The organism is Klebsiella electrica, assembly GCF_006711645.1.
Classification (GTDB): domain Bacteria; phylum Pseudomonadota; class Gammaproteobacteria; order Enterobacterales; family Enterobacteriaceae; genus Klebsiella; species Klebsiella electrica.
This window is the reverse complement of the sequence record NZ_CP041247.1, coordinates 2,355,749-2,471,091: the sequence shown is the minus strand read 5'-3', so window position 1 is coordinate 2,471,091 and position 115,343 is coordinate 2,355,749. Positions and strand designations below refer to the sequence as shown.

At 56.9% G+C, this 115,343-nt stretch carries 107 protein-coding genes and 2 pseudogenes (2 of these 109 running past the window's edge); 60 read left to right on the top strand and 49 right to left on the bottom strand.

The window, feature by feature from the left end; all coding sequences use genetic code 11:
• Positions 1-720 carry the end of a beta-galactosidase gene (locus tag Electrica_RS11785; RefSeq protein ID WP_141964539.1) on the top strand. 2,388 nt of this gene lie to the left of the window's left edge, so the window shows 720 of its 3,108 coding nt (coding positions 2,389-3,108); the start codon falls outside the window, past its left edge; its stop codon occupies positions 718-720.
• A gap of 274 nt (positions 721-994) precedes the next feature.
• Here Electrica_RS11785 and Electrica_RS11780 read toward each other — a convergent pair whose 3' ends face one another.
• Together Electrica_RS11780 and Electrica_RS11775 are read right to left on the bottom strand one after the other, a co-directional pair.
• Positions 995-2,095 carry an AAA family ATPase gene (locus tag Electrica_RS11780; protein WP_141964538.1) on the bottom strand — a complete coding sequence of 367 codons (1,101 nt, stop codon included), beginning with the start codon at positions 2,093-2,095 and terminating at the stop codon, positions 995-997.
• Positions 2,096-2,194: 99 nt separating this feature from the next.
• On the bottom strand, positions 2,195-2,458 hold the full coding sequence (locus Electrica_RS11775) for a hypothetical protein (protein WP_202395525.1): 264 nt from the start codon (positions 2,456-2,458) through the stop codon (positions 2,195-2,197).
• A 294-nt stretch (positions 2,459-2,752) separates the two neighbouring features.
• On the opposite strand from Electrica_RS11775, the gene bla reads away from it, so the two are divergent.
• The gene (bla, locus tag Electrica_RS11770; protein ID WP_141964537.1) at positions 2,753-3,628 is read left to right on the top strand and encodes a PLA/ORN/TER family class A beta-lactamase; all 876 of its coding nucleotides are present in this window, start codon (positions 2,753-2,755) and stop codon (positions 3,626-3,628) included.
• Between the two features lie 89 nt (positions 3,629-3,717).
• On the opposite strand, the gene Electrica_RS11765 is transcribed toward bla, so the two are convergent.
• The 5 genes from Electrica_RS11765 to Electrica_RS29125 all read right to left on the bottom strand — a co-directional run bounded on the left by Electrica_RS11765 (position 3,718) and on the right by Electrica_RS29125 (position 7,746).
• Positions 3,718-3,948 (bottom strand): hypothetical protein, encoded by a 231-nt coding sequence (locus Electrica_RS11765; protein WP_004862401.1) that lies wholly within the window; start codon positions 3,946-3,948, stop codon positions 3,718-3,720.
• 494 nt (positions 3,949-4,442) lie between these two features.
• Complete coding sequence (locus tag Electrica_RS29130) at positions 4,443-4,568, bottom strand: hypothetical protein (RefSeq protein WP_255410867.1); 126 nt, start codon at positions 4,566-4,568, stop codon at positions 4,443-4,445.
• A gap of 246 nt (positions 4,569-4,814) precedes the next feature.
• Complete coding sequence (locus tag Electrica_RS11760) at positions 4,815-5,258, bottom strand: hypothetical protein (RefSeq protein ID WP_141964536.1); 444 nt, start codon at positions 5,256-5,258, stop codon at positions 4,815-4,817.
• Between the two features lie 229 nt (positions 5,259-5,487).
• Positions 5,488-7,533: a peptidyl-dipeptidase Dcp gene (gene dcp / locus Electrica_RS11755; RefSeq protein WP_142255884.1), complete on the bottom strand. Its 2,046-nt coding sequence runs from the start codon at positions 7,531-7,533 to the stop codon at positions 5,488-5,490.
• 90 nt (positions 7,534-7,623) lie between these two features.
• Positions 7,624-7,746: a hypothetical protein gene (locus tag Electrica_RS29125; protein WP_266095179.1), complete on the bottom strand. Its 123-nt coding sequence runs from the start codon at positions 7,744-7,746 to the stop codon at positions 7,624-7,626.
• A gap of 509 nt (positions 7,747-8,255) precedes the next feature.
• Between Electrica_RS29125 and ydfG the strand changes: the two genes are divergently transcribed.
• Both ydfG and Electrica_RS11745 read left to right on the top strand, forming a co-directional pair.
• Positions 8,256-9,005 (top strand): bifunctional NADP-dependent 3-hydroxy acid dehydrogenase/3-hydroxypropionate dehydrogenase YdfG, encoded by a 750-nt coding sequence (gene ydfG, locus Electrica_RS11750; RefSeq protein ID WP_131050234.1) that lies wholly within the window; start codon positions 8,256-8,258, stop codon positions 9,003-9,005.
• A 92-nt stretch (positions 9,006-9,097) separates the two neighbouring features.
• On the top strand, positions 9,098-9,784 hold the full coding sequence (locus Electrica_RS11745; protein WP_032687529.1) for a GntR family transcriptional regulator: 687 nt from the start codon (positions 9,098-9,100) through the stop codon (positions 9,782-9,784).
• 57 nt (positions 9,785-9,841) lie between these two features.
• Here Electrica_RS11745 and Electrica_RS11740 read toward each other — a convergent pair whose 3' ends face one another.
• The 5 genes and pseudogenes from Electrica_RS11740 to Electrica_RS11720 form a co-directional block, all read right to left on the bottom strand.
• On the bottom strand, positions 9,842-10,273 hold the full coding sequence (locus Electrica_RS11740; protein WP_141964535.1) for a universal stress protein: 432 nt from the start codon (positions 10,271-10,273) through the stop codon (positions 9,842-9,844).
• Positions 10,274-10,610: 337 nt separating this feature from the next.
• Positions 10,611-12,074 carry a mannitol dehydrogenase family protein gene (locus tag Electrica_RS11735; RefSeq protein WP_100683820.1) on the bottom strand — a complete coding sequence of 488 codons (1,464 nt, stop codon included), beginning with the start codon at positions 12,072-12,074 and terminating at the stop codon, positions 10,611-10,613.
• 214 nt (positions 12,075-12,288) lie between these two features.
• Complete coding sequence (locus Electrica_RS11730) at positions 12,289-13,665, bottom strand: MFS transporter (protein WP_142255883.1); 1,377 nt, start codon at positions 13,663-13,665, stop codon at positions 12,289-12,291.
• A gap of 49 nt (positions 13,666-13,714) precedes the next feature.
• On the bottom strand, positions 13,715-14,728 hold the full coding sequence (locus tag Electrica_RS11725; RefSeq protein WP_141964534.1) for a Zn-dependent oxidoreductase: 1,014 nt from the start codon (positions 14,726-14,728) through the stop codon (positions 13,715-13,717).
• Positions 14,729-15,101: 373 nt separating this feature from the next.
• Positions 15,102-15,188 (bottom strand): annotated as a pseudogene (locus Electrica_RS11720) (YnfA family protein); the annotation flags it as partial.
• Positions 15,189-15,340: 152 nt separating this feature from the next.
• Between Electrica_RS11720 and Electrica_RS11715 the strand changes: the two are divergent.
• Positions 15,341-15,682: a DUF1283 family protein gene (locus Electrica_RS11715; RefSeq protein WP_131049601.1), complete on the top strand. Its 342-nt coding sequence runs from the start codon at positions 15,341-15,343 to the stop codon at positions 15,680-15,682.
• Positions 15,683-15,723: 41 nt separating this feature from the next.
• Positions 15,724-16,284, top strand: coding sequence for a spermidine N1-acetyltransferase (gene speG, locus Electrica_RS11710; RefSeq protein ID WP_100683825.1), 561 nt, complete (start codon positions 15,724-15,726; stop codon positions 16,282-16,284).
• On the opposite strand, the gene Electrica_RS11705 is transcribed toward speG, so the two are convergent.
• Positions 16,278-16,949, bottom strand: coding sequence for a YnfC family lipoprotein (locus tag Electrica_RS11705; protein WP_407081257.1), 672 nt, complete (start codon positions 16,947-16,949; stop codon positions 16,278-16,280). The genes speG and Electrica_RS11705 overlap by 7 nt on opposite strands.
• 135 nt (positions 16,950-17,084) lie before the next feature.
• Between Electrica_RS11705 and Electrica_RS11700 the strand changes: the two genes are divergently transcribed.
• The 5 genes from Electrica_RS11700 to clcB all read left to right on the top strand — a co-directional run bounded on the left by Electrica_RS11700 (position 17,085) and on the right by clcB (position 22,202).
• Positions 17,085-17,348: a DUF1161 domain-containing protein gene (locus Electrica_RS11700; protein ID WP_142255882.1), complete on the top strand. Its 264-nt coding sequence runs from the start codon at positions 17,085-17,087 to the stop codon at positions 17,346-17,348.
• A 144-nt stretch (positions 17,349-17,492) separates the two neighbouring features.
• Positions 17,493-19,943: a selenate/tellurate reductase subunit YnfE gene (ynfE, locus tag Electrica_RS11695; protein ID WP_141964531.1), complete on the top strand. Its 2,451-nt coding sequence runs from the start codon at positions 17,493-17,495 to the stop codon at positions 19,941-19,943.
• A gap of 42 nt (positions 19,944-19,985) precedes the next feature.
• Positions 19,986-20,075 carry a dimethyl sulfoxide reductase anchor subunit gene (locus tag Electrica_RS28860; protein ID WP_224742549.1) on the top strand — a complete coding sequence of 30 codons (90 nt, stop codon included), beginning with the start codon at positions 19,986-19,988 and terminating at the stop codon, positions 20,073-20,075.
• Positions 20,076-20,117: 42 nt separating this feature from the next.
• Entirely contained in the window at positions 20,118-20,726 is a 609-nt protein-coding gene (gene dmsD / locus Electrica_RS11690) for a Tat proofreading chaperone DmsD (protein ID WP_131049604.1), read from the top strand.
• Between the two features lie 180 nt (positions 20,727-20,906).
• Entirely contained in the window at positions 20,907-22,202 is a 1,296-nt protein-coding gene (clcB, locus tag Electrica_RS11685) for a voltage-gated ClC-type chloride channel ClcB (RefSeq protein ID WP_142255881.1), read from the top strand.
• Here clcB and bioD read toward each other — a convergent pair.
• The 3 genes from bioD to Electrica_RS11670 all read right to left on the bottom strand — a co-directional run bounded on the left by bioD (position 22,155) and on the right by Electrica_RS11670 (position 25,225).
• Entirely contained in the window at positions 22,155-22,850 is a 696-nt protein-coding gene (gene bioD, locus Electrica_RS11680) for a dethiobiotin synthase (protein WP_142255880.1), read from the bottom strand. The genes clcB and bioD overlap by 48 nt on opposite strands.
• 127 nt (positions 22,851-22,977) lie before the next feature.
• Positions 22,978-24,198, bottom strand: coding sequence for a sugar metabolism global transcriptional regulator Mlc (gene mlc, locus Electrica_RS11675; protein WP_142255879.1), 1,221 nt, complete (start codon positions 24,196-24,198; stop codon positions 22,978-22,980).
• 124 nt (positions 24,199-24,322) lie between these two features.
• Positions 24,323-25,225, bottom strand: coding sequence for a LysR family transcriptional regulator (locus tag Electrica_RS11670; protein WP_131049606.1), 903 nt, complete (start codon positions 25,223-25,225; stop codon positions 24,323-24,325).
• 117 nt (positions 25,226-25,342) lie between these two features.
• Between Electrica_RS11670 and Electrica_RS11665 the strand changes: the two genes are divergently transcribed.
• Positions 25,343-26,593 (top strand): MFS transporter, encoded by a 1,251-nt coding sequence (locus tag Electrica_RS11665; RefSeq protein ID WP_141964530.1) that lies wholly within the window; start codon positions 25,343-25,345, stop codon positions 26,591-26,593.
• Between the two features lie 34 nt (positions 26,594-26,627).
• On the opposite strand, the gene Electrica_RS28855 is transcribed toward Electrica_RS11665, so the two are convergent.
• Positions 26,628-26,720: a KPN_01571 family protein gene (locus Electrica_RS28855; RefSeq protein WP_004862449.1), complete on the bottom strand. Its 93-nt coding sequence runs from the start codon at positions 26,718-26,720 to the stop codon at positions 26,628-26,630.
• A gap of 271 nt (positions 26,721-26,991) precedes the next feature.
• Between Electrica_RS28855 and Electrica_RS11660 the strand changes: the two genes are divergently transcribed.
• The 3 genes from Electrica_RS11660 (at position 26,992) to ydgU (ending at position 29,288) form a co-directional block, all read left to right on the top strand.
• The gene (locus Electrica_RS11660; RefSeq protein ID WP_141964529.1) at positions 26,992-28,479 is read left to right on the top strand and encodes a carboxypeptidase M32; all 1,488 of its coding nucleotides are present in this window, start codon (positions 26,992-26,994) and stop codon (positions 28,477-28,479) included.
• Positions 28,480-28,661: 182 nt separating this feature from the next.
• Entirely contained in the window at positions 28,662-29,135 is a 474-nt protein-coding gene (gene asr, locus Electrica_RS11655) for an acid resistance repetitive basic protein Asr (RefSeq protein ID WP_141964528.1), read from the top strand.
• A gap of 69 nt (positions 29,136-29,204) precedes the next feature.
• On the top strand, positions 29,205-29,288 hold the full coding sequence (gene ydgU / locus Electrica_RS29450) for a small membrane protein YdgU (RefSeq protein WP_455428490.1): 84 nt from the start codon (positions 29,205-29,207) through the stop codon (positions 29,286-29,288).
• A gap of 190 nt (positions 29,289-29,478) precedes the next feature.
• Here the strand turns inward: ydgU and Electrica_RS11650 are convergent, their stop codons facing one another.
• The gene (locus tag Electrica_RS11650; RefSeq protein WP_141964527.1) at positions 29,479-30,087 is read right to left on the bottom strand and encodes a LysE family translocator; all 609 of its coding nucleotides are present in this window, start codon (positions 30,085-30,087) and stop codon (positions 29,479-29,481) included.
• A gap of 118 nt (positions 30,088-30,205) precedes the next feature.
• Between Electrica_RS11650 and Electrica_RS11645 the strand changes: the two genes are divergently transcribed.
• Positions 30,206-31,123 (top strand): LysR substrate-binding domain-containing protein, encoded by a 918-nt coding sequence (locus tag Electrica_RS11645; RefSeq protein WP_142255878.1) that lies wholly within the window; start codon positions 30,206-30,208, stop codon positions 31,121-31,123.
• A gap of 661 nt (positions 31,124-31,784) precedes the next feature.
• A complete protein-coding gene (locus Electrica_RS11640) occupies positions 31,785-32,594 on the top strand; it encodes a trypsin-like serine peptidase (RefSeq protein ID WP_160704895.1) in 810 nt (269 codons plus the stop codon).
• A gap of 4 nt (positions 32,595-32,598) precedes the next feature.
• On the opposite strand, the gene Electrica_RS11635 is transcribed toward Electrica_RS11640, so the two are convergent.
• The 3 genes from Electrica_RS11635 to mdtJ form a co-directional block, all read right to left on the bottom strand.
• Entirely contained in the window at positions 32,599-34,755 is a 2,157-nt protein-coding gene (locus tag Electrica_RS11635; RefSeq protein WP_131049612.1) for a putative bifunctional diguanylate cyclase/phosphodiesterase, read from the bottom strand.
• A gap of 104 nt (positions 34,756-34,859) precedes the next feature.
• Entirely contained in the window at positions 34,860-35,189 is a 330-nt protein-coding gene (mdtI, locus tag Electrica_RS11630) for a multidrug/spermidine efflux SMR transporter subunit MdtI (protein ID WP_131049613.1), read from the bottom strand.
• Entirely contained in the window at positions 35,176-35,538 is a 363-nt protein-coding gene (mdtJ, locus tag Electrica_RS11625; protein WP_131049614.1) for a multidrug/spermidine efflux SMR transporter subunit MdtJ, read from the bottom strand. Before mdtJ ends, mdtI begins: the two co-directional genes overlap by 14 nt.
• A 550-nt stretch (positions 35,539-36,088) precedes the next feature.
• Here mdtJ and Electrica_RS11615 point away from each other — a divergent pair.
• The 9 genes from Electrica_RS11615 (at position 36,089) to mdcH (ending at position 44,953) form a co-directional block, all read left to right on the top strand.
• A complete protein-coding gene (locus Electrica_RS11615) occupies positions 36,089-37,120 on the top strand; it encodes an AI-2E family transporter (protein WP_100685039.1) in 1,032 nt (343 codons plus the stop codon).
• Positions 37,121-37,765: 645 nt separating this feature from the next.
• On the top strand, positions 37,766-39,421 hold the full coding sequence (gene mdcA, locus Electrica_RS11605) for a malonate decarboxylase subunit alpha (protein ID WP_141964526.1): 1,656 nt from the start codon (positions 37,766-37,768) through the stop codon (positions 39,419-39,421).
• The gene (locus Electrica_RS11600; protein WP_100685041.1) at positions 39,421-40,281 is read left to right on the top strand and encodes a triphosphoribosyl-dephospho-CoA synthase; all 861 of its coding nucleotides are present in this window, start codon (positions 39,421-39,423) and stop codon (positions 40,279-40,281) included. Before mdcA ends, Electrica_RS11600 begins: the two co-directional genes overlap by 1 nt.
• 10 nt (positions 40,282-40,291) lie before the next feature.
• Positions 40,292-40,591, top strand: a complete 300-nt coding sequence (gene mdcC / locus Electrica_RS11595) for a malonate decarboxylase acyl carrier protein (protein ID WP_141964525.1) — start codon at positions 40,292-40,294, stop codon at positions 40,589-40,591.
• Positions 40,584-41,417 carry a biotin-independent malonate decarboxylase subunit beta gene (locus tag Electrica_RS11590; RefSeq protein ID WP_131049619.1) on the top strand — a complete coding sequence of 278 codons (834 nt, stop codon included), beginning with the start codon at positions 40,584-40,586 and terminating at the stop codon, positions 41,415-41,417. Before mdcC ends, Electrica_RS11590 begins: the two co-directional genes overlap by 8 nt.
• Complete coding sequence (gene mdcE / locus Electrica_RS11585) at positions 41,417-42,217, top strand: biotin-independent malonate decarboxylase subunit gamma (RefSeq protein ID WP_142255877.1); 801 nt, start codon at positions 41,417-41,419, stop codon at positions 42,215-42,217. The genes Electrica_RS11590 and mdcE overlap by 1 nt, the downstream gene beginning before the upstream one ends.
• 255 nt (positions 42,218-42,472) lie before the next feature.
• The gene (locus tag Electrica_RS11580) at positions 42,473-43,432 is read left to right on the top strand and encodes an AEC family transporter (RefSeq protein WP_100685044.1); all 960 of its coding nucleotides are present in this window, start codon (positions 42,473-42,475) and stop codon (positions 43,430-43,432) included.
• A gap of 1 nt (position 43,433) precedes the next feature.
• Positions 43,434-44,054 carry a malonate decarboxylase holo-ACP synthase gene (locus Electrica_RS11575; RefSeq protein ID WP_141964524.1) on the top strand — a complete coding sequence of 207 codons (621 nt, stop codon included), beginning with the start codon at positions 43,434-43,436 and terminating at the stop codon, positions 44,052-44,054.
• Positions 44,051-44,953 (top strand): malonate decarboxylase subunit epsilon, encoded by a 903-nt coding sequence (gene mdcH, locus Electrica_RS11570; RefSeq protein ID WP_141964523.1) that lies wholly within the window; start codon positions 44,051-44,053, stop codon positions 44,951-44,953. Before Electrica_RS11575 ends, mdcH begins: the two co-directional genes overlap by 4 nt.
• Here the strand turns inward: mdcH and Electrica_RS11565 are convergent.
• The 3 genes from Electrica_RS11565 to Electrica_RS11555 form a co-directional block, all read right to left on the bottom strand.
• The gene (locus tag Electrica_RS11565) at positions 44,943-45,869 is read right to left on the bottom strand and encodes a LysR family transcriptional regulator (RefSeq protein WP_131049622.1); all 927 of its coding nucleotides are present in this window, start codon (positions 45,867-45,869) and stop codon (positions 44,943-44,945) included. The genes mdcH and Electrica_RS11565 overlap by 11 nt on opposite strands.
• Before the next feature lie 205 nt (positions 45,870-46,074).
• Entirely contained in the window at positions 46,075-47,688 is a 1,614-nt protein-coding gene (gene mqo / locus Electrica_RS11560; protein ID WP_266095184.1) for a malate dehydrogenase (quinone), read from the bottom strand.
• 316 nt (positions 47,689-48,004) lie between these two features.
• The gene (locus Electrica_RS11555) at positions 48,005-48,925 is read right to left on the bottom strand and encodes an N-acetylmuramic acid 6-phosphate etherase (protein ID WP_141964521.1); all 921 of its coding nucleotides are present in this window, start codon (positions 48,923-48,925) and stop codon (positions 48,005-48,007) included.
• 174 nt (positions 48,926-49,099) lie between these two features.
• On the opposite strand from Electrica_RS11555, the gene Electrica_RS11550 reads away from it, so the two are divergent.
• A complete protein-coding gene (locus tag Electrica_RS11550; RefSeq protein ID WP_141964520.1) occupies positions 49,100-50,719 on the top strand; it encodes a sensor histidine kinase in 1,620 nt (539 codons plus the stop codon).
• Positions 50,716-51,435 carry a two-component system response regulator DcuR gene (gene dcuR / locus Electrica_RS11545; RefSeq protein WP_100685050.1) on the top strand — a complete coding sequence of 240 codons (720 nt, stop codon included), beginning with the start codon at positions 50,716-50,718 and terminating at the stop codon, positions 51,433-51,435. The genes Electrica_RS11550 and dcuR overlap by 4 nt, the downstream gene beginning before the upstream one ends.
• Here dcuR and Electrica_RS11540 read toward each other — a convergent pair.
• Together Electrica_RS11540 and Electrica_RS11535 are read right to left on the bottom strand one after the other, a co-directional pair.
• Positions 51,416-52,378 (bottom strand): FAD:protein FMN transferase, encoded by a 963-nt coding sequence (locus tag Electrica_RS11540; RefSeq protein WP_131049626.1) that lies wholly within the window; start codon positions 52,376-52,378, stop codon positions 51,416-51,418. The genes dcuR and Electrica_RS11540 overlap by 20 nt on opposite strands.
• Positions 52,379-52,460: 82 nt before the next feature.
• Complete coding sequence (locus Electrica_RS11535) at positions 52,461-55,238, bottom strand: flavocytochrome c (protein ID WP_141964519.1); 2,778 nt, start codon at positions 55,236-55,238, stop codon at positions 52,461-52,463.
• Between the two features lie 645 nt (positions 55,239-55,883).
• Here Electrica_RS11535 and Electrica_RS11530 point away from each other — a divergent pair.
• Together Electrica_RS11530 and fumA (Electrica_RS11525) are read left to right on the top strand one after the other, a co-directional pair.
• Complete coding sequence (locus Electrica_RS11530) at positions 55,884-57,395, top strand: anion permease (RefSeq protein WP_100685054.1); 1,512 nt, start codon at positions 55,884-55,886, stop codon at positions 57,393-57,395.
• A 55-nt stretch (positions 57,396-57,450) separates the two neighbouring features.
• The gene (fumA, locus tag Electrica_RS11525) at positions 57,451-59,100 is read left to right on the top strand and encodes a class I fumarate hydratase FumA (protein ID WP_141964518.1); all 1,650 of its coding nucleotides are present in this window, start codon (positions 57,451-57,453) and stop codon (positions 59,098-59,100) included.
• 452 nt (positions 59,101-59,552) lie between these two features.
• On the opposite strand, the gene Electrica_RS11520 is transcribed toward fumA (Electrica_RS11525), so the two are convergent.
• The 9 genes from Electrica_RS11520 to Electrica_RS11480 all read right to left on the bottom strand — a co-directional run bounded on the left by Electrica_RS11520 (position 59,553) and on the right by Electrica_RS11480 (position 68,069).
• Entirely contained in the window at positions 59,553-61,088 is a 1,536-nt protein-coding gene (locus Electrica_RS11520; RefSeq protein WP_131049630.1) for a DHA2 family efflux MFS transporter permease subunit, read from the bottom strand.
• A 10-nt stretch (positions 61,089-61,098) separates the two neighbouring features.
• Positions 61,099-62,277 (bottom strand): efflux RND transporter periplasmic adaptor subunit, encoded by a 1,179-nt coding sequence (locus tag Electrica_RS11515; RefSeq protein ID WP_100685057.1) that lies wholly within the window; start codon positions 62,275-62,277, stop codon positions 61,099-61,101.
• Positions 62,278-62,301: 24 nt separating this feature from the next.
• Positions 62,302-62,757, bottom strand: a complete 456-nt coding sequence (locus tag Electrica_RS11510) for a MarR family transcriptional regulator (RefSeq protein ID WP_100685058.1) — start codon at positions 62,755-62,757, stop codon at positions 62,302-62,304.
• A 247-nt stretch (positions 62,758-63,004) separates the two neighbouring features.
• On the bottom strand, positions 63,005-63,394 hold the full coding sequence (gene pcaC, locus Electrica_RS11505) for a 4-carboxymuconolactone decarboxylase (RefSeq protein ID WP_131049632.1): 390 nt from the start codon (positions 63,392-63,394) through the stop codon (positions 63,005-63,007).
• Positions 63,384-64,151, bottom strand: coding sequence for a 3-oxoadipate enol-lactonase (pcaD, locus tag Electrica_RS11500; RefSeq protein WP_141964517.1), 768 nt, complete (start codon positions 64,149-64,151; stop codon positions 63,384-63,386). The genes pcaC and pcaD overlap by 11 nt, the downstream gene beginning before the upstream one ends.
• Positions 64,141-65,493, bottom strand: a complete 1,353-nt coding sequence (locus Electrica_RS11495; protein ID WP_141964516.1) for a 3-carboxy-cis,cis-muconate cycloisomerase — start codon at positions 65,491-65,493, stop codon at positions 64,141-64,143. The genes pcaD and Electrica_RS11495 overlap by 11 nt, the downstream gene beginning before the upstream one ends.
• A 9-nt stretch (positions 65,494-65,502) precedes the next feature.
• Positions 65,503-66,705, bottom strand: coding sequence for a 3-oxoadipyl-CoA thiolase (gene pcaF / locus Electrica_RS11490; RefSeq protein WP_100685063.1), 1,203 nt, complete (start codon positions 66,703-66,705; stop codon positions 65,503-65,505).
• Between the two features lie 10 nt (positions 66,706-66,715).
• Positions 66,716-67,372 carry a 3-oxoacid CoA-transferase subunit B gene (locus tag Electrica_RS11485; RefSeq protein ID WP_131049635.1) on the bottom strand — a complete coding sequence of 219 codons (657 nt, stop codon included), beginning with the start codon at positions 67,370-67,372 and terminating at the stop codon, positions 66,716-66,718.
• A 10-nt stretch (positions 67,373-67,382) separates the two neighbouring features.
• Positions 67,383-68,069 (bottom strand): 3-oxoacid CoA-transferase subunit A, encoded by a 687-nt coding sequence (locus Electrica_RS11480; protein ID WP_100685065.1) that lies wholly within the window; start codon positions 68,067-68,069, stop codon positions 67,383-67,385.
• Positions 68,070-68,236: 167 nt separating this feature from the next.
• On the opposite strand from Electrica_RS11480, the gene Electrica_RS11475 reads away from it, so the two are divergent.
• Positions 68,237-69,043: an IclR family transcriptional regulator domain-containing protein gene (locus Electrica_RS11475; RefSeq protein ID WP_141964515.1), complete on the top strand. Its 807-nt coding sequence runs from the start codon at positions 68,237-68,239 to the stop codon at positions 69,041-69,043.
• Here the strand turns inward: Electrica_RS11475 and smrA are convergent.
• Together smrA and Electrica_RS11465 are read right to left on the bottom strand one after the other, a co-directional pair.
• Complete coding sequence (gene smrA, locus Electrica_RS11470) at positions 69,040-69,603, bottom strand: DNA endonuclease SmrA (protein WP_141964514.1); 564 nt, start codon at positions 69,601-69,603, stop codon at positions 69,040-69,042. The two genes, Electrica_RS11475 and smrA, sit on opposite strands and share 4 nt — an antisense overlap.
• 97 nt (positions 69,604-69,700) lie before the next feature.
• Positions 69,701-70,612 carry a LysR family transcriptional regulator gene (locus Electrica_RS11465; protein ID WP_131049637.1) on the bottom strand — a complete coding sequence of 304 codons (912 nt, stop codon included), beginning with the start codon at positions 70,610-70,612 and terminating at the stop codon, positions 69,701-69,703.
• A gap of 164 nt (positions 70,613-70,776) precedes the next feature.
• Here Electrica_RS11465 and Electrica_RS11460 point away from each other — a divergent pair, with 164 nt between their 5' ends.
• The 6 genes and pseudogenes from Electrica_RS11460 (at position 70,777) to uspE (ending at position 77,870) form a co-directional block, all read left to right on the top strand.
• The gene (locus Electrica_RS11460) at positions 70,777-72,087 is read left to right on the top strand and encodes a M20 family metallo-hydrolase (RefSeq protein WP_100685069.1); all 1,311 of its coding nucleotides are present in this window, start codon (positions 70,777-70,779) and stop codon (positions 72,085-72,087) included.
• Positions 72,087-73,532 (top strand): annotated as a pseudogene (locus Electrica_RS11455) (M20 family metallopeptidase). The gene Electrica_RS11460 and the pseudogene Electrica_RS11455 overlap by 1 nt, the downstream one beginning before the upstream one ends.
• 56 nt (positions 73,533-73,588) lie before the next feature.
• Entirely contained in the window at positions 73,589-75,115 is a 1,527-nt protein-coding gene (abgT, locus tag Electrica_RS11450) for a p-aminobenzoyl-glutamate transporter (protein ID WP_141964513.1), read from the top strand.
• Positions 75,116-75,316: 201 nt separating this feature from the next.
• Positions 75,317-75,832, top strand: a complete 516-nt coding sequence (ogt, locus tag Electrica_RS11445; RefSeq protein ID WP_141964512.1) for a methylated-DNA--[protein]-cysteine S-methyltransferase — start codon at positions 75,317-75,319, stop codon at positions 75,830-75,832.
• Between the two features lie 195 nt (positions 75,833-76,027).
• Entirely contained in the window at positions 76,028-76,780 is a 753-nt protein-coding gene (gene fnr / locus Electrica_RS11440; protein ID WP_004862555.1) for a fumarate/nitrate reduction transcriptional regulator Fnr, read from the top strand.
• A gap of 139 nt (positions 76,781-76,919) precedes the next feature.
• Positions 76,920-77,870, top strand: a complete 951-nt coding sequence (uspE, locus tag Electrica_RS11435) for a universal stress protein UspE (RefSeq protein ID WP_100685073.1) — start codon at positions 76,920-76,922, stop codon at positions 77,868-77,870.
• Between the two features lie 148 nt (positions 77,871-78,018).
• Here uspE and Electrica_RS11430 read toward each other — a convergent pair whose 3' ends face one another.
• The 3 genes from Electrica_RS11430 to pntA form a co-directional block, all read right to left on the bottom strand.
• Positions 78,019-78,207 (bottom strand): YdiH family protein, encoded by a 189-nt coding sequence (locus tag Electrica_RS11430; protein WP_131049641.1) that lies wholly within the window; start codon positions 78,205-78,207, stop codon positions 78,019-78,021.
• Between the two features lie 148 nt (positions 78,208-78,355).
• Entirely contained in the window at positions 78,356-79,744 is a 1,389-nt protein-coding gene (gene pntB / locus Electrica_RS11425; RefSeq protein ID WP_141964511.1) for a Re/Si-specific NAD(P)(+) transhydrogenase subunit beta, read from the bottom strand.
• 10 nt (positions 79,745-79,754) lie between these two features.
• Positions 79,755-81,284: a Re/Si-specific NAD(P)(+) transhydrogenase subunit alpha gene (gene pntA, locus Electrica_RS11420; protein ID WP_141964510.1), complete on the bottom strand. Its 1,530-nt coding sequence runs from the start codon at positions 81,282-81,284 to the stop codon at positions 79,755-79,757.
• 522 nt (positions 81,285-81,806) lie between these two features.
• Here pntA and ydgH point away from each other — a divergent pair.
• The 3 genes from ydgH to folM all read left to right on the top strand — a co-directional run bounded on the left by ydgH (position 81,807) and on the right by folM (position 85,079).
• Positions 81,807-82,757 (top strand): DUF1471 family protein YdgH, encoded by a 951-nt coding sequence (gene ydgH, locus Electrica_RS11410; protein ID WP_100685077.1) that lies wholly within the window; start codon positions 81,807-81,809, stop codon positions 82,755-82,757.
• 177 nt (positions 82,758-82,934) lie between these two features.
• Positions 82,935-84,317 carry an amino acid permease gene (locus tag Electrica_RS11400; protein WP_141964508.1) on the top strand — a complete coding sequence of 461 codons (1,383 nt, stop codon included), beginning with the start codon at positions 82,935-82,937 and terminating at the stop codon, positions 84,315-84,317.
• A gap of 36 nt (positions 84,318-84,353) precedes the next feature.
• The gene (folM, locus tag Electrica_RS11395; protein WP_141964507.1) at positions 84,354-85,079 is read left to right on the top strand and encodes a dihydromonapterin reductase; all 726 of its coding nucleotides are present in this window, start codon (positions 84,354-84,356) and stop codon (positions 85,077-85,079) included.
• Here folM and Electrica_RS11390 read toward each other — a convergent pair.
• The gene (locus Electrica_RS11390) at positions 85,076-85,411 is read right to left on the bottom strand and encodes a GlpM family protein (RefSeq protein WP_100685081.1); all 336 of its coding nucleotides are present in this window, start codon (positions 85,409-85,411) and stop codon (positions 85,076-85,078) included. The genes folM and Electrica_RS11390 overlap by 4 nt on opposite strands.
• A 228-nt stretch (positions 85,412-85,639) precedes the next feature.
• Here Electrica_RS11390 and rstA point away from each other — a divergent pair, with 228 nt between their 5' ends.
• From rstA to tus, 3 genes are all read left to right on the top strand, one after another.
• The gene (rstA, locus tag Electrica_RS11385) at positions 85,640-86,356 is read left to right on the top strand and encodes a two-component system response regulator RstA (protein ID WP_131049646.1); all 717 of its coding nucleotides are present in this window, start codon (positions 85,640-85,642) and stop codon (positions 86,354-86,356) included.
• Positions 86,357-86,665: 309 nt separating this feature from the next.
• Positions 86,666-87,967, top strand: a complete 1,302-nt coding sequence (gene rstB, locus Electrica_RS11380; RefSeq protein ID WP_131049647.1) for a two-component system sensor histidine kinase RstB — start codon at positions 86,666-86,668, stop codon at positions 87,965-87,967.
• Positions 87,968-88,039: 72 nt separating this feature from the next.
• Complete coding sequence (gene tus / locus Electrica_RS11375; RefSeq protein WP_141964506.1) at positions 88,040-88,972, top strand: DNA replication terminus site-binding protein; 933 nt, start codon at positions 88,040-88,042, stop codon at positions 88,970-88,972.
• Here tus and fumC read toward each other — a convergent pair.
• On the bottom strand, positions 88,962-90,362 hold the full coding sequence (gene fumC / locus Electrica_RS11370; RefSeq protein ID WP_141964505.1) for a class II fumarate hydratase: 1,401 nt from the start codon (positions 90,360-90,362) through the stop codon (positions 88,962-88,964). The genes tus and fumC overlap by 11 nt on opposite strands.
• A 144-nt stretch (positions 90,363-90,506) precedes the next feature.
• A complete protein-coding gene (gene fumA, locus Electrica_RS11365; RefSeq protein ID WP_141964504.1) occupies positions 90,507-92,153 on the bottom strand; it encodes a class I fumarate hydratase FumA in 1,647 nt (548 codons plus the stop codon).
• A gap of 196 nt (positions 92,154-92,349) precedes the next feature.
• On the opposite strand from fumA (Electrica_RS11365), the gene manA reads away from it, so the two are divergent.
• Positions 92,350-93,528, top strand: coding sequence for a mannose-6-phosphate isomerase (gene manA, locus Electrica_RS11360; RefSeq protein ID WP_141964503.1), 1,179 nt, complete (start codon positions 92,350-92,352; stop codon positions 93,526-93,528).
• A gap of 98 nt (positions 93,529-93,626) precedes the next feature.
• Positions 93,627-95,171: a YdgA family protein gene (locus tag Electrica_RS11355; protein WP_141964502.1), complete on the top strand. Its 1,545-nt coding sequence runs from the start codon at positions 93,627-93,629 to the stop codon at positions 95,169-95,171.
• 536 nt (positions 95,172-95,707) lie between these two features.
• Here Electrica_RS11355 and Electrica_RS11350 read toward each other — a convergent pair.
• Positions 95,708-96,736: a Mal regulon transcriptional regulator MalI gene (locus Electrica_RS11350; RefSeq protein ID WP_100685089.1), complete on the bottom strand. Its 1,029-nt coding sequence runs from the start codon at positions 96,734-96,736 to the stop codon at positions 95,708-95,710.
• 173 nt (positions 96,737-96,909) lie between these two features.
• Between Electrica_RS11350 and malX the strand changes: the two genes are divergently transcribed.
• Positions 96,910-98,502: a maltose/glucose-specific PTS transporter subunit IIBC gene (malX, locus tag Electrica_RS11345; protein ID WP_141964501.1), complete on the top strand. Its 1,593-nt coding sequence runs from the start codon at positions 96,910-96,912 to the stop codon at positions 98,500-98,502.
• A 49-nt stretch (positions 98,503-98,551) separates the two neighbouring features.
• Positions 98,552-99,724, top strand: a complete 1,173-nt coding sequence (locus Electrica_RS11340; protein ID WP_141964500.1) for a MalY/PatB family protein — start codon at positions 98,552-98,554, stop codon at positions 99,722-99,724.
• Positions 99,725-99,796: 72 nt separating this feature from the next.
• On the opposite strand, the gene Electrica_RS11335 is transcribed toward Electrica_RS11340, so the two are convergent.
• Positions 99,797-100,825: a CorA family divalent cation transporter gene (locus tag Electrica_RS11335; RefSeq protein WP_141964499.1), complete on the bottom strand. Its 1,029-nt coding sequence runs from the start codon at positions 100,823-100,825 to the stop codon at positions 99,797-99,799.
• 382 nt (positions 100,826-101,207) lie between these two features.
• Between Electrica_RS11335 and ydfZ the strand changes: the two genes are divergently transcribed.
• The 3 genes from ydfZ to yedF all read left to right on the top strand — a co-directional run bounded on the left by ydfZ (position 101,208) and on the right by yedF (position 103,039).
• The gene (gene ydfZ / locus Electrica_RS11325) at positions 101,208-101,411 is read left to right on the top strand and encodes a putative selenium delivery protein YdfZ (RefSeq protein ID WP_141964498.1); all 204 of its coding nucleotides are present in this window, start codon (positions 101,208-101,210) and stop codon (positions 101,409-101,411) included.
• A 186-nt stretch (positions 101,412-101,597) separates the two neighbouring features.
• A complete protein-coding gene (gene yedE, locus Electrica_RS11320; RefSeq protein WP_141964497.1) occupies positions 101,598-102,809 on the top strand; it encodes a selenium metabolism membrane protein YedE/FdhT in 1,212 nt (403 codons plus the stop codon).
• A complete protein-coding gene (gene yedF / locus Electrica_RS11315; RefSeq protein WP_032687424.1) occupies positions 102,806-103,039 on the top strand; it encodes a sulfurtransferase-like selenium metabolism protein YedF in 234 nt (77 codons plus the stop codon). Before yedE ends, yedF begins: the two co-directional genes overlap by 4 nt.
• A gap of 55 nt (positions 103,040-103,094) precedes the next feature.
• Here the strand turns inward: yedF and metQ are convergent, their stop codons facing one another.
• The 3 genes from metQ to Electrica_RS11300 form a co-directional block, all read right to left on the bottom strand.
• Positions 103,095-103,910 (bottom strand): methionine ABC transporter substrate-binding lipoprotein MetQ, encoded by an 816-nt coding sequence (gene metQ, locus Electrica_RS11310; protein ID WP_142255876.1) that lies wholly within the window; start codon positions 103,908-103,910, stop codon positions 103,095-103,097.
• Positions 103,911-104,245: 335 nt separating this feature from the next.
• Positions 104,246-104,935, bottom strand: coding sequence for a hypothetical protein (locus Electrica_RS11305; RefSeq protein WP_141964496.1), 690 nt, complete (start codon positions 104,933-104,935; stop codon positions 104,246-104,248).
• A gap of 69 nt (positions 104,936-105,004) precedes the next feature.
• Positions 105,005-105,427, bottom strand: a complete 423-nt coding sequence (locus tag Electrica_RS11300; RefSeq protein ID WP_131048015.1) for an Ivy family c-type lysozyme inhibitor — start codon at positions 105,425-105,427, stop codon at positions 105,005-105,007.
• Between the two features lie 350 nt (positions 105,428-105,777).
• On the opposite strand from Electrica_RS11300, the gene add reads away from it, so the two are divergent.
• The gene (gene add, locus Electrica_RS11295) at positions 105,778-106,779 is read left to right on the top strand and encodes an adenosine deaminase (RefSeq protein ID WP_141964495.1); all 1,002 of its coding nucleotides are present in this window, start codon (positions 105,778-105,780) and stop codon (positions 106,777-106,779) included.
• Positions 106,780-106,815: 36 nt separating this feature from the next.
• On the opposite strand, the gene Electrica_RS11290 is transcribed toward add, so the two are convergent.
• Complete coding sequence (locus Electrica_RS11290) at positions 106,816-107,856, bottom strand: oxidoreductase (RefSeq protein ID WP_141964494.1); 1,041 nt, start codon at positions 107,854-107,856, stop codon at positions 106,816-106,818.
• Positions 107,857-108,044: 188 nt separating this feature from the next.
• Between Electrica_RS11290 and blr the strand changes: the two genes are divergently transcribed.
• The 9 genes from blr to rsxG all read left to right on the top strand — a co-directional run.
• Positions 108,045-108,194 (top strand): division septum protein Blr, encoded by a 150-nt coding sequence (blr, locus tag Electrica_RS11285; protein ID WP_131048012.1) that lies wholly within the window; start codon positions 108,045-108,047, stop codon positions 108,192-108,194.
• A gap of 126 nt (positions 108,195-108,320) precedes the next feature.
• Complete coding sequence (locus Electrica_RS11280; protein WP_141964493.1) at positions 108,321-109,691, top strand: GH1 family beta-glucosidase; 1,371 nt, start codon at positions 108,321-108,323, stop codon at positions 109,689-109,691.
• A gap of 217 nt (positions 109,692-109,908) precedes the next feature.
• Positions 109,909-110,124 carry a transcription modulator YdgT gene (gene ydgT, locus Electrica_RS11275; RefSeq protein WP_100683685.1) on the top strand — a complete coding sequence of 72 codons (216 nt, stop codon included), beginning with the start codon at positions 109,909-109,911 and terminating at the stop codon, positions 110,122-110,124.
• A gap of 68 nt (positions 110,125-110,192) precedes the next feature.
• Positions 110,193-110,633 carry a DUF2569 domain-containing protein gene (locus tag Electrica_RS11270; protein WP_100683684.1) on the top strand — a complete coding sequence of 147 codons (441 nt, stop codon included), beginning with the start codon at positions 110,193-110,195 and terminating at the stop codon, positions 110,631-110,633.
• A gap of 79 nt (positions 110,634-110,712) precedes the next feature.
• Positions 110,713-111,294 (top strand): electron transport complex subunit RsxA, encoded by a 582-nt coding sequence (rsxA, locus tag Electrica_RS11265; RefSeq protein WP_100683683.1) that lies wholly within the window; start codon positions 110,713-110,715, stop codon positions 111,292-111,294.
• Between the two features lies 1 nt (position 111,295).
• Complete coding sequence (rsxB, locus tag Electrica_RS11260) at positions 111,296-111,874, top strand: electron transport complex subunit RsxB (protein ID WP_100683682.1); 579 nt, start codon at positions 111,296-111,298, stop codon at positions 111,872-111,874.
• Complete coding sequence (rsxC, locus tag Electrica_RS11255; protein WP_141964492.1) at positions 111,867-114,251, top strand: electron transport complex subunit RsxC; 2,385 nt, start codon at positions 111,867-111,869, stop codon at positions 114,249-114,251. The genes rsxB and rsxC overlap by 8 nt, the downstream gene beginning before the upstream one ends.
• Positions 114,252-115,304, top strand: coding sequence for an electron transport complex subunit RsxD (gene rsxD, locus Electrica_RS11250; RefSeq protein WP_141964491.1), 1,053 nt, complete (start codon positions 114,252-114,254; stop codon positions 115,302-115,304).
• A gap of 9 nt (positions 115,305-115,313) precedes the next feature.
• A protein-coding gene (gene rsxG / locus Electrica_RS11245; protein ID WP_142255875.1) for an electron transport complex subunit RsxG crosses the window boundary here: on the top strand, positions 115,314-115,343 show its beginning. It continues 591 nt past the right edge of the window; only the first 30 of its 621 coding nucleotides appear in the window; it begins with the start codon at positions 115,314-115,316; its stop codon lies off the right edge, out of view.

Genomic DNA, 115,343 nt, shown 5'->3' with positions numbered 1-115,343 from the left:
GTTCGCGCCCCGCTGGACAACGATATCGGCGTGAGCGAGACGGATCGTATCGACCCCAACGCCTGGGTTGAGCGCTGGAAAAGCGCCGGACTTTATACTCTCGATGTGCGCTGCGTCCAGTGTACCGCGCAGCGCCTGGCCCATGAGACCATCGTCGACAGCCGCTGGCACTATCTGCGCGGCGACGAAGTGGTCATCGTCAGCCAGTGGCGAATGACCTTTACCCGCGATGGCCGCCTGCACCTGACGGTGAGCGGCGAGCGGGCCGGGACGCTGCCGCCGCTGCCGCGCGTGGGCCTGCACTTCCAGGTTCCTGACCAGCATGCTCCGGTCTCCTGGCTCGGCTACGGGCCGCATGAAAACTATCCTGACCGCAAGAGCAGCGCCTGTTTCTCCCGCTGGCAGCTTCCGCTGGAAGCGATGAGCACGCCCTATATTTTCCCGACAGAAAACGGCCTGCGCTGCGACAACAAAGCGCTGGACTGGGGGCGCTGGCAGGTGACCGGCGACTTCCACTTCTCGGTTCAGCCCTACAGCACCGCGCAACTGATGGAAACCGACCACTGGCACCGGATGACCCCGGAAAAAGGCGTCTGGATAACCCTCGACGGCGCGCATATGGGCGTCGGCGGCGATGACTCCTGGACACCGAGCGTGCTGCCGCAGTGGCTGCTGCTCGGGACCCGCTGGCAGTACCAGCTCTCTGTGTCTCTACGCTAAACCCTCAACGGGGGCTCGCGCCCCCTTTAAAACGGCTATACCCGCATATTCGGGATGCAGCGTGGCGGAAATGGGCAGAAACCGGGCCAAAAGACCGGGATGGCGAGTATCACGCCGGAAACAGCATGCCGCCAATATCAGGCAACTGGAATGATGACGAGTATAATAACCCAGGAATATCGTGAACCGTATCGGGACGAAAAATGCGCTGCCGACCGCTGGCTATAACAACGCCGCGTAAACCGCAATTTAGCGGCCAGACAGGCCGCTAATATTATCCGCCCACCGCGGCTTTAATTCGCGTCTCGCCGTCGCTGTTTTCCAGCTCGTATATCCGGCTGGCGGCCTGCGCGGAGATAAGCGCCGCCAGCTCGGCAGAGTGGCTGGTCAACCAGATCTGGCTATAGCGTGAGGCTTCGACAATCAGCCTGGCCAGCGCCGGGAACATCTGCCGGTGCAGGCTGTTTTCCGGTTCGTTGATCGCCAGAAATGCCGGCGGACGTGGACTCAACAACGCGACCGCCAGACATAAAAAACGCAGCGTGCCGTCCGACATTTCCGCCGCCAGCAGCGGGCGAAACACCCCGTTGCGCCGCATCTTAATCGAAAAACGCGAGTTTTCGTTTTCGCAAAAAAACGCGCACTCCGGAAAGGCGGCGGCCAGAATCTCGTGCAGAAGTTCTTCGGCGCCAATTTCGACAATCGTCTGAAAAGCGGCGGCGAGATTGTGCCCGTCGCTGTCGAGGACCGGTGAACGATAACCTACCGTCGGATGGCGGAGCGCCGAATGGCGGCCGATATTAAACTCGTGGTAGAAACGCCACTGGCGCATGGTTTCCCGGACGCGAGAGACTTCCGGGAAGCGGTGCGGCTCGCCCAGTTGACCAAAAATCGATTCATTTTCATAAATCGTGTCGGTGAAGGTATTTTTCTCGCCGTTGACATCGAGCAGGAACGCAGCCTGGTTTTTACGCTGCAAAACCCTGGCGGAAGGTCGCCGGGAGAATCCCGCCAGCCAGATGGACTCCTCTTTGACAATCGGATCGAGCATAAACTGGGTGGGATAAGGCAGCTTTTCCGGGAAGCCCACCTGAAGTTCATAATCGAACTCTCCGGTCAGACAGGAAATTTGCAACCGTCGCGGGTGGCGCGCCGTGGGCGCCGTTCGCCCCGACCACATCACATTTTCCAGGCCGCCCTCCTCGCTGATATAGCTGGAGAACTTGCCGTCAGCGGAGGCGGTTAACAGGTGAATGGCTTTGTAGATATTGGACTTGCCGCAGCCATTCGGCCCAAACACGATATTGAGCGCGCCCAGTTCCAGTTCGATATCCCTGACCGACCTGAAATTTTGTATGTGGATATGGTGAATCATGGTGCTCCCGATGAAAAACTCCGTGCTACGGCGGTGGCAAACAAGGGGATGATAACACGGTCAGGCCGGGCGAAGATCAATCGCCCGGCGCGGACGCACTCAGCGGAGAGACTTTTTCATGCCCCGGGTCAGGGCCACGCGTTTGAGCTTGTCAGCATCGTCATGGCTTTCGCTAAACACGCCGAAAAAATAGCGCTCATCATCGATCGTTTGTGAAACAATCCGATAGCTCAGCGGGTTGCCGGATTTCGCGCCATACTGCGCGGCGGTGACGGACAGTTCCGTCGCGGTACCGGCGACGCTGACCAGCAGGCCATCCGCCTTTCCCCCCACCAGCATGACCTTAATTAGCGGGTCCACCATGTTCCTCCCGGATGGCTCAATGGTTAATACGTGATTGCCAACGGCGTAGAGCATTTACTCAACCTTCAGTACATTCTTATAGTTCATCGCAGCCCGAATGAAAAAAACTCTTTCATATACTCAGCTAAGCATTGATTATTACGGGTAAAAACTGGCTGATGATGAAGGAAAAAAGAGAAATTGTGAATCTTCACAGCGCTTATTTACCGTTGTTTTTTTCTTTATTTTCCATGACGTCGGCAAAAACCAGCCAGCTTTGCTGGTCTACAACAACCTCCAGGGAAACACTCCGCTATGCGTCAATATCGATTCGCCCTTCTGCCATTGTTAGCCACCCTGGCGCTCCCCGGATGGGCGCATGAAGCCACGGTGGCGACAGTTAAACATGCCGAAAGCCAGCTTCAGGGTCGGGTCGGCTATGCCGAACTGGATTTGGCTTCCGGCCAGCTGCTGGCCGGCTATCGCCCGGACGAACGATTCCCGATGATGAGCACCTTTAAAGTGCTGCTCTGCGGCGCGGTCTTGTCGCGCGTCGATGCCGGTGAAGAACAGCTCGATCGCCGGATCCACTACCGGCAGCAGGATCTGGTGGAATATTCGCCGGTGACGGAGAAACACCTTACCGCTGGGCTGACCGTGGGCGAATTGTGCGCCGCCGCCATTACCCTGAGCGATAATACGGCGGCAAACCTGCTGCTGACCACCCTCGGCGGCCCGCAGGGACTCACCGCCTTCCTGCGCCACAGCGGCGACCAGACTTCACGACTCGACCGCTGGGAAACGGAACTCAATGAAGCGCGGCCGGGCGACGTACGCGATACCACCACTGCGCAAGCGATGGCCAGAACACTGCGAAATCTGTTGATCGGCCGCGTGCTTTCCCCCGCCTCGCAGCAGCAGTTACAGCGCTGGATGGTCGAGGATAAAGTGGCGGGGCCGCTGTTACGATCCGCGCTGCCAGCGGGCTGGTTTATTGCCGATAAGACCGGGGCCGGCAATCGCGGCTCACGCGGGATCATTGCCGCTCTCGGCCCGGACGGAAAAGCCGGGCGTATCGTGGTGATTTATTTGACCGGGACGCCGGCCTCCATGGATGAGCGCAATAAACAGATTGCGGCTATCGGCAAAACGCTGGTCGCGCACTGGGCCGCAGACGAGAAAACGCCATAGCCGGGCAACGCATCAGAAGCCCCCGGAGAATGCGCACTTCCTGAAATAAAAAAGCCTCGCCAACGCGAGGCCTGACGCGATGGCCGGGATTAGTTTTCCTCGTAGCCTTCGAGCGCATCCTGAATGGCATCGGCTAAGGAGGCGACTTCCTGAGCCACATTGCGTAAATCCATCTGGCTACGAATACCGGAATTTGCGGTTGATGAAGAGACGGCGGCTTTCGAAATTTCTAATGCCGCCTGAACAGCGAGCAAACGTTTATGCTTCTCGATAGCTGCGTCGCCGCTATCGCCATCAAACTGGAAGTATTTTTCTAACATAGCGGATCCTTTTCAGCCATTTTATTATCGGAGGATATTCTCGTCTAAGCGGAGGAAAATAAATAGCAAAAAAATATTAATGACAAAGAGTTAATATTCCTCTGTTTAACCACGCCGTGCAGCGCGCAGGGTGTCGCTGATTTTCCCGCACGCCTGCGAATTCATCATAACCAAATACTCTGGTCAACTGACGCCCACGTTGATGATTTAGTGGTATTGTGCATCGCGATACCTACCGGTTGTGACTTTTGAAATGTTGATAGTGTCATTTCACCCCCTTTTTCCTGAACGCCCATTAGCGTGGTAAAAAGGGGGATTTCTTGCCCACTTGCTGAGGATCTAAAAGATCGTCACTTTACATTCATCTTGATGGTGTAGATTGCCAGACATGACCTGCGATACCGGATGGCTTACCAGTGAGAACACATAAAATTATTCCGTTTCTGGCCTTTATACTGGCATTGATAGCCGGGGCATTTTTTAGCCGACCCTCTTCACGGATTGTGCAGAATAAATGCATGTGGTTCGATGGGGTCATGACGACGTGCATGACAAAACAGGGTATGGCGCATTACCACCAGCCCGGTACAGTTCACCATTGAACGGCGGCAAACCGCCATTTCCCTTTCCTGCACAGACCATTCCACACGCTAAGAGTGTCATATCCTCTTCATAATACTGCGGAATACTATCCTCGCGCTTTACACACCAGGCGCGGGAGTTGCCTTAAAGACACCCCATGTGACGATGATGTATTGACTTTATTAATTGGTCGGCCGCCCATGAACGGGCGGTCTTTTTTCGTTCTGAACTATGCTTTAGCAAGACGCTGACGAACGGAGAAAGGAAACGTAGCCGTCTTTTTATTACCAGAGCGAAAGGTTCCCCGCTCTCGGGTGATTATAATTAGCCACCCAGACACGAATATTGTTTTGCAGAATCACCGTAAACCCGGTTTCCAGTTGAGTATGAAAATACTGCAACACGCTATATTCCTCAATGATATAGTGAAGCGCTCTTATATTCCCCTTCATTGGAAAGCACTTTTCTTTTGCATCAACGCTTATATTATTAATCTGAAATTTGGTTATTGGCCGACTGTGATTACAGTCACCATATTCAGTATAAGAAACAACCAGATTTGCTCCCGGAGTTCCCTGGTATGCAAAACTAATCAGTACAGGGCGACCATCCTGTGTTTGAGTGGTATCCGCCATTATCCCGTTATGTTTATGCCAGACGTTATATCGAGATTCTGCTGTTGCTGTGAAGGCTAAAAAAACCAGGAGAATAAAAGAAAAACGTTTCAAAACAAATACCTGCACCTATCCATGTGTTTTATTTGCGTGCATTATACACCACTCTCCAGGCCTTCAGCCATCGCGCTGTTTTACGGACGGGAGGATGTCAAACGCCTCTTTGCTACTTCGACGCCAATTTAGCAGAATTTAAAGCGTTATTTTGGGGGGATTTTAGGGAAACAAAATGGATAAAAAAACCGGGCTCTGGGCCCGGTCCTCTTTTACTCGATAAAACGCTCTACTCGCTCAGTCCGCGATTTTCCAGCATCGGCTCAATTTTTGGATCGTGCCCGCGCCACTGGCGATAAAGTTCAGCTAAATCCGTGCTATTGCCGCGCGACAAAATCGCCTCGCGGAAGCGTTGGCCGTTTTCGCGGGTTAAGCCGCCCTGCTCAACAAACCACTGATAGCCATCATCGGCCAGCATCTGCGTCCACAAATAGGCATAATAGCCTGCGGCATAACCGCCGCCGAAAATATGCGAGAAGTAGCTGCTACGATAGCGCGGCGGCACCGCGGCCAGGTCCATTTGCTCCTGACACAACGCCATCGCTTCGAAGCTATCGACATCGCGCGGAATATCCGCCGACGAGAGGCTATGCCAGTGCATATCCAGCAGCGCCGCCGCCAGCAACTCGCTCATGTCATAACCCTTATTAAACTTCGCCGCGCGCAGCATACGCTCACGCAGCGTATCCGGCATCGCTTCCCCGGTCTGATAATGGCGCGCATAGTGGGCGAACACCTGCGGTTCGCTGGCCCAGTGCTCATAGATCTGCGACGGAAACTCAACAAAATCGCGCGGCGTATTGGTCCCCGACAGACTGGCGTAACGCTGACTGGCAAACAGCCCGTGCAGCGCATGACCAAATTCATGGAATAAGGTGATGACCTCATCCCAGGAGAGCAGCGCACTGTGGCCGGCCTTCGGTTTCTGGTAGTTGCAGACGTTGTAAATCACCGGATGCTGCGCCAGCAGCGTGGATTGCTCAACGAAGACGTCCATCCACGCCCCGCCGCTTTTCGAATCCCGCGAGAAGTAGTCGCCGTAAAACAGCGCCAGGCCTTCCCCGTTGGCGTCAAAGATTTCCCATACCCGGACATCCGGGTGATACAGCGGAATATCAAAGCGTTCGACAAAACGCAGACCAAACAGCTGCGACGCTGTCCAGAACACGCCGTCCTGTAAAACGCGGTCGAGGGCGAAATAGGGTTTTAACTGTGCTTCATCGATGGCGAACGTCGCCCGGCGCACCTGTTCGCCGTAGTACAACCAGTCCCAGGCCCGAGCCTTAAAACCGCCGCCCTCACTATCAATCACCCGTTGGATATCCGCCAGCTCCCGCTCCGCTCTGGCCCGGGCCGCCGGGGCTATCCGCCGCATGAACGCAAATGCCGCCTCGGGCGTTGCCGCCATCTGGTCGGCCATCGACCAGCTGGCGTAATCCGCGACGCCCAGCAATTCAGCTTTCCGGGCACGGATCTCTGCCAGGCGCAGTACCAGCTCGCGGGTATCATTCGCATCGCCCTTCTGATTACGTGTCCAGCCCGCGGCAAACAGATTCTCACGCGTCTGGCGATGGCGTAAAGCGAGCAACGCCGGTTGTTGAGTGGTGTTCAGCAAAGGCAACAGCCAGCGGCCGCTCAGCCCTTTCTCCCGCGCGGCGTCTGCGGCTTCGGCAATCTCCTCAGCGCTGAGTCCCGCTAACAGCTCTGCGTCATCGACCACCAGGCCGCCGGATTTAACCGCCGCCAGCAGCCGCTGTTGAAACTGGCTCTGCAAAGCCGCCGCCTGGGTATTCAAAACCCGCAGCTCCGTTTTTTGCGTAGCGGCCAGGGTCGCACCGGCAAGGGTAAAACGCTGCCAGGTGATCTCCAGCAGCCGACGGGACTCGCTATCTGACGGCCAGGCGTCACGCTGCTGCCATACCTGCTTCACGCGCTGGAACAGCGCCTCGTTAAGCCAGATATCATTTCCCAGATCCGCCAGCTCAGCAGAAAATTGCTCATCAAGCGCCTGGATCGTCGGATTAGTATGCGCCCCGGCCATGGCGAAAAACACCCGGGTGACGCGTGCCAGCAGTTGACCGCTCTGCTCGAGCGCGACCAGCGTGTTGGCAAAGTCCGCCGGCGCCGGGTTATCCACTATCGCGGCAATCTCTGCCCGTTGACGGCGAACCCCTTCATCAAAGGCCGGTCGGTAATGGGTATCGTCAATCAGCTCAAAATGGGGTGCCTGATAAGGCAACAGACTGACGCGCAAAAAGGGGTTATTGTCGGCCATCATCATCTCCTGGACTCGGTAATCCAGTAAGATTAGGCAACTCATTGATTGACCGCAATGATTTCCGCCTACAGGCGAGCGGGAACGCGGTCATAACAAAAAATAGCAAATGCAGGCGACCAGCACCGCCCCCGTAACGCCAAGAATATCGATAGCCGTGCTGATTAAGGTGGCGTGCGTTGAGATGCTCTCGTCTTCTTCCCATTCGTTCATCGGAACCCTCCTCAGGCAAAAAACGCCGACGCAGCAAGGATTTCAGTGTCAATCCTGCGCTTCTGTCGTGTGGCGGCAGAATAACAATCCCCATACAGTGTCGATGATCAATTCATGCCATGAATGCTTTCTGGCCTGTTTTTCGGCAAGGTTCGCCTGATTTTTAGACCGGAATCGTCTTTTCCCAGGGGGAAAAGCGGCCGAACGTCCACCTCGTAAGGCGGTGATTTTTCTTCCCGCTGAGAGGCATTTTTCCCGCGCTCGCCATCGCAATTACCTGTTTTGGAAACGTATTGCTTGCTCCACGGATGTAGACTCTCTTTTCTTTTGTCGCTACAGTGCTTGTCACCCGCTTATCGTCATTGCGTAATTTTTTCTCCGGCCTGGTGCCCTTTGGGGCGCTGCGACACGTCGAAGAACAATTTCAGCGAAAAATATGAAGCAAGACGGTATGGAAAGCCCCGACATGAAACGCCTGGGGCATGATGAGAACATTGACAGGAGCGATGATGATTATTCTGATTACCGGGGCAACAGCAGGTTTTGGCGAAAGCATGACTCGCCGTTTTATCGCGAATGGTCACAAGGTGATCGCCACCGGGCGTCGTGAAGAACGCCTGAAAACATTGCAGGATGAGCTGGGCGACAATCTCTACACGGCGCAGCTGGACGTACGTAATCGTGCTGCGATTGAAGAGATGATGGCCGGGCTGCCGGCCGAATGGCAGGCCATCGATGTGCTGGTCAATAACGCCGGTCTGGCGCTGGGCCTCGAGCCGGCGCATAAAGCCAGCGTCGAAGACTGGGAAGATATGATCGACACCAATAACAAAGGGCTGGTCTATATGACCCGTGCCGTACTGCCGGGTATGGTTGAGCGTAACCGCGGACATATTATTAATATCGGATCCACCGCCGGCAGCTGGCCCTATTCCGGCGGCAATGTCTATGGCGCGACCAAAGCATTTGTCCGCCAGTTCAGTCTGAACCTGCGTACCGATCTGCACGGTACCGCCATTCGTGTCACCGATGTGGAACCCGGCCTGGTCGGCGGTACTGAGTTCTCGAACGTGCGCTTTAAAGGTGATGATGCCAAAGCGGGCAAAGCCTACGAGAATACCCAGGCGTTAACCGCGGAAGATGTGACCGAAGCGGTATGGTGGGTCGCCAACCTGCCTGCGCACGTCAATATCAACACGCTGGAAATGATGCCGGTCAGCCAAAGCTTTGCCGGTCTGAACGTCCATCGCGCAGGCTAATCCTCGCAACCCGGCCGCTTTGCGGTCGGGTATGGGCGAACGGACAAATAACGCGTAAAATAGCGCATATCCCCCAATAAAAGTAACCATCAATGGCCGCAGAATTGCAACTTAATCCGACACAGCCTGTAAACCAGCAAATTTATCGTATCCTTCGTCATGACATCGTTCATTGTTTGATTCCGCCGGGTACCCCGCTGTCTGAGAAAGAAGTGTCTGTGCGCTTTAGCGTTTCCCGCCAACCGGTGCGAGAGGCCTTTATCAAACTGGCGGAGAATGGCCTTATTCAAATTCGCCCGCAGCGCGGCAGCTACGTTAATAAGATCTCACTTTCCCAGGTACGCAACGGATGTTTCGTTCGCCAGGCTATCGAATGCGCCGTGGTGCGCCGCGCCGCCGGGATGATCACCGCCGAACAAATCTATCAGCTTGAGCAAAACCTTAACCAGCAGCGTATTGCCGTTGAGCGTCAGCAATTAAATGATTTTTTCCAGCTGGATGATGAATTTCACCAAAAACTGTCGCTGATTGCCGACTGTCAACTGGCGTGGGATACCGTCGAGAATATTAAAGCGACCATTGACCGGGTCCGCTACATGAGCCTCGATCATATTACGCCACCGGAAATGCTGTTGCGCCAGCACCATCAAATTTTCCAGGCCCTGGAGAATCGCGATGCGGATGCGGTAGGCACCGCGATGAATATTCACCTGCATGAAATCAGTGAATCGGTATTATTAATTCGTCAGGAAAATCGCGACTGGTTTAGCGAAGAGTAAATGATTCTGGCGGCAGTCAAATCATCAGCAATCCTGCCGCCCTGATAGATCAATACGCTAGCGGACAACCAGCACCGGTATTTTTGCGTAGCGCAGGATAGACTCGGCGTTCGAACCAAGAAGATGGGTGGAAAGGCCCGGCGTGCGTGAGCCGACAACAATCACGTCGAACTCGTCGGCTTTCCCGATGGCCAGTATTTCATCGCGCACGTTGCCAAATACGACCCGGGTATGAATGCGCGCCGCGGGAATCGAGAACAGACGGGACAGCGTCTGCATTTTCTTTTCTGATTCCGCTTGCATAAAGGTTTCGAATTTCCGAATATCCGCAGCGAACCCGCGTAAAATCGAACGACTGCTGTTCGGCAATACGTTTAATAACGTAATTTCGCCCTCTTCAGCCGAAGCCAGAAACTCAGCATGACGTATCGCTTTATCACTCAAACCCATTTCAAAGACATCGACAGGCAAGAGAATTTTCTTGTACATATTCGGCTCCTTTTTCCGAGGCACTTAATTTCACTGCGCACATCATGACATATTTATTTTCAGTCCCACACTGATAATAAGCCTGAGATCTGGCATATTCGTTAAAATAAATATCAATTATATATAGTTAACTCTGGATAGCTAAAGATATGTATATTCAATGTCCTCGATCAATATTTATATAAATATCCTGAATGACTATTTTTAGCGCCTGAGAAAACGTTCAACCTCAAGGTTAACGTTCGCTGATTGCACAAAAAATTAAGACACCCGGATGGGTGTCTTAATTTTTAACAAACCGCCCTGGCGCCCGCCAGGTCGATTGGGCCCGCTGACGTTAGTGCGTCTGAGCCCAGGCAGCGACGGTCGCTTTCGCGCCCCGCTCTTTCAACGACAGCCATGCATTAGTGATAGCATCGACAAAACGACCGTTCTGCGGCAAATCGCGACCAAAGATAGCTTCGATGCCCAGCAACGCTTTTACCCGTTCCGGCCCCTCAACGCTGCTCTGGACTGCCTGCTGAATGACCGGCAGCAGCGGATCGCAGATCTCAATCGCCTGCCCCTGCTCATCCACGCCGCCGACATAGCACATCCAGCCCGCAATCCCCATCGCCAGCAGGCTGAAGTCGGTGTGCTGCGCGAGATGCCAGCGCACGGAATCCAGCATCCGTTGCGGCAGTTTCTGGCTGCCGTCCATCGCAATCTGCCAGGTGCGGTGCTTCAGCGCCGGGTTGCTGTAGCGGTCGATAAGAAGCCCGGCGTAATGTTCCAGATTAACGCCCTGGACCTTCAGCGTCGGCGCCTGTTCGCTCAGCATTAAGGTGCGCGCCGCGCGACGGTAATTCGGGTCCTGCATACAGTCATTGATATGCTGATAACCGGCGAGATATCCCAGATAGGCAAGGAAGGAGTGGCTGCCGTTGAGCATACGCAACTTCATCTCTTCAAACGGCACCACATCCGCGACCAGTTCAGCCCCCGCTTGTTCCCACGCCGGGCGACCCGCCACAAAGTTGTCCTCAATAACCCACTGACGGAACGGCTCACAGGCGACGCCCGCCGGATCGCGCACGCCGGTCAACTGCTCAATTTTATCCAGCGTGTCGGCCGTCACCGCCGGTACAATGCGGTCAACCATCGTCGACGGGAAAGTCACCTGTTGCGCAATCCAGTCGGCGAGATCGCGGTCAATTGCCCGCGCGAGGGCGCAAACAACATTACGCGTTACGTGGCCGTTCTCCGGCATATTATCGCAGGACATCACGCTGAATGCCGGTAAGCCTGCGGCTTTGCGCCGCGCAAGGGCTTCAACAATCACCCCCGGCGCAGATTTCGGCTGGTGCGGATTGACGATATCCGCAGCAATCAACGGGTGATCGAGCTGTATTTCACCGGTGGATGGCGAGTGGCAATAGCCTTTTTCGGTAATCGTCAGCGATACAATCGCCACCTGAGGCTCACACATCTTCGCCAGCACGCTTTCCAGGCCGTCGACCTCAGCATGCATCGCTTGTTTCACCACGCCGACCACGCGGGCAGTCCAGGCGTCCGCCGACATTTCGGCAACGGTATACAGCAGATCCTGTTGCTGCAGATCGGCAATCTGCTGCTCGCCGCCAATCAGGTTAACTTCGGTGTAGCCCCAATCGCTGCCCTGTTCTGCCGCCAGAATATCGGCATAGACCGCCTGATGCGCGCGATGGAATGCGCCAAACCCCAGATGGACAATCCGCGAAACCAGTTTGCCGCGATTGTAGGAAGGAAGCGTTGCCTTGGCTGTTAAAAGCGTGTTTTCCATGGTGACTCTCATTTTATGATTACCGATCAACCATTCTCGAGGAGAATGCCTCTGTGAGATAAACCATCTCATGCAATTGGTATAACATCCTTGATTTCTGTCAACTGCCATACAAGAAGAGCGCGTCATTCACCGTCTGTTTCATGACGCGTGAGTAAAGGAAATAAAAAGCCGGGTTCCGCACCCGGCCAGTATGCCTCGATCTGTCAACGGCTCAGGTTAACTGACCGCTTCTCACCGCGCGATGCTGAGGAGTGGCGTCCGCCGCATCGTCCAGCAAGCTCAGATCGCGGTCCCGCACTTCGGGCATGAGCAGAGCGGAGAGCAAACCAATGACCGAGTAACAAATCAGCATCGCCACAATCGGCCACCATGAGTCCGTCATGTTACAGAAAATACCGGCCAGCAGCGGACCAAAACCGACGGCGACTAATCCACCGGTTTCTTTTGAAATCGCCATTCGCGTAAAACGGTTACGCGAGCCGAAAATTTCCGCCATGGTGATATTTTCAAGCGCGAACAGGCCCAGCACGGCAATATTATGGATGACAATTAACGATGCCATAATGGCGCCAGCGCTGTAGCTCTTATCAACAATAATCGAGATCATCGGATAGGCCAGTAAAATAGCCGTGATATTCACGATAATATAAGGTACCCGGCGACCCATTTTATCCGACAACCACCCGAGGAAAGGGATGGTGATAAATCCGATCCCGGAACTAATCATTAAAGCATCGGTTGGAATAGCTTTATCAAATAATAAGGTCTGTACCAGATAACCGGCCAGGAACGTTTGCAATAAGCCTGAATTACCCGCCTGACCGAAGCGTAACCCGGTTGCCAGCCAGAAGGATTTACTTTTCAGCATCGCACCAAAGGTATTATCCTGCTCCACAGCGCTATTTTGCTGGGTACTCCCCTCGTTGACCTGTTCAAATACCGGGCTTTCTTTAAGATTCAGACGCAGCCAGATAGCGAATACCATCACTACTGCGCTGGCAAGGAACGGGATTCGCCATCCCCATGCCACCAGCTCTTGACGATCAAGAAGGAAAAACATGACCGCCCAGATAGCCGTTGCGCTCAGGGTACCGCAGTTGGTGCCCATGGCCACCAGCGACGAAATGATGCCGCGTTTCCCCTTTGGCGCATACTCAGCCAGCATGGTACCTGCTCCGGAGATTTCAGCCCCGGCGCCCAGCCCCTGGATAATACGTAACGTCACCAGCAACACTGGCGCAAAAATGCCAACCTGCGCATAGGTAGGTAGCACCCCAATCAGGGTGGTACAAATGCCCATCATAGTAATCGTGATAAAGAGAACTTTTTTCCGTCCGATCTTGTCCCCCATCCGGCCAAAAATAAAGGCACCGACTATTCGCGCGATATATCCCGCGCCATATGTCCCCATCGCCAGAATGAGCGCCATGGCGGCTGATTGCTCAGGAAAAAATATTTCATGAAAAACCAGCGCGGCCCCTAAAGAATAAAGTTGAAAATCCATGAATTCCAGTGCGGTCCCTAACCACCCAGACACAGCCGCACGGATGAGATCGGTCGTTGTTCTCTCATTATTTACTGTAGTCATCATTATTTTCTCTAATTGTTAGAAATCGAGACTGCATTTATTATTAGAGTCAAAAGGTCAATAAAACCTTACAACAGCTCTTTCTGTCTTTTTCAAAAACGTCGATAGCATCAATAATATTTTGATATTCAAAAACATGAGTAATGAGCGCTTCCGGATCAATTAATCCTTGCTCTAACCACGCCAGGACAACGGGGAATTTATGCGCATTCAGCCGCGATGAGAATATAGACAGCTCTTTACCGGTAATCTCCTGTTGGGCAACCTGAGAAGGTTCGGTTGAGAATCCCATCAGGACAATTCTGGCCGCCGGAGAAGCCAGCGTGACGGCTTGTTGAAAAATTGAGGGGTGGCACGCCGCATCAATAATCAACGTCGGTTTGATGCCTTTATCCTGCAGGCTGTCAGCCAATGACACTTCAGCGTTGTTGATAGTCCAGTCGGCACCATTTCGTTTCGCCATTTGCAGGCGTTCCTCGATCTGGTCAGCCACAATCACTTGCTTAACCCGATAGACCCGCTTCAACACCTGAATCGTGGTTAAGCCCATCGGCCCGGCACCAAATACCAGCGCGATGTCCTGAGTCGTCGGTTTAACCTGCCCGGTCACGTTGGCGGCGATGGTGAAAGGCTCAACCATGACCGCGTGCCGGTCAGGTACCGCGTCCGGCACTATCCAGCAATTTTGAGCGGGCACAACCGCATACTCGCTAAAACCGCCATCCCGGTGGACACCAAGCACCACCAGAGAAGTACATACATTGGGTTTGCCCACTGAGCAAGGGTAGCAATGACCACAGCTAATCACCGGATCAACGCTCACCCGCTGGCCGACCTTCCTGTCCGTCACCCCCTCGCCAACGGCGTCAATGATGCCGTAGAATTCATGGCCTATAACGCGCGGGTATTTAGCAAAAGGATTATGCCCGCGGTAGATATGGCTGTCCGAACCGCAAATCCCCGCCAGCTGAACTTTTACCCGCACTTCTCCTGCCGCAGGTTCCGGCCGCGCGCGTTCTTCGACTACCAGGTCATCAGGCTGACGAATCACAATACTTTTCACATTTCTCTCCTTACCCGTTCCACAAGTCCTCACGTCCAGTCTGGCCACAGGCAAACAGACTGGTTCATACGGGATTTCGCGGCCCGCTTGTCATCAAAGCCCCGGTTTTCTCCCGGAGGCGTATAGCCGTTGTCCACAGGTCTCTTTGTGCAGCAAACCGCCAACAACCGATCAAAATTAAAGCATCAGACCTACTACCATACAAGTATGAAATTAAAAAAAGACGCGTTCAGTCACACTCTTACGTCGACATGAGTAAGAGGCACCGAACGCTGGGAGGCCGGCATAAAGCGTAGACGGTCAAAGGAACGCAGCCCGCAATGACCCGGCGGGATTAACAGGACGCCGACGCATCATCGCCAACCGTCTCCCCGCCGCGTTTTAACCAGAGCCAGGATAAATAGCATCCGGGCATTTCACCGAGCGCGGTGGCGAAGAAAAGTCGCGTTGTTTTAAACATTAAAGACACGTAAAGAGAGCGGGTTGTCGGCCCATTTCAGGCAATAATCCTGCTCTCCCGTACTCTTTTGTCGGGTATGCCGACGAAAAGAGATGTAGTAAACTGTCTGTAGATTCCAGGGGTTTCCCCCTTATCACTCAAAGGAAATCGTGATGAAAACGACACAGAACACACGTTGGTGCCTGACAGCAATACTGGCGCTGAGCGCCGTACTCTTTAGCGCATCGTCTTTCGCGCAAACCAGCAAGCTGGTGATTGAATCCGGCGATAGCGCGCAAAGCCGCCAGCAGGCCGCCATGGAAAAAGAGCAGTGGAACGACACCCGCTCTTTGCGTCATAAGGTCAACACCCGCGTCGAAAAAGAGTGGGACAAGGCTGACGTCGCTTTTGATGCGCAGGACAACTGCCAGAAAAGTGCGAACGTCAACGCGTACTGGGAACCGAACACCCTGCGCTGCCTCGACCGCCGAACCGGCCGCGCCATTACGCCTTAATTCGTCGGCGCGATAGTTAGCTTTTATCGACAGGAACAGCCATGACTGACGCTTATTCCATCAAACTTCGTCCGCTCGAGCGTGAAGACTTACGTTTTGTCCACCAGCTCGATAATAATGCCAGCGTAATGCGCTACTGGTTTGAAGAGCCCTACGAGGCTTTTGTCGAGCTCTCCGACCTGTACGATAAACACATTCACGATCAGAGCGAACGCCGGTTTGTTATCGAATGTAATGGTGAAAAAGCCGGGCTGGTGGAACTGGTCGAGATCAACCATGTCCATCGTCGGGCCGAATTTCAAATCATCATTTCACCGGATTATCAGGGCAAAGGTCTGGCGACACGCGCGGCGAAGCTGGCGATGGACTACGGTTTTACCGTTCTCAATCTGTATAAACTGTATCTCATCGTCGACAGCGAAAATGAAAAAGCCATCCACATCTACCGCAAACTTGGTTTTATGGTCGAGGGGGAGCTGATTCATGAATTTTTTATCAACGGCGAATATCGCAATACCATTCGTATGTGCCTGTTCCAGCACCAGTATATTACCGAACACCGCACCCAGGGACAGTCGCTGCTGAAGCCCACGGCTCAGTAGTATTCGATACTGTTTTTGATGGTATAAAGACGGGTTAACGGCGGCTGAACGCTTTCATCGATAACCTGCAGCTGGCAATCAACCGGGTTATCGTGGCTATCGTAATCGCAGGTTTGACGCACATTTCCCAGCTGTCGATCGTTGAAGGTGCTGGTCGCCGTGTAATCCAGCTTTTTACGCGGATCCCCCGCCGGCGTGGAGACCACCGTAAAACGCTCGTTTTTCGCCACGGTGGTTTTACCGGTCGGATAGCCCTCGCTGTCATATTGGTAGGTGGCGGTCGTCTCTTTGCCACGCGCGGCCACCACAAAACCGTTATCGTCCGTTTCCCAGGTGATGCCTGCCGACGGCAGTTCCGCGAGCTGACATTTTCCCTGCAGGCGCAGGCGTTTCTCGCGGGTGTGGGCGTCAAGATAGAAGTTGGCATCCAGCATCAGCGTCGCGCCGGTATTATTTTCCCGGTCTTCCAGCGCCAGCAGATCGAAACAGCCCTCCCTGGACAGGCTGGCACTCACCCGTTTTACCACCTCGTCGTGTTCGTCAAACAGGGTCTGGCTAAAATCTTTCACCGGACCGCGCAGCGGATCGAACTCATTGGAAAAACTCGCCATTTCCGGCGTAAACGCTTCAGGCGACTTCTGCGCATCGCAGGCGCCGAGCACCATCACCGCCGATATCAGCAATAACCGTTTTTTCACGCCGGATCCCTTTTGTGCATATTGCAATCATATTAGCAAATACAATTGTTTACACCAGTTCTGCTATGCTTAGAGCTGGATAACGTTATTAAGGAGTCTATGATGAAACGCTCTCTCTGGCTATGCGTCGCCCTGCTGCTGGGTTCCGCCCCGGCGCTGGCCGCTCCCGATTCCTGCGAACGCGTGAAGAACGATATTCAGCAAAAGATCGTCAACAACGGCGTGCCGGCCGCAGGCTTTACGTTAGCGATTGTACCCAACGATCAACCCGATCAGCCCGGCGCCCAGGTGGTCGGCCACTGTGCTAACGATACCTTTAAGATTACCTATACCCGTAACGCCGACTCAGACAGCGACGCCCGTTAACCTGTTATTTTCATTCGAAGGATATTATCCCTGAGTTGACCAGGGATAATATCCTTCTACCCCACTCTGGGTATGATTGCTCACCCATACACCGGAAAATGCTACCGGCAATCTTTCAGCAGCACGACAACGATGGGGTGAGCCATGTCCAGTCAGGAACATTCTGGCGGCGTCAGCCGACGCACGTTAATTAAATCGTCTGCGATAGGCTCACTGGCGCTTGCCGCCGGTGGACTCTCGCTTCCTTTCAGTCTGCGTTCCGCTGCGGCGGCCGTTCAGCAGGCGACGCAGAGCGAAGAACGCATCGTCTGGGGCGCCTGTTCGGTAAACTGCGGCAGTCGCTGCGCGCTGCGTCTGCACGTGCGCGATAATGAAGTCACCTGGGTAGAGACGGATAACACCGGAATGGATAATTATGGCGACCATCAGGTACGCGCCTGCCTGCGCGGCCGTTCCATTCGCCGACGGATCAATCACCCGGATCGCCTGAATTACCCGATGAAACGCGTCGGCAAACGCGGCGAAGGCAAGTTTGAGCGCATCAGCTGGGAAGAAGCGCTGGATACCATCGCCAGCAATCTGCAAAGAGTGGTGAAAGACTACGGCAACGAGGCGGTTTACATTAACTACTCATCGGGGATCGTCGGCGGTAATATCACCCGTTCCTCGCCATCGGCCTCGCCGGTCACGCGCCTGATGAACTGCTACGGCGGGTCGCTGAATCAGTACGGCACCTACAGTACCGCCCAGATTGCCTGCGCCATGCCCTACACCTACGGCAGCAACGAGGGCAACAGCACCTCGGATATCGAAAACAGCAAACTGGTGGTGATGTTCGGCAATAACCCGGCGGAAACCCGCATGAGCGGCGGCGGCATCACCTGGTATCTGGAGCAGGCCCGCGAACGCTCCAACGCGCGGATGATTGTCATTGATCCGCGCTACACCGATACCGCCGCCGGGCGGGAAGATGAATGGATCCCTATTCGTCCGGGCACCGATGCCGCGCTGGTGGCCGGTATCGCCTGGGTACTGATTAACGAGAATCTGGTCGATCTGCCGTTCCTCGATAACTACTGCGTCGGCTACGACGAAAAAACCCTTCCCGCCGGCGCCCCGCCCAATAGTCACTACAAAGCCTACATTCTCGGCCACGGCGAGGACGGCACCGCCAAAACGCCGCAGTGGGCATCGCGTATCACCGGGATTCCCGTCGACCGAATCATTAAACTGGCCCGGGAAATTGGCACCACCCGACCCGCCTGTATTTGCCAGGGATGGGGACCGCAGCGTCAGGCTAACGGGGAACTGGCTTCGCGGGCGATTGCCATGCTGCCGATTCTGACCGGAAACGTCGGCATTAACGGCGGCAGCAGCGGCGCGCGCGAATCGACCTATACCCTGACCATTGAGCGCCTGCCGGTACTGGTCAATCCGGTCAAAACCGCCATCTCCTGCTTTAGCTGGACCGACGCCATCGCGCGCGGCCCGGAGATGACCGCGCTGCGTGACGGCGTCAGAGGCAAGGAGAAGCTGGATGTGCCGATTAAGTTTATCTGGAACTATGCCGGCAATACTCTCGTCAACCAGCATTCCGATATCAACAAAACCCACAAAATTCTCGAGGACGAGAAAAAATGCGAGATGATCGTGGTGATTGAAAACTTTATGACCTCTTCGGCGAAGTATGCCGACATTCTGCTGCCGGACCTGATGACCGTCGAACAAGAAGACATTATCCCTAACGACTATGCCGGGAACATGGGCTACCTGATTTTTATTCAGCCCGCGACCACGGCGAAATTCGAGCGCAAACCGATCTACTGGATCCTCAGCGAAGTGGCCAAACGCCTCGGCGACGATATTTATCAACGTTTTACCGAAGGTCGCACTCAGGAGCAGTGGCTGCAGTATCTGTACGCCAAAATGTTGGCCCGCGATCCCGCGCTGCCCGGCTACGAAGCGCTGAAAGAAATGGGCATTTACAAGCGGAAAGATCCGGACGGCCATTTTGTCGCCTATCGCAATTTTCGTGAAGACCCGCTCGCGCACCCGTTAAAAACCCCTTCCGGCAAAATTGAGATTTACTCCAGCCAGCTGGCGGATATTGCCGCCCGTTGGCAGTTGCAAAAAGATGAAACCATCAGCCCGTTACCCATTTACGCCTCCACTTTCGAAGGCTGGGATGACCCGCTGCGCGACCAGTTCCCGCTGCAGCTTTTCGGTTTTCACTACAAGGCCCGAACCCACTCCAGCTACGGCAACGTCGATGTGCTACAGGCCGCCTGTCGCCAGGAGGTGTGGATCAATCCGCTTGATGCCAGGCCGCGCGGCATTAAAAACGGCGATCTGGTGCGCGTCTTCAACTCACGCGGCGAACTGCGGATTGCGGCGAAAGTCACGCCGCGCATCATGCCCGGCGTCGCGGCCATGGGTCAGGGAGCATGGCATGACGCCAGTATGGACGGCGACCGCATCGATCGTGGCGCCTGCATTAATACCCTGACCACCCAGCGGCCTTCACCGCTGGCAAAAGGCAATCCACAGCATACCAACCTCGTTGACATCGCCAGGGTGCAGGACGCGGCGTCATGATCTTCCGGGTTCAATGTCTGACCACAGGCAAGGAAGGAGCCCATGGGTAATGGATGGCATGAATGGCCGCTGGCGCTGTTCACAGTGCTCGGGCAATGCAATAATCGCCAGCGGCGCCCGATGGCTGGTTAATATTCAGGCGTGGCACCGTCCCGCCGCCGTAAGGAAGAGTACATGATGCAAGTTCACTACCGCGACGCCGTCGCGTTGAGCGCCCGCACGCTGGGCGCCCTGTTTTCATTTTCCCCGGACAGCGCGCAGGCCGCGCCGCTGGTAGCGGCTCTGCGAGACGGCAGCTGGCAGGCGCAATGGCCTTTTCCGCTGGCCGAATCGCTGGTGGCCGGGTTCGCCGCCGCCAGCGATGAAGCGCTCCCTCAGGCCTGGCAACGCCTGTTTATCGGTCCCTGGGCGCTGCCCGCCCCGCCGTGGGGTTCGGTGTGGCTGGATAAAGAGAATGTGCTGTTCGGCGACTCCACTCTGGCATTGCGGGAGTGGATGCGAGCGAACGGGATTGCTCACGCGGCGCAAAGCCAGGAGCCGGAAGACCATTTTGGCACGCTCCTGCTGCTCGCCGCCTGGCTGTGCGAGTCCGGGCAGGAGGAGGCGTTTTCGCAGCTGCTCGCCTGGCACCTGCTCCCCTGGTCCGGCCGGTTCCTTGCGGTGTTTATCGCCGGGGCCGGACACCCCTTTTATCAATCCCTCGCAGAGCTGGCGCAGGCGACGCTCGCCGAGTGGCAGCGCCAGCTTCCGATTGCCGTCGCCGACAAGCCGCTGTATCGCTAAACGCATCGCCATGCCGGGAAACGGGCATGGCATTTTTAGTGACAACGTCACGCAGCCGGTATTCATTTCAGCATTCTCATCTCCTCGCAGTTTCGCCGCTCAGGCATTTATAGCTTTTGCGTCTAAGCTTATTTCCCATCACAATAAGTCTATGTTTCCTGCTAATGACCGTAACCAATGATGCATCGTCTGCATAATTATCCTGATGTTCAGGTCATGTTTCGTCGCCTGCTGATTGCAACCCTGGTCGGTATGCTGGCGGCGCTGGCCGTTGCGCTGTTTCATTGCGCGATGGGGATACTGGAAGGACTGTTTCTGCACGATCATAGCGGCAGTCTGGTCAATGCCGCCGAGGGTCTACCCGGCTGGCGACGTCTGCTCACGCCGGCCGCTGGCGGGCTGGCAGCCGGCGCGCTGCTGTGGCTCTGGCAATACCGAACCCGCCAGCGCCCGCATGCGCCCACCGACTATATGGAAGCGCTGGATAGCGGAGACGGTCAGTTTGATACCCCGGCCAGCCTGATCAAATCTCTGGCCTCGTTATTGGTGGTGACCACCGGCAGCGCGATTGGTCGCGAAGGCGCGATGATTCTGCTGGCCGCGCTGGCCGCGTCGCTGTTCGCCCGCCGCTTCACGCCAAAAGCGGAATGGAAACTGTGGGTCGCCTGCGGGGCCGCCGCCGGGATGGCCAGCGCCTATCATGCGCCGCTGGCCGGCAGTTTGTTTATTGCCGAAATTTTATTTGGCACGCTGATGCTTGCGTCACTGGGCCCGGTGGTCATCTCCGCGGTTATCGCCCTGCTGCTCACGCAGTTGATCAACGGCGGCGCGTCGCCGCTGTATCAGGTGGCGTTTCACGAGACGCTGACCGCTCTCCACTACGCGCTGATGCTGGCTACCGGGCTGCTGGCCGGGCTATGCGGGCCGCTGTTTATCGCGATGATGAGCTACAGCCACCGCTGCTTTTTGCGCCTGCATCTCTCGCCGCCGTGGCAACTGGCGCTCGGCGGGATCATTGTCGGCCTGCTGTCGCTGGTCACGCCTGCGGTATGGGGCAACGGTTACAGCACGGTACAGCATTATCTGCAGTCACCGCCGCTGTTTAGCGCCATCGCAGTGGTCTTTGTGTGCAAACTGCTCGCAGTTTTGGCCAGCAGCGGATCCGGCGCACCGGGCGGCGTGTTTACCCCGACGCTGTTCGTCGGTCTGGCGATGGGCATGCTGTTTGCCAGCTTCAGCGGACTGTGGCTGCACCACGATCAAGGGCTGGCGATTATGATTGGTCTGACCGGAATGGCGGCCTTTCTGGCGGCCACGACGCATGCGCCGATTATGTCGACCCTGATGATTTGTGAAATGACCGGGCAGTACGTATTACTGCCCGGCTTATTGATTGCCAGCGTGCTGGCATCGGTGCTCTCCCGGACGTTACGCCAGGACTCTATCTACCGCCATCACGTCGCCGAGCATGGTTAGGTCAATATACTGGCTCAGCTCCCGCTGTTCAGCGCGCGGCAGGTAAGGAAGCTCGCCAATCAGCGGCCCGGGCAGCTTTTTGCTCAGCACCTCGATGATTTCCGCGTAATGCGCTAAACCCGGATTAATCCGGTTTGCCACCCAGCCAATCATCGGCAGACCGTCGTTGGCAATGGCCTGCGCGGTCAGCAGAGCATGGTTGATACAGCCCTCCTGAATGCCGACGACCATCACCACCGGAAGCTGCTCCTGCACCACCCACTCTGAAAGAGGACGCAGATCGTTCATCAGGCTTCGCCAGCCGCCGGTCCCCTCAACCACCACATGATCGACCTGCCCGCCCAGACGCTGGAGACCATCCGACAGCAGCCCGTAGTTGATAGGACAGCTGTGTGCCACGCTGCTTTCATCTTCGCTTAATGCTATGGGATTGACAGCATCATACGGTAACGCCAGCGACGACACGCTTTGTAAAATCAGCGCATCTTTATTACGCAATCCGTCCGGCGTCTCTTTGCTACCCTTCGCCACAGGCTTGTATCCCGCGACGCTTTTGCCGCTGGCAGCAAGTGCCTGCAACAGCGCACGAGAAACCACTGTCTTCCCGACAGAGGTGTCAGTACCTGTTATAAAGAAACGCTTAAACATCATTAACCCCACAGTTATGTTGACGAGTTATACAGAAGAGAAGGAATAAACTGTGGGAAAAGTCTACGCCAGGCCGCCGGATACCGGCTTGAGATAGCGCAATTTTTGGTGTGACTATGAAAAAATGTTAACCCTGTAACAGTCGAATAAGCAGAGATCCGTTATAGAGGGCGTCCTTCACCAGCGCGGCGCCGGCCATCGTTCCACGGTTAGAGAACTGCGTGCTTTCAACGCTAATATGCCGACTGTAGGCAGGCAGGGATTGTTGGCGAATACAATCTGAAATGGCAGGGAATAAAATATCGGCCGCCAGACTAAACGGCGAGCCGATGAGGATTTTTTGCGGGTTGAACAGATTCACCATGATTGCCAGAATCCGCCCGACGTGCTGGCCGACGCCGCTAATAATATCCCGCGCCAGCAGATCGCCCTGCAGCGCCGCCTGGCACAGCCACTCCACGCTCAACGGCTGCTGATGCAGCATCGAACTCATTGATTTCGCCATTCGCACCTGGGCCAGCTCCAGCACGCTTTCGACGCTGGCGATGGTCTCCAGACAACCATGGTTGCCGCAGTAGCATCGCTTGCCGTAGGGATCGACCTGGGTGTGGCCGATCTCAACCAGGCTGCTGCTGCCCGCATGCAGCAGACGACCATCGGTGATCACCCCGGCGCCGACGTTATGATCAATCACCACCTGAATAACATCCCGCGCCCCGCGGGACGCGCCAAACAGCGACTCCGCCATCGTCCAGGCGCTGATATCGTGCTGGATATAGACCGAGACGCCGGTGTGGTTCGCCAGAACCTCGCCAAGCGGCAGATCTTTGACCTCGTCATAAAATGGCATCCGGTGAATCACGCCGTTTTCGGTATCAATGATGCCCGGCAAAGTGACGGCGATGGCGGTCAGACGCTCCAGTTTCTTTTGATGGCGGATAAAGAATTGATCGATATGCGCAACCACGCGCGTCAGGAACGGCTGCGGGTGCTCAAGCGCCAGCTCGAGCTGCTCCTCGACCACCAGCTTGCTGCTGAGATCGCGTAGCGCAAGGTGAATTTCACCGCGGCTGATTCGCACGGAGAGATAGTGCCAGGCCTCGGTCTCGACCATCAGACCCACGGCGGGACGCCCGCGGCTCCCCGGCTCCTGAATTTCCGTCTCCTGAACCAGATGCGCTTCAAGCATTTCACGCACGATTTTAGTAATGCTGGCCGGTGCCAGTTGCGCAAAACGGGAGAGGTCGATGCGCGACACCGGGCCAAGCTGATCAATCAGGCGATATACCGCTCCTGCGTTGGTCTGCTTTATTTGATCGATATGGCCTGGCTGACTGTCCGCTACCACCATTGACTCCCTTTATTTTCGCGCTTCGAAATAAACTTTTAGCTATGGTGAAGCACTTGGGTAGCACTCGTCAAATTTTTACTTAGCCTTGTGATTTACCGCACATTTTTGACTGTTTTTAGTCTTAATTATTCAGCGCAGCGGCAGCAAGCAGGTATTGCCGAAAGCGCTGCGCCGCCTGGCTCTGCTCATGATGCTTCGACCACACCAACCACATTTCCGAAACGGCATCCTGTTCTTTGATCGGCAGCCAACGCATTTCGTTGAGCTGCACCCGCTTAAACGACGCCGGCAATATCGATACCCCCAGTCCGGAAGCCACCAGACCAATAATCGTCATCGCCTCGCCGACCTCCTGGGCGATCGTCGGCGTCTGACCATAGCGCCGCATCAGCCCCAGAATGTCGTCATACAGCCCGGTTCCGACGTGCGGATCAAAAAAGACAAACGGTTCGCGGGCCAGTTCCACCAGGCTTACCGCCTGCTGACGCGCCAGGGGATGGTCGCTCGGCACCATCGCCAGCAGCGGTTCACGCAGCACCCGCTCCCAGACCAGCGTCTCCGGCAGCTGCGTATTGCGCATCAGCCCCAGATCGAGGGCGCCTTCATTCAGCGGCACAATCTGCTCGCGGGTATTGGTTTCCCGGGTCTGAATATGCACGTCGGGATAGCGTCGACGAAAGGTGGAGAGCGTATCGGACACCGCCTTGATAAACGGCGCGGAGGAGGTAAAGCCGATGTGCAGTTCCCCGGTTTCACCGTGGTGCAGACGGCTTGCGCGCGCCGCCGCATCGTCGACCAGGCTGAGGATGTGCCGACTGTCGGCAAGAAACTGTCGCCCCGCCGCCGTCAGGCTCACGCTGCGGTTGGTTCGGGCGAAGAGGCGCGCGGCAATCTGTTGTTCAAGTATCTGGATCTGCTGGCTTAACGGCGGCTGTGAGATGTTCAGCCGTGCCGCCGCGCGGCCAAAATGGAGCTCTTCGGCGACGGCAATAAAGTAGCGCAGATGACGCAGCTCAATATTCATATTTAAAACGTCTTATTTGAGATTATTAATATATTAGACAGAATATTTACATTTTCATACCCTTAAAATGTGATCTGTGATGTTCCCTAACTCTGTGTTCTCAGCAAGGATTGTTCCGTGAGTCGTACAACTACCGTTGACACCGTGCCGGCAAGCGAGGTCAGCGACAATGTTATATCCCAGCCAAATCAGTTTATTAAACGCGGTACCCCTCAGTTTATGCGGGTCACTCTCGCCCTCTTCTCCGCCGGTCTGGCCACCTTCGCCCTGCTCTACTGCGTCCAGCCGATTCTGCCGGTGCTCTCGGCCGAATTTGGCGTGACTCCCGCCAGCAGCAGCGTTTCGCTGTCGATTTCCACCGCGATGCTCGCCGTTGGCCTGCTGTTTACCGGCCCGCTTTCGGATGCTATCGGCCGTAAACAGGTGATGGTGACCGCGCTGGTGCTGGCCTCATGCTGTTCTTTACTGTCTACGATGATGTCGAGCTGGCACGGCATTTTGATTATGCGGGCGCTGATTGGCCTGTCGTTAAGCGGCGTGGCGGCGGTCGGTATGACCTATCTGAGTGAGGAGATCCACCCCAGCGTCGTCGCCTTTTCCATGGGGCTGTATATCAGCGGCAACTCGATTGGCGGAATGAGCGGTCGTCTGCTGACCGGGGTTTTCACCGACTTTTTCGGCTGGCGCGTGGCGCTGGCGGTGATCAGCTGCTTTGCGCTGGCCTCGGCGATTATGTTCTGGCGAATCCTCCCGGAGTCGCGGCACTTCCGCCCGAGTTCACTGCGTCCTAAAACCCTGCTGATTAACCTGCGCCTGCACTGGCGCGATCGCGGGCTGCCGCTGCTGTTCCTCGAAGGGTTCCTGCTGATGGGCTCGTTTGTCACCCTGTTCAACTACATCGGCTATCGTCTGATGATGTCGCCCTGGTCGCTGAGCCAGGCGGTGGTTGGCCTGCTCTCCGTCGCTTATCTGACCGGGACCTGGAGTTCACCAAAGGCCGGAGCGATGACCGCGCGCTATGGCCGCGGCCCGGTGATGCTCGCCTTTATCGCCGTGATGCTGGCCGGGCTGATGCTGACCCTGCTCTCATCGCTGTGGCTGATATTTGCGGGCATGCTACTGTTCTCCGCCGGTTTCTTTGCCGCCCACTCGGTCGCCAGCAGCTGGATTGGTCCTCGTGCGCGCCGCGCCCGCGGCCAGGCCTCGTCGCTGTACCTGTTCAGCTACTATCTCGGTTCCAGTATTGCGGGGACATTAGGCGGGGTATTCTGGCATAACTATGGCTGGAACGGCGTGGGCAGCTTTATCGCGCTGATGCTAATGGCAGCACTGCTGACTGGCGTTTGCCTGCACAAACGTCTGCAATAATCTCTCTGCACGTGGCCTTCATCGGCCACGTCTTTCACCACATGCCCAGTACCGACGAAGCACCCAATAGCTCTCTGACGGCATCAATAGACAGCAGTGCAATAAACAGCATAGTGAACGGATTCATCATAACTCCCTGACTACGGCCTGCGCTCGCATAAGTTTAGCCGCTGTTCAAAAAGAATCCGCTATTCTGACCACAGCAATATGACAATATTTCGATCCTGCCTGCGCCCGGACGGAAAAACGGGCGCAATCGTCCGTCACGCCCCCCGCGTGCACCGGGCCCAGCGGCATGGCCGCGCCTTACGTCTCGTATGGAAGATTAGTGCGGATCAGGATAGTGTAGAGGTCAACGGGCAACGCCTTTCGTTCACTCGCAACAGGCCAAACTAAATATGACTGAAAACAAAAACTATCAGCAGCTTACCCGCACTTTCCAGCGTCTCTCTCGCTTCTCGCATCTCGGCGCTATCGCCGGCTGGGATATGTTCGCCATGATGCCGCCAGGCGGCAGCGCCGCGCGAGGAGAGGCTCTGGCGGAACTGGGCGTGCTGCAACATCAAATCCTGACGGATAAAAGCGTGGCTGAGGCGCTGCGCAACGCATGCCAGGAAAACCTGAATGACGTCGAACAGGCTAATCTGCGCGAAATGACCCGCCAGTACGAACAGGCGGCACTACTGCCGGAAAGTCTGGTTGAGGCCAAATCACTGGCGGGCAGCCGCTGCGAACATGCCTGGCGCAGCCAGCGTCCGGCGAACGACTGGGAAGGTTTCGCCGAAAACCTGCGTGAGGTGGTCAAGCTGAGTCGTGAAGAAGCGGCGATTCGCGCCGGGGCGAAAGGCGGCTCCCGCTACGACGCCCTGCTGGATATTTTTGAACCGGATATGACCAGCGCGCGGCTTGACGTTTTGTTTGCCGATCTCAAATCCTGGCTGCCGACCCTGCTGGCCAGCGTCGTCGAAAAACAGTCCCTGCGCCCGCCGGTTGCCCCGCAGGGCCCGTTCCCGATCGCTGAACAGCGTGAACTGGGGCTGGAAGCGATGCGCATTTTGGGCTTTGATTTCGATGGCGGACGTCTGGATATCAGCGCCCATCCGTTCTGCGGCGGCGTGCCGCAGGATGTGCGCATCACCACCCGCTATAACGAAGAGGACCTGCTCAGCGCCCTGTTCGGCGTGATTCACGAAACCGGCCATGCGCGCTATGAGCAGAACCTTCCGCGTAAATGGCTCGATCAGCCGGTGGCGCTGGCCCGCTCAACGGCAATTCACGAATCGCAAAGTCTGTTCTTCGAAATGCAGCTCGGGCGCAGCGATGCCTTCCTGAAACGCCTGCTGCCTGCCGTGCGTCAGCGTTTTGGCGAACAGCCGGCCTTCAGCACTGAAAATTTCATTGCCTGGAACCAGCGCGTCAAGCCGGGTTATATCCGCGTGGATGCTGACGAGGTCAGCTATCCGGCGCATGTTATCCTGCGCTACGAGATTGAACGGGCGCTGATCGATGGCGACATTGAGGTGGACGATATTCCCGCGCTGTGGGATGAGAAAATGCGCAGCTGGCTGGGCCTTTCCACCACCGGTAATTATCGTAACGGCTGTATGCAGGACATTCACTGGACCGATGGCGGATTTGGCTACTTCCCTTCTTATACCCTCGGCGCCATGTACGCCGCGCAGCTGATGGCCGCCGCGAAGCGCGCGTTGCCGCAGCTGGAGGCCAACATCGCCAACGGCGATTTCTCGGCGCTGTTTGCCTGGCTACAGCAGAACATCTGGCAGCACGGCAGTCGGTTCAGCACCTCACAGCTGATTATCAACGCCACCGGGGAAGATCTGAACAGCGATTATTTCCGCCAGCATCTCACCGCACGCTACCTGTAAGCCCGCCCGTCGCGCCGGGGTTCTCCCGGCGCTCAGCGCACTATCCTCGTCTCAGTAGCGGTTGTACATATCGTTACATGCCGATACCAAACACTCACGGAAAGCCAGCAAAGACAGGCATATAGTTCTTTCAACGGCCCCGCAGTGGGGTTCACTGAAAAAACAATTTCGAGGATATCAGAATGAAAAAAGTATTAGCTCTGGTCGTTGCCGCTGCTATGGGTCTGTCTTCTGCTGCTTTCGCTGCTGACGCAGTAAGCACCACTCAGGCTCCGGCTGCTGCAACTCACAGCACCACTGCCAAAACCGTGCATCATAAGAAAGAGCACAAAACCGCTGCTAAACCGGCCGCTGAGCAGAAAGCACAGGCTGCGAAAAAACACCACAAAGCCGCTGCTAAACCAGCCGCTGAGCAGAAAGCACAGGCTGCGAAAAAACACCACAAAGCTGCTGCTAAACCAGTAGCGCAGAAAGCTCAGGCTGCGAAAAAACATCACAAAGCTGCAACTAAACCAGTAGCTCAGAAAGCCCAGGCTGCGAAAAAACATCACAAAGCTGCTGCTAAACCAGTAGCACAGAAAGCTCAGGCTGCGAAAAAACACCACAAAGCTGCTAAACACCACGCCGCTAAACCTGCTGCACAACCGGCTGCTTAATATTTCCGGTCAGTCAGGTTAATCATAAACCGGCGCTGTTTCAGCGCCGTTTTTTTCTGGAGGGCACTTATGCTGCGGCGCTATCGTTTTGAGCTCATCCTGATCCTGTTAATTCTCTGCGCGGTGATTGCTACCCGCTTTTTCCTCTACTGAACAGGGCGGCGCTTTATCACTCCCCGCAGCGACTCTCTGGCCCGGCGTCTCCCCATGTTGCCGTCGCCCGCCGCCGTCCACATTGTTCTCTCTTGTCGTACTGCCTGGATTGCGCGGTGAATACCGCGTCAACGCGCTGGTTTTGAGCTCCAGGTCCCCAATCAGGCCGCTGCCCCTCCTGCGGGCAAGGCTAACGGATTGCCAGCAGCCAGAAATGATATCCCACGCCATACAGCCCAAGGATCAGCAAAAACCAGGCGGCAATTGTCGTTAAGCGAGAGGTATACGTCGGGGCCAGCCAGCGACGAATAGCGAGAATATAGAACGACAGCACGGCAAGATCGATAACCACCCAGATAATGCTCAACAGACCAAGGCTCAGGCCGACATCGCTGGTTATCTGGATAAACTGCGGGAAAAACGCGACAAAGAACAGAATGTCCTTGGGATTACTCAGGGCAGTGGCAAACCCCGACAACACGCCGCCTCGCGCGGTCACCGCGCCAGGCGTTATGTGCGGTGCGCGCAACATACTCAGGGCAAGCCACGTAATATAGATGGACCCCAGCGCCGCCAACAGCAGCAGAACATCGGGATGGATCGCCACGGCGCCGCTCAACATAGCTGCCGCAACGGCCATCAGCACCAGCGACGCGAGATTGCTGCCTATCATCGTACGCAGTGCCAATGAAGCCCCGTCTCTGGCGGCGCAACCGGTCACCAGTAGCACGACCGGGCCCGGTGTCGCAATCAGCGCCAGCACCGTCATGCTGTATCCCGCCATCAATGCATAGTTCATGATACTGACTCACTCTCTTTTTTCAGGTCAGCGCATTTTCTACTTAGATTTCAGGATTGAAAAACGACAAAGGCTGAGTTTGAATGTGAGTTTTACTCAACATAGAAAACTAACCGATATGTCGATGCCGCCGCTGTACGCCCTCCGCGCTTTTGAAACCGCCGCCCGCCTTGGCTCCTTTAGCACGGCCGCCGCGGCGCTGCACGTGACTCCCGGGGCGGTCAGCCGTCATATCAGCACGCTCGAGGCCTGGTTCGACTGCCAGTTGTTTACCCGTCAGGGGCCAAAAGTGACGCTCACCGACGCAGGAAGGCAGCTCGCCAGCGCGCTGGCGGAAAACTTCGCCGCCATCGACAGAGCCTGCCAGACCTTGCGACATCAGGCGGGCAAACTGCGGCTGAAATCGCCGTCGACGTTGACCATGCGCTGGCTGCTGGATGTGTTGCAGCGCTTTCGCCAGCAGCATCCGCGGCCGGTTATCGAGATGAGCAGCGTGTGGATGGACAGAGACAGCGTCGACTTCACCCGCGAACCTTACGATTGCGCGATTTTGCTTGGCGATGGTCATTTCGGCGAAGAGACCTGCCACGGGCTGTTATTTGCCGAATGGCTGGTTCCGGTCTGTGCCCCGGCGATGGTCGAGGCCGCTCGCCAGGATTTATCATCCTGCCCGCTGATTCATCCAACGACCGATCGCCGCGACTGGCGACGCTGGCTACAGCATGCCGACACGCCAGCGCAGACCGGGATAAATCAGGGAATCGTCTTTGATAGTCTGGAACAAGGTACCATGGCGGCCATGAGCGGGCACGGCGTCTCGGTGGGCGATCTTTTTTTGAGTCTGGAAGCCATTCGCAGCGGCCTGCTGGCGCTGCCGTTTGCGCAAGCCGTTGCAACCGGCGAGGGCTATTATCTGGTGTGGCCAAAGCACACGCTCAATCCGCAGCCTGTCGATCTGCTGTATCAATTTTTACTTGCGCATATCCCGGCGCCGTTCCCGGACGGACTAAGCCGTCGGGGCCAGGCGCCAGAGTGACGTCGGCCCCGACGGGTTACATGACATGAACAGCCTGCACGACCAGATATCCCGCTGCGCCCCAGATAAAAACCGACGCGAGAGAAACATAAACTAACGCGCGAATACCTTTTTTAGACATACATCCTCCCGAAACCGGAAATAAGAATTAGTTGATATCATCGCCGGGATAACATCTCTGTTTGCTCAACGGAGGCGAGGAATAACAATATTTGCGGTGAGAAAATGTTTCACATTGAAAGCAACTGAGTATGCTGTAAAGAAGTGCATGTTCAACTGAAGAAATGTCTGTTTTTACTGCCCTTCGTCGCGGGCCGCGCAATAAACTCCCGATCCCTTTGCGCGACCCGCTTGCTTAATTTTCGTCTGGTTTGGTACTTTCCGTAACCCGATTTATGTTGCTTCCCGCTGCGGTTTCTGCGGAAATAACGCCACGGAGAGAGACGCGCTAACCGGTTGAGTTATCTTCATTCTTCCGCAAAAAAGAGCCGTCTGGAGCTAATTTTGTTCGCCGTTGGCCTTGATTAAAATTACTCTTAACTTTCATAAACTTAAATCTCCTGCTACTGTCAATATACACAAAATCATCCCGGCGGCTTCATCCGCGTGAAGCACGCGAAAGGATGCAATGTAGAAACATAATTTCTCCCCAGAGAGTGATATGCGTAAAGACGTACTGTTATTGCTGTGTTCTTGTTTGTTGTCCCCGTTTGCTCACGCTGATGATGACAGCATGAGTGCGAAAGATATCAAGACGCTTTTTTTCGGTCATGACGATCGCAAACCGGTCAACAATCCGGCTGAGGAACCCTGGGATGCCATTGGTCAGTTAGAAACGGCCAGTGGCAATCTGTGTACCGCCACCCTCATTTCACCGCATCTGGCGCTGACCGCCGGTCACTGTCTGCTGACGCCGCCAAAAGGTAAGCCGGATAAACCCGTTGCGCTGCGCTTTATTTCCCGCAAGGGCGGCTGGGTGTATGAGATTCACGGCATTGAAGGTCGCGTCGATCCGTCGCTGGGTAAACGGCTCAAAGCCGATGGCGATGGCTGGATTGTCCCCTCGGCCGCCGCGCCCTGGGACTTTGGCTTGATCGTTTTACGCTACGCGCCGGGCGGCATCACGCCGATCCCGCTGTTTAGCGGCGATAAAGCCGCTCTCACCGCCGCGCTGAAGGTGTCTGAGAGAAAAGTTACTCAGTCCGGCTACCCGGAAGATCATCTGGATAATTTGTACAGCCATCAGGACTGTATTGTGACCGGCTGGGCGCAAAACACGGTACTGTCGCACCAGTGCGACACGCTGCCCGGCGATAGCGGTTCGCCGCTGCTGTTAAAAACCGATACCGGCTGGCAGGTCATTGCCGTTCAGAGTTCGGCTCCCGGCCCGAAAGATCGCTGGCGGGCGGATAACCGGGCTATCTCGGTGACCGGTTTTCGTGACAAGCTGGAAGCGCTGGCCAACGAGTAAACGGTCAGCCTTGCTGCTGGCGCAGCAGTAACAATGAGCTAATCGGCATCGGTTCGCTGAAGTAAAAACCCTGCAACCGATCGCATCCCGCCCGTCGCAGCAGCGCCAGCTGCTGCTGATTCTCGACCCCTTCGGCCACCACCGTCATGCCCAGCGCGCTGGCGATGCGTACGGTCCCGCGAACCAGTTCAGCGGCCTGGGCATCCACATCCACCAGCCCGGCCAGCGATTTATCAATCTTAAGCGTATCGAAACGAAAACTGCGCAGATAGCCGATACTGGAATAGCCAGTGCCAAAATCATCCAGCGCAACCGCCGCCCCCAGCGCTTTCAAATTTTCAATCGCCGCAAGGGCGCGAGCGGGGTTTTCCATCACATAGCTCTCGGTCACCTCAATTTGCAACCGGCGAGCCGGAAAATGGCAGCGGGCGAGCACCTGAACGACGCGCGTTTCAAACTCCGGGTCACGAAACTGTGCGGGCGAGATATTCACCGACAGCATCAATTCCCCGATGGGCTGGAGATCGCAGCAGGCCCGGTAGAGCGCAAACTGCCCCAGCGCATAAATCAGACCGCTGCTTTCCGCAATGCCGATAAAGACATCCGGCGGCAGCGGCCCTTCCGGTCGGCGCGGCCAGCGCAGCAGCGCCTCGACGCCCTCCATCTCCAGGGTATCGGCGTTCACAATCGGCTGGTACCAGACATCAAACTCATCGTTTTCCAGCCCCTGGCGAATGCCGTTTTCGATATTCAGCTGGTACTGCCGGGTATCGTTAAGGGTTTCGTCATACCAGGAGGTGCGCCCTTTCCCCGATTTTTTCGAGTGATACATCGCAATATCGGCCCGGCGAAACAACTCGGTGCTCGAACAGGACGCGGGAGAACCGCTGGCAATGCCGATACTGGCGCTGATGTAAATTTTGCGCTCATTGAGCTTCACCGGCGATTTCAGCATCTCCAGTACCGCCCACGCAAAAGCCGATGCCTGATCCACCGCCAGCTCTCCGCTGATGGTCATGGCAAATTCATCGCCGCCCATACGGGCCAGCAGGCCGTCGCCCGGGACCCGCTCCTGTAGCGCGCGGGCAATATGAGCAATCAGCGCGTCGCCAACGTCATGCCCGTAGTTATCGTTGACATCCTTAAACCCGTCGAGGTCAATAAACACCACGCACTGGGTCACCTGCTGCGGCTCTTCGCACTGCTGATTCAGTCGGCCGATCAGCGCCCGCCGGTTGGGCAACTGGCTAAGCCAGTCAGTCAGCGCGATATTGCGCGCCAGCTTCTCGCCACACGACAGTTTGTACAGCCCGAGACAGCTGAAGAGGATAAACAGCAGGATCAGGCTGGCGGCCACTATGGCGATAAGCCGGATACTGTTCGACGCCGCGTGCGCCGCTTCCGCACCGGGCAGACGCGGCTGCCAGCTGAGATAGCCGATGATCTCTCCGGCATGGGTGCGCAGCGGAATGCTATATTCGCTGCTGCCCTGCGTCTCATGCAGGCCGTTAATCTGAAAGGTATTCCCCAGCGTTTGCAGCATCCCGGCATTGATATGCCGGGTCACCACCAGGTAGCGACGGGTATCATCATGCACCTGTAAGCGCCCCAGCGTCGGGCGAATCAGCCCGATCCCGATAAAAGCAATGCCTTCACGAGTACGGGTAATACCGGCGTAGGCGCCTTTGCCGCTGCGCAATGCTTCAGCGTTCCGGGCGATAAGCGATTGCAAACCGCTGCCAAAAAAGCGGGTGTCGGTTTCATTAAAGGACTGGCTGCGAAACGATCCCCACAGCACGCGATAATGCTGATCGAGCACAAAGGTGCCGTCGTAAAGATTGTTGATTTTGAAGCCCGAGCCCCAGGAGTCATACAGCCAGCCGGTATTCAGCATCGGGGCATAGGTTTGTTTCACCGCCTCGTCCCATATCGAGTTATCCAGTACCAGCGAAAGGACGCGGTTGACCGATGTTTGCACCGCGCCATCCACGGAAAGAACGGAGCGATGTCGGTCAATTTCATTTGTTTTAATGCTAATCAGATGCTGGGAAAGATAGATTAAAGAAATAACAGAAACAATAAGCCCGATACCGGCGAGGAAGATCATAACCGAAAGCGTTTTGGCCGAGGGAAGATTGCGCCAGCCAGGCAAATTAACCATTCTTTGTCCTCATCACGGCTGAAGGTAAACGCAGCGCCAGTACTTTTTTAAATGATACTACAGAGAACAAATTTTGCCGCCTGCGGAAAACAGGCGGCAGCAGATTACGCCAGTTTAATCAGCACCATGCCGGTCACCAGCAATATCACGCCAATCCAGCCTTTATGGTTTAAGCGTTGGCCGAATAAAATCCATCCCGCCGCAAGAGTGGCGGCAATACCGAAGCCGCCCCACAGCGCATAGGCCACCGACAGGTCAATCCCCTTCACCGCCTGGGACAGCGCGCTGAAGGCCCCCAGCACCGCCAGCAGCGACAATATGCCGTAGACTTTACGACGAAAACCGTCTGAGAATTTCAAAAAGACGTTAGCGCTAATTTCCAGCACGATAGCCAGCGCCAGCCAGGCGCCATGAACCCACTCAAACTGTTGCATGGGCCGCCTCCGTTGGCTGCTTCGCCTTTTTTTGGCTACCGGATTTAATTAACACAATCCCGACCACCAACGTCGCCAGGCCAGCCATTTTGACCAGCGAAAGCGCTTCATCAAACAGCAGGACGCTGAATAAAGTGATCAGCAAAATACCAATCCCCTCCCACAGGGCATAGGCCACGCCGAGGGCGATTTTTTTAACGGCAAAAGCCAAAAATATATAGGAAAGCGCAATCATTACCAGCATTAAAATAAAGCCGGTGTGCCCACCGCTGACGCTGGCCCACTTCATAGAAAGGGTGCCGATAATTTCAGCAACGATTGCAAAAGCTAATAACATCCAATAAAACATAATCCTTCTCCTGCTAGAGAATATAATCCACTACGGCTTACAGCGAAGGTAAACCGGAAAAATTCTGAGATTGTTTAGCCGTGCGCAGTGCGCCAGCTCAGGCAGAGAGAAAGGACTAAAGCGCGGAGCGCCAGTGTTGCTCGCCGACAAAGCGGCAGCCAGGGAAGGAAACTGCAGGGTGAGTCGAAATATACATCCTGAACTGATTGTCCATAAAATTACAATTATCCGCGGTATTGCTTCTCGTCATTGCGGATGAGTATTGTCCTCGGTAGTTATACACGGTAAATTTGTACCATAATGCTACATTATACTCAAAGTCTTTGCACTTCTTTACGTCTGTCATTTGATTTTGATTAGCTTTTACTGATGCCAATCGCCATTATGATGGCGCTTCAGTATTTTATTTTCGCCACCGAATTGTTTTCACCATCGTAGACGTTTTAGCAAGGGCAGTTAGTCTGCCCGACCGATGCAGTTTTTGCTGATTTTACCCGCGCATTCGGGTCTACACTGTGAGGAAAATCCGGTCATTTTTTCAGGGACACACATGGCTAAACCCATCATTACGCTTAATGGATTAAAGATTGTCATCATGCTGGGCATGCTGGTCATCATTCTCACCGGTATCCGCTTTGCCGCGGATATCATCGTCCCGTTCATCCTTGCGCTGTTCCTCGCCGTGGTCATTAACCCCGTAGTGCGGCTGATGATGCGCTGTCGGGTCCCGCGCGTGCTGGCCATTTCGTTGTTAGTCAGCGCGATTGTCATGCTGGCGGTGGTGTTGCTGGCCTCATTAGGTACCTCGCTGAATGAACTGGCGCGCACGCTGCCGCAGTACCGCGCCTCGCTCAACGAGCCGGTACAAACCGTGACGCCCTGGCTACAGCGCTTTGGGTTTACCGTTTCCGTTGTCGAGTTGAATAAATACATCGACCCCAACGCGGTCATGACGATGGTGACCAGCCTGCTTACCCAGTTGTCAAACGCCATGTCCTCCATCTTCCTCTTGCTGCTGACGGTGGTCTTTATGCTGCTGGAAGTTCCCCAACTGCCGGCTAAGCTGCAACAATTGATGTCCAGGCCGGTGGAAGGTATGGGCGCCATCCAGCGCGCGATCGACAGCGTCTCTCACTACCTGGTGCTAAAAACCGCCATCAGTCTGGTAACCGGGATGGTGGTCTGGGGCATGCTGGTACTGCTGGACGTTCGCTTCGCCTTTATGTGGGGGCTGCTGGCGTTTGCTCTCAACTATATTCCGAATATTGGCTCGGTCCTGGCCGCCATTCCGCCCATTTTGCAGGTGCTGGTGTTCGGCGGATTGTACGAGGCGCTGGTGGTGCTGGCAGGCTACCTGGTGATTAACCTGGTCTTCGGGAATATTCTTGAGCCGCGGATCATGGGGCGCGGTCTGGGGCTATCAACGCTGGTGGTCTTTCTGTCGTTGATTTTCTGGGGATGGCTGCTGGGGCCCGTTGGCATGCTGCTTTCCGTCCCGTTGACGATCATTGTTAAAATCGCGCTTGAGCAGAGTCCCGGCGGGCGGAGTATTGCCGTCCTGCTGAGCGATTTAAGTCACTAGGCTGGCGTTCACGCTGGCGGCGCAATGCCGCCAGCGGCAAGTATTCCCGGCGTCTTAGCTTCCCCCTCTGTGGCTGGCGGACTTATCATCACAGGCGCGGCCGACGCTGTTCTGAGTGAGCATAACGAATTTATCACATCCGATCATGCCATGTATCTGTCCGGCACGTTGACGATTCTGCCCGATATGAGTCATTTCGCCCTTTTGCAGCGGCCGGTGGTTTTTTTACCGGGTCACGGGGAAAATTTTCCGGAAACGCCCTCACACAAGCCGCTCTCCCCATGAAATATCAGAATGTAAGGGGCATGCTTAAGGCCGTGAACCAGACCCTGAGAAGAAACTATCCACGCTGCTGTTCGAATGCCAGCGCCTTTTCGATAAGGTTTCATGGCCCACATAGCAATAATCGCTGGACGCATCATCGGATACTGATGTTGTAACGCTGGCGGAGATTTCCCCCATCTTCCCCCATAGCCTACGTCCCAACCCCCATCTTCGATCCCCGTCACATAATCACCCAGGCAATTATTACTCTCAGACTAACAATCTGCGCTTCAGCTTAATTGATGCGCTACCCCTTACGGAGCAGACTGACTGCAGCATAAATCCAGGCAAAAAATGATTTGCTGAATCAGGAGGTTAATAATGAATGCTGGCCAAACTCCGGCCCGGAACTGGAACACACGCCGCAGCGAGAAAGCGCGGCGCGTTGCCTCCCTTCCGGTGCAGGGCAAGGTAATTCCCACTGACGGTCTGGTGGATGCGCTGGAGAAACTGATTGCTCCCGGCGACCGCGTGGTGCTTGAAGGCAATAACCAGAAACAGGCCGATTTTCTCTCCCGCGGGCTTGCGGCGGTCAATCCGGCGAAAGTCCACAATCTGCATATGATCATGCCCAGCGTCGGGCGCAGTGAACATCTGGATCTCTTCGAAAAAGGGATTGCCCGCAAACTCGACTTCTCGTTCTCCGGCACCCAAAGCCTGCGGATTTCGCAGCTGCTGGAAGATGGTCTGCTGGAAATTGGCGCGATTCACACCTACATCGAGCTTTACTCGCGCCTGTATGTCGACCTGTCGCCGAACGTCGCGCTGATCGCCGGGTATAAAGCCGACCGCAAAGGCAACCTTTACACCGGTCCCAGCACCGAAGATACCCCGGCGCTGGTCGAGGCCGCCGCCTTCCACGACGGGATCGTTATCGCCCAGGTCAACGAACTGGTGGATGACGAGTGCGACCTGCCGCGCGTCGATATCCCCGGCTCGTGGATTGACTACGTGGTGGTGGCCGACAAACCGTTCTTTATCGAACCTCTCTTTACCCGCGACCCGCGCCTGATTAAGCAAGAACATATTCTGATGGCGATGATGGCGATTAAAGGCATCTACGCCGAACACCAGGTACAGTCGCTCAATCACGGGATCGGCTTTAACACCGCCGCCATTGAACTGCTGCTCCCGACCTATGGCGAACAGCTGGGGCTGCGAGGCAAAATCTGTAAACACTGGACGCTGAACCCGCATCCGACGCTGATCCCAGCGATTGAAAGCGGCTGGGTGGAAAGCGTGCACTGTTTTGGCGGCGAACTGGGAATGGAAGAGTACATCCGCGCCCGCCCGGATGTGTTCTTTACCGGCGCCGATGGCTCCATGCGTTCTAACCGTGCCTTCTGCCAGTTGGCGGGTCAGTACGCGGTCGATATGTTTATCGGCTCGACCCTACAGGTTGATGGTCTCGCCAACTCCTCTACCGTCACCCGCGGCCGTCTTTCCGGATTCGGCGGCGCGCCGAACATGGGCCATGACCCGCACGGTCGTCGTCATGCGACGCCAGCCTGGCTGAACATGATAACCGAACCGGACCCGATGCAGCGCGGCAAAAAGCTGGTGGTGCAGATGGTCGAAACTTTCCAGGCTGGCGTGAAGCCGACCTTTGTCGAACAACTCGATGCCGTTGAAGTAGCGAAATCCTCCGGTATGCCGCTGGCGCCGGTGATGATCTACGGCGATGACGTCACCCATGTGCTGACCGAAGAAGGCATTGCCTATCTCTACCGCGCGGAGAGCCTCGAAGAGCGGCGGGCGATGGTTGCCGCCGTTGCCGGCATCACCGACATCGGGCTGGGCGTCGACGCCAGTCGCGTCGCCGAACTGCGTCGCAGCGGCAAAGTGGTCTATCCGGAAGATATCGGTATTCGCCGCAGCGATGCGACCCGCTCCCTGCTCGCCGCCGGCAGCGTTGCCGACCTGGTCGAATGGTCCGAGGGTCTTTACAACCCACCTGCCAAATTCCGGAGCTGGTAATGAAACTCCTGTCACAGACTCATGCCGAGGCGCAGGTCGAGAAGCTGGCGTTGATCGCCCGCGATTGCCTGATCGACGAAGCGCGATTAAGTCCGAAGCCGGGTCTGGTGGACAGCCGGGGAAACGGCGCTCATCACGACCTGTCGTTAGATCTGATGGAACGCTCGGCGCACAGCCTGACCCCGACGTTTCTGCAACTGGCCCGGCAGAGCTGGCTGCGTCCGGCCGACATCGCCCTGCGCGAAAGCGTTGGTCGTTTAGGACGCGAAGGCGAACGGCAGATGATGGCGGCCACCGACGGCGTGAATACCCATCGCGGCGCCATTTGGGCGCTGGGGTTACTGGTTAGCGCGAGCGCGATGTTAAGCGCCAACGCCAGCGCGCAGCAGATTGCGGACACTGCCGCCCTGCTCGCCCGTCTGCCGGACAGCGCTGCGCCGAAAGTCTTCAGCAAAGGGCTGAAGGCGACGCACCGCTACCGGGTACCGGGCGCGCGTGAGGAAGCGCAGCAGGCGTTCCCGCACGTGATGAAACTGGCGCTGCCCCAGCTGTTGCGCAGCCGCGCACAGGGCGCCGGTGAAAACGCGGCTCGTCTTGACGCGCTGATGGCGGTCATGACCTCGCTCAGCGATACCTGCGTCCTTTCCCGTGCCGGGATGCCCGGCCTTATAGCGATGCAGAGCGGCGCGCGCGCCGTGCTGACTGCTGGCGGCAGCGCCACGGTTCAGGGCCGCAAAGCGCTCGCCGGACTCGACGCACAGATGCTCGCGCTCAACGCCTCTCCCGGCGGCGCCGCCGATTTGCTCGCCGCCACGCTGTTTCTCGACAGGGTCAGCCAGCCCGCGTCTTGCTCATTTTAAAGAGGATGTTATGGAACACATTACATTGTCATTCCCTGCCAGCCGCACCCTGAGTGGTAAAGCCCTGGCAGGCGTCGTTGGCTCCGGTGATATGGAAGTGCTGTTCACCGCGGCAGTCGGTGACACGCTCAACATTGATATCACCACCTCCGTGGACAACAGCACTCACCGCTGGAACGCGCTGTTTGACCGCCTGAACCTGACCAACGGCCTGCCGGCAGGCACGCTGATTATTCACGACTTCGGCGCGACGCCGGGTGTGGCGCGCATTCGCATCGAACAGATTTTTGAGGAGGTTAACCATGCGTAACGACCGCAGCTTTATTGAATTACGCGCCCGTGAACGCGCCCGGACGCTGCTTGATGAGGGCAGCTACCGCGAACTGCTCGATCCGTTCGCCGGGATAATGTCGCCGTGGCTGGCACCGCAGGGCGTCGTCCCGCAGTCTGACGATGGCATGGTGGTCGCTCGCGGCACCATCAACGGTCAGTCCGCGGTGGCAATCGCCATCGAAGGCACTTTCCAGGGCGGCAGCATGGGCGAAGTCTCCGGCGCGAAAATGGCGGCGGCGCTGGAGCTGGCGGCAGAAGACAACCGCAACGGCATCCCGACGCTGGCGGTGCTGTGCCTCGAAACCGGCGGCGTGCGCCTGCAGGAGGCTAACCTCGGTCTCGCAGCCATCGCCGACATTCATGCGGCGATTGTGGACCTGCGTCGCTACACCCCGGTGGTCGGCATTATCGCCGGCACCGTCGGCTGCTTCGGCGGGATGTCCATCGCCGCCGCGCTGTGCAGCTACCTGATTGTCACCCGCGAAGCGCGTCTGGGCCTCAACGGCCCGCAGGTCATCGAGCAGGAAGCGGGTATTGACGAGTACGACTCTCGCGATCGCCCGTTTATCTGGAGCATGACCGGCGGCGAAATCCGTTATGCCAGCGGGCTGGTCGATGCGCTGGTCGGCGACGGCGTCAAGGCGGTGAAATCGGCGCTGAATGAGGCCATTGCCAGAGGCGTCCCGGCACAAAACCGCAGCGATAACTATGCGGATTACCTCGCCCGCCTGACCCACTTCGATACCCGCCAGCAGGCGGATACCGCGCAGATCAAACAGCTTTTTGCCCGGGAGGTGAAATGATGACGCAGTCCAATAGCCGTGGCGCCGTATGGCTGGAAAAACTGGCGCCGAATGCGCCGCGCATGAGCGGTCTTTGCCCGTCCGTACAAGTTGCCGACGGGGAGCTGAACAATGAGGCCGTACGCTTCATCGCCGTGGTGCCGGACGCCAACAACCACTACCCGCGCGCCGCCAAAGGCGAAGTGGGTCTGCTGGAAGGCTGGACGCTGGCGAAAGTGGTCAATGAAACCCTCGCTGCCGACGCTAACAGCGATGTCAAACGCCCGATTGTGGCGGTGATTGACGTCCCGAGCCAGGCCTATGGCCGCCGCGAAGAGGCGTTCGGTATTCACCAGGCGCTGGCCGGTGCCGCGGGCGCGTATGCAAAAGCGCGCCTCGCGGGCCATCCGGTGATCGGTCTGATCGTCGGCAAGGCGATGTCCGGCGCGTTTCTGGCGCACGGCTACCAGGCCAACCGCCTGATTGCCATCAACGACAAAGGCGTGCTGGTGCATGCGATGGGCAAAGCGTCCGCCGCACGGATCACGCTACGCACCGTCGAAGCGCTGGAAAAACTGGCGGCGACCATTCCCCCCATGGCCTACGACGTCAGCAACTACGCCACCCTCGGCCTGCTCTCCGACCTGCTCAATCTCAGCAACCCGGATGCCCCGTCTGATGCTGACCTGGCGCTGGTGGAGATAACCGTGCAAAAAGCCATTGCCGATGCGCGTAAAGACCCCACGTTGCAAAACCGCCTCGGCGCGGAAAATCGCCGTAGCTCTGCCCTGGTCCGCGAACGGATGCGCGCCAGCTGGTAACGAGCTGCATCAGAAGTACGTAAAAAAAGACCTGCCGAAAGCGGCGACCGTCGGGCGCAGCATAGCGCCCACGGCTCGCTGCTTTTAGAAAATTAAAAACATCGCAATTAGCCCAATACGCTGAATCATTCACGCTGGAGCAAGGCGGCACTGAGCCAATCCCCATGAGCTGACTTGAATAAGTGGCTGGGGGGCGGGAGGCGGGCAGCCGAAGGACGACGCGTATCTCTTTTTTTATCTACAGGTGATTACTCTATGACTTATGTAATTGTTCATGCCCTGGCGCCGATTTTTATCATCATGCTGCTGGGCTTCTGGGCTGGCAAAGCCAAAATGGTCGACAACAAAAACGTATCGCTCCTGAATATCTTTGTCATGGACTTTGCCCTGCCTGCCGCGCTGTTCAGCGCCACCGTGCAGACGCCGTGGGCGGGTATCGTCGCGCAGTCCCCGCTGATTGTGGTGCTGACCGGCGCCATGTGGATAACCTATGCGGCGATCTATTTTCTCGCCACCGGGGTGTTTAAAAAATCGCCGCAGGACGCGGCGGTGCTGACCCTCACCGTGGCGCTGCCGAATTACGCCGCGCTCGGTCTGCCCATTCTCGGCAGCGTGCTGGGCGAAGGCTCCGCCACTTCGCTGTCCGTGGCGGTGTCCATTGCCTGCGGCTCGGTGCTGATGACTCCGTTCTGCCTGCTGATCCTTGAACGCGAAAAAGCGCGCGCCGCCGGGGAAAACAGCGGTTCTACCCTGGCGATGCTGCCGGTGCTGATGTGGCGTTCGTTGAAAAAACCTATCGTCATGGGCCCGCTGCTCGGCGTTATCCTTTCGGCTATCGGCATCGCCATGCCGGACCTGCTGCTGGCGGCAATCAAACCGCTGGGGCTGTCTGCCACCGCGGCCGCGCTGTTCCTGACCGGGGTGATCCTCTCTGCCCGTAAGCTGAAACTGAATGCGATGGTCGGCATCGCAACCATTGCCAAACTGCTGATCCAGCCGTTTATCGCCTGGGGTATCGTACTGGCCTTCGGTCTGCACGGTTCGGTGGCGATCACCGCGATTCTGATGATTGCCCTGTCTGCCGGTTTCTTCGGCGTGGTGTTCGGCAACCGCTTTGGCGTCCAGTCGCCGGATGCCGAAGCCGTGCTGCTGTTGAGCTCCGTTCTGTGTATCCTGTCGTTACCGCTGTTTATTACCCTGACTTCAGGACTCTGATATGACCTTTGCCCCGCGCCCGCACGATTTACTGTGGCTGAACAACGCCGACGCCTTACTGAACGTTGAGGAGCCCTGGGTGGCAACCCAGTGGCACCCCGGTTTACCGGTAGTGGTGCGGCGCGATGTCAATGAAAACCATGATATTGCGGTGGGCGTGCGCGGTATGAAGCGCGAGCAGCGCGCCGCCGGGTGGGTGAAGGCCGAGGCGGTTTCGCGCGTGGTGACGCCGGAAGCGCTCACCGACCGCGAACGCCTGCTGCACTCGCCGTTTGTCTCCCAGCCGCCGGTTCAGGCGGCTATTTTACTGACGACCTTTGCATGGCCGTGGCTGTGGGGCATTACCGGCAGCACCGGTTATGCGCTGGCCAGCGAAATTCCCGTTCTGCACGCCGATAGCGATCTCGATTTACTGATCCGCGCCCCCATGCCGCTGACTGATGATGAACTCCGGCAATGGCAGGCGCAGGTTGCGAAGCTGCCGTGTCGGGCCGACACCCAGATTGAAACGCCCTTCGGCGCCTTTGCCTTGAATGAATGGCTGCGCGATGGTCGCGTATTGCTGAAAACGTCCCGGGGCGCGCGCCTGACCGATACGCCCTGGTACAGGGAGGAAACATGAATATTTTCTTTACCTTTCCCGGTCAGGGAAACCAGCGTCCAGGTATGCTCGACGCCATTCCCGACCGTGAGGCGATCCTCGCCGAGGCCCGCAGTATACTTGGGGAAGAACTCGTCACCTTAGATAGCGCCGCAGCGCTCAGGCACACCCGGGCCGTGCAGCTGTGCCTGCTCATCACCGGGGTTGCCTGGGCGCGGGAACTCCAGCGCCAGGGGGTCCAGCCGGATATCGTCAGCGGGTTGTCGATCGGCGCCTTTCCTGCCGCGGTCATTGCCGGGGCACTGGATTTCACCAGCGCACTGCGCCTGGTGGCGCTACGCGGCGATTTAATGGAACAGGCCTATCCGCACGGTTACGGTCTGACCGCGATTATGGGACTGACGCAGGATCGGGTGGCGGCGCTGCTGCTCGCGGGTGAAACCTACATCGCTAACCTTAATGCCGACACGCAGATTGTGATTGCCGGTACCGATGAGGCGATGGCGCGCGTGGCGCAGAAGGCGCTGGCCATCGGCGCCACCAAAGCTCAGCGGCTGGCAGTCAGCGTGCCGTCACACTGCGCGCTGCTGGACACTCCGGCGGCGGCGCTGGCGCAGGCGTTCACCCGGGTCTCGTTGCAGCGCCCGCGCTGCGCTTACCTGAGCGGCTCCACCGCGCGGGTACTGTGGGATCCGCAGCGGATCGCCGACGATCTGGCGATGAATATGGCGCGGACGGTGCGCTGGCAGGATACCGTCGTCGCCGCCCAGGAGCGCGATGCCCGGCTGGCGATAGAGATGCCGCCCGGCGGCGTGCTGACCTGCCTCACCCGCCAGGCGGGCTGGCAGGGAGAGAGCCTGGCTCTTGAGAGCAGCAGTGTGGCGGTCGCCCGCCATCTGGCGCGGCGGCTTAACGGTTAAGGCTGCGGGCGTACATTCGCCCTTCCGCCGCCAGCGCCAGCAGGTCGGCGTCACGTTCACGATGGTGGGCATAGACGATAGAGATCAGCTGGCGCATCTGGTAGGGTTCCGCCAGCTTTAACAGCTGCACATCGTTTTCATACACTTTCTTCATCCGTCCCGGCAGCAGCGCAAAACCAACGCCGGCCTGCACCAGGCTAATCATTGAGAAGATATCGTTCACCCGGGTCACAATTTCGGGTTCGAATGCCGCTACCTGAAAGGCTTCCTGGAACCCGGCATAGGTGGCAAATCCTTCGGCCAGCGAGACAAACTTGCGGTCTGCGTAATCGCGCAGGTCGGCAGGCAGCACGGTATCGAGTTTCTCCACCGCCGGTGCGGCGAGGAAAATATCGTCTTCAAACAGCGGTACCACGTCAAAGGCGGAGTTGCTGAACTCCCCTTCATTGGTCGCAATCAGAATGGCGTCAAGGGCATCGTCTTCCAGCATATCCAGCAGCATCTGGTTGGATCCCATGGTCAGATCGAGCTCCAGTTCGGGTCGTCGCAGCTTCATGCCCATGATTATCCGCGGCACCGTCTCCAGCGTCAGCGAGTAGAGCGTGCCGATGCGCAAACGCCCCTGACCAACGCCGGCCACCTTGCGCGTCGCTTCCAGCCCGCGGGTCATTAAACTGGTCACATCCTGGCAGTACTCCAGCAGCGTCCAGGCCGCCGCCAGCGGCAGTAAATTTCGCCCCTTATGCACAAACAGCGAGCAGCCCACCCCTTCTTCCAGGGTATGCAGCGCCCGATGAACGCTCACTCCGCTCAGCCCCATGGCTTCGGCGGTTCTGGCGATATTCCCCTTAGCCATGAACATCATAAATATCGACAGTTTGCGAAAGGTTATCTCCTGATTAATGTCGTCTTTCATTACCTGCGCCCCGCATTTGCGTCTTTTTCTTGTCAATTCAAGCCAGTATAACCACAAACCGCGGCGAAAGTTTTAACGGGGCGCACGTTCAGCGACGGGACAAGCAGTGAGCCAGGAGGTACGCGCAGGCAGTCGGCATCCGCCAAAAAAAATGCCAGTCGGCGATGAACCAACTGGCATGCTTTCTGGCGAGCGTGAAGTCAGATTACAGCGCCATATCGTGCTGTGCCGACTCCGCAGGTTTTGCCTCGGCCGGCTTCGCGGTGGTCACCGCAGGCTGAGTCTTGCTCATGTCGATGACCGGCGGTTTCACCAGTTGCAGCGTCGCGGCGGTGTCATCCCATACCTGTTGCGTCAGGGCCGGATTATCGTTCAGCTTCTGCCCGTAGCTCGGTACGATAGCGTGAATGCGGCTCTGCCACTGCGCAGAGGCAAACTGCTCCGGGAACATCTGCTTAAGGACGTTAAGGGTGATCGGTGCCGCGGTAGATGCGCCCGGCGATGCCCCGAGCAGCGCAGAGATGGTTTTTTGTTGATCGACCACGACTTCGGTACCGAGCTTCAGGACTCCGCCTTTGTCGGCATCTTTCTTGATAATCTGCACGCGCTGACCGGCCTGGATCAGTTTCCAGTCTTCTTTACGCGCGTCCGGATAGTACTCTTTCAGCGCCGCAAAACGGTCATCATCGTTCAACATCACCTGACTGACCAGGTATTTCACCAGATCGAAGTTGTCGAGACCGACATGGGTCATCGGCAGCACGTTATCGGTGGTGGTGGTGCTCAGCAGGTCCATAAATGAACCATTTTTGAGGAATTTGGTCGAGAAGGTCGCAAACGGTCCGAACAGCACCACGCGCTTACCATCAATGAAACGGGCATCCAGGTGCGGAACCGACATCGGCGGTGCGCCAACGGAGGCCTGACCGTACACTTTTTCCAGATGTTGCTTCGTCACGTCCGGATTTTCGGTCATCAGGAAGGAGCCGCCAACCGGGAAGCCCGCATAATTATCAGCTTCCGGAATACCGGTTTTTTGCAGTAATTTCAGCGCGCCGCCACCGGCGCCGATAAAGACATATTTCGCGTCGATCGCCTGCTCCTGGCCGCTATTGACGTTTTTAATCGTCACGTGCCAGGAATTATCGGCATTACGTTTAAAATCGGTCACTTCGGCAGAGGTTTGCAGCGTGAAATTATTATTTTTCTTCAGGCTGCCGATCAGCTGACGGGTAATTTCACCGTAGTTGACATCGGTACCGACCGGAGTCCAGGTCGCCGCCACTTTTTGTTGCGGGTCGCGCCCTTCCATGACCAGCGGCGCCCATTGTTTAATTTGCGCGTGATCGGTAGAGAATTTCATCCCCTGGAAGAGTGTGGTTTGCTGCAATGCCGTATAACGCTTTTGCAGATACTCGACATTATCACCCCAGACGAAACTCATATGCGGTGTGGAATTAATAAAGGCGTGCGGATCGTGCAAAATGCCGCGTTTAACCTGCGCCGTCCAGAACTGACGGGAGATCATAAATTGCTCGTTAATATCCAGCGCTTTGCTGACATCGATGGAACCATCCGGACGCTCCGGCGTATAGTTCAGCTCCATGTTCGCTGAGTGACCGGTCCCGGCGTTGTTCCAGCCGTTAGAGGATTCCAGCGCAACGCCATCCAGTTTCTCGACCATCACCTGTTTCCAGTCCGGCTGTAATTCATGCAGCCAGGTCCCCAGGGAGGCGCTCATAATTCCGCCGCCGATCAGCAGGAAATCGGTTTTTTGAGCGGTATCAGTATTTGCATATGACGCGGTGCTGACAAACATCGCCAGCGCGGTCACAGATAAGAGAGATTTTTTTATTGCAGGCATAATAGAATTATCGCATAGCACAATGAAATAAGTGCACATATGTTAACGCATTTCCATTATATTTTAAAATATCATTTACATCTTCCGCACAGTTAATCAATTTATAATAAACACTTTTTTAACTTAAAAAAGTAAAATCTCGGGCGAGAATATAAAAGCCAGCAAATAATGGCGAGAATTAAAGGGGTTAAATCATTCCCGCCGGTTAATTTAGTTATTTATCACCACGCCGGGTCGCGGCATAACGGCGCGCTATTGCGCGCCGCAGCCCTCAATTTACGCGACTCAGCGACGAGGGCGCGGTCTCCTGCAGCGCAAGGCGCAACCGATCGTTATTTTCCGCCAGTCGATCCCGCGCCTGCCAGGCATCGAGTCCGGCTATCAGCATCAGGATTGCCGTCCGCACGTGCTGATTGCAGTTGGCCAGCGCGGCTTTGGCCTCGCTGCGCGAGCAGTCGGTGGCCGTCATAACGATGGCAATCTGGCGTTCCGTCCAGCGCGGGCTGGTGGCCTGCAGATCGACCCGCAGGTTACTGTAAACTTTGCCGCTGCGAATCGCCAGCCCGGTGGTCAGCATCGTGAGGATCTGCCGCTGCGCCATTTGCGCTTTCGGGTTACCGTACCCCGCCACCGCTTCTGGCCCGGTTTGCGGCGCAATGATGATATCCGCCAGCTGGGCGGCTTCACTCCCCGCCTGCTGGGTTAATACCGCAATTGGCGCGCCGAGCGACCAGGCGTGACGCATCGCGCCCCACACCCACGGCGTTTGCCCGCTCACCGTCAGCGCCAGCAGCATATCGTTGCTGCTAAAACGGACAGACTGCAGCTCAAGCGCGCCGAGGTCGTAATCGTTCGCGGCGGTTTCCATCTCCTGCAGCGCGGCTGCCGGGCCGCCGGCAATGAGCCCAACCAGCGCCTGCTTCTCTTCCGGCGCATACTCACTGACCGTCTGTAGCGCCGCGCGGCCGGATGCTCCGGCGCCGACAATCACCAGCCGTCCCCCCCGACTCAGGGCGGCGGCGGCATTATCGACGAGACGCGCTATCTCCGGTAAACAGGCTCCGACGGCGTCGGCAATCTGCCGATCGTCTTTATGCAGCAGAGTCAGCATATCGAGGGTGGCGAGCGTGTCGATGTGACGGGTTTCAGGGTGGCGTCGTTCCATCATTGATGCGGTTGGCTTACTGCTCATAAAAACCTCCTTTTAAATAACTCCATATTCACTATAAGGATATTTATTGCGAGGTCCTGCGAGTGAGGTCACGCTTCCCGGTTCTTTCAGCGCCGTTTTTGCTTTTTTACATAGCTTTAAGAAATGGTTACCTTCAGCGATAATAGCCCCTCGCCGAACAGTTCAGGGGATGGTATGAAGGATATCGCGGAGTCAATTCCGCCCGTGCGCAAACGTCTGATGAGTATGAAGCTGAGTACCGCGGTGACGCTTATGATTAGCAGCGTGATTGGTTCGGTACTGCTGCTGGTCTACGCGCTGTGGTTTATACAGATAAGCGACACCACCCGCGACGGGGTCAAGGATACGGCACTGGCGGTGGCACGCACATTCGCCGATATGCCGGAAGTGAAGCAGGCCCTGACGCTGCCGCCGCAGAGCGGACTCATCCAGCCGCTGGCGCTGACCATCACCCGGCGTAACGATCTGCTGTATGCCGTGGTGACCGACATGCGCGGCGTGCGCTATTCGCATCCCAACCCCCGGCTTATTGGTAAACAGTTTATCGGCGAGGATATTCAGCCCGCCTTTAATGGCAAAGAGAATGTCGCCGTCAATCACGGGGTGCTGGCCCCGGCGCTGCGCGTCTTTACCCCGGTATTCAACGACAGGCAGCAGCAAATCGGCGTGGTGGTGGTCGGGATTTCGCTGAGTAAAGTGGACGAGCAGATCGCCAAAGGCCGCTGGGACGTACTGCTAACCGTGCTGTTTAGCGCCCTGGTCTGCGGAATCGGTACCTGGAGCCTGGTGCGCGGCCTCAAGCGCGTGCTGCTGGGACTGGAGCCGCAGGAAATTTCGACGCAGTTTCAACAGCGGCAGGCGATGCTTCATTCGTTAAAAGAAGGGGTTGTCGCGGTAGATGTCGAGGGTCGCGTCACGCTGATCAACCCGGCCGCCAGCGAGATCCTGCTTAGCGGCCCCGGTAAAGAGATTGCCCATACCCCGCTACTGGCGGATCTGCAGGAGGTTTTGCAGACCGGCGAGCCGATTTACGACCGCGAGCTCGGCTGCAACGGCTTCCTGCTGATCAGCAACACCGTGCCGGTACGCAGCCAGAACGCCATCGTCGGCGCCATCAGTACCTTCCGTGATAAAACGGAAGTCAGCCAGCTGTTGCAGCGGCTGGACGGCATGGTGAATTATGTCGATGCGCTGCGCACCACCTCGCATGAATTTATGAACAAATTGCATGTGATCCTCGGCCTGTTAAACATGAAAAGTTATGACAAGCTGGAGGAGTATGTGCTGCAAACCGCCCATACTTATCAGGCGGACATTGGCGAAATTCAGCACCGCATCAAATCACCGGTGGTCGCGGGCTTTCTGATTGGTAAAATCCAGCGCGCCAAAGAGCGCGGTTTCACGCTGAACTTAGCCGAAGAGAGCCTGGTGCCCGACTGCCCCAATGAAAAGCAGGTCACCGTGCTGGTCACCGTGCTGGGTAATTTGATTGAGAATGCGCTGGATGCCATGAGCGGCCAACGCGAGGGGGAAGTCGGCCTGCTGCTGCACTATCAAAACGGCTGGCTGAGCGGCGAAGTCAGCGATGACGGGCCGGGTATTCCACCGGCGAATATTGAGGCCATCTTTAATAAAGGCTTCTCGACCAAGGGCGAGAATCGCGGCGTTGGCCTGTTTCTCGCCAGCCAGCAGCTCCGTGAACTGGGCGGCACGCTGGCCGTCGAGTCTGAGCCTGGCGTCTTTACCCAATTTTTTGTTCATCTTCCCTGGGATAGTAAAAGGAAACGTGCGTGATAAATGTATTAATTGTTGACGATGATGCCATGGTCGCCGAACTGAATCGCCTGTATGTGGCGCGAATTCCCGGCTTCCGCTGCTGTGGCACGGCGTCTACGCTGAGCAAGGCCCAGGAGATGATTAACGATAGCGGACAGGAGATCGATCTGGTGCTGCTGGATGTCTACATGCAGCATGACAGCGGACTGGATCTGCTGCCGACCATTCGCGCCTCCGGCCGCCCTGTCGACGTGATAATGATTACCTCCGCCGCCGATGCCGCCACCGTGCAGACCTCGATGCACTACGGCGTCGTCGATTATCTGATCAAGCCATTCCAGTTCCCGCGCTTCGAAGAGGCGCTGACCGCCTGGCGCGAAAAACGCAAACTGATGACCGGACAGCCCTATTATGAGCAGGCCGATGTTGACCGCCTCCTCCACGGCAACGCGCCGGAAGCCAGCGACGCGCGCAAGCTGCCGAAAGGCTTAACCGCCCAGACGCTGCGCACGCTGTGCCAGTGGATTGACGCCCATCCGGGTACCGAGTTTTCCACCGATGAACTGGCGGTGGCGGTCAATATTTCCCGCGTCTCCTGCCGGAAATATCTGATCTGGCTGGCACAGATTAATATTCTCTACACCAGCATTCACTACGGCGCCACCGGCCGCCCGGTCTATCGCTACCGACTGGTCGCCGAGCAGTACAGCCTGCTTAAGCAGTACAGTCAGTAAGCCGGTAGCTGGCGTCGAGCAGGTGGAAACGAAAGCGGCGCTGCGATGAGAGGATAATGTCGCGATTTTTGGTGACGAAAATCGCCTCAATGTCTTCGCGATGACGCAGCGCCGCACAGCCTTTTTCTACCCCCAGACCGAAGATCAAGGTGGTCCAGATATCGCCGTCGAGCGAGTCGTCGGAAATTATCGTCACGCTCTCCAGTTCGTTATCCAGCGGATAGCCGCTGCGCGGGTCGAGAATATGGTGCCAGCGTCGGCCGTCCTGCTCAAAATAGCGCTCGTAAATGCCGGACGTCACTACCGACTGGCCGACGACGTCGAGACTTCCCACCAGCGCATTATCGGCCGCAAACGGTTTTTTCAGACCAATCGACCATCCCCCCAGGGTATGCACGTTGCCGCCGAGGTTGATCAGCGCCGCGTCCACTCCCTGGCGCTGCAGGTCATCGCGAACCCGGTCGGCAATGTAGCCTTTGGCAATCGCCCCAAGGTCTATCTCCATGCCCGGTCGGGCGAGAAAAACGCTGCCAGCGGCGTCATCAAGGATCACATCCTGCGGACGGGTCAGCGCTAAGCGTGCGGCGATGTCTGCTGCGTCCGGCACGCTGTGGCCGTGAAAACCGATGCGCCATAGCTTCACCAACGGGCCGATCGCCAGATTAAAGGCGCTCTCCTGCACCATACTGGCCGCTTTCGCGCATTTGATCAGCTGATAAACCGGGCGGCTGACGCTGACCGGGTGGCGGCCGGCGGCATGATTAATCCCCATCACCTCCGAGTGCGCGCGGTTGACGGTGAACAGGTCTTCGTAGCCTTTAATCAGTTGAAAGGTGCGGGAAGCCAGGGCTTCATCGTGGGAGAACAGTTTGAGCAGGATGGGGGAACCCATCAAAACAGCGGAGTAACTATAGAGGCGTGGGTCGCCCGAGATGCCAGACATGGTTGAAGCTCCTCTGTGTCACCCGGGCAGGCGGTCGCCGCCGGGAATCGGCCGGGCGAACCCGGCCTGTTATCACTGAGCGTTAGCCTCTGGCGCGTTTTGCCGCCTGGTGGCCCGCCAGGGTGCCAAAGATAATAATATCCGCCACGGCATTGCCGCCGATACGGTTGCCGCCGTGGATCCCCCCGACCACCTCACCCGCGGCATAAGCGCCGACAATCGGCTGATGATGAGTATCCAGGACCGCGGTGTCAGTATTAATGGTCACGCCGCCCATAGTGTGGTGAACCCCCGGCGCGATGCGGATCGCATGGAACGGCCCTTCGTTGACCGGCGCGCGCAGGGCGGTGGTACGACCGAACTCTTCATCGCGCTGATTTTCAACAAAGCCATTGTAGCGTTCCAGCGTGGCGAGGAAGGCATGGTAATCCATCCCCAGTTTCTCCGCCAGTTCGCGCGGCGAGCTGGCGCTGGTCACCAGACCTTTGGCGATATATTCGTCGGCCGCTTTGTTTTTCGCCCGCACATGTTCATCAAAGACGATGTAAGCATAATGCTCCGGCAGCGCGATAATCGCCGCAGACACTCTATCGCGGGTCGCCATTTCGTTGAAGAAGCGGTTGCCCTGTTGATTGACCAGGATAGCGCCGCCGCCGCGAATCGATTCGGAAATCAGGTACGAGGTGTTCTGCTCAACGGTCGGGTGAATTTGAATTTCGCCCATATCCACGGTGCCGGCACCAATCCGCTCCAGCAGCGCAATGCCGCCGCCGGTGGCCCCTTTATGGTTGGTGGTGACAAAACCCGCCAGATCCGGACGATATTTCACCACCATCGCGCTATTAGCGCTGAAACCGCCGGTCGCCATGACGATACTTTTGGTCTGTACCTCGATGCTTTCCTGCTCATCATTCAGCAGACGTACCCCGCTCACTTCGCCGTGAGCCATCAGGATCTCTTCCACCGATGTATCAAGCATCACATCGATGCCGCGGCGAGTGATATTGCGCACCAGACCACTGATCAGATAGCCACCAACCGCAGATCCGTCACGCGGACGGTGAGTCCGGTCGATACTCATCCCGCCGGTGGTGGTGATGTCATTGAGCATGATCCCGCGATGCGCCAGCCATTCGATGGCCTCCGGCGCATTTTCCACAAACCGACGCAGCAGCTGCGGATTGTTTTTGTTGTGCCCGCCTTTTAAGGTTTCCTGATAGAACAACTCTTTGCTGTCCTCAATACCTTTCACCCGCTGGAAGCGCGTTTGCGCAGCGTTCATCCCGGCAGAGGCTTTAATCGTATTACCGCCGATGGTGGGCATTTTCTCAACGATCAGGACGCTTGCGCCTTCGTCGTGCGCCTGAATGGCCGCCGCCAGACCGGCGCCGCCGCTCCCGACCACCACCACGTCATAGCTTTTCGCCGTCAGGTCCGCGCCGCCCTCTTCCAGCGCCAGCGCTTTACTGGATTTCAGCAGCGCTTTCGATACCGCTTTTTTCACCGCTTCACTCTGGCTGGTCGCGCCAGAAATCGCGTCCACGTGCGGCGTATTGGCGGTCAAAATGCGTTCGCGGATCTCTTCGAAGCTGGTGGTGAACTCGACGTTCTGCCGCGGACCAGCAGCCAGTTCGATATCGGCGATGCGGTCATTTTCCAGACTGACGTTGATAACCAGTTCGTTGGCATCATCCTGGACGGTTTCCACAAACAGGCCGGGTTTAAACTTCGCATCGCCCATGCTCATGTCGCGGATCATGGCTTCAACTAATGAGAAGCGCCACAGCGGCTCCGGAATATTCAGCGCCTCGCGCTGGGTGCTGTCGATAAACAGCTCGAGATTTTCTCCGGCAGCAATCCGCGCCGCCCAGTCAGGATAAGCAATGCAGGCGCGGCCGACGGCCATCAGATCGTAACCATGATCCAGCCCCTGCTCCGCATCCGCGGCGTTGACCACGCCGCCAACGCCCATCACCGGGATTTGAGCCAGGGTCTCGGAGCGCAGCGCACAATATTTTTCAATCAGCGGCGTCGGATCGCAGGTATCGACAATTGACGGACGCAGAGACGCGCCGACGGAGAAGTGCAGATAGTCGAGACCGCGCGCCGCCAGTTTTTCCAGCAGGTACAGGGTGTCGTCAAAACGGATACCCGGCTCTTCCAGCTCTTCCGGGGAGAAGCGATAGCCGATAATAAAGGCATCATCGGCGTACTGACTGGCCATTTTGTGGGTAATGTCCAGCACCGCCAGCGGGAAACGCGCGCGGTTGTCGCGGCTGCCGCCCCACTGGTCATCGCGCTGGTTGGAGTTCGGGGAATAGAACTGCTGGATGAGATAGGTGTTCGCGCCGTGGATTTCCACGCCATCAAAACCGGCCAGAATGGCGCGACGCACGCCGTCGCCAAATTTGCCGATCATCCCCTCAACTTCTTCAGCGCTCAGCTCACGCGGCATCGCGGCGCCTTCACGCGGGGCGGCCAGCGCGCTCGGCGCCACCGGCTGACGGCCGCCGATCAGCTGCGGGTCGACCATACGCCCGCCGTGATAGATCTGCAGAATGGCCTTTGACCCTTCGGCTTTGATGGCGTTGGCGATTTTAGCCAGACCGGCAATTTTCTCGTCTTTGTCAATGCCGATAGCGCCCGGGAAAGCCAGACCGTAGTCATCGATAAAGCAGCACTCAACGATAATCGTGCCAATGCTGCCGGCGCGAGCGCGATAGTATTCCACCAGTTCGCTGGTGACGCTGCCATCAAAATACCCGGTGCAGGTGGTCATCGGCGCCATTAACAAACGGTTTTTTAACTCAGTACCATTCGGTAAGGTAAAAGGACGCAATATACGTGGGTTACTGGTCATATTAACACTCCAGATCTTAAATATTAAAAATTCAGAATTGGGTGACGGAATTGTTTTTGGTTGTGTTTCTTAATTCCTGTTGTCATGCTCATAATATAACGCTATTTTTAGTTACCAAAGCAATTACGTTAGTTAAAAAACTATTTAATACCACCAATAACATCAATACCTCCATTGTATTATTAATTAAAAATACAATATTCACACAAAGCAAAACATCGATAACATATCCGCCACCTTTGTTAAATAACAAAACATATTAATCACAACACAAAACACAATAATATCAATAATATCAATAATATACAATAAACAAGCCGTTAAAAAACACAAATAGCTCGATTAAAAATTAACATTTAGTGATATTTTAAACAAATAAACACCTCACCCGGCAGGGTTATTTGCAAAATAAAAAAACGTCTCTGTATATGGAGTTTATTGATCTTGATCAATTGCAATAAAGCGACAAAGCGCAATATATAAATAACCAACAAATTAAATTTAACGCCCATAAAAATGCGTTAAACAACCGTCACAAAAACCAGTAAAACCGAAGATTAATAAGTAAAGAAAGTTTTGAAATTAAAAAAACCAACGGTTATGGCGTGACGAAACCGTATTTTCAACTACTCGCAGATACTCATTATGAAAGAGAAACAGACAACCATACCGCCTGCCGGTACCGCCAGTCCCAAGGCGGCAAACAGGAACCGCCTGCTGATGATGGCGCTGCCCATTATTGTTGCAGTTCTTTTACTCTTCGTGCCGGTGCCTGACGGGTTACCGCCTTATGCCTGGCACTACTTTGCTATCTTCGTTGGCGTCATTGTCGGGCTGATTTTTGAACCTCTGCCGGGCGCCGTGATCGGCATTACCGGGGTGGTGGTCATCGCCCTGTGCAGCCAGTGGCTGCTGTTCAACCCGGCGCAGTTGGCCGACCCCAAATTCAAACTGGCCGGCGCCTCGTTTAAATGGGCGGTCAGCGGCTTTGGTAACTCCACCGTCTGGTTGATTTTCGGCGCCTTCATGTTCGCCGCAGGCTACGATAAAACCCAGTTTGGTCGCCGTCTGGCGCTGATCCTGGTGAAATATCTCGGCCGCCGCAGCCTGACGCTGGGTTATGCCATTACCTTTGCTGACCTGCTGCTGGCACCGTTTACCCCGTCCAACACCGCGCGTAGCGGCGGGACAATCTACCCGATTATCGCCAACCTGCCGCCGCTGTACGGTTCTAAACCGAACGATCCGAGCGCGCGTCGCATCGGCTCCTACCTGATGTGGGTGGCCATTACCGCCGCCTGTATCACCAGTTCGATGTTCCTCTCGGCGCTGGCGCCAAACCTGCTGGCCCTTGCGCTGGTCAAAAGCATCGTCGGCATCAATATCTCGTGGGGCACCTGGTTTATCGCCTTCCTGCCGCTGGGTATTCTGCTGATTCTGGCGATGCCGCTGCTGGCTTACTGGTTCTATCCGCCGGAGGTGAAAGTCAACAACGAGGTGCCGCTGTGGGCCGCTCGCGAGCTGGAAAAACTGGGCAAACTGTCACGCAATGAGATCCTGCTGCTGGTGTTCGTCTGCTTCGCTCTGGCCATGTGGATTTTCGCCGCCGAATGGATTGAACCGGCGCTGGCCGCCCTGCTGGTGATTGTGCTGATGCTGTGGACCGGCGTACTGTCGTGGAGCGATATCACCAACAATAAAGCGGCATGGAACACCTTTGTCTGGTTCGCCACCCTGGTGGCGCTGGCCGACGGCCTCTCCTCGACCGGCTTTATTGCCTGGCTGGGCAAAGAAGGCGGCGCGCTGATGAGCGGCATCTCCCCGGGCGTCGCCACTATCGTGCTGCTGCTGGCGTTCTACCTGCTGCACTACCTGTTTGCCAGCACCACCGCGCACACCACCGCGCTGCTGCCAGCGATGCTGACTATCGCCTCCACCATTCCGGGGATGAATATGCAGGTCTTCGTCCTGCTGATGGTCACCTCGCTCGGCGTGATGGGCATCATCACCCCGTACGGTACCGGTCCAAGCCCGATTTACTACGGCAGCGGCTACCTGCCGACCAAAGACTACTGGCGCCTCGGCACCATCTTCGGCGCCATCTTCCTGGCCGCCCTGCTGCTGATTGGCTATCCGTGGATGTCCATGATGTTCTGATTCATAACCGTCGGAGGCCCTCCTCCGGCGGTTTTACTCTTAGGGAGCTTAAGCTATGTCGACTAAACCGTTTGTTTATCAGGAAGCCTTTCCGCTGGCGAAAGATGAGACTGAATACTATCTGCTGAGCAAAGAACATGTTTCCGTGGCCGAATTTGAAGGCCAGGAGATCCTGAAGGTTGAACCTGAAGGACTGACCCTGCTGGCCCAACAGGCGTTCCACGATGCGGCCTTTATGCTCCGCGTTTCCCATCAGAAACAGGTCGCCGCAATCCTGCTCGACCCGCAGGCCAGTGAAAACGACAAATACGTCGCCCTGCAGTTCCTGCGCAATTCGGAAATCGCCGCGAAAGGCGTGCTGCCGACCTGCCAGGATACCGGTACCGCGATCATCATGGGTAAAAAAGGTCAGCGCGTGTGGACCGGCGGCGGCGATGAAGCGGCGCTGGCTCGCGGCGTTTACAACACCTATACCGAAGATAACCTGCGCTACTCGCAGAACGCGGCTCTGGATATGTACAAAGAGGTCAACACCGGGACCAACCTGCCGGCGCAGATCGATCTCTACAGCGTTGACGGCGACGAGTATAAATTCCTGTGCATGGCGAAAGGCGGCGGTTCGGCCAACAAAACTTATCTGTATCAGGAAACCAAAGCGCTGATTACCCCGGCGAAGCTGAAAAATTACCTGGTTGAGAAGATGCGCACCCTCGGCACCGCGGCCTGTCCGCCGTACCATATCGCCTTCGTGATCGGCGGCACTTCGGCGGAAGCGACGCTGAAAACCGTCAAGCTGGCCTCCACGCGCTACTACGATGGTCTGCCCACCGCAGGTAACGAACACGGCCAGGCGTTCCGTGATATTCAGCTGGAGCAGGAGCTGCTACTGGCAGCGCAAGAGCTCGGCCTCGGCGCGCAGTTCGGCGGCAAATACTTTGCCCACGACATCCGCGTGATTCGCCTGCCGCGCCACGGGGCCTCCTGCCCGGTCGGCATGGGCGTCTCCTGCTCCGCTGACCGCAATATCAAAGCCAAAATCAACCGCCACGGTATCTGGATTGAAAAACTGGAGAGCAACCCGGGCCAGTACATCCCGCACGCGCTGCGTGAGCAAGGTGAAGGTAAAGTGGTCAGCATTAACCTCAATCAGCCGATGAGCGAGATTCTGGCGCAACTGTCCGCCCACCCGGTCTCCACCCGTCTGACGCTGAACGGCACCATCATCGTGGCGCGCGATATCGCCCACGCGAAGCTGAAAGAGCTACTGGATAACGGCGAAGCGCTGCCGCAGTACGTGAAAGATCACCCGATCTACTACGCCGGTCCGGCGAAAACGCCGGAAGGTTACGCCTCAGGCTCGCTCGGCCCGACCACCGCCGGACGCATGGACTCCTATGTCGATCTGCTGCAGTCCCACGGCGCGAGTATGGTGATGCTGGCGAAAGGTAACCGCAGCCAGCAGGTGACCGACGCCTGTCATAAACACGGCGGATTCTATCTCGGCAGCATCGGCGGCCCGGCGGCGGTGCTGGCCCAGCAGAGTATTAAGAGCCTGGAGTGCGTGGCATATCCGGAACTGGGGATGGAAGCTATCTGGAAAATCGAAGTGGAAAATTTCCCGGCGTTCATTCTGGTGGATGACAAAGGTAACGACTTCTTCCAGCAGATTCAGAACAAGCAGTGTAACGGCTGTGCCCAGCGGTAGTGTTGCCGGCTAAAACCGGGCGCTGCATCATGCCTGTCAGTTCAGCGACTGACGGGCATTTTTGTCTTATCCGTCGCTACGCTCCCACCTGACGCAACAGCAGCGATCGACGTTCCGTGGAGAAAAAACTTGCAGCGGGGCCCTGGCTCCCCGCTGAAATCGGCGAACCGAAGGCCGAAAGACAAGGGCTGGCCGCCAGGGATGGCGGCAAGAGGCGAATCGAGACAGGAGCGAGCCCCTGAAAGGGGGTGAGTAGGTCGAGTTGAGCCGACCGCAGGCTGCAGGCCGGGAGGTGAGCGCAGTGCGCAGCACCGATTTCCTTGCGGGACCGCGGGGATTGTTAAGGGGAAGACGGTTATCTTCCCCTTAACCCGGTCACCTGGCGCCGAGGCCGCATGTTCTGCCTCACGTCCGGTGAGCGGAACACCAGCGAATTGACAAGCCCGTTTTGGCTAGTGGCCGGCCGAGGGGGCGCCCGGCGCTCCGGCGCGACTGAACGGCGGACGGGCAAACCAGATAACCACGATCAGCGCCATAAAGCCCCAGCCCAGTACCCAGAAATAATCGATGGTCGACATCATATAGGCCTGCTGCTCGATACTCTTATCAATCAGCGCCATATGCTGCTGCGTCGCGCCGCCCATCCTGGCGATATAGTCCATCGCCGCGGGATTGTAGGCGGAGACGCTTTCCGTCAGGTTGGCATGGTGGAAAACTTCCCGCCGCGACCAGACCCAGGTAGTGAGCGACGACGCAAACGAGCCGCCCAGCACGCGGAAAAAGGTCGCCAGCCCGGAACCTTCCGCCACTTCCGCGCCGTTCAGGTTTGACAGCACAATCGTGGTGATGGGCATAAAGAAAAACGCCACGCCGATCCCCATAAACAGCTGCACTTCGGCGATGGTGCGAAAATCGACGTTGGTGTTGAACTGCGCGCGGATAAGGCAGGAGGCCCCCATCGTCAAAAATGAGAGCGAAGCCAGAATCCGCAAATCGAAATTATTGGCGTAGCGGCCAATAACCGGCGTCATTATCAGCGGCAGGATCCCCATCGGCGCGGCGGCCAGCCCGGCCCAAATTGCCGTGTAGCCCATCTGCGTTTGCAGCCACTGCGGCAGAATAATATTGATAGCGAAAAAAGCCGCGTAGCCCAGGGTCAGCGAGAGCGTCCCAATCGCAAAATTGCGATCTTTGAACAAGCGCAGGTTAACAATCGGGTGCCGCTCGCCCAGCTCCCAGATAACGAAAGACACCAGCGAGATGGCGGAAATCGTCGACATCACAATAATCTGCGCGGAGGCAAACCAGTCAAGATCGTTGCCTTTATCCAGCACCACCTGCAGCAACCCGACCCCGAGCACCAGCAGCGCAATCCCGATGTAATCAATGGGGGCGTGGGTGGTGGTCTCTTGCCGTTCGCGCATCTGCGTCCAGACCACGAGAGTGGCGAAGATGCCGATCGGCACGTTGATGTAGAAGATCCACGGCCAGGAGTAGTTGTCCGTTATCCAGCCGCCGGTAATCGGCCCGACAATCGGTGCCACCACGGTCACCATCGACAGGAGCGCCAGCGCCATACTGCGTTTGCTGGCGGGAAAAATAACCAGCAGCAGCGTCTGGCACATCGGGAACATCGGCCCGGCGAAAAAGCCCTGCAGCGCGCGGAAGATAATCAGCTCGCTCATGCTGTGGGCGAAACCGCACAGGAATGAGGTCAGCGTAAACATCATCACCGAGCCGATAAACAGCTTTAACTGCCCGAAACGGCGCGTAAACCACCCGGTCAGCGGCAGCGCGATGGCGTTACACACCGCAAAGGAGGTGATCACCCATGTTCCCTGATCGGCGCTGACCCCGAGGTTGCCGGCAATCGTCGGCAACGCCACGTTGGCGATAGTGGTATCCAGCACCTGCATAAACGTGGCCAGAGACAGCGCGAGCACCGCCAGCCACATATTGGGCGGTGTAAAGGCAGCCTTATCGTGCATAGCGTCTCTCTTAACGGGCGCCAGCGGCTACCGTTTTGCTGTTGTCATGAAGGATTTTAGCCACCAGTTTGTCCGCCTCTGCCAGCGGGTTTTGATACACATCGGTGGTGAAACGCGGGCTGCTCACGGTTTGCTGCGGCAGCAGGTGCCCGTCGGCGTGGCGAATATCGACGCTGACGTTCATCGACAGGCCAACGCGCAGCGGGTTCTTCTGCATATCATGCGGATCGAGCACGATACGCACCGGCAGACGCTGGACAATTTTGATCCAGTTGCCGCTGGCGTTCTGCGCCGGCAGCAGCGAGAAGGCGCTACCGGTGCCAATACCCAGGCTTTCAATGGTGCCGTGATACTCGACATTATCGCCGTACAGATCCGCGCTGAGCGTCACTTTTTGTCCGAGGCGCATCGCCCTCATCTGGCTCTCTTTGAAGTTGGCATCCACCCAGACTTCGTTCAACGGCACGATAGCCATCAGCGTCGTGCCGGAATCAACGCGCATGCCAAGCTGCACCGCCCGCTTCGCCACATAGCCGCTGACCGGGGCCACGATAGTGCTGCGGGAGTTGTCGAGATAGCGCTGACGCAGCGTGGCGACGGCGCTTTTAATTTCCGGGTGGCTGTCGATAACAGTGTCATCCACCATGGCGATATTGGTGCGCAACGCCTCCTGCGCGGCCAGAAGATCGCTTTGCGCGCTGGTCACCGCATCGCGATAGTGCGCGAGGTCTTCCGCGGCGATAGCCCCGCTCTGGAAGATTTTCTGCCGCCGCGCATAGTCGTTTTGCGCCGTTTGTAAGGCCACTTTTTTCGCCGCGACCTGCGCGCGGTAGTTATCCGCGGTGCTGTACAGCCCGCGAACCTGGCGAACGGTATTCGCCAGACTGGCTTCCGCCTGCTGCAGCGCAATTTCGGTATCGCTGGGGTCGAGCAGCACCAGCGGCTGCCCCTTCTGCACAAAGTCGCCCTCATCCACCGTCACCTGCGTGACCGTACCGCCAATCTGCGGGGTGAGCGTCACCTGGTTGCCATTGACATAGGCATCGTCGGTCGTTTCATAGTAGCGGGCGTACAGCAAATACCACGCCACCCCGCCACCGGCGGCAAGAAGCAGGATAATCAATAAGATAATAAAGTTTCGTTTGCGCTTGCTGCCACGCTCAGCCTGTTGTACCGCAGTGGTTTCCATCTTGTCAGGACCTTTTTGAATGCGTTAGCGATGAGGGGCGACGATCTCGTCCGGCAGCATTTTTGTCATCAGATAGACCAGCTGTCGGGATTCATCGGGAGTGAGTCTGGCGGTGAGTTCGCTGATGATCGACACCAGCGCTTCATTGACAAAGCGTTCGCAAATCAGCAGCCCTTTGTCGGTCAAGGCCAGAATCACCTGGCGTTTATCCTGTGGATTCGGCGCGCGGCTGATCAGCTCGCGCTTGACCATGCGATCCACCATCCGACTCATGGCGCCGGCGTCCATGACCAGGTTTTTACTGATCTCGACCGGGCGGTTAAAGCCTTTATAGATACTGATCAGCACCTTGAACTGCGCGGCGGTAATGTCCATCCCGGAGAAATGCTGGCTAATCAGCTGGTCCTTGAACTGGTTAGCCAGATGGATCAACAAACCTAAGTGAAATTTATTGTTAATAATACCCGGAGGGTTATTCATGATATTTGCCTGGTCAGTAATTACAATTGAAACTACTGACCAGGCAAATATTTGTCAACGCAGTGTCAAGAAGATCGCACATTTTGTCAGCGCCAGGTCCCCGACTCAGCGCAGCGTGACGCCGCAGGATCGGGCAGTCGAAGGGAACCGTGACGGTGGCGAAACGGAGCGGTACGCGGAGACGGACGTGCAGATAACAGAGGGATAAGACGATGCCGGCCGGCAAAGACCGGCCAGCAGAACCGCGTCAGGCCGGTTTCCCGTCCAGTTCATCAAACACCTGCTGCGCGAGGTGCATGGTGGCATTGGCAGCAGGCAGCCCGCAGTACAGTGCGGAGTGCATAATCAACTCTTTCAGCTCATCGCGGGTCACGCCATTATTAAACGCCGCGCGCAGATGCATTTTCAGCTCTGCTTCGCGATTGAGCGCAATCAGCATGGCGATGGTTATCATGCTGCGGGTATGGTGATCGAGCCCCGGTCGGGTCCAGGTTTCTCCCCACGCATAGCGGGTGATGAAATCCTGAAACTCGTCATTGAGCGGCGTCAGATTGCGCAGCGTGCGCTCGACGTGGGTATCGCCGAGGACTTTGCGTCGAACGCTCATACCCTGCTGGTAACGCGTTTTATCGTCCACTCGCGTTCTCCTGCAAAAATCCCGACAGCGCCGCGCTAAAAGCCCCCGGCGACTCAATGCTGGACAGATGTGACGCCGAAAGCACCACCACCTGCGAGGAAGGGATCTGCTGATGCAGGAAGTGAGCATCGGCCACGGTAGTGACAGGGTCACTTTCACCGGCGATAATCAACGTCGGCACGCTAATCTGCCCGACTTCGCTGCGCAAATCGGCTGCCGCCAGCGCTTCACAGCACTCGGCATACCCTTGCGCATTGCTATGGGTCAGCTGATGGCACAGCGTCTCGACCATCTCCGGCGCCTTCTGGCGAAAGGCGCGCGTGAACCAGCGGTCCGCCGCACCGGCGGCCACCACGTCCATGCCTTCCTGACGCACAGCCCGCGCGCGGGAAAGCCAGCTGGCCTGATCGCCAATGCGCGCCGCCGTGTTGGCCACCGCGATACCGTAAAAACGATCCGCAGCAAAGCGCCCCAGCCACAGCCCGGTCAGACCGCCCATCGAGATGCCGCAAAACCAGGCTTTGGCGATATTCAGATGATCGAGCAGCGCAATCACATCTTCGCCAAGCTGCGCCAGCGTCACCTTGCCCGACTTTTGGGTTTGACCATGACCGTGGGTATCATAGCGCAACACGCGAAAGCGCTGGGTTAAGGCCGCCATCTGCGGCTGCCACATGGCGCGGGTGGTCCCGAGCGAGTTAGAAAGCACAATGACCGGCGCGCCTTCCGGCCCGTCCAGCTGATAATCAAGGTTCATCACGTTGCTCCTTGTAACGCGCCACGACCTGGCGCACAAAACGTTCGGCGCTGCCGGTGGCCGTGGCCGGGTCCAGCAACTGCGTTAAACGGGGGGTCGCAAGGTGCTGGCTGACCAGCGGGTCGTTTTCCAGCAACTCCTGCAGCGGGCGGGATTCGTCGATCGCCTGACGGCACAGCGCCTCAATACGGTGATGGGCATCGGCTTTGCCAATAAACGCCGCCAGCGCCAGCGTCACCGCCTCGGCCATAATCAGTCCGTGGGTCATATCCAGATCGGCGCGCATTTTTTGCGGGAAGACCTGCATATCGCGAACCAGCGCATCGCTTTGCGCCAGCGCGCCGCCCACCAGCATAATCAGCTCCGGCAGCGTTTCCCACTCGGCCTGCCAGCCGCCCAGAGCGCGCTCATGCTGCTGAATCTGGCTGGCGTAAAGCGTCGCCACCAGCCCCGGCGTACGCTGGGCCGCGGTGAGAATCGCGCTACAGGCGATCGGGTTGCGTTTGTGCGGCATGGTCGACGATCCGCCGCGCCCTTGCGCAACCGGTTCGCTGACCTCCGCCACTTCGGTTTGCATCAGCAGAGAAAAATCATTGGCAAATTTGCCCAGCGTGCCGCACAGGCCAGCAAACCAGGCCCCGACCTCCAGCAACCGGTCACGCTGGCTGTGCCACGGCGTATCCGGCAGGGTCAGCCCGAGCAGGCTGGCCAGCGCCGCGGCGACCGGCGAGGCGTCGGCTTTTAGCGAATCCAGGGTACCCGCCGCGCCGCCAAACTGCAGCACCAGCACCCGCGGACGCATCTCCCGCAAACGCTGCTGCCAGCGCAGCAGCGCATCAAGCGTGCCCGCCAGCTTCAGGCCAAAAGTCACCGGCAGCGCGTGCTGCATCCAGGTGCGACCGGGCATTACCGTGTTCTGATAACGTTCCGCCTGCATGGCGAAGCCGTCGATCAACTGTTGCAGCAGCCGCTCCGTTTCGTCCAGCGCGCCGCGCAATTGCAGGACCAGTCCGCTGTCGATAGCGTCCTGGCTGGTCGCCCCCCAGTGAACATAGCGTGCCGCCCCGGCATCCTGCGTCTTCACCCGGGCGGTGAGCTGTTTCACCAGCGGAATCGCCAGGTTGCCTGCGTTGGCGGCGGCCAGCCCGAGGGCCGGAAAATCGATCGCCGAATGCTGGCAGGCGCTGACGATGGGGGCGACGGCCTCCTGCGGCACGATGCCACAGGAGGCCTGTGCGCGGGCCAGCGCCGCTTCAAAATCCAGCATCCCCTGCACCCGCTGCGCATCGCTAAACCAGGCGGTCAGCGGACTGCTGCGCAGCATGGGGGTCAACAAACTCATGTTGGCTCCTTAAACACGTTCAATAATCAGCGCAATACCCTGGCCGACGCCAATACACATGGTACACAGCGCATAGCGACCACCGGTGCGGCGCAGCTGATACGCGGCGGTCATCGCCAGACGCCCGCCCGACGCCCCCAGAGGATGGCCCAGCGCAATGGCGCCGCCGTTGGGGTTGACGTGGGGCGCATCGTCGGCCAGCCCTAAATCGCGGGTCACCGCCAGCGCCTGCGCGGCAAACGCTTCATTTAATTCAATGACATCCATTTGCTCCAGCGTCAGTCCGGTCTGCGCCAACACTTTACGGACCGCCGGAGCCGGACCGAAGCCCATGATGCGCGGCGCCACGCCCGCCGTCGCCACGCCGACAACCCGGGCCAGCGGTTGCAGATCGTTGGCCACCAGCGCCGATTCGCCGGCCAGCAGCAAGGCACAGGCGCCGTCGTTAACCCCCGAGGCATTCCCCGCGGTCACCGAACCGTCCGGACGCACCACCCCTTTGAGTTTCGCCAGCGCTTCCGCAGTCGTGCTGCGCGGGTGTTCATCGCGGGTAAACAGCAGCGGGTCGCCTTTACGCTGCGCGACAGAGACCGTTATCAGCTCATCCGCAAACCGTCCGGCCTCCTGCGCCGCGGCAGTACGCAGCTGGCTGCGCAGCGCAAAAGCGTCCTGATCGGCGCGTGAAATGGCAAAATCAACGGCGACATTCTCGGCGGTCTCCGGCATTGAATCCACGCCGTACAATGCTTTCATCCGGGCGTTGATAAAGCGCCAGCCGATCGTCGTATCCTCAATCTGCATGTTACGGCTGAAGGCATTCTCCGCCTTGCCCATCACAAACGGCGCGCGCGACATGCTCTCCACGCCGCCAGCGATCATCAGCTGAGTTTCGCCGCTTTTGATGGCCCGCGCGGCAACGCCGATCGCATCAAGGCTGGAGCCGCACAGCCGGTTAATGGTGCTGCCCGGCACCGTTTGCGGGAGTCCGGCCAGCAGCAGCGCCATACGGGCAACGTTGCGGTTATCTTCCCCGGCCTGGTTTGCGCAGCCGTAAATCACGTCATCAATGCGCGCGGGATCCAGCCCCGGGTTCCGCTCCAGCAGCGCTTTCAGCGGCAGAGCGGCCAAATCATCGGCGCGCATTGTTGCCAGCGTACCACCAAAACGGCCGAACGGTGTACGTACCGCATCACAGATAAATGCCTGATTCATCATAGGTTCCTTATGCGCTTTCCGCCAGATGTTCGAAGGTCAACGCCACCGGAGTGATGCGCTGCAGTTCCTCAAAAGAGAGGCCGTTGAAAATTTCCCGTACCACCGGGCCGCTCGCGGTGATGTCGATGACCGCCAGGTCGGTGTAGATCCGGCTGACGCAGCCCACGCCGGTAAGCGGGTAGCTGCACTGTTCAACCAGCTTACACTCGCCGTCGCGGGTCAGATGGTCCATCATCACAAACACCTGACGTGCGCCGATGGCGAGATCCATCGCCCCACCCACCGCCGGGATCGCGTCCGGCGCGCCGGTGCTCCAGTTGGCGAGATCGCCACGGGCGGAGACCTGATACGCCCCGAGTACGCAAATATCGAGGTGACCGCCGCGCATCATGGCGAAGGAGTCGCCGTGATGGAAAAAGCAGCCGCCTTTGAGCAGGGTCACGTACTCTTTACCGGCATTAATCAGCTCCGGATCTTCTTCACCCGGCTGCGGCTTGCCGCCCATCCCCAGCAGGCCGTTTTCGCTGTGCAGAAACACTTCTTTGTCGGTCGGCAGATAGTTGGCGATGCGCGTAGGTAAACCGATGCCCAGGTTAACATAGGCCCCTTCCGGGATATCGCGCGCCACTCGCTGGGCCATTTCATCGCGGGTTAGTTTTTGCATAGCTGGCTCCTCAGGCGCGTTGTGCGGTGGTCAGGTGTTCCAGCGAGAACACTCGCTGGACGAAAATCCCCGGGGTTATCACGTTTTCCGGGTCAAGGTCGCCAAGGCTCACCAGGCGGGAGACTTCAACGATGGTGGTTTTTGCGGCGGTGGCCATAATGGGGCCGAAGTTGCGCGCCGCTTTGCGGTACACCAGATTGCCCCAACGATCCGCCTGATGCGCTTTGATCAGGGCAAAATCGGCCTTGATCGGATATTCGAGGACGTAATGGCGACCGTCGATTTCGCGGGTCTCTTTGCCTTCAGCCAGCGGCGTGCCGTAGCCGGTCGGGGTAAATATCGCCCCCAGACCGGCGCCAGCGGCCTGGATTCGCGCCGCAAGGTTCCCCTGCGGGACCAGTTCCAGCTCCACTTTGCCGCGGCGATAAAGATCGTCAAAAATCTGCGAGTCAACCTGGCGCGGGAAAGAACAGACCATCTTTCTCACGCGTCCGGCCTTCAGCAGTGCCGCCAGGCCAACTTCGCCGTTGCCCGCATTGTTGTTGATAATGGTGAGTTCGCGGGCGCCCTGTTCAATCAGGGCATCAATCAGGTACGTTGGCTGACCGGCGGGGCCAAAACCGCCGATCATGATGGTCGCCCCGTCGTGAATCCCGGCGATGGCGTCACTTAGCGTCGACACGCTTTTATCAATCATCAGGTCGCTCCTTTACGTGCGGTAATCGCACTTTTATGCGTTGTTCGCACAAAATGTGACCCGCTTAACGATGTTGGTCAAGGGCGATAATCGAAATATGGTGCGATAATCGAACATCGTATATCTTTAGCGAAAGAATGTGATCGATGGCAAATATGGAGAAGAAAATGGAGAAGCATCCAGACGATTTACTGACGGGCGACAGCGATCCGTTTAAAGGCGATCCGAACTTTATGGCCTCGCTGGCTCGCGGGCTGGAAGTGATTCAGGCCTTCACCCCGCAACGCCCGCTCCTGTCTATCTCGCAAATCAGTCAGAAGACCGGCATTCCGCGCGCGGCGGTGCGCCGCTGCCTGTACACCCTGGGCAAACTGGGGTTCGTCTATGCGGAGGATGGCAAAAATTTCCAGCTGCGCCCGCGTATTCTGGCCCTCGGCCACGCGTGGTTAGCCTCCACGCCGCTGGCGCGTTCGGCGCAGCCGGTACTGAAACATCTGAGCGAAATGCTGAACGAGTCCTGCTCGATAGCCACCCTCGATGGCGACGATATTCTCTACATTGCCCGCGCCTCCAGTTCGCGAATTATGACCATCGATCTGGATATCGGCAGCCGCCTGCCGGCCTGGGCGACCTCGATGGGGCGCGTGCTGTTAAGCCATCTGCCGGAAGGGAAGCTCAACGATATGCTGGCGCGGGTCACGATGATTCGCTACACCCCGCAAACGGTGGATTCGGTGAACAAGCTGCGCGCGGAGCTGAAGCGTGTCCAGCAGCAGGGCTACGCGCTCAACGATCAGGAGCTGGAAATGGGACTGCGCTCGCTGGCGGTGCCCTTGTTCAACCCGCAGGGCCAGATACAGGCCGCGCTGAACGTCGGCGTGCATGCCGGGCAGGTCTCCACTCGCGAGATGCTGGAAAGGGTGCTACCCGAGCTGCAAAAAGCGGCCCGCGAGCTGACGCTGCTGCTGCGCTAGCGGCTGCGCTTGGCGTGACGTTCCCAGTTTTCCTGCTTCGCTTCGGCGGATTTGCGCAACGCGACGTAACACGCTCCGCTGCCGCCATGCTGTGCCGAGGCCACGCAGAACGCCTGGACCTCGGGCAGTTCGACCAGCCAGCGCGCCAGATAGCTACGCACGATATTGGCGTGCGCGTTGTCTTCCCGCCCTTTTCCGTGGACGATCAGCAGATTGCGCAGCCCCTCTTTCTGCGCCTGCACCACAAAGGCAAACAGCATTTTCCGACACTGTTCGACCGGACGGCGCAACAGATTCAGGCTCGCCTGCGGGTCATATTTCCCCAGCCGCAGCTTATCCAGCACACCGTTTTGCAGCCCTTCGCGTTTAAATTCCAGCGCGGTCGTCAGCGGCAGAATATCGAGATAACCGGTAGTGAGAAAATTATCGAGCTGCAGGACATCGAGACGCTGCGTCGGGCGCGGGTTGCGTTCCGGATGCCAATGAACGTCATTGCCGCGCTTCAGAGGCTGAACGTCCTCCATGGCGCCAAGAAATAGCGATTTGTCGTCAAGATTCATGTGCACTCCTCCGGCTGCTACCGGAGGCTACTATAGCCGCCGCGCCCGGCGTCCTCAATGCGTTTGTCGACAACCGGCGACAATTTGCCCTGCCGGCTCAGGCGGGAAACTGATGGCGGCTTTGTCGGCGAAACTGGGTAATCAGCGAGGCCGTTAGCGGCGTCTGCCGCGCGTCGCGGCGCTGGATCAGATAATAGGTCGCTTTCGGCAACGTTTCGCTCACCTTGATCATCACCAGCTTGTCGGCAATCATCGGGTCGTTGCCCAGCTCAACCGGTAAAATACTCAGGAAATCGCTCTGTACCACCAGACTGATGCAGGAAGAGAAGGTTTCGCACACGATGCCGACATGCGGGATCTGCGAACGGTGGCTAAACAGATCCTGGAGCTGCTTAAAGTAGCTGCCGCGCGGGGTCGGCATGGTCCAGCTGTAGTGCAGCAGTTGCTCAATCGAGGTCGCCTGGGTCGCGGGATGTCCGACGCGGGCGAAGACCGCAAACGGTTTTTCAAACAGCTTCTCAAAGCTGAATTCATGATCGTAGGGGCCGGGATAATAAGTATTGATGGTGAAGTCGAGCTCCCCCTGCCGCAGTTCGTTGATCATCGACAGCAACTGACCCTCCATGATCCGCACCTTCACCAGCGGGTGCTGCTGATGAAAACGACAAATCACCGAGGGCATCAGCGAGCGCGCCACGCTGGCGCCGAGGCCAATATTGATCTGCCCGGTCAACGCCCCCTGGCGCTGCAGCAGATCCTCCTGCGCCGCCCGCAGCTCCTCAAGAATCAAACTGGCGTGCTGATAAAAACTTTCGCCATTTTCGGTTAACGATACCCCCTGGCTGCGGCGCACGAACAACTGGGCGGACAGCCCCTCTTCCAGCTCTTTAATGGCCTTGGTCAAGGCCGGCTGCGATAACGCCAGCGTCCGGCTGGCGCCGCGAATACTGCCCTGACGCGCCACTTCAACGAAGGCGCGAATTTGGTGAAATTTAATCTGAAAAGACATCGCCGTAGTGATAACCATTGTTTATCAAACAGAAGAAAATGGCATCTACTGTAATGCAAAGTGTTGTGGCAACGTAACAATGCACTGATGAAAAAGCCACCAGCGATAAGCAAAAGCTATCACATCGTGAGCCTTATCACATTTTACATATGACAGGACAGGTTATGCCGCTACTCAATGAATACATCCATCAACTGCTGCCAGAGATGACGCAATGGCGGCGCGATTTACACCATCATGCCGAGTCCGGCTGGGTCGAGTTCCGCACCGCCAGTAAAGTTGCAGAACAGTTGCATCAGTTGGGCTACGACCTGACGCTGGGTCGCGACGTAATCGATGCCGATAGCCGGATGGGGTTACCGGATGAAAGTACCCTGGCCAACGCTTTTCAGCGCGCCCGCGAGCAAGGCGCGCCGGAACCGTGGCTGAGTGAGTTTGAAGGCGGCTTCACCGGTATCGTCGCCACGCTTGATAGCGGGCGTCCCGGCCCCACGCTGGCCTTTCGCGTCGATATGGATGCCCTCGATCTGCATGAACATAGCGACGGCCAGCACCGTCCGTTTCGCGAGGACTTTGCCTCCTGTAACCCAGGGATGATGCACGCCTGCGGGCATGATGGTCATACGGCCATCGGCCTTGGCCTGGCCCATGTTCTGAAACAGTATGCCGATCGACTGCACGGCGTCATCAAGCTGATTTTCCAGCCTGCGGAGGAAGGTACCCGCGGCGCGCGGGCGATGGTCGCCGCTGGGGTGGTGGATGATGTCGATTACTTTACCGCTATCCATATCGGAACCGGCGTACCGGCCGGTACCGTGGTGTGCGGCAGCGATAATTTTATGGCGACCACCAAATTCGACGTGGTATTCACCGGGGTCGCGGCTCACGCCGGAGGTAAACCGGAAGACGGGCGTAATGCGCTGCTCGCCGCGGCGCAGGCGGCGATTGGTCTGCACGCCATCGCGCCGCATAGCGCTGGCGCGTCGCGGGTCAACGTCGGGGTCATGCAGGCGGGAACCGGACGGAACGTTGTGCCATCCGGCGCGCTACTGAAGGTGGAAACCCGCGGTGAAACGGAAGAGATCAACCGCTATGTGTATGACCGCGCGCAGGAGGTTATCCAGGGCGCGGCCGCGATGTACGGTGCCCGCGTCGAGGTACGTCTGATGGGCGCAGCGACCTCCAGCGCTCCGTCCCCGGCATGGGTAAACTATCTGCGTGAGCAGGCGGCCGGGGTTCCCGGCGTGGAACAGGCTATCGACCGTATTGCCGCCCCTGCCGGCTCCGAGGATGCCACCCTGATGATGGCCCGGGTGCAACAACATCATGGTCTGGCCTCATATATGGTTTTTGGCACGGAACTCAGCGCCGGCCACCACAACGAACGATTCGATTTTGATGAGAACGTGATGGCCATCGCCGTGGAAACCCTGGCCCTCGCCGCGCTCAATTTCCCCTGGCAGCGAGGTGTGTAATGGAGGCCCTCTACCGCTATGTTGATGAGGCGATTACCGCCCGCGCCGGGGAGTTGACCGCCATCGCCGATGCCATCTGGGACCATCCGGAAACGCGCTTTGAGGAGTTCTGGTGAGCCCAACGGCTGGCCGTCGCCCTTGAAGCCGAAGGTTTTCAGGTCTGCCGTGAGGCCGGCGGGATCCCGAACGCTTTTGTCGCCAGCTACGGCAGCGGAGAGCCGGTGATTGCCCTGCTGGGTGAATATGATGCGCTGGCCGGGCTCAGTCAGCAGGCGCACTGTGCGCATCCTGCTGCCGCGACGCCAGGAGCGAACGGCCACGGCTGTGGCCACAATCTGCTGGGCACCGCGGCGCTGGCAGCCGCCATCGCCTGTAAGAGCTGGCTGGTGCAGCACGGTGGTTGCGGGACGATTCGTTTCTACGGCTGTCCCGGGGAAGAAGGGGGTTCCGGCAAAACATTTATGGTACGCGAAGGATTGTTTGACGATGTGGACGCCGCGCTAACCTGGCACCCGGAAGCCTACGCCGGGATGTTCAGCACCAGCACGCTGGCCAACATTCAGGCCGCCTGGCGTTTCAGCGGCACCGCCGCCCACGCCGCCAACTCGCCGCATCTGGGCCGCAGCGCGCTGGATGCCGTCACGCTGATGACCACCGGCAGCAACTTCCTCAATGAACACATTATTGAGAAAGCGCGTGTCCACTATGCCATTACCGACAGCGGCGGCATTTCCCCCAACGTGGTCCAGGCTCAGGCGGAAGTGCTCTATTTAATCCGCGCGCCGGAGATGGCGGATGCGCAGCAAATCTATGCCCGCATCGAGAAAATCGCCCAGGGCGCGGCGCTGATGACGGAAACATCGGTCGCCTGTCGTTTCGAGAAAGCCTGCTCCAGCTATTTACCGAACCGCACGCTGGAGGCGGCGATGTATGAGGCCGTTTGCCACTACGGCACACCGTCATGGAGCGAGGAGGATCGCGCGTTTGCCGACGAAATTCGTGCAACCTTAAGCGCGAACGACCTCAACAACAGCCTGAAAAATATCGCCGCCACCGGCGGTGAAGAGGGAAAACGCTTCGCCCGTCGCCACCGGGAAACGGTGCTGATCGATGAAGTCGCGCCCTGGGCGGTGACGGATAACCTCCTCGCTGGGTCAACCGATGTGGGCGACGTCAGCTGGAAAACGCCGGTCGCCCAATGTTTTAGCCCCTGTTTTGCCGTCGGCACACCGCTACATACCTGGCAGCTGGTGAGCCAGGGCCGTACCGCTATTGCCCATAAAGGCATGCTGCTGGCCGGAAAAGTGCTCGGGGCCACGGCTTGCCGCCTGCTCACCGACAGCGCGCTGCTACAAGCCAGTCAACAAGAACTGGCGCAACAGCTGGCGGAACGGCCATATCATTGCCCGATCCCGCAAGACGTGACACCGTCACCTTTAAAATAAAAAACCACTCACACAACAAACATCACAACTAACACAACAACGACTGAGGAATGCCCATGAGTATGTCATCCATACCGTCGCCTTCCCCCAACGGGAAGCTGTACAGCTGGGTTGAAAAGATCGGCAATAAGGTTCCGCACCCTTTTTTGCTGTTTATTTACCTGATCGTGGCGCTGGCGGTAGCCACCGCCGCGCTATCTGCCTTTGGCGTGGGGGTTACCAACCCAACCGACGGCTCCACCGTGGTAGTCAAAAATCTGCTCAGCATCGAAGGGCTGCACTGGTTTCTGCCGAACGTCATCAAGAACTTCAGCGGGTTTGCGCCGCTGGGGGCGATTCTGGCGCTGGTGCTCGGCGCCGGGCTTGCCGAACGGGTAGGCCTGCTGCCGGCGCTGATGGTCAAAATGGCCTCGCACGTCAGCGCGCGCTACGCCAGCTATATGGTGCTGTTTATCGCCTTTTTTAGCCATATCTCATCCGACGCCGCCCTGGTGATTATGCCGCCGTTAGGCGCGCTAATGTTTCTCGCCGTCGGTCGCCACCCGGTCGCGGGATTACTGGCGGCAATCGCTGGCGTCGGCTGTGGATTCACCGCTAATTTGCTGATTGTCACCACCGATGTGCTGCTCTCAGGCATCAGCACCGAGGCGGCAAAGACGCTGGGTGGCTCGCTGCATGTCAGCGTCATCGATAACTGGTATTTCATGGCCAGTTCGGTGATCGTTCTGACCCTGGTTGGCGGGCTCATCACCGATAAGTTGATTGAACCACGGCTGGGAACATGGGCAGGCCGCAGCGAAGACAAACTCCAGGCGCTGACGCCTGAGCAGCGCTTCGGGTTGCGGGTTGCCGGTATCGCGTCATTGGTTTTTATCGCCCTGATAGCCGTCACGGTCGTGCCGCAAAACGGTATTCTGCGCGATCCCGTCACCCATACGGTAATGCCCTCACCCTTTATTAAAGGCATTGTGCCGCTGATTATTTTTTTCTTTTTTTTCGTCTCTCTGGCCTACGGTATTGCCACCGGGAAAATTCGTCGTCAGGCGGATTTGCCGCCGTTAATGATCGAACCGATGAAAGAGATGGCCGGGTTTATCGTCATGGTGTTCCCGCTGGCCCAGTTTGTTGCCATGTTTAACTGGAGCAATATGGGGAAATTTATAGCCGTGGGGCTGACTGATTTACTGGAACAAGCGGGAATGAACGGCGTGCCGGCCTTTGTTGGCCTGGCGTTGCTGTCGGCATTTCTCTGTATGTTCATCGCCAGCGGCTCGGCAATCTGGTCCATTCTGGCGCCGATCTTTGTGCCGATGTTTATGCTGCTCGGGTTTCATCCGGCCTTTGCGCAGATTCTGTTCCGCATCGCGGATTCGTCGGTCCTGCCACTGGCGCCGGTATCGCCGTTTGTCCCGCTGTTTCTTGGCTTCCTGCAGCGCTATCGATCGGATGCGAAACTCGGCACCTATTATTCACTCGTTCTGCCTTATCCGCTGATATTCCTCGTCGTGTGGCTACTGATGCTGGTGATATGGTATTGGCTGGGTTTACCCATCGGTCCGGGAATTTACCCGCACCTGTCGTGAAAAAGCGGGTGGTCGCAACCAGGTCACCCTCCGCCGCGCGCGTGACGAGGCACTTCACCGCCTGGGGAGCAACGTAGTCGTTTTTTAAAATCGGCACAGCGGTGGATTATCTTTCAGGAGTATAGTTGCCGGAACGGAGCGCGTGATATCTTGTCAATGTAGCGCATAATTATCTGGTTAATCAGGTAACAAGGAGAAACGATGCTGGTACTGCTGCAGGACAAAATCGACACCCCGCTGGGGCCGTTATGGATTCTATGCGACGAGCAGTTTCGCCTGCGCGCCGTCGAGTGGGACGAGCATAGCGACCGTATGACGCAACTGCTTGATCTGCACTACCGTGGTGAAGGTTATCAGCGCATCGATGCCCGCAATCCCGGCGGGCTGAGTCACCAGCTTGATGCCTACTTCGCCGGCGATCTCGGCATCATCGAGACGCTGCCGACGGCAACGGCAGGCACCCCTTTTCAACGTGAAGTCTGGCAAGCCCTGCGCACCATTCCCTGCGGCCAGGTGATGCATTACGGCCAGCTGGCGGAAACACTGGGGCGCCCAGGCGCCGCGCGCGCGGTCGGCGCGGCCAACGGCTCAAACCCGGTCAGCATAGTCGTGCCCTGCCACCGTGTCATTGGGCGAAATGGCACCATGACCGGCTATGCCGGCGGCGTGCAGCGGAAAGAGTGGTTATTGCGCCATGAGGGGTATCTGCTTCTTTAACGCTACGTGCTTTTTATCGGAAGTATCAGGCAATTTTACAATAAGGATCAGGTGAATATTGTATTAGTTATCAATGAGATAAAAGTGGTAAGAGTTTTACCCTTTTAATATTACGTGTTTCACGGGTTCGAGGCTTACCTGCTCACCAAAAAGATGTTAAAATTGACCAATATCAATTAAGGCTTGAGCAGACTTATGATCCCGGAAAAGAGAATTATACGACGCATTCAGTCTGGCGGTTGCGCAATCCATTGTCAGGATTGCAGCATCAGTCAGCTTTGCATCCCTTTTACTCTGAACGAGCACGAGCTTGATCAGCTGGATAATATCATCGAGCGTAAAAAGCCAATCCAGAAAGGGCAAACCTTATTCAAAGCTGGTGATGAGCTGAAATCTCTGTATGCGATTCGTTCTGGTACCATCAAAAGCTATACCATTACCGAACAAGGTGACGAGCAGATTACCGGCTTCCACCTCGCGGGTGATTTGGTTGGCTTTGACGCCATCGGTACCGCGCTGCATCCGAGCTTTGCCCAGGCGCTGGAAACCTCAATGGTCTGCGAAATCCCTTTCGAAACCCTGGACGACCTTTCCGGTAAAATGCCGAATCTGCGCCAGCAGATGATGCGTCTGATGAGCGGCGAGATCAAAGGCGACCAGGATATGATCCTGCTGCTTTCCAAAAAGAATGCGGAAGAGCGCCTGGCGGCCTTTATTTATAATTTGTCCCGTCGTTTCGCACAGCGCGGGTTTTCACCTCGCGAATTCCGCCTGACGATGACCCGCGGCGATATCGGCAACTATCTCGGTCTGACCGTCGAAACCATCAGCCGCCTGTTGGGTCGTTTCCAGAAAAGCGGCATGCTGGCGGTAAAAGGCAAATACATCACCATCGAAAATAGCGACCTGCTTGCTCAGCTCGCGGGTCAGGCCCGCAACGTCGCCTGATTCCTCTTTATCCCCCCGCCAGATCGCTCATTTTTTTTCTGATTTGTTGATCTGGCCAGGGTCATCCCCTGTTTCATTTCATCCATATGGGTTATCTTTTTAATTACAGACTGTAGTTACAGTTGTAAGGAGACCCTGTATGGCGAAGTATCAGAACATGCTGGTAGTAATCGACCCCAATCAGGACGACCAGCCTGCATTGCGGCGCGCGGTGTATCTACACCAACGGATTGGTGGACGCATCAAAGCCTTTTTGCCGATCTACGATTTTTCCTATGAGATGACGACCCTGCTGTCGCCCGACGAGCGAACGGCGATGCGCCAGGGAGTTATCAGCCAACGTAGCGCCTGGATCAAAGAACAGGCCCGCTTTTATATTGAGTCCGGCATTCCTATTGATATTAAGGTGGTGTGGCACAATCGCCCCTTCGAAGCCATTATTCAGGAAATCCTCAGCGACAAACACGATTTGCTGCTGAAAATGGCGCACCAGCATGACAAGCTGGAGGCCGTTATTTTCACCCCGACCGACTGGCATCTGCTGCGTAAATGTCCATGTCCGGTCTGGATGGTTAAAGATCAGCCGTGGCCGGAAGGCGGCAAGGCGCTGGTGGCCGTCAATCTCGCCAGCGAAGAAAATTACCACGACGCGTTAAACGAAAAACTGGTTAAAGAAACCCTCGAACTGGCGGACCAGGTCAACCATACCGAAGTCCATCTGGTGGGGGCCTACCCGGTAACGCCGATTAATATCGCTATCGAACTACCCGATTTTGACCCCAGTATCTACAACGATGCCATTCGCGGTCAGCATCTGCTGGCCATGAAGGCCCTGCGGCAAAAATTCGGCATTGATGAAAACCGTACCCACGTTGAAAAAGGGCTACCGGAAGAGGTCATTCCTGACCTGTCTGAACACCTGCAGGCGGGGATTGTCGTTCTGGGCACCGTCGGACGTACCGGACTGTCAGCGGCCTTTCTTGGTAATACCGCCGAGCAGGTCATCGACCATCTGCGCTGCGACCTGCTGGTTCTCAAACCTGAGCAGTACAAAACGCCGGTTGAAATGGATGACGAGGACGACGATTAATCCTCGCGGGTTGATGCGGTATAAAACATGTTCCCCTGCTTCGGCGGGGGATTTTTTTAGCGCTTACTCGTCCGCTGTCTTCCCGGCTAGCGAAAAAACAAAGGGCCTTACGGCCCCGTCATTGACAATATAGACACAGCAACAGTTTTTAATGGATACCTAAGCGCCAGGCATGATCGATCTCTTCTTTCAGCTCGCTGGAGGAGAGCGACATCAAATCGGCAAATTCCAGCTCAAGAAGTTTGAATTTTTTCAGGTACTGCGCGGGGGTTAATACTGTTGGGTCGCGACGCAGAAACTCGATTGCCATTTGCGCCGGGGTTAATTCGGTATCCATAATATCCTCAGAGTGATGAAAAAACAGGCTTAGTATAACACTGCGGCCCGACGATTTTATGAGCAATTCATGACCTTGCTGTATATATAAAAAAGCCGTCTCAGCAGAGACGGCTTCAGAATCAAACATTATTTAGGATGGCAAACCATTACAACGCTTTCAGAATCGCGTCGACGCTGGCTTTCGCATCGCCAAACAGCATATGGGTGTTCTCTTTGAAGAACAGCGGGTTCTGAACACCGGCATAGCCTGTGTTCATCGAACGCTTAAAGACCACCACATTTTGCGCTTTCCACACTTCCAGCACCGGCATCCCGGCGATAGGACTCTTCGGATCGTCCTGCGCCGCCGGGTTAACGGTGTCGTTGGCGCCAATAACCAGCACGGTATCGGTATCGGTGAAATCGTCGTTGATCTCATCCATTTCCAGCACCACGTCGTACGGCACTTTCGCTTCCGCCAGCAGCACGTTCATATGCCCTGGCAAACGACCGGCAACCGGATGAATACCAAAGCGTACCTTGATGCCGCGAGCGCGCAGCCTTTCGGTGATTTCCGCCACCGGATACTGCGCCTGCGCCACCGCCATACCGTAGCCCGGGGTGATGATCACCGAGTGCGAGTTTTTCAGCATTTCCGCGGTTTCTTCAGCGCTGATTTCGCGGTGTTCGCCCACTTCTTCATCGCTACCGGTCGAGGCCCCATCGGTGCCAAAACCGCCGGCAATCACGCTGAAGAATGAGCGGTTCATCGCCTTACACATAATGTAAGACAGAATCGCACCCGACGAACCTACCAGCGCCCCGGTCACAATCAACAGGTCGTTGCTGAGCATAAAGCCCGCCGCCGCCGCCGCCCAACCCGAGTAGGAGTTCAGCATTGAGACCACGACCGGCATATCTGCCCCGCCGATCGACGCCACCAGATGCCAGCCAAAGGCCAGCGCGATGACCGTCATCACCAGCAGCGCCAGAACCTGAGTTCCGGTGCTGTCGGTACGAACAAAGGCTACCAACAGCAGGAAGGAAACCACCAACGCCGCCAGGTTCAGCTTATGGCGCTGCGGCAGCATCAGCGGTTTAGACGAAATCTTGCCGCGCAATTTGCCAAAGGCCACAATCGAACCGGTGAAGGTCACCGCACCGATGAAGATGCCGAGGAACACTTCCGTCAGGTGAATATTCACCAGGATCTGTTCCATACCCGCTTCGTGATGCAGGTAACTGTTAAAGCCTACCAGCACCGCGGCCAGGCCGACAAAGCTGTGCAGTACGGCAACCAGCTCCGGCATTTCGGTCATTTCAACTTTCTTCGCCAGGCGAATACCAATCGCGCCGCCGATCACCATCGCCAGGATTATCCATGCCACGTTGCCGGTATCCGGCCCGAGAATGGTCGCCAGCAGCGCGATAGCCATCCCGGCCATCCCGAACAGGTTGCCCTGCTTCGAGGTTTCGTGCTTTGACAGCCCCGCAAGGCTAAAAATAAACAGAATAGCGGCAACAATGTATGCAGCTGTAACTAATCCTCCAGACATGTGCTACCCCTTAGTTCTTGCGGAACATTTTCAGCATGCGCTGAGTAACGGTGAAACCACCAAAAATATTAATGCTGGCGATCAGCACCGCGATAAAACTCAGGAAGCTGACCCAGCCACCGTGGCCTATCTGCAGTAATGCTCCGACAACGATAATCCCTGAAATCGCGTTGGTCACCGACATCAGCGGCGTGTGCAGCGCATGAGAAACGTTCCATACCACGTAATAACCCACCACGCAGGAGAGCGCGAAAACGGTAAAGTGACCGAGGAACTCCTTCGGCGCCACGTTCGCCAGCCAGCCAAACAGAATAATCACCAGCGCCATCAGCGCGTATTTGCGCCACGGAGAGGCTGGTTTTTCTGCTTCTTTCGGCGCATCAGCAGGCTTGGCCGCCGCCTGCGGCTGGGCAGAAACCTGAATCGGCGGCGCAGGCCAGGTGACTTCGCCTTCACGAACCACCGTCACGCCACGCACCACGACATCGTCAAAATCGATGGCGATATTGCCGTCTTTCTCTTTGCACAGCAGCTTCAGCAGGTTGACCAGGTTAGTCCCGTACAGCTGCGAGGACTGCGTCGGCAGACGGCCAGGAAGGTCGGTATAGCCGATGATCTTCACGCCGTTGGCGGTAGTCACCACTTCGCCAGGCACGGTGTACTCACAGTTGCCGCCGTTCTGCGATGCCAGGTCGACCACCACGCTGCCCGCGGTCATCGAGTCGACCATTTCGCGGGTAATCAGCTTCGGTGCCGGTTTGCCCGGGATCAGGGCCGTGGTGACGATGATGTCCACCTCTTTGGCCTGCGCGGCAAACAGCGCCATTTCAGCTTTGATAAAGGCTTCGGACATCACTTTGGCATAGCCGTCGCCGCTGCCCGCCTCTTCTTTAAAGTCCAGCTCCAGAAACTCGGCGCCCATACTCTGCACCTGCTCTTTCACTTCTGGACGCGTATCGAACGCACGGACAATCGCGCCGAGGCTGTTCGCCGCGCCGATAGCCGCCAGTCCGGCGACGCCGGCGCCAATAACCATGACCTTCGCCGGCGGGACTTTCCCGGCAGCGGTGATCTGGCCGGTAAAGAAGCGGCCAAATTCGTGAGCCGCTTCTACAATCGCGCGATAGCCGGCAATGTTGGCCATCGAGCTGAGCGCATCCAGCGACTGGGCGCGGGAAATACGCGGCACCGAATCCATCGCCATCACGTTGATGTCGCGAGCCGCTAATTTCTGCATCAACTCAGGATTTTGCGCCGGCCAGATAAAGCTCACCAACGTAGTGCCCGGATTGAGTAATGCAATTTCATGTTCTTCCGGTGCGTTCACCTTCAGAATAATGGATGACTGCCAGACTTCAGCGGTGTCTACAACTTCAGCACCCGCCTGGACAAAGGCTTCGTCATCGAAACTTGCCAGATGACCCGCGCCGCTTTCAACGGCAACGGTAAACCCGAGTTTTAGCAGCTGCTCCACCGTTTTCGGCGTGGCAGCGACGCGGGTTTCATTGGCAAACCGTTCTTTTGGTACCCCGATACGCATAGTTTTCCCTTCCATCGGTTTTTGATGATGGTTGTTCTTTTCTTACAGACGACGGTTAAGCGGCAAAACATGCCGTTTCTTTGCCATTGACTGAAAAAATGAAACAGTAACAAACTTTTTATAACCTACTGAAAATAGCGATTGTGATCTACTGCGATAAAACAGAAATTTTGATTTTATTGGTAAAACGCATCGTGAACCGTGTCAGGCAGCAATATTTACCTTAAATTCATGACCAGACCTGATAAATCGCTTAACTGATGCTGTTATACGCCATTAATCGCCAGTAAGAACACACTATTAACATTACGTTAACTTATAAAAGTGGTATTGATTATCAATTTTGCTGGTCAAGCGGCTGTTTTTTCAACATATCAGAAATTGTTATATTATTGTGATGCACGTTTCGGGCGGTAAGCAAAAAATGACGCAGACAGTCACGCCTTTTAAATGCAATAATCGAGCGTTATCAGTCAACAACAATACCAGTACATGGTTTGCGCAAGGCAAAGGATTATTTTTATGAAGCTTAAGAACTCACTCCTGGCGTCTGCTCTCCTGGCTACGACAGCGTTGTCAGCCCATGCAGCGACCGAGCTGACTCCGGAGCAGGCGGCGGCGCTAAAACCCTACGATCGTGTCGTGATCACGGGCCGTTTTACTGCCATCGGCGATGCGGTAAAAGCCATGTCCCGCAAAGCGGACAAAGATGGCGCTGCCTCATTTTATGTTGTCGACACTTCTGATTATGGCAACAGCGGCAACTGGCGCGTAACGGCGGATTTGTATAAAAACAATGCCCCGCAGGCGGATGCCCCGAAAAATCGCGTCATTAATGGCGTCATGGAATTGCCTAAGGATCAGGCCGTCGAGCTTGAGCCTTTTGATACCGTGACCGTGCAGGGCTTTTATCGCAGCCAGCCGGAAGTGAATGATGCGATCACCAAAGCGGCGAAAGCCAAAGGCGCCGCCTCCTTCTTTATCGTTCGTCAGGTTGATGCCAACCAGGGCGGCAACCAGCGTATCACTGCCTATATCTATAAAGCCGATGCGAAAAAACGCGTTCTGCAGAGCCCGGACGCGATCCCGGCCGACTCTGAAGCCGGGCGCGCAGCGCTGGCTGAAGGCGGTAGCGCCGCGAAAAACGTCGAAATTCCAGGCGTTGCCACCAGCGCAGCGGTCGGTTCCGGTACCGGCGTAGGTCGTTTCTTCGAAACGCAGTCATCAAAAGGCGGACGTTACACCGTCACGCTGCCGGATGGCACCAAAATCGAAGAAGTGAACAAGATAACCGCCGCCCAGATGGTGCCGTTTGACAGCATCAAGTTCACCGGTAATTACGGCAACATGACCGAGATTTCGTACCAGACCGCCAAGCGCGCGGCGAAGAAAGGGGCGAAGTACTACCACATTACCCGCCAGTGGCAGGAACGTGGCGGCAACATCACCATCAGCGCAGACCTGTATAAATAATCGCGTCGACCTGGACAAAAAGGCGGCATCTTGCCGCCTTTTTGTTTTTTTTCATCCGCCGCCATTGCATGCACCCAAGACACTCCGTAAAATCCCGCGCCTTAGCGTAATCCTCCATTTTTATGCGATTTCGCCAAATAAATATTCTTGATTCACCGCCGTCACCCCGAGAATACAATGGAAAAGAAACTGGGCCTCAGCGCCTTGACCGCACTGGTACTGAGCTCAATGCTGGGCGCAGGTGTGTTCAGCCTGCCGCAAAATATGGCGGCCGTCGCCAGCCCTGCGGCTCTGCTGATTGGCTGGGCGATCACCGGCGTGGGGATTTTATTCCTCGCCTTCGCTATGCTGCTGTTGACCCGTATTCGCGCCGATCTTGACGGCGGTATCTTCACCTATGCCCGCGAAGGCTTCGGCGAGGTCGTCGGTTTTTGCTCGGCCTGGGGCTACTGGCTGTGCGCGGTGATCGCCAACGTCTCTTATCTGGTGATTGTCTTTGCCGCGCTCAGCTTCTTTACCGACACTCCGGACGCCGTTATTTTCGGTAGCGGTAATACCTGGCAGGCCATCGTAGGCGCTTCGCTGCTGCTGTGGATCGTGCACTTTCTGGTCCTGCGCGGCGTCCAGACCGCCGCAGGCATTAACCTGGTCGCCACCCTGGCGAAGCTGATCCCGCTCGGCGCCTTTATTATTCTCGCCGTTATCACCTTTCGTCTGGAGAGGTTCCGCCTTGATTTTAGCGGCCTGGCGCTCGGCGTACCGGTCTGGGAACAGGTGAAGAACACCATGCTGATCACCCTGTGGGTATTTATCGGTGTGGAAGGCGCGGTCGTGGTTTCCGCGCGTGCGCGCAATAAACAGGATGTCGGCCGCGCGACGCTGCTGGCGGTCCTTTCGGCGCTGACGGTGTATCTGCTGGTGACTCTGCTCTCGTTAGGCGTGGTCGCCCGTCCGGAACTGGCCGAAATGCGTAATCCGTCGATGGCCGGTCTGATGGTGAAGATGATGGGCTCATGGGGCGAAGTGGTCATCGCTGCCGGGCTGATTATTTCCGTGTGCGGCGCCTACCTGAGCTGGACCATTATGGCGGCAGAAGTCCCGTGGCTCGCCGCGACGCATAAAGCATTTCCGCGCCGCTTCGCCCGGCAGAATAAAAACAACGCCCCGTCGGCCTCGCTGTGGTTAACCAATATCAGCGTTCAGGTATCGCTGGTGCTGATCTGGCTGACAAGGTCCGACTACAATACGTTACTGACCATCGCCTCCGAGATGATTCTGGTGCCCTATTTCCTCGTGGGCGCCTTCCTGCTGAAGATTGCGGTACGTCCGCTGCATAAGGCGGTCGGTGTCGGCGCATGTCTTTATGGCTTATGGTTATTATATGCGTCTGGCCCTGTGCATTTATTGTTGTCAGTGATACTTTACGCTCCGGGTCTTCTGGTGTTCCTGTACGCTCGCCGTACGCACCAGCACGATCGCATGCTCAAACGCCGTGAATTAGCCTTAATTGGTTTTTTGCTGGTTGCCGCTATACCGGCAACGTGGATGCTGGTGGGGTAAGCGGTCGCCCTGCTGCTGAACTCAAAGGAGATACTCATGACTGTCCGACAGCCTCGCCCGATACTTATCACCGGTGGAGGCCGCCGCATCGGCCTTGCGCTGGCGCACCATTTTCTGGAGCAGCAGCAGCCTGTTATCGTCAGCTATCGCACGCACTACCCGGCCATTGACGCGCTGCGCAACGCCGGAGCCATCTGTCTTGCCGCCGATTTTAGTACCGATGACCAGATAATGGCCTTCGCCGAAGCGGTCAAACTCCACGCCGCCGACGGGCTGCGCGCTATCATTCATAACGCTAGCGGCTGGATGGCTGAAAAGCCGGGCGTTCCGCTCACCACGGTGCTGGCCAGCATGATGCAGATCCACGTTCATGCCCCCTATTTGCTCAACCACGCGCTGGAAACGCTCCTGCGCGGACACGGGCACGCCGCCAGCGATATTATTCATATCACTGACTATGTCGTTGAACGCGGCAGCGATAAACATATTGCCTACGCGGCCAGTAAAGCCGCGCTGGATAATATGACCCGCTCATTTGCCCGCAAGCTGGCGCCGGAGATTAAGGTTAACGCAATTGCCCCTTCGCTAATTATGTTTAACGAGGGCGACGACGCTGAATATCGCCAGCAGGCGCTGGATAAATCGCTCATGAAAAGCGTGGCGGGCGAAAAAGAGATTATCGACCTGCTCGATTATCTGTTCTCCAGCCGGTTCGTTACGGGCCGCTCTTTTGCCGTGGATGGCGGCAGACACCTGCGTTAGTGGCAGCGGCTCCAGACGAGGATCAGCAGCCAGGCACACAGTCCCCAGCCGCCAACTGCGCCCGCCAGTGCCCACGGCAGGCGCATCATGCCGATAAAGTACCAGAGCAACAGCAGATAGATAAAATAGGGAATGATTGACCACATCCCGAAGATTATCGTGGTTCGCAGCGCCTCAATCCCGCGCTCGTTGGCCACAATATAATGTGCAATCAGGGCGAAGGTCGGAAATAACGGAATTAAACCGGCAATATAATAATTTTTGCTTTTAGACAGTATGCCGATAAGTACCACGACCAGCGCTCCGAGCAGCCCTTTAATCAACAACCCCATTCCTTTAGCCTTAACATTTAAACAACAAGTTGATGTAGCATAACGGAAGTACATATATTCACAATATCATTCGCATCGCCCCCTCCCGAGCCTGGTTAACCCGCCGGGCGCCCAACGCGCGAAGCGAACGCCGGGACAGTGTGAAGGATGACGTCTTTTTTATAAAAGAGTAATGGCAGGTAGCCTGGCGGCGGTGTATGTTAATTCTTTTTCCAGTACAAGTAAGATATGAATAAGATCGTTTTTGTTGAGGATGATCCGGAAGTTGGCGCTCTGATCGCCGCTTATCTCGGAAAGCACGATATGGAAGTGGTGGTTGAGCCGCGAGGTGACCGGGCTGAAGAGGTTATCGCGCGGGAGAAACCCGACCTGGTGTTGCTGGATATTATGTTGCCAGGCAAAGACGGCATGACGCTATGCCGCGATCTGCGCGGCCAGTGGCAAGGTCCGATTGTGTTGCTCACCTCGCTTGACAGCGATATGAACCATATTTTGTCGCTGGAAATGGGCGCCAGCGATTACATTCTGAAGACCACGCCGCCGGCCGTATTACTGGCGCGCCTGCGCCTGCATTTACGCCAGCACGTCGCCACTCCCGTGGCCCATACCCCGGCATCGCTTACGCCGCATAAATCGATTGCATTCGGTTCCCTGCTCATCGACCCGGTTAACCGTCAGGTGCTGCTCGGTGGCGAGAGCGTGGCGCTGTCAACGGCTGATTTTGAGCTGTTATGGGAACTGGCCACCCACGCCGGACAGATTATGGATCGTGATGCGCTGCTGAAAAACCTGCGCGGCGTCAGTTACGATGGGATGGATCGCAGCGTGGATGTGGCGATATCACGCCTGCGCAAAAAACTGCTCGACAGCGCGACCGAGCCCTATCGCATCAAGACGGTGCGCAATAAAGGGTATCTGTTCGCTCCTCACGCCTGGGACAATTAACGTCCCTGCGGCCGTAACCACGACAAAACCACCTGCGGGTGGTTTTTGCTGGCGTCTCCTGGCGCCTGCCATCGGCAGGCGCACTGACGATTCCCGACAATTCACTGCCGCTTCCCCGACGCGCGCCGGACGCCTCTTCGTGCTATACCGCTTTCGCGACCCGTTTTACGCTCGGGCAGCCATATTAGCGAGTTAAACCGCTGGATGCGGAGCGCGGCCGGTGAATCAGGCGGGCGAATATCGGCCTGCCGGTAGCGCTCATGAACGGAAAAGCGATATAGTTAACCGTCTATATTTCGGTGGTATTTTATGAAAAAGCTGTTTGTGCAGTTTTACCTTCTGCTGTTCGTCTGCTTCCTGGTGATGACCATGCTGGTGGGGCTGGTGTATAAATTCACCGCCGAACGTGCGGGTCGGCAATCGCTGGACGATCTGATGAAAAGCTCGCTGTATCTGATGCGTAGCGAGCTGCGAGAAACCCCGCCCCGCGACTGGAGCAAAACGCTAAAGGAGCTGGATCTTAATCTGTCATTCGATCTGCATATTGAGCCGCTGAGTAAATATAAGCTCTCAGAAAACTCGATGCAGCATCTGCGCGCCGGGGATATTGTCGCCCTCGATGATGAGTACACCTTTATTCAACGTATCCCGCGCAGCCACTACGTTCTGTCGGTAGGCCCCGTCCCCTATCTCTATTTCCTCCATGAGATGCGTTTGCTGGATGTCTCCCTGATGGCTTTCATCGCCATTTCGCTGGCCTTTCCGGTGTTTATCTGGATGCGTCCCCACTGGCAGGATATGTTGCGCCTTGAGACCGCGGCCCAGCGCTTTGGCGAGGGACATTTTACCGAGCGCATTCATTTCGACAGTATGTCCAGCTTTGAACGTCTGGGCGTGGCCTTTAACCAGATGGCCGACAATATCAACGCCCTGATCGCCAGCAAGAAACTGCTGATCGACGGGATTGCCCACGAGCTGCGTACGCCGCTGGTGCGCCTGCGCTATCGTCTGGAGATGAGTGAAAACCTGACCGAGGCGGAATCCCAGGCGCTGAACCGCGATATTGGTCAGCTGGAAGCCTTAATCGAGGAGCTGTTGACCTACGCCCGCCTGGACCGTCCGCAGAACGAACTTCATCTGACGACGCCTGATTTCCCCGCCTGGATAGCGGCGCACGTTGAAGAGATTCAGATGGTTAATCCCCAACGCGATGTGGCGTTACATGAAGTGGTCGCCGGGGATTACGGCGCGCTTGATATGCGTCTGATGGAACGCGTGCTGGATAATCTCGTCAACAACGCATTGCGCTACAGCAACCAGCGGATTCAGGTCAGCCTGACGCTACAGGGTTCGCGAGCAACCTTACAGGTTGAAGATGACGGCCCGGGCATCGACCCGGAGGAACGCGAGCGGGTGTTTGAGCCCTTTGTCCGTCTCGATCCTAGCCGCGACCGGGCCACCGGCGGCTGCGGGCTTGGGCTGGCGATTGTTCACAGTATCGCCCAGGCCATGTCTGGCGAGGTGAGCTGCGGCGCCAGTTCTCTGGGCGGCGCTCGCTTTTGTTTTAGCTGGCCAGTCTATCATCAGTTGCCCAATTTGAGCGCTGCCTGACCCCACTTGCGCAGGTGCTTCGGCCTGCGTATAGTTAAAATCAAACAGTATGTTGTAACTAAGGTGGGCACTATGGCCAGCTATGACCTCGTTGAACGTCTGAATGATACCTTTCGCCAGCTGGAACGCGAGCTCCAGCTGCTCCAGCAGCGCCTGCGCGCCTGCCGATTGCTGGCCGCCCGGGTGTTTGAACTGCCGGCGGTCAGTAAAGAGGCGGAACACGACCCGCTGGAGACCATTGAGGTGGTCCAGCACATCGGGCAACCGGCGCTGGAGATGGCGCTCAGGCACTACAGCCATCTGTTCATTCAGCAACAATCGGAAAGCCGCAGCAGCAAGGCGGCGGTCCGCCTCCCCGGCGCTATCTGTCTGCAAACCGCTGGCGAGGAGCAGTCAGCGTTACTGCAGAACATTTCCCACATTAACGCGCTGAAAGCCGCTTTCGAAAAAATTGTCACCGTCGATTCCGGCCTGCCCACCGCGGCGCGTTTTGAATGGGTCCACCGTCATCTGCCGGGGCTTATCACCCTCAGCGCCTATCGCACCTTGACGGTGCTATGCGACCCGAGCACTATTCGCTTCGGCTGGGCTAATAAGCATGTGATTAAAAATCTCACTCGTGATGAGGTGCTGCTGCAGCTGGAAAAAAGCCTGCAATCGCCGCGCGCGGTACCGCCGTGGACGCGCGAGCAGTGGCAAAGCAAACTGGAGCGAGAGTATCAGGATATCGCCGCTCTGCCGCAGCGGGCAAAGCTTAAGATCAAGCGGCCGGTGAAGGTCCAGCCTATTGCCCGCGTCTGGTACGCCGGTGAGCAGAAACAGGTGCAGTACGCCTGCCCTGGCCCGCTTATCACGCTGATATCCGGCACGCAGGGGGGGAGCGTGCCGGATATCGGCGAGTTGCTGAACTACGATGCGGATAATGTGCAGTATCGCTATAAGCCGCAGGCGCAATCGCTCAGGCTGCTGATCCCGCGCCTGCATCTGTGGCTGGCTAACGAGTAGTCATACTGCCCACCATCTCTTGCGGACACACCCAGCTGTCAAATTCGGCCTCCGTCAGATAGCCCAGCGCTAACGCGGAGGCTTTCAGGGTCAGCCCCTCCTTATGCGCCTTTTTGGCAATTTCCGCCGCTTTGTCATAGCCAATATGGGTATTCAGCGCCGTGACCAGCATCAGAGACTCATTGAGCAACTGGGCGATGCGCTCGCGGTTCGGTTCAATACCGGTCGCGCAGTGCTCATTAAAACTCTCCATCCCGTCCGCCAGCAGGCGCACCGATTGCAGGAAATTATGAATCACCATTGGACGATAGACGTTGAGTTCGAAGTTGCCGGATGCCCCGCCGATATTGACCGCTACATCATTGCCCATGACCTGGCAGCACAGCATCGTCAGCGCTTCGCACTGCGTGGGGTTAACCTTGCCAGGCATAATTGACGAGCCGGGTTCATTTTCCGGAATGGCGATTTCACCAATCCCGCAACGCGGGCCGGAAGCCAGCCAGCGCACATCGTTGGCAATCTTCATCAACGAGGCCGCCAGCCCCTTCAGCGCTCCGTGGGCGTGGACCAGCGCATCGCAGGTCGCCAGGGCCTCAAATTTATTCGGCGCAGTGACGAACGGCTGACCGCTGAGGGTCGCCAGTTCCGCCGCCACCCGCACGGCATATTCAGGATGGGTGTTCAGACCGGTGCCAACGGCGGTACCGCCCAACGCCAGCTCGCTCAGGTGCGGCAGGCTCAGTTCAAGGTGGCGCAGATTGTGTTCCAGCATCGCCACCCAGCCGGAGAACTCCTGCCCCAGCGTTAACGGCGTCGCATCCTGCAGATGCGTACGGCCAATTTTAACGATGTCGTTGAAGGCAGCCGCTTTGTCGCTCAACGTCTGTTTCAGCACCGTGAGCCGGGGGATGAGCGCTTCGCGCAGCGCGATAATCGCCGCCACATGCATCGCGGTCGGAAAGACGTCGTTAGAACTCTGGCTCTTATTCACGTCATCATTAGGATGAACTTTGCGCTCCATGCCGCGCACGCCGCCCAGCAGTTCACTGGCGCGGTTGGCCAACACCTCGTTCATGTTCATGTTGCTTTGCGTGCCGGAGCCGGTCTGCCAGATAGCCAGCGGAAATTCATCGGGATGGTTGCCAGCCAGCACTTCATCGGCAGCCTGAATAATTGCCCCGGCCTTCTCTGCCGCCAGTAATCCCAGATCCTGGTTAACCTTCGCCGCCGCCCGTTTGGTCAGCGCCAGCGCATAAATCAGTTCGCCCGGCATTTTTTCCGTCGAGATGCGGAAATGTTCCAGCGAACGCTGGGTCTGCGCGCCCCATAGCTTATCGGCGGGCACCTCGATAGCGCCCATAGAGTCTTTTTCACTGCGATGCGTTGTCATTACTTTCTCCTTGAATACAAAGTACGTAATTACGACAAAGCTCACCTGCTATAAAGGGTTAAGTATTGGTCAAATTTTTAAGGTTATATTGTTCGTTCGTGCCGCTAAACGACATAAAAAAACCGCCCCGGAGGGCGGCTTCGATTATTTCACACAGCGCGTGCACTGCGAGGACTGAATCTGCTGGAAGAAGTCGTTACCTTTGTCATCCACCAGAATGAATGCCGGGAAATCTTCCACTTCGATTTTCCAGATAGCCTCCATCCCCAGTTCCGGATACGCCACGCACTCTAGGCTGCGGATACTCTGCTGCGCCAGCACCGCCGCCGGGCCGCCGATGCTGCCGAGATAGAATCCGCCGTGTTTATGGCAGGCGTCGGTCACCTGCTGGCTGCGGTTGCCTTTCGCCAGCATCACCATACTCGCGCCGTGGGACTGCAGCAGATCGACATAGGAGTCCATACGTCCGGCGGTGGTCGGGCCGAGCGAACCGGAGGCATAGCCATCGGGCGTTTTCGCCGGGCCAGCGTAGTAGATCGGGTGATCTTTCACGTACTGCGGCAGCGTTTCGCCGTTATCCAGCAGCTCTTTCAGCTTCGCGTGGGCGATATCGCGCGCTACGATGATGGTGCCACTGAGCGACAGCCGGGTCGATACCGGGTACTGCGACAGCAGGGCCAGAATCTCGCTCATCGGCTGATTGAGATTCACCTTCACCGCCTCACCCTCACCGGCCTGACGCAGCGACTCCGGAATGTATTTGCCCGGATTGCTTTCCAGTTTCTCCAGCCAGATCCCTTCCCGGTTGATTTTGGCCTTGATATTGCGATCAGCGGAACAGGAGACGCCCATCCCCACCGGGCAGGAGGCCCCGTGGCGCGGCAGACGCACTACGCGGATATCGTGGGCAAAGTATTTGCCGCCGAACTGGGCGCCGAGGCCAAGATTCTGCGCTTCCAGCAGCAGTTCCTGCTCCAGCTGAATATCGCGGAACGCCTGACCATGTTCATTACCTTCGGTCGGCAGGCCGTCATAATATTTGGTCGAAGCCAGCTTGACGGTTTTCAGCGTTGATTCCGCCGAGGTGCCGCCAATCACGAAGGCGATATGGTACGGCGGGCAGGCCGCGGTGCCGAGAGTGCGCATCTTCTCAACCAGGTAGCTTTTCAGCTTCGCCGGGGTAATCAGCGCTTTGGTTTCCTGATACAGATAGGTCTTGTTGGCCGAACCGCCGCCCTTGGCGATACAGAGGAATTTGTATTCGTCGCCGTCGGTGGCATAAAGATCGATCTGCGCCGGCAGGTTGGTCCCGGTGTTGACCTCTTTATACATATCCAGGGCCGCGTTTTGCGAGTAGCGCAGGTTGTCCTGGATATAGGTGTTATACACCCCTTGCGCCAGCGCCGCTTCATCGCCGCCGCCGGTCCACACGCGCTGGCCCTTTTTACCGGTGATGATTGCGGTACCGGTATCCTGGCAGGTCGGCAAAATGCCTTTGGCCGCGATATCGGAGTTGCGCAGGAACTGCAGGGCGACGTATTTGTCGTTTTCGCTAGCTTGCGGGTCGTTAAGGATATCGGCGACCTGCTGCTGGTGCGCCGGGCGCAACATGAAGGAAGCATCGTGGAAAGCGTGTTGCGCCAGAAGGGTCAGCGCCTGAGGTTCAACCTTCAGGACTTCCTGGCCGGCAAATTCGGCGACGGAGACGTAGTCACGACTGAGGAGATAATACTCGGTGTCATCCTTTTTAAGGGGAAAAGGATCCTGATAAACAAACGGTTTATTCGACATTGTGCTCTCACTTACTGCTGGGCTGATTATATTTCAGGCAGACACTCCATTTGCCTGTAGAAAAGCGAGTCGATCAATTTTACACAAAATTTTAACAAAAACTGAGACAGGGACGACTTTTTCTTTCAGCAGTTGCTTCCTGGCGGTTTGCTGGTTTAATAGAGCGATAATTATCATGTAGCAACAGGGATTGAGAATGCAAAAGCTCATTAACTCAGTACAGAACTATGCCTGGGGAAGCCACACCGCATTAACCGAACTTTATGGTATCGCTAACCCGGACAACCTGCCAATGGCGGAGCTGTGGATGGGCGCGCACCCGAAGAGCAGCTCGCAAATTCTCGACGCTGACGGTCGCCCGCACGCGCTGCGCCAGATCATTGAAGGCGACAAGTCCGCGCTGCTCGGCGACAAGGTTGCGCAGCGTTTCGGCGAACTGCCGTTCCTGTTTAAAGTGCTCTGCGCCGCCCAGCCGCTCTCTATTCAGGTGCACCCGAACAAGCAGGCCTCGGAAATTGGTTTCGCCAAAGAGAATGCTGCCGGTATTCCGCTGGACGCCGCCGAGCGTAACTATAAAGACCCGAACCACAAGCCGGAGCTGGTCTTTGCGCTGACGCCATTCCTGGCGATGAACGCGTTCCGCGAGTTTTCCGCTATCGTTGCCCTGCTGCAACCCGTCGCCAGCGCGAATCCCACGATAGGCGAGTTCCTTCGCCAGCCGGACGCGGAACACTTAAGCCAGCTGTTTGCCGGACTGCTGAATATGCAGGGCGAGGAAAAAACCCACGCGCTGAACGTACTGCGGGCAGCGCTGGATAGCGAACAAGGCGAACCGTGGCAGACCATCCGCCTGATCGCCGAATTCTATCCCGACGACAGCGGCCTGTTCTCTCCGCTGCTGCTTAACGTGGTGAAGCTGAATCCCGGCGAGGCGATGTTCCTGTTCGCGGAAACGCCGCACGCCTACCTGCAGGGCGTGGCGCTGGAGGTGATGGCCAACTCGGATAACGTGCTGCGTGCCGGCCTGACGCCGAAGTACATTGATATTCCTGAGCTGGTTGCCAACGTCAAGTTTGTCGCCAAGCCGGCAGGCGAACTGCTGACTCAGCCGGTGCAACACCAGGCGGAGCTGGATTTCCCGATTCCGGTCGATGATTTCGCCTTCTCCCTGCACGATCTCTCGGCACAGGAATCCACCCTCGACCAGCAGAGCGCGGCTATCATCTTCTGCGTAGAAGGCGAAGCGGTTCTACGTAAAGGTGAACAGCGTCTGACCCTGAAAGCCGGTGAATCGGCCTTTATTGGCTGTAACGAGTCGCCGGTACAGGTCAGCGGCAGTGGTCGTCTGGCGCGCGTCTTTAATAAGCTCAAGTAAGTTACTGAACTTTTTAGCCGCGCTTGCTAGACTTTCCCTCATCATGACAACATCACCAGGCGGCCCGATCCGCCTGGTTTTATTTATGGACAAATGCTATGAAGAAATCGCTGGTCGCAGCAGGAATTATCGTGGCGCTGGGCGTCATCTGGACAGGTGGCGCCTGGTATACAGGGAAACAGCTGGAAAACCGCCTCGCCGAAGTGGTGCAACAGGCTAATGCGCAGCTACAGAGTAGCGCGCCGGAAGCGGGCGTCGAGCTGTCATGGCAAAACTATCAGCGTGGCGTATTCAGTAGCCACCTGCAGCTGGTAGTGAAGCCGGTTGCCGGTAAAGAGAACAGTTGGCTGGCGGACGGGCAGTCACTGGTGTTTGATGAAGGGGTCGATCACGGCCCCTTCCCGCTAGCCGCGCTGAAATCCGGCCAGCTTGCCCCGGCGTTAGCGTCCATCAAAACCACGCTGGTCAATAACGATGCCAGCAAAGGGCTGTTTGATATCGCCAAAGGCGAATCACCATTTACCATCAATACCCGCATTGCCTACAGCGGCGACAGCCGGTCGGCTATCGTTCTGAAACCGCTGGACTACGCGAAAGGCGATGAGAAAGTTGCCTTCAGCGGCGGTCAGTTCCAGCTCGATGCGGATGCGCAAGGCAAAGCCGTGAGTCTGAGCGGCGAAGCGAGCAGCGGCCAGATCAACGCGCGCAATGAATACAACCAGAAAGTCCAGCTGAACTTCAATAACCTGAAAACCGACGGCGCCACCGAGATGACCGACTTCAATGAGCGTATCGGTAAGCAAAAAATCTCTCTGGATAAACTGTCGATTGGCGTTGAAGGGAAAGAGCTGGCTCTGCTGGAAGGCATGAACATCGATGGTCAGTCTTCGCTGACCGCAGACGGTAAAGGGATTAACAGCCAGTTGGATTACACCGTCAACAGCCTGAAGCTGCAAAACCAGGATATCGGCAGCGGTAAGCTGACCGTCAAGCTGGCGAATCTGGATGGTCAGGCCTGGCATCAGTTCAGCCAGCAGTACAATGCCGAAGCCCAGGCGCTGATGGCGAATCCGCAGCTGACGCAAAATCCTGAGCTGTATCAGCAGGCGCTGACGGAAACCTTCTTTAAAGCGCTGCCGATTCTGCTGAAGGGCAATCCGTCACTGACTATCGCTCCGCTGAGCTGGCGTAATGCCAAAGGGGAAAGCACCTTTAATATGTCCGTTCTGCTAAAAGATCCTGCGCAGACCACCGCTGAGCCGCAAACGCTGGCGGATGAAGTGGATCGCAGCATCAAGTCGCTCGACAGCAAGCTGGTCATTCCGGTCGATATGGCCACCGCCTTTATGACTCAGATTGCCGGCCTCGAAGGCTACCAGCCAGAAGATGCGGCGAAACTGGCAGACCAGCAGGTGAAAGGTCTGGCCGCCATGGGACAGATGTTCCGCATTACCACGATGGACGACAACGCGATTACCTCCAGTCTGCAATATGCCGAGGGTCAGGTCACCCTGAACGGGCAGAAAATGCCGCTGGACGAGTTCGCGGGAATGTTTGGCTTCACTCTGCCGGCAGCCCCTGGCGGCGAGCCGCAGGAAACCCTGCCTGAAGAAGTGGCGCCACCGGTTGCGCCGCAGCCGTAACATCACACAGGCCCGGTCAGGTACAGCCGCCACCGGGCAAGCATGCGGGAACCATAGTTAACATCTGAGCCCTTTTCGAGGGGCTCCGTTTGCCTGCTAACGCCCGGCGGCGCTTCGCTTGCGCGGGCCTACGGCAACGTGGCAACCGCTCAAATCACACAGGCCTGGTAAGACAGCCGTCACCGGGCAAGCATGCGGGAACCATAGTTAACATCTGAGCCCTTTTCGAGGGGCTCCGTTTGCCTGCTAACGCCCGGCGGCGCTTCGCTTGCGCGGGCCTACGGCAACGCGGCAACCGCTAACATCACACAGGCCCGGTCAGGTACAGCCGCCGCCGGGCAAGCATGCGGCAACCATAGTTAACATTCGAGCCCCTTTCGAGGGGCTCAGTTTGCCTGCCAGCGCCCGGCGGCGCTTCGCTTGCGCGGGCCTACGGCAACGCGGCAACCGCTAACATCACACAGGCCCGGTAAGGCGCAGCCGCCACCGGGCAAGCATGCGGCAACCATAGTTACATCCAAGCCCCTTTCGAGGGGCTATTTTCGGGTCACCAGCCGCGGGGGCATAATTTGATTTCTCGCGCTCATCGGCCCCTTTTCCAGACGGCGTAGAATACATTCTGCCAGGCTTTGACCCATCTCGCGCGCAGGCGTGGTGACCCAGGTCAACGGCACATCGTCCAGCGCGCTTTCCGGGACTTCGGCAAAGGCCGCCAGCGCCACGCGCTGTTCAAAATAGCTCTCCACGCTGTCTTCACCGCTCTGGCGTCCCGCTCGCATCAGGCCAAACCACGCGCCGGTGGCAATCACGTTGTTGTAGCACAGCACGGCGGTAATGGTCGGGTTCTGGCGCAGCAGCGAGGCCATCGCTTCGGCCGCCAGCTTTTGGCTGGATTCGCACTCCACGACCCATTCACTGTGAAACGGCAGACCGTATTTGAGCAGCGTCGCGCAGTATCCGCCCACCCGCTCCGCACGCGTCAACGAAGCGCTTTGTCCTCCAAGCCAGGCAATACGCTGGTGCCCGCGGCGGATCAGGTGCTCGGTGACTATCTGCGCGGCCTGCATATTATCCGGGCGGATAAGGTCGATATCATCGAGATAGCTGGCGCGGGAGGCAAACACCAGCGGCATGCCGACCTCCGCGGCGCGATCGCGCAGTTCGCTGCCTTTGTCGATAGCACCGGCAATAATCACCCCGTCTACGCCCTGTGAAATCAGGGTTTCAAAGCGCTGACGCATTTTTTCCCCGCCATAGCCGCCCTGGGTGAGAAAGACCATTTTGCCCTCGGACTCAAGCGCATCGGTCAGCCCGGCGGTGAGCTCGGCATAAAACGGTTTGGAGAGGTCGCTGACGATAAGACCAATCACGCCGCTCTGCCCGCCGCGCAGCGAAGCCGCCTGGCGGTTACGCACAAAACCCAGTTGCTCAATCGCCTGATTGACGCGATCGCCGGTGGCCGACGATATCCGGCCTTTGCCGCTCAGCACCAGTGACACCGTACTCACCGAGACTCCGGCCACCTGCGCAACGTCGTTAATGGTGATCTTTTTTGCGATAGCCATAACTGCAACCGTCTCCCTGTGGCGGTCGATAAAACGTTTTATCAATGAGTTACCTTTATAAACGTTATTATCGCCTGATTATGTGATTTTTATCGCACTAAAAAGTGATAAAACGTTTTATCTTGCCGTAGCGTTATACCCTACCCACCACTGAAAAATCAGGATTCGTGTTAATGACGGCAAAAACGACACCAAAAATTACCTTGTGGGAGTTTTTCCAGCAGTTAGGAAAGACGTTTATGTTGCCCGTGGCATTGCTTTCTTTTTGCGGGATCATGCTGGGGATCGGCAGCTCTTTAAGCAGCCACGATGTACTCACCCTGCTGCCATGGCTCGATATTCCGCTGCTGCAGGCCGTGTTTGTCTGGATGAGCAAAGTCGGCTCCTTCGCCTTTAGCTTCCTGCCGGTGATGTTCTGTATTGCGATTCCGCTGGGGCTGGCGCGCGAAAATAAAGGCGTGGCGGCCTTCGCCGGCTTCGTCGGCTATGCGGTCATGAACCTGGCGGTGAACTTCTGGCTCACCGCGAAAGGGATCCTGCCCACGACCGATGCCGCGGTGCTGAAAGCCAACAATATCCAGAACATCATCGGTATCCAGTCGATCGATACCGGGATCCTTGGGGCGGTGATCGCCGGGATCATTGTCTGGATGCTGCACGAGCGTTTTCATAATATCCGCCTGCCCGACGCATTGGCCTTCTTTGGCGGTACGCGTTTTGTGCCGATTATCACCACCGTGGTGCTCGGGCTGGTCGGCCTGGTTATCCCCCTCGTCTGGCCGGTCTTTGCCATGGGGATCAACGCGCTCGGCCACGTGATTAACAGCGCCGGCGACTTTGGACCGATGATCTTCGGTACCGGCGAACGTTTACTGCTGCCGTTCGGCCTGCACCATATTCTGGTGGCGCTGATTCGCTTTACCGAAGCGGGCGGGACCATGGATGTGTGCGGTCATACCGTCAGCGGCGCGCTGACTATCTTCCAGGCGCAGCTGAGCTGCCCGGAAACCCACGGCTTCTCAGAAAGCGCCACCCGCTTCCTGTCGCAGGGTAAAATGCCGGCATTCCTCGGCGGCCTGCCAGGTGCGGCGCTGGCAATGTATCACTGCGCGCGTCCGGAAAACCGTCATAAAATTAAAGGTCTGCTGATCTCCGGCGTGATCGCCTGCGTTGTCGGCGGCACCACTGAACCGCTGGAGTTCCTGTTCCTGTTCGTCGCCCCGGTTCTGTATGTTATTCACGCTCTGCTGACCGGCCTCGGCTTCACCATTATGGCGGTGCTGGGCGTCACTATCGGCAACACCGACGGGAATATCATTGACTTCGTGGTCTTTGGCATCCTGCACGGTCTGTCAACCAAATGGTATCTGGTGCCGGTGGTTGCCGCTATCTGGTTTGCGGTGTATTACGGCATCTTCCGTTTCGCCATCACCCGCTTCAACCTGAAAACGCCGGGCCGCGATATCGACACCCAGACCGCCTTTGACAAAGCCGTGGCCGGCGTCAGCGGGAAATCCGGTTACAACGTACCGGCAATTCTGGCCGCGCTCGGCGGGGCCGATAATATCGTCTCCCTCGATAACTGCATTACCCGCCTGCGTCTGTCGGTACACGACATGAGCAAAGTGGATAGCGCCGCGCTGAAAGCCAACCGCGCCATCGGCGTGGTGCAGTTGAATCAGCATAACCTGCAGGTCGTTATCGGCCCTCAGGTTCAGTCGGTGAAAGATGAAATGGCCGTCCTGATGAATACCGTCCAGGCATAAACGTCCGCCCCCTCCTGACCCGGAGGGGGCTTTGATGAAGGAAGTGTCAATGTTTGATTTTGCAACGCCTGTCGATCGCCACGGCACCTGGTGTACGCAATGGGACTATGTAGCCGATCGCTTCGGCGCCGCCGACCTGCTCCCCTTTACTATCTCCGATATGGATTTCGCCACCGCCCCCTGCATTCTTGATGCCGTCAGCAAGCGCCTGGCGCACGGCGTATTCGGCTACAGCCGCTGGAAAAACGATGAGTTTCTTGGCGCGGTCGCCCACTGGTACGCCAGCCGTTTTCACTCCCCCGTGAGTCGCGATGCGATCGTCTATGGCCCGTCGGTCATTTACATGGTGGCAGAGATGATTCGCCAGTGGTCTGACGAAGGCGACGGCGTGGTTGTCCATACGCCAGCCTACGATGCTTTTTATAACACCATCGCAGGAAACCGGCGTCGCGTTGCGCCGGTCCCGCTGAGCTATCGGGATAACCAGTGGCATTGCGATATGGCGCAGCTTGAACGCACGCTGGCGGAGCCGCGCAACACGCTGCTGCTGCTGTGCAGCCCGCATAACCCGACCGGAAAAGTGTGGCGCCGTGAGGAGCTGGAGACCATGGCGATGCTGTGCGAAAAGCACGGCGTGAAGGTCATCAGCGATGAGATTCATATGGATATGGTCTGGGGCGCACATCGTCATACGCCGTGGTGCGATGTCGCTCGCGGGCCGTGGGCGTTGTTCACTTCCGGCTCAAAAAGCTTCAATATTCCCGCGTTTACCGGCGCTTACGGCCTGATTGATGATGTCGCATCCCGCGAAGCTTATCTGACGGCGCTGAAGGGGCGCGATGGACTCTCATCGCCCTCGGTACCGGCGCTGGTCGCCCATATTGCCGCCTACCGTGAAGGCGCCCCGTGGCTTGACGCGCTTCGGGCCTATTTGCAGGACAACATGCGCTATCTTGCTCAGGCGCTCAATCAGGCCTTCCCGCAGCTGAACTGGCAACCGCCGCAGGCCACCTATCTCGCCTGGATCGATCTGCGCCCGCTCGGCGTGGACGACCGCGCGCTGCAAAAAGCGCTCATCGAGGTGCAGAAGGTCGCCATAATGCCCGGGTATACCTACGGCGAAGCCGGCGTCGGTTTTGCGCGCCTCAATGCCGGCTGCCCCCGGGAGAAGCTGGAAAGAGGCGTCAACGGATTGCTTGCCGCACTGCGCGATTTAACGTAGCTGCGCCGCGGCGTTCCGCACAGCCCCGGCGGTGTTAAACGCCGCCGGCACAGCCCGAACGGGGCCCCCGACTCACAAATCGTCCCGTCGCCGAAAGGCCAGATATCCGGCCCCAAGGGTAAATCCGCCGACCAGCAGCACCAGCAGAATAAACCCGTGATGGTTGGTCGACAGCGGGATCCCCCCGACGTTCATGCCGAAGAACCCCGCCACAATATTGATAGGTAGCGCCAGCACGGTAATGACCGTCAAGGTATATAGCGTGCGGTTGCTTTTTTCCATTTGCCGGGCGCTGATCTCTTCCTGCAGCAGGCTGATACGCTCGGTCAGCCCGGAGAGATCGTTGAGCACTACGGTAAACTCCTCGGTGAACTGGCGAAACTCCTGAACCACGGAGCGGTCGATCCACGCCGGCGGACGGTTGAGGAGTCGAAACATCGCCGCCGGTTCCGGGGCCAACAGCCGCTGAAAGCGCAGGAGCATCCGCCGCAGGCGCGCCAGGTCGGCACGGTTGCGCTGGACATGGTTGGTGAGCAACCGCTCTTCGATGTCATCGACGTGGCGACTTGCCTGGCGCACTACCTGTTCCAGCACTTCCTCCTGCTCTTCAAGCAGAAAGGCCAGCAGCGCGGTGGAAGAGGTCACGTTTAATGTCGCCAGCCGCGGCAGCATCCATTCAATAAAGCGCAGCGGTTTATAGCGCGCGGTCACCACTAGCTTCTGACTGCAGTACAGCCACAGCGTCGAGGTTTCTGCGGTGGTCTCTTTGGGATGAAAAATGACGTCGTTCAGCACGGCAAACAAATTGTCGCCCTGCCGCTCAATGCGGGTGGTATGAGAGCCGTCGCGGATCTCTTCAAAGAAAAAATCGGCAACCGGGAAATGAGTCAGCAGCCACTTCTCGGCGGTTGCGTGGTTGAGATTGAGATGCAGCCAGACGAAATCATTTTCGCCGTCCAGCTCGTGAAAGCGGGAACACACTTGCTGAGAGGTGATTTGCAGCGGCTGATGCCCTTCCCGAAAAATAAAACCGTACACCAACCCGGAGACTTCCATATCAAAATCGGGCTTTAACATCTTTCCTGTGACATCTTGACTCATATATCCCTCAGGATTTTATTGCATACTGTTCTGACCCGAATAAAGTCATCTTTCGCTATTTTTCAGAGCCTGGCAAGGTTAATGATTTGTTCATCAAACGGCAACCTGACTGAAATCTGTGTTTTATCATTTCAGCGCGGTCACCCGTAACATTTTATCCTGTCTGAGGTTGAGAGGAAGGCTCCTGATGAGCGATAACAGCAGCTCACTACGCGTTGCGCCGGGCCCTGGCCCGCGAATCGTCCGGTCAAAGATTTAGCAAAAGAACAGTAAAAAAACGGTTCTTTTTTTTATCTTTTTATTCGCTATCGGCATCGCATTTTCCGGCGTGAGCTTATTTAACGATGTGGCCCGTTCAGCGACTTGATAAGAGGAGGAAACCATGAAAACTTACGATCGTAACCGTAACGCTATCTCAACAGGCAGCAGGGTTATGGTGGCAGGAAATGGCGTGACGGGCGTCATTAAGGCTATCCACGGCGAAGGTAAAACGACGGACCAATTACGCCGCGCTGACTGCGTGGAAATAGACGGCGGCGAAGGGTTATATTGCCCAGTGAACCTTATTCGGCTGGGCTTTCATTAATTGCCTCCCGACGTAGAGTCATCGCCCTGCTGAAAAGGATAAAGGCCGCCGCGGTGACCTTTATTTTGTTGGCGGATCGATTCATTTTGATCCCATCGAGTGTTTTGTCGTTATAAGCGGCGTATTATCCCGCCTTCTTTGACCCCGCCTGGGGTGATTTACCTTCTGAGTTCAGAGGCATCTTTCATGACTTGGCAACAGTTCAAACAGGCCTACCTGATTAAGTTCTGGGCACCGGCCCCCGCGGTTATCGCCGCCGGTATTCTCTCCACCTACTATTTCGGTATTACCGGCACGTTCTGGGCCGTGACCGGGGAATTTACCCGCTGGGGCGGGCAGTTATTGCAACTTGCCGGCGTTCATACCGAGCAATGGGGTTATTTCAGGCTGATTCATCTTGAGGGAACGCCGTTAACCCGCATTGATGGCATGATGATTATCGGCATGTTTGGCGGCTGTTTCGCCGCCGCGCTGTGGGCCAACAATGTCAAACTCCGCCTGCCGCGCAGCCGGATCCGGATCATTCAGGCCGTGGCGGGCGGGATCATTGCCGGTTTCGGCGCACGCCTGGCGATGGGTTGCAACCTGGCGGCCTTTTTTACCGGTATTCCTCAGTTCTCTCTCCACGCCTGGTTTTTTGCCATCGCGACGGCTATCGGGAGCTGGTTTGGCGCGCGCTTTACGCTGCTGCCCCTGTTCCGTATTCCGGTCAGGATCCAGAAAGTATCGGCGGCCTCGCCGCTAACGCAAAAACCGGCGCAGGCGCGGCGTCGTTTTCGCGCCGGTATGCTGGTGTTCTTCGCCATGATCGCCTGGGGATTACTGACGGCTCTCGATCAGCCTAAGCTCGGGCTGGCGATGCTGTTCGGGGTGGGTTTTGGCCTGCTGATTGAGCGTGCGCAGATCTGCTTTACTTCGGCATTCCGCGATATGTGGATTACCGGACGCACCTATATGGCTAAAGCGATTATCTTCGGGATGGCGGCGAGCGCGATTGGCATTTTCAGCTATGTGCAGCTGGGCATGGAGCCCAAAATCATGTGGGCTGGCCCGAACGCGGTCATCGGCGGTCTGCTGTTTGGTTTCGGTATTGTACTGGCCGGCGGCTGCGAAACCGGCTGGATGTATCGCGCCGTTGAAGGTCAGGTCCACTACTGGTGGGTCGGGCTGGGCAACGTCATTGGTTCGACGATCCTGGCCTATTTCTGGGATGATTTGTCACCAACGCTGGCCACCAGCTGGGATAAAGTCAATCTGCTCGCCACCTTCGGGCCTTTTGGCGGCCTGCTGGTGACCTATCTGCTGTTATTCATCGCATTGATGCTGGTCATTGCCTGGGAGAAACGTTTTTTCCGCCAGAAATCCGCCGCGATGGCCAATATTAAGGAAACCGCATGAAAACTATCGTTCCCGATTATCGTCTCGATATGGTAGGCGAACCCTGCCCCTATCCGGCCGTCGCCACCCTGGAAGCGATGCCTTCGCTCAAAAAAGGGGAAATTCTCGAAGTGGTCAGCGATTGTCCGCAGTCGATTAATAACATTCCGCAGGATGCCCGCAACTACGGGTATACGGTGCTGGATATTCAACAAGACGGGCCCACTATCCGCTATCTGATCCAGAAGTAATGCCCGGCGTGCAGGCCGGTGACGTGCTCCCGCCACCGGCCTGCTGCAACCCAGATTACCAGCCTTTTACCGCGTCGCCTTTGTACAGCTCCGCTGCGGCGGCGGCAACTTCATCGCTGTGATACGCTTGCACCAGATTTTTCACCTTTGCGCTGTCCTGGTTATCGACCCGACTGGCGAAAATATTAACGTAGGGTGAATGTTTATCTTCGACAAACAGCCCGTTGCGGGTCGGTGAGAGCCCCACCTGGCTGGAAAAGGTGGTATTAATCACCGCAAGCGCAATTTGCCGATCGTCAAGTGCGCGGGTCAACTGCGGCGCCTCGATCTCGACGATTTTCAGCTTCTTCGGGTTATTCACAATATCTAACGACGTCGGCAGCAGACCGACCCCCTCTTTCAGGGTAATCAGCCCCTGTTTTTGCAACAAAAGCAGCGAACGTCCGAGGTTGGTCGGATCGTTTGGCACCGCCACCTGAGCGCCTTCAGGCAGCTCATCGATGGTGCGTATTTTCTTCGAGTAGGCGGCAATCGGATAGACGAATGTCTTGCCTACCTCAACCAGCTTATAGCCGCGCTCCTCGATCTGTTTATCCAGGTACGGTTTATGCTGGAAAGCGTTGATGTCCAGATCGCCATTATTCAGCGCTTCATTGGGCAAAACGAAATCGTTAAAGGTGACCACTTCGACATCAAGATTATACTTCTCTTTCGCCACCTTCTGCGCCACCGCCCAGACCTGCTGATCGATCCCCGCGCTGATACCGACTTTTATATGATTCGGGTCCTGCCCGGCGGGGCCACAGGCGGCAAGCAGCGCAGTGCTGGCGATAAGCAATGGAACAGCAAACTTCTTCAGCGTAAATAACATCATCCCAGAGTCCTTTTTAAAATAGCCTGCCGCTCATGGCAGGAAAAGTAGCGCCTGAGACTATAGGAAATATCATTGGCGATATTAAAGACTGATTCACTATGATTTATAGCGATTGGCTATGAGCCTGGATCATGGCAGAAGAGAGGGAGAATTTTTCTGTCGCCGGAGCGCCGATTAAATGGTTTAAGTCACTGTTTAAAAATGATAATGCCGAATATGGCATTCGTACTGGCGGCGATCAATTAGCGCCAGGTGATTCTCCTGGCAGCGCGACCAAAAATCCGATCGGCGACTATATGTTCAACATGGCGATCTGCGCGCCGGGATGGCGCCTACCTCTGGAGGTTAACAGCGTCACAGCGGGCCCAGTTATAGTTCACCCTGGCCAGTTTGAGTTCTCCGCAAACCGCACCAAAGCGAAGCGCCTGATTCTGCTGAAAGTAGCGCCGCAACAATTCAGGCAGAAAACGGGCCCTGTAGCGCAGCAGCGTACAGTGCCAGAAAGGCGCCGGAAGCGGTGTGCTGGCGTGCCTGGAAAGCAGTTCGTCTTTCCAGGGCGATAGCAGAACCTTCTGGCAAAAAGCGTGGCGCATCGCCACGGCCTCCTCGTTGGGGATCCCGGCAAGCAATAGCTGGCCAGGAAGAGCAACTAAACGCAAATCTCTGACGGTAATACGCTGGCCCTGATAGTTCGCCCACAGGGTATGTAGCCGGGCAATCTTTTCAGGAAGGGGCTCGTTTTCGGCGTACAGCGGCAGCGTCAACGGCAAAAAGGTAAAGTGAAAACATGCCTCAGGCAGCCTGTCCGCCAGCGCGTCATCGCGCACCAACTCGCGGAGTTCACGGAAAAGTTGTTGGATTTGCGACGGCATCGTAGGCTGTATGCCCGTCGCAAGCGCCAGTTTTGTTGGGTCATAGTCCGGCGTATCGCGAATGCTACCGATCCCTTTGTTTTCTCGCCAGACCGCCAGAGTTTTGTCGTTCGTTGATTGATACACACAGTCCAGGGGAATCACTTTCATCTTAAATTGTCGTCAGGCAAGGGATGGCAACAAAAGCCGTCCGGAGACGGCTTAAATGATGTGCCATGCTCAGTTTGAGACATCACCATGCAACCGCGCGAATAAAATATTTCGCATCACATCAGAACCTGTCGGGTCAAGGTTCAACCAGGTGAGTTTTTGTTGCTCAGATGCAAGATCATATTCAGAAAAAACGCCGTGAATATCACCTTTATCCAAAGAATAAAGGACGGCTATTGATTGCGCCGGGCAGTTGTGCGGTTTACAGCCGGATAAGGCAAGGTATTTGCGCCCGGCGATGGTTATTTCATTTGCCGGGGTGCTCGTTCCCCCCTCTTTAACCCAGGATGGAAGGCTGTGTTTAGCAATAAGGCTCTTATAGGCCCGTCCTGTTTCCTTGCCTTGTACAAAATCAAAAAGGTAAGGATTGCCTTCCGCGCTGACCGTAAAAGATAACAGGGACAAAGCAGCAATCATTAGTTTCTTTTTCATGTCGTTTCCCTCATTCCATTAAAGAGCAGAGAAATTTTATCTTTTTCTTGCTGCTTTGTCAGGCTCTGGAGAGATGCCCTGCCAGTCCCGCCAGACTTATGCATGCAGGCCTTGTCAGCCGGGGCTACCCCGTCCTTCATTATCTCGCAAAAGGGGATGAAAACGCGAAAATAGTCTATGCGTTTATTCTAAATGGATAGTGAAAAAGACCGGAAGGCGCTCGCTCTGCGGTATAAAAAATGACGCGAATGCTGCCAGATGTTTGTATTGACTGGATTTTTCAATACCTTCAAATAGTTACAGGCATGTTGTATAATGACGTGCACTTTAACTAAAAAATGAGTGCGACCATGATTGATTTAACTTTGCCATTAACCGACATTCACCGCCACCTTGACGGCAATATCCGTGCCCAAACCATTCTCGATCTTGGCCGCCAGTTCAATATCCCCCTTCCTGCCACTTCGCTCGACGCGCTGATCCCGCATGTACAGGTCACCAGTAATGAACCCGATCTGGTCAGCTTCCTCGCTAAACTGGACTGGGGGGTAAAAGTTCTCGCCTCGCTGGAAGCCTGTCGCCGCGTGGCTTATGAAAACGTCGAGGATGCAGCGCGCAATGGTCTGCATTACGTTGAACTGCGTTTTTCGCCGCGTTATATGGCAATGACCCACCAGCTACCGGTCGACGGCGTGGTTGAGGCGGTGATTGCCGGGGTGCGTGAAGGCAGCCGCGATTTTAACGTCGAAACGCGCCTGATCGGCATTTTGAGCCGCACGTTTGGCGAAGCGGCCTGCCAGCAGGAACTGGACGCGCTGCTTGCCCACCGCGACGGGATTACCGCGCTGGATCTGGCGGGTGATGAGCTCGGCTTCCCGGGCAATCTGTTTATGCAACATTTTACGCGCGCGCGCGATGCCGGCTGGCGTATTACCGTGCACGCTGGCGAAGCGGCCGGTGCACAGAGCATCTGGCAGGCTATCCGGGAGCTGGGAGCTGAGCGTATCGGCCATGGCGTAAAAGCGGTTCAGGATCCGGCACTGATGGATTACCTTGCGCAGCAGCGGATCGGCATTGAGTCCTGCCTGACCTCCAATATCCAGACCAGCACCGTAGCATCGCTGGCTGAACATCCGCTCAAAACGTTCCTTGAACACGGTGTTCTGGCATCCATTAATACTGACGACCCGGCGGTACAAGGTATCGACATCATTCACGAATATACCGTTGCCGCACCGGCAGCCGGCCTGAGTCGCGAACAGATTCGCCAGGCGCAAATCAATGGCCTCGAACTCGCGTTTCTCAGCAATCAGGAAAAAGCGGCGCTGATTCAGCGCGTTCAGCAGGCCTGACCCTCAGCCCGGCGGCCTTGCTACCGGGCAAAGGCTTTAGATAAGACTCAAGGTCGCGCGATGTTTCGCCGACTCCAGACCGAGTTCAATCAACTCCATAATCTGAATCGCCTGGCTGGCAGGCACTGGATTTTCGCCGCTGCCGTTCAGGGTGTCGCGAATGGCAGCATAGTAAGCCGGGTAGTTACCCGGTACAGTCAGCCAGTTTTCCGTCGCGCGCGCGTCCCCTTCAACCCGCGTCAGCACTCCGTCACGCATATCGTATCCCCAGTCTTCCTGCGGCAAGCGCTCGCCATTCTTCAGCCGCTCCTCCTGCGGATCCAGTCCATATTTGACATAGCTTGCCCGGGAACCGTGGACGATATATCGCGCGGTTTCTGCCGCCGCCAGCAGCGTACCGTGTAGCACCACCCGGCGCAGGGGGTAAGTCAGCACGGCATGAAAATAGTCGGTAGCCTGCGCGCCAGGACGCAACTGCGCCAGATCAACGGTAATACTGACCGGCAGGCCAAACAAATTGACGGCCTGATCAAGAAGATGCGGCCCCAGATCGTACCAGATTCCGCTTCCCGGACCGCCCTGTTCGCGCCAGCGGTGACGAACCTCCGGACGATAGCGATCGAAGTGCGATTCAAAGTAGCACACCTCGCCCAGCAGCCCTTCGTTAATCAGCGATTTAAGCGTCAGAAAGTCGCTATCCCAGCGGCGGTTATGAAATACGGAAAGCAGTCTGCCGCAGCGCCGGGCAGCGGCCTCCAGCCTTCTGGCCTGTGACAGTGTCACGGTAAAAGGTTTATCCACCACAACATGTTTGCCCGCTTCCAGCGCCGCTTTCGCCAGCGGGAAATGGCTATCATTTGGCGTCGCAATGACGATCAAATCAATATCAGGGTTGCTCAGTAAGCCCGTGGGATCGGCGACCACGCTCACCATGGGCCAGTCGACCTGCACTTTTCTTTCATCGCTACTGGAGACCGCGACCAGCGTCATTCCCGGTGTACCGCTGATTAACGGCGCATGGAACGTTTTACTCGCATACCCGTAGCCAATCATTCCTACCCGGATAGTGTCACTCATCTTGCAGCCCTCTCATTCAACAATCTCTGCCCTTTGCTAACTATAAACCTCAATTAATTTATTAGCTTTTCTAATGCTTATCAGCGGTCATCTTGACGACAATCGTTACAATACTATTCTGCTATCCCTTGCTTTACTCTCACCATTTAGTAACATTTACCTCTGTTTTAACTTTCAATTTCAGGATTATGGCAAACGTTTTTAACAGAATTGTAGAACTTATCGGCTGGGTAGTATTCGGCGTTTCAGCCCTGCTTTTGGTTATCGCTCATCACATTGATAACTACCAGTCTCCGCCTTCAGAGAATGTTGTACAAACGGCCAGCCTGCCCCATTAGCCCGTCAGCCTCTGCTGACGCTAAACAGTGACCCACTTCGCAAGTGTGCAACCGGTTTCAGAAACCGGTTGCACACTTGCGAACGCATTCACTACACTCTCTTTATCATTCGATAAGGAGTTTTTCATGGCCGCATTTCCGCAACATTTTCTTTGGGGCGCCGCCACCGCAGCCTATCAGGTTGAAGGCGGTCACGATGCCGACGGCAAAGGCCCGTCAATCTGGGATATTTACGCCCACCAGCCCGGTGCAACATTCGAAAACACCCATGGTGACGTCGCCGTCGATCACTATCATCGTTTTCGCGAAGATGTTGCCCTGATGGCCGAAATGGGCCTGCAAAGCTACCGCTTCTCAATCTCCTGGCCCCGGCTGTTGCCCCAGGGGCGTGGCGACATTAACGAAGCAGGCATTCAGTTTTATAGCGATTTGATCGACGCGCTGCTGGCCCACAATATCGAGCCGATGATTACGCTCTATCACTGGGATCTGCCGCAGGCGTTACAGGATGAAGGGGGCTGGGAAGCGCGAAGCACCGCCGAGGCGTTCGCCGACTATGCCCGCCTGTGTTACGAGCGCTACGGTTCCCGGGTGAAGCTATGGGCAACCTTCAATGAAACCATCGTGTTTATCGGACACGGTTATATTAATGGCTGCCATCCGCCGGCGGTGCGCGATCCGGCGCGCGCCATCCAGGCCTGCCACCACGTCTTTATTGCTCACGCGATGGCGGTTAAACAGTTTCGTGAAAGTGGTATTCATGGCGAGATTGGTTTCGTCAACGTATTGCAGCCGCATACACCGCTCACCGACAGCCCCGAAGATCGAGCGGCCACCGACATGGCGGACGCCATTCACACGCACTGGCTGTACGATCCGGTGTTAAAAGGCCATTATCCGCAGTCGCTTTTGCAGCAGGCCCAGGCGCTGTGGGGTGTCCCGCAGTTTGCGCCCGGTGATGACGCGCTGCTGCGTGACAACCGCTGCGATTTTATTGGCCTTAACTATTATCGCCGCGAAACCGTCTCCGCCCGCCCTCAGGAGGGACTCAGCGCCGGCGAACCGGGCGTCAAAGGTCTGTTTTATTTCGTGCGTAACCCGCAGAGCACCTATACCGAATGGGGCTGGGAGATTTGGCCGCAGGGGTTAACCGACGGCATTATGATGATCAAAGAACGCTACGGCGATATTCCTGTTTACATCACCGAAAATGGTCTGGGTGCCAAAGATCCGATTATTGATGGCGAAATCGTCGACGATCCGCGCATCGACTATCTTAGCAGCCATATTAATGCCGTGGAAAAAGCCATCGAGGCTGGCGCCGATGTCCGCGGTTATTATCCCTGGTCCTTTATTGACCTCCTGAGCTGGCTGAACGGCTACCAAAAACAATATGGTTTTGTGTATGTCGATCATCAGCAAGGGCTCGCCCGTAAACGTAAAAAGAGTTTTTTTTGGTATCAAAACGTTATTGCCAGCCGAGGCAAACAGCGTTAATCTTCTCTCCCAGGCGCCGCCCGGCGCCTGACTTAGCGATAGAATATTCCTAAATATCTTTTGACTACCCCAGGAACGAAATCAGTTCTTGTCTTTAGTATTTACAACCTAAATAATTTCATCAGGCCCGTTAAGAAGGCACTGTTTGTTGAAAGCTGGTTTACTAACAGTTGGTAATATTCGACTTGTTTATTCCGATTATAAAATGGAAACGCAAATGACCGTCCAGGACTACTTATTAAAATTTCGTAAAATCAGTTCGCTTGAAAGTCTTGAAAAACTTTTTGACCATCTTAACTATTCTCTGACCGACACAGCAGAAATCGTCAACATGTATCGCGCCGCCGACCACCGTCGGGCAGAACTGGTTTCCGGCGGCAAATTGTTCGATATCGGCCAGGTGCCGAAGTCCGTCTGGCGTTACGTGCAATAAACACTGTTCTCAACCATGCCAGTTGCTTATACTCCCGCTCTTCATCTTGATTGAATCCGGGAGAAATCATGTCTTCTCACTCTGCAGAACGTATCGGCGGGTGGCTGCTGGCACCGCTGGCATGGCTACTGGTTGCACTACTGAGCACGTCGTTGTCGCTGTTGATATTCGCTAATGCGCTGATGGCCTCCCGGACCTACGCCCTGCTGGCGGAGATGAGCACAGGGCACCTCCTGCTTTGGGTGGGGTCGTTGCTGTTTGCCCTCGCCATGTGGTACTACACCCTGTGGCTGACTATTGCTTTTTTCAAACGGCGGAGCATCGTAGCGAAGCACTATATTATCTGGCTACTCATCTCTCTGCTGCTGGCGATAAAGGCCTTTGCTTTTTCACCGATTTCAGACGCGATGGCCCTGCGTCAACTGCTGTTTCCGCTGCTCGCCGCGGCGCTGTTCGTCCCCTATTTCAAACGTTCCGCACGGGTTAAGCGAACCTTCGTGAATTCGTAATAACCCCACAGTTAACCTGTTGTCGCCGGTATCGATTTATTCGATAATAGGCGGCTTTTTCTGTTTTCAGGTCGAGTTGATGGCTGATTATTTACTGCTCTTTATTGGTACTGTCCTTGTGAACAACTTCGTGCTGGTGAAGTTTCTTGGACTGTGCCCGTTTATGGGGGTTTCCAAAAAACTGGAAACCGCAATGGGGATGGGGCTGGCCACCACGTTTGTGATGACCCTGGCCTCGATTTGCGCCTGGCTGATTGATACCTGGATTCTTATCCCGCTGAACCTTATCTATCTGCGTACGCTGGCTTTTATTCTGGTTATCGCGGTGGTGGTACAGTTTACCGAGATGGTGGTGCGTAAAACCAGCCCCGCCCTGTATCGACTGCTGGGTATTTTCTTACCGCTGATCACCACCAACTGTGCCGTGCTCGGCGTCGCGTTGTTGAATATAAACCTCGGGCATAATTTCTTACAGTCCGCGCTCTACGGCTTTGCCGCTGCGGTCGGTTTCTCACTGGTGATGGTTCTGTTCGCCTCTATTCGCGAACGTCTGGTGGTCGCAGATGTACCTGCGCCGTTTCGCGGTAATGCCATTGCCCTGGTGACTGCGGGTTTAATGTCTCTGGCATTTATGGGCTTTAGTGGTTTGGTGAAGTTGTAATATGAGTGCAGTCTGGATAGCCGTGATCGCCATTAGCCTGCTGGGGCTCATTTTTGGCGTGATTCTGGGATACGCCTCCCGTCGGTTTGAAGTGGAAGATGATCCCGTCGTTGAAAAAGTCGATGAGCTTCTTCCGCAGAGTCAGTGTGGACAGTGCGGCTACCCCGGCTGTCGTCCTTATGCCGAGGCCGTCGGCTCTCAGGGTGAGAAAATCAACCGCTGCGCCCCTGGCGGCGAAGCGGTGATGCTAAAAATCGCCGCCCTGCTGAACGTTGACCCGCAGCCTATCGATGGCGATGAACAACAACTCGAGCCTGCGCGCATGCTTGCGGTCATTGACGAAAATAACTGTATCGGGTGCACGAAGTGTATCCAGGCCTGCCCGGTCGATGCGATTGTCGGTGCAACTCGCGCCATGCACACCGTGATGAGCGACCTTTGTACCGGCTGTAATCTTTGCGTCGCCCCCTGCCCGACGCAATGTATAGAAATGGTTCCTGTCGCGACGACCACTGAAAACTGGAAGTGGGACCTTCACACGATTCCGGTACGCAATATTCCTGTGGAACAACATGTTTAAGCTATTTTCCGCTTTCAGAAAAGATAAAGTCTGGGACTTCAACGGCGGTATTCACCCGCCGGAAATGAAAAACCAGTCTAACGGTACGCCGCTGCGCCAGGTTTCCCTGCCGCAGCAGTTTGCTATCCCGTTAAAACAGCATATCGGCGCTGAGGGTGAGCTCTGCGTCCAGCCTGGCGATCGCGTACTGCGCGGTCAGCCGCTGACCCGCGGCTGGGGACGAATGTTACCGGTTCATGCCCCGACCTCCGGTACCGTCAGCGCCATCGCACCGCACTCTACCGCGCACCCCTCCGCCCTCGCCGAGATGAGCGTCATTATCGATGCCGACGGCGAAGACCGGTGGATTGAGCGCGACGGCTGGAGTGATTATGCAAACCAATCCCGCGAAGCGCTCATCGAGCGTATTCATCAGTTCGGCGTGGCCGGACTGGGCGGCGCGGGATTCCCGACCGGCAGCAAATTGCGCGGCGGCGGCGATAAAATTGAAACCCTGATTATTAACGCCGCTGAATGCGAACCCTATATTACCGCCGACGATCGCCTGATGCAGGATTGCGCCGCGCAAATTATCGCCGGCATCCGCATCCTCGCCCACATTTTACAGCCGCGTCAGGTGCTGATCGGTATTGAGGATAATAAACCGCAGGCTATCTCGATGATGCGGGCGGTCCTTGCCGATGCGCACGGTATCGAACTGCGGGTGATTCCCACCAAGTACCCGTCCGGCGGCGCGAAGCAGCTGACGCAGATCCTCACCGGCAAGCAGGTCCCCCACGGCGGGCGCTCGTCGGACATTGGCGTCCTGATGCAAAACGTCGGGACCGCCTATGCGGTTAAACGCGCGATAATCGACGGTGAGCCGCTGACCGAGCGGGTGGTGACGCTCACGGGAGAAGCGGTGACTCGTCCGGGCAACGTGTGGGCGCGGCTGGGAACACCGGTTCGCCATCTGCTGGAAGATGCCGGTTTCTGCCCGAGCGCCGAACAGATGGTCATTATGGGCGGCCCGCTGATGGGATTCACCCTGCCGTGGCTTGACGTGCCGGTGGTTAAAATCACCAACTGCCTGCTGGCGCCGTCGGTAAGCGAAATGGGCGAAGCCGAGGAAGAAAAAGGCTGTATTCGCTGTAGTGCCTGCGCGGACGCCTGTCCGGCCGATCTGCTGCCGCAGCAGCTGTACTGGTTCAGCAAAGGTCAGCAGCACGATAAAGCCACCGCCCATAACCTGGCCGACTGCATCGAGTGTGGCGCCTGCGCCTGGGTCTGCCCGAGTAATATTCCACTGGTACAATATTTCCGTCAGGAAAAGGCTGAGATTACGGCTCTTCGTCAGGAAGAAAAGCGCGCGGCGGAGGCCAAAGCCCGCTTTGAGGCCCGCCAGGCTCGCCTGGAGCGGGATAAAGCCGCGCGTCTGGAACGCCACAAACAGTCCGCGGTTCAACCTGGCGCAACAGATCACGCCGCGATTAACGCCGCGCTGGCCCGGGTTCGCGAAAAACAACGCGATGCCGCCCAGCCGATCGTTGTCCAGGCCGGAGCGAAGCCGGATAACGGTGAAGCCATCGCCGCGCGCGAAGCCCGTAAAGCCGAGGCCCGCGCCCGCAAGCTGGCGCAGCAGGATCAGCAAACGGAACAGCCCGCCACCGAGGCTGCCGACCCGCGGAAAGCGGCGGTTGAGGCGGCTATCGCCCGTGCGAAAGCCCGTAAAACCGAACAGCAGGCCGCCGCGCCAGCCGACGTTCAGCCCGTAGCCGAAGCCGTCGACCCGCGTAAAGCGGCAGTTGAAGCGGCTATCGCCCGCGCGAAGGCCCGTAAAGCCGAACAGCAGACTGCCGCGCCGGCTGACGTTCAGCCCGCAGCCGAAGCCGTCGACCCGTGTAAAGCGGCGGTTGAAGCGGCTATCGCCCGCGCGAAAGCCCGTAAAACCGAACAGCAGGCCGCCGCGCCAGCCGACGTTCAGCCCGTAGCCGAAGCCGTCGACCCGCGTAAAGCGGCAGTTGAAGCGGCTATCGCCCGCGCGAAGGCCCGTAAAGCCGAACAGCAGACTGCCGCGCCGGCCGACGTTCAGCCCGTAGCCGAAGCCGTCGACCCGCGTAAAGCGGCAGTTGAAGCGGCTATCGCCCGCGCGAAAGCCCGTAAAGCCGAACAGCAGGCCGCCGCGCCGGCCGACGTTCAGCCCGTAGCCGAAGCCGTCGACCCGCGTAAAGCGGCGGTTGAGGCGGCTATCGCCCGCGCCAGGGCCCGTAAGGCCGAACAGCAGCAAGAGATGACCCCGTCAGCCACCAACGACGATCCGCGCCAAGCCGCAGTCGCCGAAGCAATCGCCCGCGTTCAGGCCAGGAAAGCATCCCGGCAGGCAGTTAACGAGGAATAAATGGTTTTCAGAATCGCAAGCTCTCCTTATACCCACAACCAGCGTCAGACCTCACGGATTATGCTGCTGGTTCTGCTCGCGGCCGTACCCGGCATCGCGGTTCAGACCTGGTTTTTCGGCTGGGGAACCGTGATGCAGCTCGTCCTCGCCGCCCTCACGGCCTGGGCGACGGAAGCCGCTATCCTCAGGCTGCGCAAGCAAAACATTGCCGCCACGCTTGCCGATAACTCCGCGCTGCTGACCGGTCTGCTGCTGGCGATCAGTATTCCGCCGCTGGCCCCCTGGTGGATGGTCGTTGCCGGTACCGCCTTTGCCGTTATTATTGCCAAGCAGCTGTACGGGGGACTGGGCCACAACCCGTTTAACCCGGCGATGATTGGCTATGTCGTACTGCTTATCTCATTCCCGGTACAGATGACCTCCTGGCTGCCGCCGCATGAGATTGCGGCCAGCGTTCCGGGCTTCACCGACGCTCTGCAGGTTATTTTTAGCGGCCACACCGCCAGCGGTAACGATATGAACGCCCTGCGTCTGGGGATCGACGGCATCAGCCAGGCCACGCCGCTGGATACGTTTAAAACGTCGCTGCATGCCGGTCATGGGGTGAAGGAAATTCTGCAATACCCGATTTACGGCGGCACACTGGCCGGCCTTGGCTGGCAGTGGGTCAACATCGCCTATCTGGTCGGCGGTCTGTTTTTACTCTGGCAGAAAACTATTCGCTGGCATATTCCACTGAGCTTCCTGCTTAGCCTGACTCTCTGCGCCACCCTGGGCTGGCTGTTTTCCCCGCAGAGCTTCGCCGCCCCGCAGATTCATCTGCTTTCCGGCGCGACCATGCTCGGCGCATTCTTTATTTTAACGGACCCGGTTACCGCCTCCACCACCAACCGCGGCCGCCTGATATTCGGCGCCCTCGCCGGTCTGCTGGTGTGGCTCATCCGCAGCTTCGGCGGCTATCCTGACGGTGTGGCTTTTGCCGTGCTGCTGGCGAACATTACCGTTCCGTTGATCGATTACTACACGCGCCCGCGCGTCTATGGCCACCGCTGAGGACCAATGATGTTAAAAAGCATGCGCAAACACGGCACC

Coding starts and splice junctions, on each gene's coding strand:
- Electrica_RS11400 (WP_141964508.1), top strand. CDS start 82,935: ATGGAAAAGAAACTGGGCCTCAGCGCCTTGACCGCACTGGTACTGAGC.
- pntB (WP_141964511.1), bottom strand. CDS start 79,744: ATGTCTGGAGGATTAGTTACAGCTGCATACATTGTTGCCGCTATTCTG.
- Electrica_RS11550 (WP_141964520.1), top strand. CDS start 49,100: ATGAAGGATATCGCGGAGTCAATTCCGCCCGTGCGCAAACGTCTGATG.
- rsxA (WP_100683683.1), top strand. CDS start 110,713: ATGGCTGATTATTTACTGCTCTTTATTGGTACTGTCCTTGTGAACAAC.
- mdtJ (WP_131049614.1), bottom strand. CDS start 35,538: ATGTTTTATTGGATGTTATTAGCTTTTGCAATCGTTGCTGAAATTATC.
- Electrica_RS11485 (WP_131049635.1), bottom strand. CDS start 67,372: ATGCAAAAACTAACCCGCGATGAAATGGCCCAGCGAGTGGCGCGCGAT.
- Electrica_RS11780 (WP_141964538.1), bottom strand. CDS start 2,095: ATGATTCACCATATCCACATACAAAATTTCAGGTCGGTCAGGGATATC.
- Electrica_RS11460 (WP_100685069.1), top strand. CDS start 70,777: ATGCCGCTACTCAATGAATACATCCATCAACTGCTGCCAGAGATGACG.
- Electrica_RS11465 (WP_131049637.1), bottom strand. CDS start 70,612: ATGTCTTTTCAGATTAAATTTCACCAAATTCGCGCCTTCGTTGAAGTG.
- Electrica_RS11290 (WP_141964494.1), bottom strand. CDS start 107,856: ATGAGTGACACTATCCGGGTAGGAATGATTGGCTACGGGTATGCGAGT.
- mdtI (WP_131049613.1), bottom strand. CDS start 35,189: ATGCAACAGTTTGAGTGGGTTCATGGCGCCTGGCTGGCGCTGGCTATC.
- ynfE (WP_141964531.1), top strand. CDS start 17,493: ATGTCCAGTCAGGAACATTCTGGCGGCGTCAGCCGACGCACGTTAATT.
- Electrica_RS11635 (WP_131049612.1), bottom strand. CDS start 34,755: ATGGTTAATTTGCCTGGCTGGCGCAATCTTCCCTCGGCCAAAACGCTT.
- mdcE (WP_142255877.1), top strand. CDS start 41,417: ATGACGCAGTCCAATAGCCGTGGCGCCGTATGGCTGGAAAAACTGGCG.
- yedE (WP_141964497.1), top strand. CDS start 101,598: ATGACTTGGCAACAGTTCAAACAGGCCTACCTGATTAAGTTCTGGGCA.
- fumA (WP_141964504.1), bottom strand. CDS start 92,153: ATGTCGAATAAACCGTTTGTTTATCAGGATCCTTTTCCCCTTAAAAAG.
- Electrica_RS11535 (WP_141964519.1), bottom strand. CDS start 55,238: ATGACCAGTAACCCACGTATATTGCGTCCTTTTACCTTACCGAATGGT.
- bioD (WP_142255880.1), bottom strand. CDS start 22,850: ATGTTTAAGCGTTTCTTTATAACAGGTACTGACACCTCTGTCGGGAAG.
- Electrica_RS11740 (WP_141964535.1), bottom strand. CDS start 10,273: ATGTACAAGAAAATTCTCTTGCCTGTCGATGTCTTTGAAATGGGTTTG.
- Electrica_RS29130 (WP_255410867.1), bottom strand. CDS start 4,568: ATGGCGGTTTGCCGCCGTTCAATGGTGAACTGTACCGGGCTGGTGGTA.
- Electrica_RS11615 (WP_100685039.1), top strand. CDS start 36,089: ATGGCTAAACCCATCATTACGCTTAATGGATTAAAGATTGTCATCATG.
- fumC (WP_141964505.1), bottom strand. CDS start 90,362: ATGACAACGCATCGCAGTGAAAAAGACTCTATGGGCGCTATCGAGGTG.
- Electrica_RS11350 (WP_100685089.1), bottom strand. CDS start 96,736: ATGGCTATCGCAAAAAAGATCACCATTAACGACGTTGCGCAGGTGGCC.
- Electrica_RS11580 (WP_100685044.1), top strand. CDS start 42,473: ATGACTTATGTAATTGTTCATGCCCTGGCGCCGATTTTTATCATCATG.
- add (WP_141964495.1), top strand. CDS start 105,778: ATGATTGATTTAACTTTGCCATTAACCGACATTCACCGCCACCTTGAC.
- ydgU (WP_455428490.1), top strand. CDS start 29,205: ATGCTGCGGCGCTATCGTTTTGAGCTCATCCTGATCCTGTTAATTCTC.
- bla (WP_141964537.1), top strand. CDS start 2,753: ATGCGTCAATATCGATTCGCCCTTCTGCCATTGTTAGCCACCCTGGCG.
- Electrica_RS11340 (WP_141964500.1), top strand. CDS start 98,552: ATGTTTGATTTTGCAACGCCTGTCGATCGCCACGGCACCTGGTGTACG.
- Electrica_RS11280 (WP_141964493.1), top strand. CDS start 108,321: ATGGCCGCATTTCCGCAACATTTTCTTTGGGGCGCCGCCACCGCAGCC.
- ydfZ (WP_141964498.1), top strand. CDS start 101,208: ATGAAAACTTACGATCGTAACCGTAACGCTATCTCAACAGGCAGCAGG.
- Electrica_RS11565 (WP_131049622.1), bottom strand. CDS start 45,869: ATGAAAGACGACATTAATCAGGAGATAACCTTTCGCAAACTGTCGATA.
- fnr (WP_004862555.1), top strand. CDS start 76,028: ATGATCCCGGAAAAGAGAATTATACGACGCATTCAGTCTGGCGGTTGC.
- Electrica_RS11775 (WP_202395525.1), bottom strand. CDS start 2,458: ATGGTGGACCCGCTAATTAAGGTCATGCTGGTGGGGGGAAAGGCGGAT.
- ogt (WP_141964512.1), top strand. CDS start 75,317: ATGCTGGTACTGCTGCAGGACAAAATCGACACCCCGCTGGGGCCGTTA.
- Electrica_RS11480 (WP_100685065.1), bottom strand. CDS start 68,069: ATGATTGATAAAAGCGTGTCGACGCTAAGTGACGCCATCGCCGGGATT.
- Electrica_RS11715 (WP_131049601.1), top strand. CDS start 15,341: ATGAAAACGACACAGAACACACGTTGGTGCCTGACAGCAATACTGGCG.
- Electrica_RS11765 (WP_004862401.1), bottom strand. CDS start 3,948: ATGTTAGAAAAATACTTCCAGTTTGATGGCGATAGCGGCGACGCAGCT.
- uspE (WP_100685073.1), top strand. CDS start 76,920: ATGGCGAAGTATCAGAACATGCTGGTAGTAATCGACCCCAATCAGGAC.
- speG (WP_100683825.1), top strand. CDS start 15,724: ATGACTGACGCTTATTCCATCAAACTTCGTCCGCTCGAGCGTGAAGAC.
- Electrica_RS11475 (WP_141964515.1), top strand. CDS start 68,237: ATGGAGAAGCATCCAGACGATTTACTGACGGGCGACAGCGATCCGTTT.
- Electrica_RS11745 (WP_032687529.1), top strand. CDS start 9,098: ATGGCCGCAGAATTGCAACTTAATCCGACACAGCCTGTAAACCAGCAA.
- rstA (WP_131049646.1), top strand. CDS start 85,640: ATGAATAAGATCGTTTTTGTTGAGGATGATCCGGAAGTTGGCGCTCTG.
- Electrica_RS11735 (WP_100683820.1), bottom strand. CDS start 12,074: ATGGAAAACACGCTTTTAACAGCCAAGGCAACGCTTCCTTCCTACAAT.
- Electrica_RS11270 (WP_100683684.1), top strand. CDS start 110,193: ATGTCTTCTCACTCTGCAGAACGTATCGGCGGGTGGCTGCTGGCACCG.
- pcaF (WP_100685063.1), bottom strand. CDS start 66,705: ATGAATCAGGCATTTATCTGTGATGCGGTACGTACACCGTTCGGCCGT.
- Electrica_RS11540 (WP_131049626.1), bottom strand. CDS start 52,378: ATGTCTGGCATCTCGGGCGACCCACGCCTCTATAGTTACTCCGCTGTT.
- manA (WP_141964503.1), top strand. CDS start 92,350: ATGCAAAAGCTCATTAACTCAGTACAGAACTATGCCTGGGGAAGCCAC.
- Electrica_RS11530 (WP_100685054.1), top strand. CDS start 55,884: ATGAAAGAGAAACAGACAACCATACCGCCTGCCGGTACCGCCAGTCCC.
- Electrica_RS11705 (WP_407081257.1), bottom strand. CDS start 16,949: ATGGTGCTCGGCGCCTGCGATGCGCAGAAGTCGCCTGAAGCGTTTACG.
- blr (WP_131048012.1), top strand. CDS start 108,045: ATGGCAAACGTTTTTAACAGAATTGTAGAACTTATCGGCTGGGTAGTA.
- clcB (WP_142255881.1), top strand. CDS start 20,907: ATGCATCGTCTGCATAATTATCCTGATGTTCAGGTCATGTTTCGTCGC.
- dcp (WP_142255884.1), bottom strand. CDS start 7,533: ATGGCCGACAATAACCCCTTTTTGCGCGTCAGTCTGTTGCCTTATCAG.
- Electrica_RS28860 (WP_224742549.1), top strand. CDS start 19,986: ATGGGTAATGGATGGCATGAATGGCCGCTGGCGCTGTTCACAGTGCTC.
- fumA (WP_141964518.1), top strand. CDS start 57,451: ATGTCGACTAAACCGTTTGTTTATCAGGAAGCCTTTCCGCTGGCGAAA.
- Electrica_RS29125 (WP_266095179.1), bottom strand. CDS start 7,746: ATGAACGAATGGGAAGAAGACGAGAGCATCTCAACGCACGCCACCTTA.
- Electrica_RS11510 (WP_100685058.1), bottom strand. CDS start 62,757: ATGAATAACCCTCCGGGTATTATTAACAATAAATTTCACTTAGGTTTG.
- malX (WP_141964501.1), top strand. CDS start 96,910: ATGACGGCAAAAACGACACCAAAAATTACCTTGTGGGAGTTTTTCCAG.
- Electrica_RS11390 (WP_100685081.1), bottom strand. CDS start 85,411: ATGGGGTTGTTGATTAAAGGGCTGCTCGGAGCGCTGGTCGTGGTACTT.
- Electrica_RS11335 (WP_141964499.1), bottom strand. CDS start 100,825: ATGAGTCAAGATGTCACAGGAAAGATGTTAAAGCCCGATTTTGATATG.
- Electrica_RS11495 (WP_141964516.1), bottom strand. CDS start 65,493: ATGAGTTTGTTGACCCCCATGCTGCGCAGCAGTCCGCTGACCGCCTGG.
- mqo (WP_266095184.1), bottom strand. CDS start 47,688: ATGTTTGTCAGCACCGCGTCATATGCAAATACTGATACCGCTCAAAAA.
- Electrica_RS11355 (WP_141964502.1), top strand. CDS start 93,627: ATGAAGAAATCGCTGGTCGCAGCAGGAATTATCGTGGCGCTGGGCGTC.
- yedF (WP_032687424.1), top strand. CDS start 102,806: ATGAAAACTATCGTTCCCGATTATCGTCTCGATATGGTAGGCGAACCC.
- Electrica_RS11555 (WP_141964521.1), bottom strand. CDS start 48,925: ATGAGCAGTAAGCCAACCGCATCAATGATGGAACGACGCCACCCTGAA.
- abgT (WP_141964513.1), top strand. CDS start 73,589: ATGAGTATGTCATCCATACCGTCGCCTTCCCCCAACGGGAAGCTGTAC.
- Electrica_RS11515 (WP_100685057.1), bottom strand. CDS start 62,277: ATGGAAACCACTGCGGTACAACAGGCTGAGCGTGGCAGCAAGCGCAAA.
- Electrica_RS11600 (WP_100685041.1), top strand. CDS start 39,421: ATGAAACTCCTGTCACAGACTCATGCCGAGGCGCAGGTCGAGAAGCTG.
- Electrica_RS11300 (WP_131048015.1), bottom strand. CDS start 105,427: ATGAAAAAGAAACTAATGATTGCTGCTTTGTCCCTGTTATCTTTTACG.
- pcaD (WP_141964517.1), bottom strand. CDS start 64,151: ATGAACCTTGATTATCAGCTGGACGGGCCGGAAGGCGCGCCGGTCATT.
- Electrica_RS11645 (WP_142255878.1), top strand. CDS start 30,206: ATGTCGATGCCGCCGCTGTACGCCCTCCGCGCTTTTGAAACCGCCGCC.
- tus (WP_141964506.1), top strand. CDS start 88,040: ATGGCCAGCTATGACCTCGTTGAACGTCTGAATGATACCTTTCGCCAG.
- Electrica_RS11520 (WP_131049630.1), bottom strand. CDS start 61,088: ATGCACGATAAGGCTGCCTTTACACCGCCCAATATGTGGCTGGCGGTG.
- Electrica_RS11650 (WP_141964527.1), bottom strand. CDS start 30,087: ATGAACTATGCATTGATGGCGGGATACAGCATGACGGTGCTGGCGCTG.
- Electrica_RS11660 (WP_141964529.1), top strand. CDS start 26,992: ATGACTGAAAACAAAAACTATCAGCAGCTTACCCGCACTTTCCAGCGT.
- ydgH (WP_100685077.1), top strand. CDS start 81,807: ATGAAGCTTAAGAACTCACTCCTGGCGTCTGCTCTCCTGGCTACGACA.
- Electrica_RS11730 (WP_142255883.1), bottom strand. CDS start 13,665: ATGACTACAGTAAATAATGAGAGAACAACGACCGATCTCATCCGTGCG.
- smrA (WP_141964514.1), bottom strand. CDS start 69,603: ATGAATCTTGACGACAAATCGCTATTTCTTGGCGCCATGGAGGACGTT.
- Electrica_RS11640 (WP_160704895.1), top strand. CDS start 31,785: ATGCGTAAAGACGTACTGTTATTGCTGTGTTCTTGTTTGTTGTCCCCG.
- Electrica_RS28855 (WP_004862449.1), bottom strand. CDS start 26,720: ATGAATCCGTTCACTATGCTGTTTATTGCACTGCTGTCTATTGATGCC.
- rsxB (WP_100683682.1), top strand. CDS start 111,296: ATGAGTGCAGTCTGGATAGCCGTGATCGCCATTAGCCTGCTGGGGCTC.
- ydfG (WP_131050234.1), top strand. CDS start 8,256: ATGATTATTCTGATTACCGGGGCAACAGCAGGTTTTGGCGAAAGCATG.
- pntA (WP_141964510.1), bottom strand. CDS start 81,284: ATGCGTATCGGGGTACCAAAAGAACGGTTTGCCAATGAAACCCGCGTC.
- asr (WP_141964528.1), top strand. CDS start 28,662: ATGAAAAAAGTATTAGCTCTGGTCGTTGCCGCTGCTATGGGTCTGTCT.
- mdcH (WP_141964523.1), top strand. CDS start 44,051: ATGAATATTTTCTTTACCTTTCCCGGTCAGGGAAACCAGCGTCCAGGT.
- metQ (WP_142255876.1), bottom strand. CDS start 103,910: ATGTTATTTACGCTGAAGAAGTTTGCTGTTCCATTGCTTATCGCCAGC.
- folM (WP_141964507.1), top strand. CDS start 84,354: ATGACTGTCCGACAGCCTCGCCCGATACTTATCACCGGTGGAGGCCGC.
- Electrica_RS11700 (WP_142255882.1), top strand. CDS start 17,085: ATGAAACGCTCTCTCTGGCTATGCGTCGCCCTGCTGCTGGGTTCCGCC.
- rstB (WP_131049647.1), top strand. CDS start 86,666: ATGAAAAAGCTGTTTGTGCAGTTTTACCTTCTGCTGTTCGTCTGCTTC.
- mdcC (WP_141964525.1), top strand. CDS start 40,292: ATGGAACACATTACATTGTCATTCCCTGCCAGCCGCACCCTGAGTGGT.
- rsxD (WP_141964491.1), top strand. CDS start 114,252: ATGGTTTTCAGAATCGCAAGCTCTCCTTATACCCACAACCAGCGTCAG.
- Electrica_RS11590 (WP_131049619.1), top strand. CDS start 40,584: ATGCGTAACGACCGCAGCTTTATTGAATTACGCGCCCGTGAACGCGCC.
- Electrica_RS11305 (WP_141964496.1), bottom strand. CDS start 104,935: ATGAAAGTGATTCCCCTGGACTGTGTGTATCAATCAACGAACGACAAA.
- ydgT (WP_100683685.1), top strand. CDS start 109,909: ATGACCGTCCAGGACTACTTATTAAAATTTCGTAAAATCAGTTCGCTT.
- Electrica_RS11430 (WP_131049641.1), bottom strand. CDS start 78,207: ATGGATACCGAATTAACCCCGGCGCAAATGGCAATCGAGTTTCTGCGT.
- mdcA (WP_141964526.1), top strand. CDS start 37,766: ATGAATGCTGGCCAAACTCCGGCCCGGAACTGGAACACACGCCGCAGC.
- rsxC (WP_141964492.1), top strand. CDS start 111,867: ATGTTTAAGCTATTTTCCGCTTTCAGAAAAGATAAAGTCTGGGACTTC.
- Electrica_RS11670 (WP_131049606.1), bottom strand. CDS start 25,225: ATGAATATTGAGCTGCGTCATCTGCGCTACTTTATTGCCGTCGCCGAA.
- Electrica_RS11575 (WP_141964524.1), top strand. CDS start 43,434: ATGACCTTTGCCCCGCGCCCGCACGATTTACTGTGGCTGAACAACGCC.
- dmsD (WP_131049604.1), top strand. CDS start 20,118: ATGATGCAAGTTCACTACCGCGACGCCGTCGCGTTGAGCGCCCGCACG.